The organism is Kitasatospora sp. NBC_00374, assembly GCF_041434935.1.
GTDB lineage: Bacteria > Actinomycetota > Actinomycetes > Streptomycetales > Streptomycetaceae > Kitasatospora.
The window spans coordinates 4,344,091-4,459,433 of the sequence record NZ_CP107964.1 but is presented as its reverse complement, the minus strand read 5'-3'; the positions used below and the strand labels follow the sequence as shown (position 1 = coordinate 4,459,433).

Sequence of the window (115,343 nt, the reverse complement as noted above, 5' to 3'; positions counted from 1 at the left end):
GCAGCCGGGTCGCCCTGGTGGTCGGCGACGTGATGGGCCACGGCCTGCACTCGGCCGCCGCGATGGGCCGCTTCCGTACCGCCATGCAGACCCTCGCCGCCCTCGACCTGCCGCCCGGCCAGCTGCTGCGCCACCTGGACAACCTGGCCCACAAACTGGGCGACGACCACCTGGCCACCTGCCTGTACGCGGTCTACGACCCGATCAACCGGACCTGCGAGCTGGCCAGTGCCGGCCATGTGCCACCCGTCCTGGTGCACCCGGACGGGCGCGGCGAGCTGCTGGAGATCCCGGAGGGCGCGCCGATCGGCGTCGGCGGGGTGCCGTTCGTGGCCAAGAAGATCACCGTCCGGGACGGCTCGATGCTGGTGCTCTGCACCGACGGGCTGGTCGAGGTCCGGGGCGGCGACATAGGGGAGGGGCTGGCCGCGCTCTGCGGCAACCTGATCGACCCGAAGAAGTCCCCCGAGGAGGCCTGCGACACCGTCCTGGAGCGGCTGCACACGGACGACCGCAAGGACGACGTCGCCCTGCTGGTCGCCCGGTTCGACGGCGTCCCGCCGACCGAGGTCGCCACCTGGCGGCTGACGGTCGACCAGACCGAGGTCCGCCGGGCCCGCCGGCTGGTCCGCGAACAGCTCGCCGTCTGGCAGTTGACCGCGCTCACCGACACCGTGGAGCTGCTGGTCAGCGAGCTGGTCACGAACGCCGTCCGGGTGGCCCGCGCCGACGTCCAACTGCAGCTGATCCGGGTGGACAAACTGCTGGTCGAGGTCAGCGACGACAACCACAACCTGCCCTCGCTGGAGCCCGCCGAGTCGATGGACGAGAACGGGCGCGGGCTCAACCTGGTGAGCAAGCTCGCCGAGCGCTGGGGCACCGCCCGCAAGGCGGTCGGCAAGGTGGTCTGGTTCGAGATGGCCCTGCCGCGCAGCTGAACCGCGGCCGGGCCCACCGGCCGCGGTACCGTCCGGGCCCTACCGGCCGAGCGCGCCCGCCGGGGTACGCCGGGCCGCCTCGGTGGCGACCGAGGCGGCGGCGCCCACCCCGGCCAGCACCCGCGGCCAGAAGTCCCCGAAGACCTCCAGCGCCGCGGCGATCAGAGCGGCCGTCAGCAGCGCCACCACATGCTCCAGCCCGGCCAGGTTGGGCAGCAGGACCGCCTCCACCACCATCACCATCGCCACGGTGCCGCCCGTCCACCAGGCCCGGGTGCGGAACGCGATGCAGACCGACAGCGCCACCACCGCGGCCGAGGGCCCGGTGTCGCGGACGTGCGCCACCCACTGCGGGAAGCCGAACAGGTGGTCCGGGCCGATCGCCACCCCGACCCGAGCGAACAGCGTCCCGGCCAGGGTGCAGACATAGGCGACCACCAGCGTCAGCCGGCGCCCCAGCACGATCTCGGCCAGCCCGAACACCACGAACACCTGCGCCAGCGCCCCCCAGACCGGCAGGTCCAGCGCCGGCACGTACAGCGAGAGCGGCGTGCGCAGCAGCGACACGTCCAGCGGCAGCGAGGCCTTGACCACGCCGATCCCGGAGACGAACTTCGCCCCGCCGGGCAGGTGCTGCACCACGCTGAAGAGCAGGATCAACAGGGTCGCCACGGTGGCCAGCGGAACCGAGAGGAACCGCCTGCGCCGCACATGTGCCCTGACCACCGCGAACAGGACTCCCCATTCGGCGACAGCGGCCCGCCCGACAATCGCCGGAAGCCCCTTTCGCACGCCCCCCGCGTGGGTAAATTCCCTCACAGCCGACCCGCTCCCCGTTCGCGTTCCAGAAAACCCCGACACTGAGGCTGCACCGCCCGAACCAAGTCTTGGTTCGAGCACTACATCTACGGTAAGCAGCGGCTAAACCGAAGGCATCACCACAAGTGGCGAACCGCTGTCATCCTCAGGTCGGACACGCTCCCCCATTCGCCCCCGACGGACCCCCCGATCGGCCCCGCCGTCTCCACCCTCGGGATTCCCTCCGCCCCCCGGCGGAGGGATCACCCGACCCCGTGCCGTTCCGCCGACTACGCCTTCGGAGCTGCGGCCGCGGCCGCCGCCCCGACATGCCGACGACGGAACAGCGCGGGGAGGCTCGGAACGGTGATGAAGCCCTCGGCCCGCGCACTCGCGATTCCGATACGCGGGATCTCACTGCTCTTCTCGAACAGCAGATAGCGGGGCTCCCAGATCGGGCGATACTTCGCATTGGCCCGATAGAGGGACTCGATCTGCCACCAGCGGGAGAAGAATCCCAGCACCGAACGCCACAACCGCAGAACCGGGCCGGCACCGAGCTTCGAGCCCCGCTCGAATACCGACCGGAACATCGCGAAGTTCAACGACACCCGGGCCAGCCCGACCTCCGCGGCCCGTTGCAGCAGCTCGATCACCATGAATTCCATCAGGCCGTTCTCGCTGTCCCGGTCGCGGCGCATCAGATCCAGGGAGAGACCGTCGCGCCCCCACGGCACGAAGCTCAGCAGCGCCCGCAGCTCACCGTCGCCGTCATGGCACTCCAGCATCACGCAGCGCCCGTCGTCCGGGTCGCCGAGGCGGCCCAGCGCCATCGAGAAGCCCCGCTCGGTGGCACCGTCGCGCCAGTGGTCGGCCCGCTCCACCAGCGAGGCCATCTCCGCCTCGGGAATGTCCTCGTGCCGCCGGATCCGGACGGTGTACCCGGCCCGCTTCACCCGGTTGTACGCCTGCCGGACCACCCGCATCGCGCGGCCGTCCAGCGAAAACTCGTCCAACTCGACGATCGCCTCGTCGCCCAGCTCCAGCGCGTCCAGCCCGTGCCGGGCGTAGATCACCCCGGCCTCCTCGGAGGCACCCATCACCGCCGGCACCCAGGCGTGCTCCCGGGCCTCCCCCAGCCAGGCCTCGATCGCCCCCGGCCAGGCCTCCGGGTCGCCGATCGGATCGCCCGAGGCCAGCGAGACCCCGCCCAGCACCCGGTAGGCGACCGCCGCCTTGCCGCTCGGCGAGAACACCACCGCCTTGTCCCGGCGCAGCGCGAAGTACCCCAGCGAGTCCCGCTCGCCCTGACGGTCCAACAGGCCCCGCAGCCGGGCCTCGTCCTCGGCGCTCAGCAGCTCCTGGCCGCGCGGGCTGCGGAACGCCACGTACAGCACCAGCAGGAAGAGCACCGCGCTCATCGCGTTGATGAAGGCGTTCACCCAGGTCGGCACGGAGATCACACCGGCCACGTGCTCGGACGGGGTGACGGTGACCATCCGGGCGATCGAGTAGACGAAACGGTCGCCGAAGTCGGCGCCCGGAATCGTGTTGGTGGCCGCCACCAGCACCGAACCGACGCCGCCGCCGAACAGCAGGCCGGCGAGGAAGGTCGCCACCGCCGTCTTCGGATTCGAGCGGTCGCCCTTGGAGGTGAATTCCCGCCGGCCGAGCAGCAGGGCCACCACGAACAGACCGGTGGTCACCGTGGAGAAGTAGTTCAGCGGGTGGTCGGCGAAGTGCCCGCCGGGGACCAGCATCAGCACCAGGTACGCCACGAAGAACAGCCCGGCCAGCGCGGTGTTGAAGATCCAGGCGGCCCGCTTGCGCCGCCGCATCGCCACCGCCAGGAACATCGAGAGCACCACCGTGCTCAGACCCGCCGTCACCAGATAGGGCGTGAAGTACTCGCCCTCGTTGTGGGTGCGCACCTGCTCGCGGAACGGCACCGCGAGCACCGCCACCAGGTTGAGCAGGGCCATCAGTCGCAGGTACCAGACCGTCGCCGCGGCGCCGCGGCCGCGCCACGGTGCCATCGGCCCGGGGTCGGCGATCTGTGCGGCAGAGCCGGCGGACGGGGCCGTCTTCACAGTGGACACAGCTCCAATTCCAAGCGATCGGACAGGGGCACGCATCCGCACGACACCCGCAGGGGGCTCAACCCGGGCCCGATTCGGCCGGGGCGCCCATCGGCCCGCGACAGGGGCCCATCGCTTACCATCGTGGCCCACCCCGGATGAGAATTACGTGAATCCGGTAGCGGATTCCGACCCCCGCCGATCGGCGGGGGTACCATCCGACCGCCTGCCGGGCCACCGGCCACGGCCTGCGCCTACGCTCGAATACCCTCGAAGCAGCCTGCGACGCAGCAGCCCACCGAGAAGAGGAGCGACCATGTCGACCATCCGCGTCCTGATCGTGGACGACGAGGTGCTGGTCCGCTCCGGTCTCGGCCTGATCGTCGGCTCGGCCCCGGACTTGGAGGTGGTCGGCAGCTGCTCGGGCGGCCAGGCCGAGGAGCAGGTCACCGCGCTCGCCCCGCAGGTCGTGCTGCTCGACATCCGGATGCCCGACCTGGACGGGATCACCGTGCTGCGCCGACTGCGCGCCCTGCCCGACCCGCCGGCCGTCGCCATGCTCACCACCTTCGACACCGACGAGTACATCGGCACCGCGCTGCGGACCGGGGCGGCCGGCTTCCTGCTCAAGGACACCGCCCCCGACCAGCTGGTGCACGCCGTCCGGGTGCTGGCCGCCGGCGGCAGCGTGCTCTCCCCCACCGTCACCCAGAGCGTGATCAACGGCTACGTGGAGGGCGGCGCCCCCGACACCGAGGCGGCCGGCCTCGCCCGTCAGCTCACCGGCCGCGAGCTCGACGTCCTCGCCCTGCTCGGCGAGGGCCTGTCCAACGCCGAGATCGCCGACCGGTTGTTCCTCGGCACCGGCACCGTCAAGGACCACATCAGCGCCATCCTCGGCAAGCTCGGCGCGGCCAACCGCGTCCAGGCCGCCGTGATCGCCCACCGGGCCGGGCTGGTCCGCGCGCCCGGGCAGCCCGGCTGATGGCCGCCGCAGGCAGATCCCTGCCCGCCTGGGCCACCGGCCGACGGGCCGCCCTGCTGGTACCGATGGTGCCGGCCGCCGTCGACGCGGTCCTGGTCGGCAAGGGCAGCACCTGGTGGGAGGTGGTGCTCTCGGCGATCGCCGTGCTCGCCCTGCTGCTGCGCCTGCGCTTCCCGGTGCTGACGCTGATGCTCACCCTCCCCGGCGCCTACTTCGAGTACATCTGGATCGCCCCGATGACGGCGCTCTACTCGGTCGCCGCACACCGCGCGAACGTGCGGGTCACCGCCTTCTGGGCCACCCTGTTCGCCCTGGTCGAGTACTTCCACTGGCCCATCGTCGACGAGATGTTCGAGCTGGGCCGGGACACCGCGCTGAACGCCATCGAGAGCGCCATGCTCGCCGCCGGGCCCGCCGCACTCGGGCTGCTCGCCCGCACCAGGCGTGAACTCGCCGAACGCATCGTCCAGTTGACCGAGGGCCAGCAGCGGGAGAGCCGGCTGCTGGCCGAGCGGGTGCTCGGCTCGGAGCGCGCCCGGCTGGCCCGTGAGATGCACGACGTGGTCTCGCACCAGGTCAGCCTGATCTCCATTCAGGCCGGTGCGCTCCAGGTCTCCACCGCCGACCCGGTCGCCAAGGAGACCGCCAGGACCATCCGTGAGCTGTCCGTGCGCACCCTGGAGGAACTGCGCCAGATGGTCGGCGTGCTCCGGGCCGCGAGCGCCCGGCGGGACGAGCCGCTCGCCCCGCAGCCCCGGCTGGCCGACCTGCCGCGCCTGATCGAGGGCAGCGGGCTGCCCGTCACCACCGCCCTCGCCCCGGGCCCCCGGGCCTGGCCGGAAGCCGTGGAGCGGGCCGCGTACCGCACGGTCCAGGAGGCGCTCACCAACATCCGCAAGCACGCCCCCGGTGCCGAGGTCAGCGTCAGCCTCGACTCCCACGGCGCCCGGCTGCTGGTCGAGGTGCACAACGGACCTCCCCCGCTCGGCCCCGGCAGCGCCCTGCCCGACCATCTGCCCGGTGGCGGCCACGGCCTGGTCGGCCTGCGCGAACGCGCCCAGCTGCTCGGCGGCACCCTGACCGCCGACCCCGCCCCGGACGGCGGCTTCACCGTCCGCGCCGAACTCCCCGCCGCCGAGTAGTTCCGTCCGGCCGTGGCCGGACGGAACACCGCCGGGAAGACCGTGACCGGGAAGACCGTGACCAAGAAACACCGTGGCCGGACAGACTGCCGCCGGACAAAACAAAGAGGCCGGTCGGAGTTAATCCGACCGGCCTCAGTGGTGCGCGAGGGGGGAGTTGAACCCCCACGCCCTTTCGGGCACTGGAACCTGAATCCAGCGCGTCTGCCTATTCCGCCACCCGCGCATGGGTGTTGCCGTAGATGCTACCCGATCTTCAGATCCGTTCCGGACCTCTCGGTCCTTCCCGGTCTTCCGGCCCGGCTCCCTTTCGGGGCGCCCCTTCCGACGTGGAAAACATTAGCACGGCCTGCGGGGTAGCCCGAAATCCCTTTCCGGCGGCCGCCCGGACGGGCGCCAACGAACGGGTGGTCGAAGGGTTGGCAGCCCCCGGAAGGGGTAGCCCTCGCTTGCCGGGACCACCGATGGAGGTGTGTGCCGGGGCTCACCCAGGGGCACCACATGCCGGGGGAACCGTACGGACGGGCCCGGCGTGGATACGATCAGTACGGAAAACCGCCATCGGCCCGATGCGGCACGCCTCCAACGGCGGCCCCCGGCCGAACCAACGCCCTGGAAGGGGGTGCCCCGTGGGAGTCCTGAAGAAGTTCGAGCAGCGGCTCGAGGGTCTCGTGAACGGCACCTTCGCCAAGGTGTTCAAGTCCGAGGTCCAGCCGGTGGAGATCGCCGGCGCGCTCCAGCGTGAGTGCGACAACAATGCGACCATCTGGAACCGCGACCGAACCGTCGTGCCCAACGACTTCATCGTCGAGCTCAGCCCGCACGACCACGAGCGGCTCAGCCCGTACGCCGGACAGCTCGGCAAGGAGCTGGCCGGCATGGTTCGCGAGTACGCCGAGGCCCAGCGCTACAGCTTCATGGGCCCGCTCCAGGTGAGCCTTGAGAAGGCCGACGACCTGGACACCGGCCTGTACCGGGTGCGCAGCCGCACCCTGGCCGCCGAGGAACCGCAGCAGCAGGCGGCCCCGCCGCAGAGCCCGCAGGGCTACGGCCGGCCGCCGACCCCGCCGGCCCCCGGCGCACCGTGGCAGCAGCCCGGCGCGGCCCCGTACGGCACGCCGGCCCCGTACGGCACGCCGGCCCCGTACGGCACGCCGGCCCCGCCGGCCGCTCCGCCCGCGATGCCTCCGGCACCGCCCGCGATGGGCGGCGGCAACGTGCGCCCGTTCCCCGGCGCGGGCCACAGCGGCGCCAACACCCGCCGCTGGATCGAGGTCAACGGCAACCGGCACCAGATCACCGGGAACGCCCTGGTACTGGGCCGCTCGACCGAGGCCGACGTGCGGATCGACGACCCCGGAGTGTCCCGCAAGCATGCCGAGATCCGGCCCGGGACACCCGCGATGGTGCTCGACCTCGGCTCGACCAACGGCATCGTGGTGGACGGACAGCACACCCAGCGCGCTACGCTCCGCGACGGCTCCCGAATCGTTCTGGGGTCCACCACCATCGTCTACCGACAGGTCGAAGGGTAGAGCGGGCCACCTATGTCAGATCTGACCCTGACGGTCATGCGGCTGGGCTTCCTTGCCGTGCTGTGGCTGTTCGTCATCGTCGCGGTGCAGGTCATCCGCAGCGATCTGTTCGGCACCAAGGTCAATCCGCGCTCCGCGCGGCGGGCCGCCGCCGCCCCGGCGGGTGCCCCGAACAGGCCGCAGCAGAGCCAGCAGACCGCCACCCAGGCGCAGCCGCGCCAGCGCCGCGGCGCCCCCACCCACCTGGTCGTGGTGCAGGGCTCACTGGCCGGCACCACCGTGGCCCTGCAGGGCCAGACCATCACCCTGGGCCGCGCGCACGACTCCACGATCGTGCTCGACGACGACTACGCGTCCTCCCGGCATGCCAGGATCTACCCCGATCAGACTGGGCAGTGGACGGTCGAGGATCTAGGCTCCACCAACGGCACCTATCTGGACCGGCAGCGGCTGACCACGCCGCAGCCGCTCCAGCCCGGGATGCCGATCCGTATCGGCCGGACCGTCATCGAGCTGCGGAAGTAGTCAGCGCATGAGGGACAGCACCCCGTCCACCCAGAGGAGGGTAGGGACCGCATGAGTCTCGTGCTGCGCTTCGCCGCCGGGTCCCACAAGGGCTTGATCCGCGAGGGGAACGAGGACTCCGGCTACGCCGGGCCCCGCCTCCTCGCCGTGGCCGACGGCATGGGCGGTGCGGCAGCCGGTGAGGTCGCCTCCTCCGAGGTCCTCGGCTCCATCGTCCGGCTGGACGAGGACGTGCCCGGTGCCGACCTGCTCACCCTGCTGAACGACGCGGTGCAGACCGCCAACGACCGGCTCCGGCAGATGGTCGAGGAGGACCCGCAGCTCGAGGGCATGGGCTGCACCCTCACCGCGATGCTGTGGACCGGCCAGCGGATGGGCCTGGTGCACATCGGCGACTCCCGCGCGTACCTGCTGCGGGACGGCTCGCTCAGCCAGATCACCCAGGACCACACCTGGGTGCAGCGGCTGGTGGACGAGGGCCGGATCACCCCGGAGGAGGCCGAGACCCACCCCCAGCGCTCGCTGCTGATGCGCGCGCTGGACGGCCGCGGCCAGGTCGAGCCCGATCTGTCGATCCGCGAGGTCCGGGCCGGCGACCGCTACCTGATCTGCTCCGACGGCCTGTCCGGGCCGGTCAGCCACCAGACCCTGGAGGAGACGCTCGGGAGCTTCTACGCCCCGCAGCAGACCGTCCAGGCCCTGATCGAGCTGGCCCTGCGCGGCGGCGGCCCCGACAACATCACCTGCATCGTCGCGGACGTCATCGACGTCGGCGCCACCGACACCCTGAGCGGCCAGCTGGCCGACTTCCCGGTGGTGGTCGGCGCGGTCGCCGAGGCGCAGCCGCACCAGTCCACCGACCCGAACCTGCTGAACACCCCGGCCGGTCGCGCCGCCGGCCTCGGCCGTCCGCAGCCGCCGCAGGGCGCCTTCGGCCCCGCCAGCGGCTACGACGGCCAGGCACCCGGCTTCGGCCCCGCCGAGGGGTACGACGACGGGAGCTACGGCGAGGCCGGCGAGGGCGGCTACGGGGAGCCGTACGGCGCGTACGAGGACGCCGAGGAGGACGGCTACGAGGGCGAGGGGCGTGGGCGCCGTCGTCGGCGGCGCCGCGGCCTCAAGATCTCGATCGCCGTGGCCACCACCCTCGGTCTGCTGGGCGCCGGCGCCTGGTTCGGCTACCGGTGGACCCAGGACCAGTACTACGTCGGCGCCGACGGGGAGTCCGTCGCGGTCTACCAGGGCATCAACCAGAACCTGGCCGGCCTGAACCTCTCCTCGGTGCACCAGAAGTACGGCGACATCGAGCTCAAGTTCCTGCCGACGTACCAGCGCACCCAGGTCTCCAAGACGATCCAGGCCAAGAGCCTGGGCGACGCCGAGGACCAGGTGAAGCGACTCGGAGAGCAGACCGCGGTCTGCAAGAAGGTCGCCGCCGGCGCCAAGCCGGCCGTCCCCCCGACCACCACCGACCCTGCCACCACCGACTCGACCACTCCGGGGGGTACCGCGCCCCTCACCGAGCAGGAGCAGCGCCTGGCCACCTCCTGCCCGACCCAGTAGTGACCCCGCAGGGGTCCATCAGCCGTCGGGGAGCGGCCGTCACGTGAGCACCTTTGACCTGAGCAGGAACAACAGCGGTACCGAACCGGGCCGACGGCGGGCCACCACCACCATCACCCCGCAGGGCACGCCCAACCGGCGCAACACCGAGCTGGTCATGCTGGCCTTCGCGGTGCTGGTGCCGATGGCCGCGTACGCCAACGTCGGCCTCGCGCTCGACAAGCGGCTGCCCGCCGGCATGCTCGAGTACGGCCTCGGCATGGGCGCCCTCGCGCTCGTCGCCCACCTGGTGATGCGCCGCTTCGCGCCGTACGCCGACCCCCTGCTGCTGCCGCTGGCGACGCTGCTGAACGGCCTCGGGCTGGTGATGATCTGGCGGCTGGACAAGGCCGGCAGCCTGCTGGCCGCCAACTTCCCGGCGGCGGCCAACCAGCTGATGTGGTCCGGCCTCGGCATCGCGCTGTTCATCGGGGTGATGCTGCTGCTCAAGGACCACCGGATCCTCCAGCGGTACACCTACATCTCGATGGTGGTGGCGCTGGTCCTGCTGGCCGCCCCGGCGTTCTTCCCGGCCCGGGACGGGGACTTCGGCGCCAAGATCTGGATCCACATCGGCAGCTTCTCGATCCAGCCCGGCGAGTTCGCCAAGATCATCCTGACGGTGTTCTTCGCCGGCTTCCTGATGGTCAAGCGGGACGCCCTGGCGCTGGCCAGCCGGCGTTTCATGGGCCTGTACCTGCCGCGCGGACGCGACCTCGGGCCGATCATCGTGGTCTGGCTGCTGTCGATCCTGATCCTCGTCTTCGAGACCGACCTCGGCTCCTCGTTCCTGTTCTTCGGCCTGTTCGTGGTGATGCTCTACGTCGCCACCGAGCGGACCAGCTGGATCGTCTTCGGTCTGGTGATGTCGGTCGGCGGCGCGACCGTGGTGGCCACCGCCGAGCCGCACGTCAGGACCCGCATCAACTCCTGGCTCGACCCGATGGCCGCCTTCCAGGAGCCGCCGCCCAAGGGCACCAGCGAGCAGATCGGCCAGACCCTGATGTCCTTCGGGACCGGCGGGGTCACCGGCACGGGCCTCGGCCAGGGCCGCTCCTGGCTGATCCAGTTCGCCGCCAAGAGCGACTTCATCCTCGGCTCGTTCGGCGAGGAGCTCGGACTGACCGGCATGATGGCGGTCTTCGTGCTGTACGGGCTGATCGTGCAGCGCGGTCTGCGCACCGCCGTCGCCGCTCGCGACCCGTTCGGCAAGCTGCTCGCGGTCGGTCTGTCCTCGGCGTTCGCCCTGCAGGTCTTCGTGGTGGCCGGCGGTGTCACCGGCCTGATCCCGCTGACCGGTATGACCATGCCGTTCCTGGCCCAGGGCGGATCCTCGGTGGTCGCCAACTGGGCGCTGATCGCCATCCTGCTGAAGATCAGCGACACCGCGCGCCGCCCCGCCGCCGAACCGGCCACCGAGCCGGCCCCCGGCCCGGAACCGACCCGGCCCTGAAAGCCGTGGTGATGCATGAGGTTGAATCTCACGAAGCTGTGCCACCATCGGCCGAGCCACGCCCACTGATCGCAGAAGTCCGGAGGGGACCCGTCCCGTGAACAAGCCGATCCGCCGGGTCTCGATCTTCTGCCTGGTGCTGATCCTGGCCCTGATGGTCCGGGTCAACTGGGTGCAGGGCGTCCAGGCCGAGGCCTGGGCGAGCAACGTGCACAACGACCGGAACAAGTACGACCGGTACGCCTACCCGCGCGGCAACATCATCGCCGGGGACAAGCCGGTCACCAACTCCGACTTCGTCAACGGCCTGCGCTACAAGTACAAGCGCAGCTGGATCGACGGCGCGATGTACGCCCCGGTCACCGGCTACTCCTCGCAGTCCTTCGGCACCAGCCAGCTGGAGCAGCTGGAGGACGGCGTCCTGGCGGGCACCGACTCCCGGCTGTTCTTCCGCAACACCCTCGACATGCTCACCGGTGAGCAGAAGAAGGGTGGCGACGTCGTCACCACGATCGACCCCAGGGCACAGAAGGCCGCCTTCGAGGGCCTGGGCAACCGCAAGGGCGCCGCGGTCGCGCTCGACCCGCGCACCGGCGCGATCCTGGCCCTGGTCTCCACCCCCTCGTACGACCCGAGCACCTTCTCGGGCGGCGGCAAGGAGGACTCCAAGGCCTGGACGGACCTCAACGCCGACCCGAACAAGCCGATGCTGAACCGGGCCCTGCGCGAGACCTATCCGCCCGGCTCCACCTTCAAGCTGGTCACCGCCGCGGCCGCGTTCGAGAACGGGCTGTACCAGAACGTCGACGACGCGACCCAGACCCCGAACCCGTTCATCCTGCCCGGTACCTCCACCCCGCTGAAGAACGCCAGCGACAAGGAGGACTGCGAGAACGCCACCGTCAAGCACGGCATGGACCTCTCCTGCAACACCGTCTTCGGCAAGATGGGCGCCGACCTCGGCAAGGACAAGCTGCGGGCGCAGGCGGAGAAGTTCGGCTTCAACAACGGCAAGCTCGACACCCCGATCCGCGCCGTCACCAGCGTCTTCCCCGCGAACTCCGCGCCCGACGGCACCGCGATGGACGCCATCGGCCAGCACGACACCAGGGCCACCCCGCTCCAGATGGCCATGGTCGCCGCCGCCATCTGCAACAACGGCAGCCTGATGCAGCCCTACCTGGTCGCCCAGGAGCGCTCCGCCAACCTCGACGTGATCTCCAACCACACCGAGCACCAGCTGAGCCAGGCGGTCAAGCCCGAGACCGCCCAGAAGCTCCAGCAGCTGATGGAGAGCGTGGTGCAGAACGGCACCGGCACCAAGGCGAAGATCAACGGCGCCACGGTGGGCGGCAAGACCGGCACCGCCCAGCATGGCCAGGACAACAGCGGCCTGCCGTTCGCCTGGTTCATGTCCTACGCCAAGGGCGCGGACGGCAAGCAGGTCGCGGTCGCCGTGGTCGTCGAGGACGGCTCCACCGAGCGCAACGAGATCAGCGGCGGCGCCATCGCCGCGCCCATCGCCAAGGCCGTGATGGAGGCCGCCCTCGGCAAGTAGGACCGCGGCCGGCCTGATCGGGTCGGCCCGACTCCGCCCGCTTTTACTCGGAGATTGTCACAATGGGACGGTCCCGGACGATACCGGTCTGGTCTCAGGTGGCGGGCTCCTCCGGCTCCCCGAGGTTGGCCCGGTAGCGTATCCGCAAGCAGCGGGTCTGCCCGCCGCACACCCACGGCCCAGGCCTGGGGGCCAGGACCGCGAAACCAGCGCGGACCTGGCAGCGTCCAACAGAGCGTGCGGGGACACCTACGTCACATCCTCACCAACCGGTGGGGGAGAGGGTCGGAACTATGGAAGAGCCTCGTCGCCTCGGCGGCAGGTACGAGCTCGGCGGCGTCCTCGGACGCGGCGGCATGGCCGAGGTCTACCTCGCCCATGACACCCGGCTCGGCCGTACGGTCGCCGTGAAGACCCTCCGTGCCGACATGGCCCGAGACCCGTCCTTCCAGGCCCGCTTCCGCCGCGAGGCACAGTCCGCGGCCTCGCTCAACCACCCCGCCATCGTCGCCGTGTACGACACCGGCGAGGACTACATCGACGGCATCTCCATCCCGTACATCGTGATGGAGTACGTCGAGGGGTCCACCCTGCGCGAACTGCTGCACTCCGGGCGCCGGCTGCTGCCCGAGCGCGCGCTCGAGATGACCATCGGCATCCTCCAGGCGCTGGAGTACTCGCACCGGGCCGGCATCGTCCACCGCGACATCAAGCCCGCCAACGTGATGCTCACCCGGCAGGGCAACGTCAAGGTCATGGACTTCGGCATCGCCCGGGCGATGGGCGACGCCGGCATGACGATGACGCAGACCTCCGCCGTCATCGGCACCGCCCAGTACCTCTCCCCCGAGCAGGCCAAGGGCGAGACCGTCGACGCCCGCTCCGACCTCTACTCGACCGGCTGCCTGCTGTACGAGCTGCTCACCGTGCGGCCGCCGTTCGTCGGCGACTCCCCGGTCGCGGTCGCGTACCAGCACGTCCGCGAGGAGGCCCAGCCGCCGTCCGCGTACGACCCCGAGGTCCGCCCCGAGATCGACGCCATCGTGCTCAAGGCGCTCGCCAAGGAGCGGGACTACCGCTACCAGAGCGCCGACGAGATGCGCGACGACATCGAGCGCTTCCTCGACGGCCTCCCGGTCGCCGCCGCCCAGCAGGCCGCCTACGGCATGGGCGCCCAGGGCTACGGCTACGACCAGAACGGCGGCCAGTACGACCCGTACGGCCAGACCAACCTGCTCCCGCAGCAGGGCGCGGCCGGCCCCACCACCATGCTTCCGCAGGTCGGCAACGCGCAGGGCGGCTACGGCTACCCGCCGCAGGAGGACAACTACGGCGGGACCGGCGCAGGCGGCTACGACGACGGCTACGGGGGCGGCGGTCGCCGTCGCGAGGAGCCGCCGAAGAAGAACAACACCTCCTGGATCATCCTGGCCGTCGCGGCGGTCCTGGTGCTGGTCGGTGCCTTCTTCGTGGTCCAGGCCATGGTCAAGACGGGCGACCACGCGGGTGGCAAGACGACCTCGCCGACCCTGGTCGGCAAGACCCTGGCCGAGGCCCAGAACGCGGCCAAGGCACAGAGCTCGACGCTGACCGTGCAGGCCGGGGACCCGATCGCCTGCCCGGACACCAAGATCCAGAAGGACCAGGTCTGCACCCAGGACCCGGCGGCCGGCACCCAGATCGACACCAGCACGGTGATCAAGGTCCAGCTCTCCTCCGGCCCGGCCGCGGTCGACCTGCCCGACGTCAGCGGCAAGCCCCTCGCCGAGGCCACCAGCACCCTGCAGAAAGCCGGCTTCGTCGTCGCCAACCCGGTCTACAAGACCGACGACAGCGTCCAGCAGGACAGCGTCATCTCGCAGAACCCGACCGCCGGCAAGGCCGCCGCCGGGGCCACCATCACCCTGACGGTCTCCCAGGGCCAGGGCAAGATCCCGGTGCCGAACGTGGTAGGCCAGCAGCAGGACGCGGCCACCAGCGCCCTCGAGGGACAGAACTTCACCGTCGAGATCAAGACCACGCCGGCCACCGACCCGACGAAGGTCGGCACGGTCGCCAGCCAGAACCCTCCGGCCAACTCCAAGGCCGCCAAGGGATCGAAGATCACGCTCACGGTGTTCAAGCAGGCCGACAAGGTCCAGATCCCGGACCTCAAGGGCAAGAACGTCAAGGACGCGACCGCGGCTCTCCGGAGCCTCGGGCTGCAGTGGACGTTCACGGGCGCCGGCGGCGACAACACCAACATCGTCATGAACACCAACCCCGGACCGAACAACCTGGTCGACGCCAACACCAGCATCCAGCTGTTCACCATGCCCGGTAAGCCGGGCGACGGACAGCCGGGCGGCAACTGACACCCGCGCCATCGAGGGGGCCGTGCGACCCGCACGGCCCCCTCCGGCGTTCCCGGCGACGCTCTACCGCACACCCCGGTCGATCTCCTGCAGCACCAGCTGACGCATGATGGCCATGCCCTGCGGCAGCACCAGCGGCTGGTAGTGGTGCACACACGGCCAGCCGGTGGCGGCGCCGCTGATCCTGCGCACCCGGAACAGCACCGCCAGCCGCGGATCGGTGAGCGTGTACCCGCTGTACGGCGGGGTCAGCAGACGCAGCAGGCCGGCATCCCGCGCGGTCTCGAAGAGCCGGCCGCGGCTCAGCTCGGACCACCCCGTCTCCAGGGCGAGCAGCTCGGCCAGCGCGTCGAAGCTCAGCGCGTCCTCGGGGATCACGCGGTGGCTGATCGGCTCCCCGTCCGGCGTCGAGCTGTCCGCGGCCGCCCCGGCCCCGCCGCGCTGCGGCGGCACCCCGAGGGCACGCCCCTGGACCCCGACCGCCTCGACCAGCCGCGCGATCCGTTCGTCCAGGCCCTCGATCGCCCGCCCGTTCGCCTCGACCGCCGCGGTCACCGTGCTCTCCGCCCGCCGGGCCGCCGCCCGCGCCTCCGCGGTGAACGCCTCCGCGGCGGCATGCGCGACCAGACGGAAGAACTGCATCGTCTCCGGCGACACGGACGGCATCGGGTCCTCGTCCACGGCGTAACGGCCGGTACGGCGGATGGCAGGGATCACCTCGTGCGTGATCCAGCGCTTGAACGCCCTCGCCTGCGGCTTGCGCGAGCGGAGCACCAGTGAGTACAGCCCCGGCTCGTTGATGACGGAAACCTGCTGGTCACCGCCAGGGGTCTTCATACTGTGAAGACCCTTTTCGTCGTCGTCGAGCGCGTCGAGTGCCCGCGTCGGGTTGACGATCTCAAGGACAGCGCAGACGTCCCGCGCGATCCACCACTGCGTGCCGTCGACCGTGACCACCCTCACCGCCTGGCCCTGGAAGTCGAACTGGGCAAGCGTTCCGTTCGTGTTCGTCATACCCGATACAACGACTCATCCGAACGACGGAGAACCGGTTACCTGACAGTAGGCCAGTCGGACTCGGGGGCGCGCGCAGCACTTCCCCGGCGCGCACGCCCCCGGGCCGGCCGGATCCGGCGAGGTCAGTCCGCGACCGAAAGGACGATCTTGCCCACGGTGCGGCCGGACTCCAGCAGCTCGTGCGCCTTCGCGGCCTCCGCCAGCGGCAGCACGGTGCTGACCTCCACCCGCAGCTTCCCGGCCGCCACCAGCTCGTTGACGGCCAGCAACGCCGCCCGGTCCGGCTCGACCAGCAGGAAGCCCGCCCAGACGCCGCGCTCGGCGGCCTGCGGCTTCACCTCGTTCACGGCCCAGCCTGCCAGCGAGACCAGCGTGCCGCCGTCCCGCACCAGCGGCAGCGACCGGGCGCTGTAGTCGTCGCCGACCGTGTCGAGCACCACGTCGACCTCGGAGACCGCCGAGGCGAAGTCCACGGCGGTGTAGTCGATCACCTCGTCCGCGCCCAGGCCCTTGACGAACCCGTGCTTGCCCGCGCTCGCCGTACCGATCACGTACCCGCCGAGCGCCTTGGCGAGTTGGACCGCCACATGCCCGACTCCGCCGGCCGCCGCGTGCACCAGGACCCGCTGGCCCGGCTGCAGCCCCGCCCGGTCGGTGAGCGCCTGCCAGGCGGTCAGCGCGACCAGCGGCAGGGCCGCGGCCTCGGCGTGCGAGAGAGCGGCCGGCTTCGGCACGAAACGGCGGGCGGGGGCGGTCACGTACTCGCCGTACCCGCCGAGCAGGTTCGGGTAGTCGAGCATCCCGTAGACCTCGTCCCCCGGCTCGAACAGCGTCACCCCGACGCCGACGGCCTCCACCACGCCCGAGACGTCGTGGCCGAGCACGAACGGCGGCTCGGCGCGCAGCAGACCGCCGAAGGCCCGGGTCTTGAAGTCGGTCGGGTTGATGCCCGCCGCGTGCACCCGGACCAGCACCTCGGTCGGCCCGGGTACCGGACGCTCCCGCTCCTCGGTCCGCAGCACCTCCGGGCCGCCCAGCGCGTCCTGGGTGACCACCGTCATCTTCGCCGCCATCGTTGCGCTCCCCGCGATCGTTCTTCGCTGTCGTTGCCATCCTGCGGCCCCGGTTCGGCCGGAACGAGTGGCCGGGCGGCCATCAAGTGAGAGGATCTGGCCATGCACCAGGTCGTCGTCCTCGCCCTCCCCGGCGTCATCCCCTTCGAGCTCGGCATCCCCGCCAAGGTCTTCGGCCTGGCCTACGACGCCGACGGGCGCCCGCTCTACCGGGTCATCACCTGCGGTCTGGACGGGCGCCCGGTGCCCTCCAGCGCGGACTTCGCGATCGCCGTCGAGCACGACGCGAGCGCTCTGGAGACCGCCGACACCGTGGTGATCGCCCCCAGCCACGACCCGGGCCTGCTGAACGGCGAACTGCCGCCCGGGCTCGCCGAGGCGCTGGCCCGGATCCGGGCCGGCACCCGGCTGGTGTCGATCTGCACCGGCTCGTTCGTGCTGGCCGCGGCCGGGCTGCTGGACGGCCGCCCGTCGACCACGCACTGGCACCACACCGCCCGGTACCGCCGGCTCTTCCCGGACACCCTGCTCGACCCCGACGTGCTGTTCACCGACGACGGCGACGTGCTGACCTCCGCGGGCGCCGCCGCCGGGCTGGACCTCTGCCTGCACCTGATCCGCCGCGACCACGGCAGCGAGATCGCCAACGGCGCCGCCCGCCGGTGTGTGGTGCCCGCCTGGCGCGAGGGCGGGCAGGCCCAGTTCGTCGAGCGCCCGGTGCCGCTGCCGACCGGCTCCGACACCGCCGCCGTCCGCGACTGGGCCCTGCGCGAGCTGCACCGACCGCTCCAGCTCGCCGAGCTGGCGACCCGCGCGGGCATGAGCGTACGGACGTTCAGCCGGCGCTTCCTGGCCGAGACCGGGCAGACCCCCGGCCAGTGGCTCACCGCCCAGCGCCTCGGTCTGGCCCGCGGCCTGCTGGAGGGCAGCGACCTGCCCGTCGACCAGGTCGCCGAACGCTCCGGCTTCGGCAGCGCGGCCTCACTGCGCCAGCACCTGGCCGCCTCGCTCGGCGTCTCCCCCGCCGCCTACCGGCGGACCTTCCGCGGCTCCACCCGGCCCCGGCACGGCTCGGCCGCCGTGCGCCGGGAGAACGCCGCGGCCTGACCCCGCCCCGCCCGCCTGCCGCCGTGCTCCCGCCCGGCTCCCGGCTGGCTCCCGCCCGGCTCCCGGCTGCCGTCCGGACCTAGTTCCCGGCCAGGGCGGCCGGCTGCCCCTGGGCCCTCGGCTGCTCCCCGGCCAGCTTGCCGAAGACGATCAGCCGGCCTCGGGCGCTGAACTCGGGGGTGCAGGTCGTCAACGTGATGTACCGGCCCGCCTGGGTGAACGGGGAGCCCTTCGGGACCGGCTGGATCACCGACACGTTGTTCGGCGGGGTCTCCGGGATCCCGCCGGCGACCTCGTAGGTGTAGAAGGTGGTCGAGGTCTCCACCACGATCTTGTCCCCGGGCTTCAGCTCGCCGATCTTGCGGAACGGCTGGCCGTGGGTGGTACGGTGCGCGGCGATCGCGAAGTTCCCGGCCTTGTCCGCCGGCATCGCGGTGCCGGTGTAGTGGCCGACCAGGCCCTTGTCGAGCACCTGCTGCTTGTTGGTGCCCTCGGCGATCGGGTATTTGAGGCCGAGCTTGGGGATGTAGACGATCGCGAAACCCTGGCCCGGCTCGAACTTGCCCGGCTCCTTCGGCACCTCCACGCCCGGCGCGGGCGACTGCTGCGGCTGGGCCCACTGCTGTTCGAGCTGGTTGCGGGTGCCGTCGGCGGCCGCGTCGGCCTGCACGTTGGTCCACCACAGCTGGTACGACACGAAGAGCAGCATCACCAGGCCGAGCGTGATGAACAGCTCGCCGACCATCCGGGCGGCGACCACCAGCTTGGACTCCTTGGGCCGCTGCCGCGGCCCCCGCCGCGGGCCGGACGCCCGGCGCCGCCCGGTGCCCGAGCGCAGCGCCGTCCGGCCCTCCGCCCGTCGTGCAGGGCGCCCGCCCGCGGCGTCCGGGTCCGCGGCCGCGTCGGCCGCCGGCACCACCCGCAGCTTCATGGTCTGCTCGCTCGCCGGCAGCCGGTCGAACGGCGAGGCCGCGCCGGGGCCGCCGGCCTGCTCGTACACACCCCAGTCCCCCGTGCCGGGCGCCTCGTCGCCGCCGTCGCCGGGCCGCTGGGTGTTGCCCTCCGGGCGTACCGCCGTCACCCGCTCAGCCTCGCCCGATCACCGGGGCGAGCCCGGCCGAACGGCCCACGGCTTCGGCGAACCCGCACTCCGCCAGCCAGTTCGCCAGCATCCGGTGGCCGCCCTCGGTCAGCACCGACTCCGGGTGGAACTGCACGCCCTCGACCAGCAGGTCGCGGTGGCGCAGGCCCATGATCACGCCGCTCTCGGTCTGCGCGGTGACCACCAGGGTGTCCGGCACCGTCGCCGGGTCGACCGCCAGCGAGTGGTACCGGGTGGCGGTCAGCGGCGAGGGCAGCCCCTCGAACACCCCGCCGTCCTCGTGGGTGACCGGTGAGGTCTTGCCGTGCAGCAACTCCGGTGCCCGGCCGACGACCGCGCCGTACGCCACCGCGATCGACTGCAGGCCCAGGCACACCCCGAAGACCGGCAGCCCGATCGACGCGCAGCGGTGCACCATCTCCACGCAGACCCCGGCCTCCTCCGGCGTCCCCGGGCCGGGGGACAGCAGCACCCCGTCGAAGCCCTGGTCACCGTCGCGGAGCACCGCGTGATCGACCGTCACCTCGTCGTTGCGGACCACCTCGCAGGTGGCACCGAGCTGGTAGAGGTACTGGACGAGGTTGAAGACGAAGCTGTCGTAGTTGTCGACCACGAGGATCCGGGGCGGGCGGCCGGAGGTCATCGCGCTACTCCTGATGCAGAGTCGGGCAGGCGGGGGAGACGGTCTGGCCCGGCGTCAGCCGGTACCGCCCTCGTCCACGGTGACGTTACCGAAGGGCAGCAGCGGCTCGGCCCACGGGAAGACGTACTGGAACAGGACATAGACGATCCCGAGGACGAGCAGCAGCGCGATGACCGCCCGGATCGGGGTGTTGCCCGGCAGATGCCGCCAGATCCAGCCGTACATGGTGCTCCTCGCGAGGTTCAGGTCGGGATCCAGAGTAGACCGCCGTCCGGGTCCGTACCGCGCATATCACCCTGGTGGACAACGGGCGGACTCCGTCCGGTTCCCGCCGGCGGCCCGTCCGCCCCCCGGTCCGCCGCCGGCCGGGCCGTCACGGGCCGGGCCTGCTACTGGCCCTCGGCCGAGCGCAGGTCGGCCGAGCCCGCGTAGCCGGGCAGGGTCAGCTCGGTGTTCTCCTGGACCTTCCAGCCCAGCCCGTACGCCACCACGTACTGCAGGTAGCGCTTGATCGCCGGATCGCTGTCCAGGGCCGAGCGCAGCGCTTCCGTCTTCCCGACCGCCCTGATCACGTACGGCGGGGAGTAGACCCGTCCCTGGAGCAGCAGGGTGTTTCCGACGCAGCGGACGGCACTGGTGGAGATCAGCCGCTGGTCCATCACCTGGATGCCCTCGGCGCCGCCCCGCCACAGGGCGTTGACCACCGCCTGGATGTCCTGCTGGTGGATGACCAGGTCGTTGACGTCCGGCTCCGGCACGTTCGGGATCCGCGCGGTCGCGTTCGGCGGCGCGTCGTTGAGGGTGACCGTCAACCCCGGGCCGCGCAGTGCCTCCAGCCCGGCGGCCTGCTGGAGGGCGTCCAACCGGTCGGTGTCGGCGGGGCTGCCCTGCTGCTGGGCCAGTGCGTCGGTACGGTCCTGGAGCTCGCCGACCTGGGCCTGGAGCTGCTGGTTCTGCGCGCTGCGCTCGCGTATCACGTCGCTGAGCTTGAGCAGCGAGTTGTCGGTGCGCAGATCGGTGCCCTGGGCGGTCTGCGCGCTGATGTAGAAGAGCAGTCCGGCGAGCGCGAAGACGGCGCAGGTCAGGGCACGTCCGACAATTCGGGTCCCGCCGGTGCGCGCAGGGCCGGACTCAGGGGGAATCGTGGAATTCGGCACCGTACCCTTATCTCCTTAACACCCGGCGAGCCACTACGCTAACGGACGCCGGTGGCATGTGCGGAGTGCTGCTCCCGGCACGACAGCGGGCGCGCCCCGAGGTACGTGCCGGCTGACGGCCCGCCGTACGGATCCGGTCCCCACAGCCGCCCGCTTTCCCGCTGCACCCCGCGCGGTCACAGCGCATCGACAGGAGAGTCCCTCGTGCCGAAGTCTCGAGTCCGCAAGAAGGACGACTACACGCCGCCGTCCGCCGCGACCGCGGTGAAGATCAGCTCCGGCCGGAGCTGGGTCGCCCCGCTCATGCTGGCGTTCTTTCTCATCGGCCTGGTCTGGATCGTCACCTACTACGTGACCAGCGGCAGCTGGCCGGTGGCAAGCTGGGGCAACTGGAACATTCTGGCCGGTTTCGGTTTCATCGCGGCGGGCTTCGGCGTCTCCACCCAGTGGAAGTAGGCCTCGGCCGCTCCCCCGTCCCACCCTGCACCGCCTCGGCGTGACCCCGGGGCGGTGTTTCGGCGTGCCACCACAGGTCTCGACCATATGTTTATCCACACAGTTATCCACACTGGGGAAAAGTCGATCGAACCTGTGGATAACTCAGGCCGGGGAATTGCGCCCCGACTCCTGCCCGGATGACCCAAAGACCAGTTGGACGCGCGTAGACATGCCATTCGGCACCCGGCGCGCACACCCACTGTGCACAACCGCGCGCCCACTGTGGACAACTACCCTCCGAGACGTGCCGTCCCCACCACGACCGTCCCCACCACCACGGCCAGGACGGCGGCCGCCGTCAGCCCCTGGACCAGCACGCGGTGTGCCCGCGGGGCGTACACCAGCCCAGCCGCCATCGCGGCCCCGGCCACCAGGCCGCCGATGTGCGCCCGCCAGTCGATCCAGCTGACCGAGAAGGTCACCACCAGGTTGAACACCAGCAGGGCCACGACCGGCCCGAGCGGCGCCCGGTTGAAGCGCACCAGCACCACCGTGGCCCCCAACAGACCGAAGATCGCGCCCGAGGCACCCACCGAGTAGAGCGCGCCGCCGGAGACCAGGAAGGCCAGCGCGTTCCCGGCCAGCCCGGACAGCAGATAGAGGCCCAGGAACCGCAGCCGCCCCAGCACCCGCTCCAGTGGCGGTCCGAGCACGATCAGGCTCACCAGGTTGGTCGCCACGTGCAGAAAGCCCGCGTGCACGAACATCGAGGTCAGCAGCCGGTACCACTCCGAGGGCCCGGCCGCGACACCGACCGACAGCCCCGGCACGGGGACGTAGCTGTAAAGCCCCAGCCGCATCTGCCAGGACGGCGCCAGATACTGGGTGACCAGGAACACCAGCAGGTTCAGCGCGGCCAGTGTGACCGTCACCGGCGCCCCGGCCACCATCGGGTGGGCAGCGAACCGCGTGGCCGCCGGACGGCTCTGCTGGACCCCGCCGCGGACGCACTCCGGGCACTGGAAGCCCACCGCGGCCCCGGTCATGCAGTCCGGGCAGACCGGTCGGCCACAGCGGGCGCAGGACACCCCGGTCTCCCGGTCGGGATGCCGGTAGCAGACCGGTGCACCACCCCCGATCCCGGGCCCGGGGCCGTTCGACGAGCCGGGAAGCATCCGGTACCTCCTCATGACGGATCCCGGCCGCCCACCCGCGAGCAGGGGGCGCCGGGACCGTCCAGGCTACGCCGTGCGGAGTCAGCCGCGGGTGATGACCACGGACTCGATCACCACGTCCTCCAGCGGGCGGTCGCCCGGCCGGGTCGGGGACTTCGAGATCTGCTCGACGACGGCCCGACCGGCCGGGTCGACGACCTCGCCGAAGATGGTGTGCTTGCGGGTCAGCCAGGCGGTCGGCGCGACCGTGATGAAGAACTGCGAGCCGTTGGTGCCCGGGCCCGAGTTGGCCATCGCGAGCAGGAACGGCTTGGTGAAGGCGAGGTCGGGGTGGAACTCGTCGGCGAACCGGTAGCCCGGGCCACCCGTGCCGGTGCCCAGCGGGTCACCGCCCTGGATCATGAAGTCGCCGATCACCCGGTGGAACACGGTGCCGTCGTACAGCGGCGCGTCGGACTTCTGGCCGGTCCGGGGGTCGACCCACTCGCGAGTTCCCTCAGCCAGCTCCACGAAGTTCGCCACCGTCTTCGGGGCGTGGTTCGGGAAGAGCTTGACCACGATGTCACCGCGGTTGGTCTTCAGGGTGGCGGTCAGGTCCTGGGTCACGGAAATGCCTTCTTCTCTCCGGTGTCACTAACGCGAAAATCATCCCACGCCCCCCGCAGACGGCTCAGCCCGGCGTGCCCGGGCCCAGAACGCCATGCATGATCTCCAAACAGGTGGAAAGGTGCATACAGGACGCCACCGAGGAGGAGAAGCTCGTGACCCGTTTGGACTCAGCGCGGGAGACTGCCGACCGGACGAAGGAAGCCCTCGCGCCCTACGCCGTCACCGCCAAGGACACCGCCCTGCACTACGCCGGCGAGGCCAAGCAGGTGCTCGGCCCCAAGGCGGCCGCCGCCGGCGACCGGGCCAGGACGGGCGCCGTCAGCGCCGCGCAGGCCGCCCGCACCCAGTACGCCAGGCACGTCGTACCGCAGCTGGAGCAGGCCTTCGCCGGCCTGCCCCCGCATGCCCAGCAGACCACCCTGAAGGCCGTCCACCGGGCCCAGGAGGCCGCACTGGCCGCCAGGCTCTCGGCGGCCCGGACCACCGAGCAGGCCAGGACCACGGTGGTCCCCAAGGTCACCGGCGCGGTCGACAGCGCCCGCGCCACCGTCGGCCCGTTCGCCCAGGAGGCGCAGCTCCGCGGCGCCGCCGCGCTGACCGCCCTGCACGGCAACGTGACGGCGGCCGAGATCAGCGAGCTGGCCGCCAAGAACATCAAGAGGCAGCACCGGCACGGCTGGGCCACCGGCCTGGCGGTCGCCGGCACCGTGGCGATCGGCAGCGGGGTGCTGGTCTGGCACTGGTACCGCAAGCAGAGCAACCCCGAATGGCTGGTCGAGCCCCCGGAGCCGTCGTCCCCGGCCACCGGCCCGACTGCCGGGGACGCCACGCTGGTGAACGGCTCCACCCCGATCGGATCCACCCGGCCCGCCTCCGGCCAGGAGAACACCGAGTCCCACCCCGACGAGGCGGACCACCGGCCCGGCGACGACCGCCCCAAGCCGCACGACCCGCGCAAGCCGCACTGACGGCACCGGCGACGGCACCGGCCTCGCCGACCCGCGGAAACGGCAAACGGCCGCTGACCTGGTACCAGGTCAGCGGCCGCCGCGGCTGTGGAGCTTAGGAGATTCGAACTCCTGACATCTGCCATGCAAAGACAGCGCTCTACCAACTGAGCTAAAGCCCCGCGTTCTGGGCACTAGCGTACCCGCTCCCGGAACAAATCTTGCGCGGGCCGTCGAGTCGGACCGGCAGGCATCCGGGAGAGCGCGGACCGGCCCCGGCCGATGGACCGGGGCCGACCCGTGGGAGGCCGGAAAACCGGCCCCGAAAGATCGTTCGCAGGCCTCAGCGGCCGGCCGGAACCGGGTCGGTGGCCTCGGTCCACAGGTCCTGCTCGGCGCGGTCGGCCTGAACCTGACGGTAGACAAAGAAGCCGCCGAGGGCGACCAGGGCGACCAGGAGGAGCTTCTTCACCGCGGGACCTCGTCCTTCTTGCTTGCAGTAGCGGATCGTCGGCCCGCCGTCCCGGCCGGGAGGCACCGCCCACGAACCCTTGGGTGTACGAGCACGAACCAGCGGCCGTGCTGGAGACCGCCTTGCGGCCGATGATACACACCGGTAACCCGTTCAAGAGGTGCCACTGCCCGGTCCAACCGACCGATCCGCACCCAGGATTGACGCCGCGCCTTCTGTCGTACGGCCTGTCCGGCCGCTCGGCGGCCGCACCACCGCCGTTCCGGCCACCAGATCCACCCTCGTCCTCGGCGGCGCGCCCTCGCCCCGCTACGGCCGCCTGCGCCCACGCCGGGCCGCCACCTCCTGCCGCAGGATCCGCAGGTCGTCGCGGACCGCCCGCAGGTCGTCCCCGTGACGGCACAGCCGCTGCCCGATCGCCGCGATCACCCGGTCCCCCGCGTCCAGCCTGCGTTCGATCGCGAGCAGCCGCAGCTCCACCCGGTCGAACGGCTCCGCGCCGTCGATCCTCCGCTGCCACTCCCGGACGGCCGGGTCGGCCGCGGCCCGCTCGTACTCGTCCCACCGCAGCCGGCTCTGCGGCCACGGCCGGGCCCGGAACACCGGCACCTGCGGCCCTTCGGCCGCGGACCGCCAGACACCCTCGGCGACGTCGAGGAGCTCACGCCGCACGGCCCGGGCGACCTCGCTGTCCCGCAGCAGCATCGCCACGTTCAGCACGGCCCGCCGGGGGAGGACGGCGAGCCCGGAACGGGGCTGTGGATAACTCCTGGAATAGAGGGACATCGTGTCCCTCTTAAAAGTCTCCAGGTCAGCGCCTCGGAGCACGCACGCTCCGTTGGCCTTTAGCTCCTCGCGGTGGCGGAGGTAGACCTTGCGGACCGCCTCCTCCCCGACCTCGAAGTAGTCCGCGGCCATCCGCAGGGTGACGTGAAGGCCGTCCGGGAGCAGGGTGAGCGCCTTGACCCTGTCGAGCGCCTCGGTGCGGCCGTCCAGCCGTTGGGCGAGCTCTCGGCGCAGCGTCGGGGATTCGAGCATGACGGAGTCCATGGACACGGGGATGCCCTCCATGGTCGGAGTGGATCGTGGACCGCCACATCACCCGGGGCGGGCAGGACCGGACATCCGCCGGCAGGAGCAGAGGTCGCGCCACGTCCACAGATCCACCGACCGGTTCTGTCGCCCGGCCATCCCCGACTTCACAGGAGTTTCGAGTCGTCCGTCCCCACACTGCCTCTGCGCACCCGGCCCAACGAGCCGGCCGGTGCGAGGTCACGCAGGAGACCTGTGACGACAGCCACACGGCGGGCTTCGGCGCAGGATGAACGGATCCCGGCCCGGGCAGGTATCCGGCCGCCGGCGACGCCGTCGGGCCGTGAACGTCGAAGGACCCCGGTCACTGGGTGACCGGGGTCCTTCTTGCAGGTGGGCCTAACAGGACTTGAACCTGTGGCCTCTTCCTTATCAGGGAAGCGCTCTAACCGTCTGAGCTATAGGCCCTTGCCGCACTGAAAGATTAGCGGACCGAGCGCCGATCTCCCAAATCCGTATCCGCGGCCACCTCGGGGCCGGACTCCGAGCGGTGCAGCTCAGGGTCCCGCAGGCCGGTCAGCCACTGCTCCCGGGTGGCCGGGAGGCCGCTGCGGCCGACCGTGGTGGTGCGGACGGCGAGGACCTGGTTGACCCCGATCCGGTTCTGCTCGAAGGCCACCGCGGAGGCCGCCATGTAGAGCCGCCAGACCCGGGCCCGCCCGCGGCCGACCAGTCGGACGGCCTCCGGCCAGTGGGCCTCCAGGTTGGCCACCCACTCGCGCAGGGTCAGGGCGTAGTGCTCGCGCAGCGCCTCGACGTCCCGGACCTCGAAGCCCGCGTCCTCCAGCAGGCCGACCGTGCTGCCCACCGGAGCCAGCTCGCCGTCCGGGAAGACATAGCGGTCGATGAAGGGGCTCGGCCGGTACGCCTCGCCGGGCAGGTCGGGCCGCCGGGCGATCTGGTGGTTGAGCAGGCGTCCGCCGGGCGTCAGCAGGTCGTACAGGCCCCGGGCGTAGGTCAGGTACTGGGCGGAGCCGACGTGCTCGGCCATGCCGACGCTGGAGACGGCGTCGAACGGCCCGTCGGGGATCTCCCGGTAGTCCTGCAGCCGGATCTCGATCCGGTCGCCCAGCCCGGCGTCCGCGACCCGCTGCCGGGCCAGTGCGACCTGCTCGGCCGAGATGGACACCCCGACGGCCGTGACGCCGTAGTGGCGGGCCGCGTGCAGCACCAGCGAGCCCCAGCCGCACCCGACGTCCAGCAGCCGCAGCCCGGGACGCAGGCCCAGCTTGCGGCAGATCAGGTCCAGCTTGGCCTCCTGGGCGTCCTCCAGGCTCTTCGCGTCGGGCGTCCAGTAGGCGCAGGAGTAGACGAGGGTGGAGCCGAGGACCAGCCGGTAGAAGTCGTTGCCCACGTCGTAGTGGTGGCTGATCGCCGCCCGGTCGCGTCTGCGGCTGTGCAGCCGGCCGCTGGGCCTGCCGGCCTCCTCGGGCGGCGGGGCGGGCTGGGGACCGACGGCGCCGATCCGCAGCAGGGTGGCGAGCAGTTCGCGGCCGTGCGCCCCAAGGACGTCGCCGAGGCCGAGGTCCAGCTGGCGCACCTCGGGCTGTTCGGCGAACGCGGCGACGGCCGACAGCACCTCGTAGAGGTCGGTGTCGGGGGCGAGTTCGAGGTCTCCGGAGACGTAGGCACGGGCCAGGCCGAGCTCACCGGGCTGCCAGAGCAGGCGCCGGGCCGCGCGGCGGTTGCGCAGCACCAGGGTGGGGGCGCCGGGCGGGCCCGCGATGCTGCCGTCCCAGGCGCGGATCCGCAGCGGGATCCGCAGCCCCAGCAGCCCCTCCACCGCACCGATCAGTTGTGTTGCGACCTCAGCCATGACGGGCCTCCGACCAGCCGTAACAGCTCCACCGCTTGCCTGCTCCACCGTGCCGCCGCACCGGCGCGACGCTGCGCCGGTGTGAATGGTTGCCCGGTCGACGCGGCCACTAACCCCGTGTCCGCCAACCCGGTCCACTTATCCACGGACCGCCCTGCCGGGGTCGCCCGGCACGCCAGCCGGGCGCGTGCCGTCACCCGAACGCCGGTACCGACGCGGACGGGCCCCGAAGGCGTCAACAGCCTTCGGGGCCCGTCCATTCCGAGCGGGTGACGAGGTGTCAATCCTCTTCCGCCAGGGTCAGCTCGACGCCGCCGGTGAAGCCGGCCGCGGTGTTGTAGATGAACGCGGAGAGGGTGGCCAGGGCCGTCATCAGCACCACGTCCACCACGGCGATCAGGAAGGTGAACATCATGACCCGGCCGAAGCCGATGTAGTCCATCAGGTTGAAGCTGCCGGCGCTGTCGTTGCCCGTGACGTCCTTGAGCGTGCTGCTCAGCGAGTCGAAGACGCCGAGGCCGTCGAGGGTCATCCAGAGCACGGCCGTCGCGACGATGAGGATGACGCCGACGGCCAGCGAGAGCAGGAAGCTGACCTTCATGACCGACCAGGGGTCGGCCTTGACGATCCGCAGCCGGGCCTTGCGGGTCCGGGCACCGCCCGCCGCCGCGGCGGGCGCGGAGGTGCCGGGACGGCGCGGGGCGGTGCCGGGCGGGACCCGGGTGCCGCGGGCGGGGGTCGGCTGGCCCTTGGCGTAGGTGGTCGGCGTGGAGAAGCCGTCCGTACCGCCGCCCTGGGCGGCGGCAGGCTGTCCGCCGTAGGTGGCACCGCTGCCCTGGCCTGGCGCACCGACCGGCGGCATCAGCGAGGTGGACGCCGCCGTCGGGTGCTCGGTCGGACGCGGCGGCACCCCGCCGTACGGCGCACCGCCCGGCAGGCCGCCCGTGGCACCTCCAGCACCCGTGGCTCCACTCACCCTGGTCCTCCTGCAGTTCCCGCCAGGTCGGCGGTCCGCCCTGGTCATCGCTTCCGGTCCGGTGGCCGGCCCTGTGGCCGACACCGGTCAGCGGTCCGGCGCCCGCCCCGGCAGGGGCGGACACCGGACCGCCGGCGCGAGGTCAGGCCTGGTCGGCCTCGCCACCCGCCGTCGTCCCGTCCTCGGTCACGGGCACCTCGGCCGTGGCCTCGGTTGCCTCGTCCTCCGAGGTCTCCTCGTCCTCCGCCTCCGCGTTGCGGGCCATGCCCACGACCGCGTCGCGCTTTCCGAGGTTGATCAGTTGGACGCCCATCGTGTCACGTCCGGTTTCACGAACCTCCGAAACCCTGGTCCGGATCACGCCGCCGGACAGCGTGATGGCCATGATCTCGTCGGTCTCCTCGACGACCAGGGCCCCGACCAGGGACCCCCGGCCCTCGACGATCTTCGCCGCCTTGATACCGAAACCGCCGCGTCCCTGGACACGGTACTCGTCAACCGAGGTCCGCTTGGCGTAGCCGCCGTCCGTGGCGGTGAACACGAAGGTGTTCGGGCGGATCGAGTTCATCGAGAGCAGTTCGTCGTCCTCGCGGAAGGACATGCCCTTCACACCCGAGGTGGCCCGGCTCATCGGCCGCAGCGAGTCGTCGGTGGCGGTGAACCGGATCGACTGCGCCTTCTTGGAGATCAGCAGCAGGTCGTCCTCGGCGGAGACCAGCTCGGCGCCGATCAGCTCGTCGTCCCGGCCGTCCTCGTCCTGCCGGAGGTTGATCGCGATCAGGCCGCCGGAGCGCGGCGAGTCGTAGTCCTTCAGGCGGGACTTCTTCACCAGGCCGTTTCGGGTCGCCAGCACGAGGTACGGCTTGTCCTCGTAGGTGCGCACCGCCATCACCTGGGCGATGTGCTCCTCGGGCTGGAAGGCCAGCAGGTTGGCGACGTGCTGGCCGCGGGCGTCCCGGCCGGCGTCGGGCAGTTCGTAGCCCTTGGCGCGGTAGACGCGGCCCTTGTTGGTGAGGAAGAGGATCCAGTTGTGCGTGGTGGTCACGAAGAAGTGGTCGACGATGTCGTCCTGCTTCAGCTGGGCCCCGCGCACCCCCTTGCCACCGCGCTTCTGCGAGCGGTAGAGGTCGGACCTGGTCCGCTTGACGTAGCCGCCACGGGTGATGGTGACGACGATGTTCTCCTCGGCGATCAGGTCCTCGATCGAGAGGTCGCCGTCGGAGGGGATCAGGGTGGAGCGCCGCTCGTCGCCGTACTTCTCGACGATCGCAGTGAGCTCCTCGGAGATGATCTCCCGCTGGCGGGAGGGCGAGGCGAGGATCGCGTTGTACTCGTTGATCTTCGCCTGCAGCTCGTCGTGCTCGCTCAGGATGCGCGCGCTCTCCAGCGCGGCCAGCCTGCGCAGCTGCATCTCCAGGATCGCGTTGGCCTGCAGCTCGTCGATCTGGAGCAGGTTCATCAGGCCGCTGCGGGCGGCGTCCGCGCTCTCCGAGGCCCGGATCAGCGCGATCACCGCGTCGATCTGGTCCAGCGCCTTGAGCAGCGCACGCAGGATGTGGGCGCGCTCCTCGGCCTTGCGCAGCCGGAAGGTGGTGCGCCGGACGATGACCTCGACCTGGTGGTTGACCCAGTGCCGGATGAAGGCGTCGAGCGAGAGCGTGCGCGGCACGCCGTCGACCAGGGCCAGCATGTTGGCGCCGAAGTTGGTCTGCAGGTCGGTGTGCTTGTAGAGGTTGTTCAGCACGACCTTGGCGACGGCGTCGCGCTTGAGCACGACCACCAGGCGCTGGCCGGTCCGGGACGAGGACTCGTCGCGGACGTCGGCGATGCCGGCGACCTTGCCGTCCTTGACCAGGTCGGCGATCTTCAGCGCCAGGTTGTCCGGGTTCACCTGGTACGGCAGCTCGGTGACCACCAGGCACTGGCGGCCCTGGATCTCCTCGACCTCGACCACCGCGCGCATCGCGATCGAGCCGCGGCCGGTCCGGTAGGCGTCCTCGATGCCGCGGCGGCCGACGATCAGCGCACCGGTCGGGAAGTCCGGGCCCTTGATTCGCTCGATCAGGGCTTCCAGCAGCTCCTCGTTGGTGGCCTCGGGGTTCTGCAGCGCCCAGAGCGCGCCGGAGGCCACCTCGCGGAGGTTGTGCGGGGGGATGTTGGTGGCCATGCCGACCGCGATGCCGGTGGCACCGTTGATCAGCAGGTTGGGGATGCGGGCCGGCAGGACGGTCGGCTCCTGCTGCCGGCCGTCGTAGTTGGCGGCGAAATCGACGGTCTCCTCGTCGATGTCCCGCATCATCTCCATGGCCAGCGGCATCATCTTGCACTCGGTGTACCGCATGGCCGCGGCCGGGTCGTTGCCCGGGGAACCGAAGTTGCCGTTGCCGTCGACCAGCGGCATCCGCATCGACCAGGTCTGGGCGAGGCGCACCAGGGTGTCGTAGATCGAGGTGTCGCCGTGCGGGTGGTAGTTGCCCATCACGTCGCCGACCACGCGGGCGCACTTGTAGTAGCCCTTCTCGGGCCGGTAGCCGCCGTCGTACATCGCGTAGAGCACCCGGCGGTGCACCGGCTTGAGGCCGTCGCGGACCTCGGGCAGCGCACGGCTGACGATCACGCTCATCGCGTAGTCGAGGTAGGAGCGCTGCATCTCGGTCTCGAGCTCGATCGGCTCGATCCGCATGGTGGCCTGGCTGGTGCTGTTCTCCGGCTGCTCGTCGCCGTCCGGACGGTTGTCGTCGACCACTGGTGGTCAGTTTCCTTTCACGCGGGGCCTGGTTACGTGGGGGACCGCTGGGGTCACACGTCCAGGAACCGGACGTCCTTGGCGTTGCGCTGGATGAAGGACCGGCGGGCCTCCACGTCCTCGCCCATCAGGACGGAGAACAGGTCGTCGGCGCGGGCCGCGTCCTCCAGGGTGACCTGGAGCAGCAGGCGGTGGGCGACGTCCATGGTGGTGACGCGCAGCTCCTCGGCGTTCATCTCGCCGAGACCCTTGAACCGCTGGATCGCGTCGTCCTTGGGCAGCCGGCGGCCGGCCTCGACACCGGCGGCGATCAGCGCGTCGCGCTCACGGTCCGAGTACGCGTACTCGAAGTCGTCCCGGCCCCACTTGATCTTGTACAGCGGCGGCATCGCCAGGTAGACGTAGCCGGACTCGACCAGCGGCCGCATGAAGCGGAACAGCAGGGTGAGCAGCAGGGTGCGGATGTGCTGTCCGTCGACGTCGGCGTCCGCCATCAGAACGATCTTGTGATAGCGGAGCTTGGACTCGTCGTAGTCCTCCTGGATGCCGCAGCCGAAGGCCGAGATCAGCGCCTGGACCTCGGTGTTCTGCAGCACCTTGTCGATCCGGGCCTTCTCGACGTTCAGGATCTTGCCGCGGATCGGGAGGATCGCCTGGGTGCGAGGGTCCCGGCCCTGCTTGGCCGAGCCGCCGGCGGAGTCACCCTCGACGATGAAGATCTCGCACTCGGCCGGGTCCTTGGACTGGCAGTCGCTCAGCTTGCCCGGCAGCGAGGCGCTCTCCAGCAGGCCCTTGCGCCGGGTCAGGTCGCGCGCCTTGCGGGCCGCGACCCGGGCGGTGGCCGCCTGGATCGACTTGCGGATGATGTCCGAGGCCTCGTTGGGGTGGCGGTCCAGCCAGTCGTTCAGCTGCTCGTGCACCACCTTCTGGACGAAGGTCTTCGCCTCGGTGTTGCCCAGCTTGTCCTTGGTCTGGCCCTCGAACTGCGGCTCGCCGAGCTTGACCGAGATGATCGCGGTCAGACCCTCGCGGATGTCCTCGCCGGAGAGGTTGTCGTCCTTCTCGCGGAGCAGCTTCTTGTCCCGCGCGTAGCGGTTGACCAGGCCGGTCAGCGCCGCGCGGAAGCCCTCCTCGTGGGTGCCGCCACCGTGGGTGTGGATGGTGTTGGCGAACGAGTAGACCCCCTCGGTGTACGAGGAGTTCCACTGCATCGCGATCTCGACCGAGAGCGACCTCTCCTTGTCCTCGGCCTCGAAGTCGATCACCGACGGGTGGATCGGGTCGCCCTTGCGCGAGTTGAGGTGCGCCACGAAGTCCGCGATACCGCCGTCGTACTTGTACGTGACGGCGAGCGGGCGGCCCTCCTCGTCGGCGTGCTCGGCGCGCTCGTCGGTCAGCGAGATGGTCAGGCCCTTGTTGAGGAACGCCATCTCCTGGAAGCGCCGGGAGAGCGTCTCGAACGAGTAGACCGTGGTCTCGAAGATGTCCGGGTCGGCCCAGAAGGTGACGCTGGTACCGGTACCGCCGGTGTCCTCGTGCCGCTCCAGCGCCGCCGTCGGGGCGCCGGCCTTGTAGTCCTGGGACCAGCGGTAGCCGTCCCGGTGGATCTCGATCGCCAGGCGCGTGGAGAGCGCGTTCACCACCGAGACGCCGACGCCGTGCAGGCCGCCGGAGACGGCGTAGCCGCCCTGGCCGAACTTGCCGCCGGCGTGCAGGACGGTCAGCACGACCTCGACGGCCGGACGGCCCTGACCGGGGACGATGTCCACCGGGATGCCACGGCCGTTGTCGACGACGCGCACCGCGCCGTCGGCGAGGATGGTCACGTCGATGGTGTCGGCGTACCCCGCCAGCGCCTCGTCGACGGAGTTGTCCACGACCTCGTACACCAGGTGGTGCAGGCCACGCTCACCGGTCGAGCCGATGTACATGCCGGGGCGCTTGCGGACGGCTTCGAGGCCCTCCAGCACCGTGATGTTGCTACCGGTGTAGGAAGCCTCGGCGGTCTGGTCGGTGGGGTCTGGGTTCTGGCTGGGGTTGCCGGAATCGGCCACGAAGCGCCCTCTCTGGCACAGCGCGGGTCGCATGCCACCCGGTGATCCGGACGGCCTGCGACCACGGCGTTTCGACTCGGTTGCTGCGAGCAACAGTGTTTGGCTCTCAGTCTACCGGTACGACTGACAGAGAGGGGCGTTTGGCAGCCCCTGAGGGCAGATGTGCCGCCCTGAATCCCCTCTGCACATGTCCCGATACTCGCCCAGGGGGCTCAGGGGCCTCACACGGGCCGCCAGCGATTCCGGACCGCGCGGCTCCGCTCCGGACGGTCACCCCCAGGTGTCGCCCGGTCCCTTGCTCCCCGGTGCGCGCAGCCTCCCGTACCCCCGGACCGGCGCGTCAGGCCCCAGGACCTTGATCACCTTCACCGTGCCGTGCCCCAGCTCGTGGTTGAGCCGGGCCACCAGCTGCCGGGCCAGCAGCCGCAGCTGGGTGGCCCACGCCGTGGAGTCGCACTGCACCGTCAGCACCGCCTCGGCCTCCGCGTAGTTCTTGGGCACGCAGTGCGCCGCGATGTCCGGGCCGACGATCTGCGGCCAGCGGCCCATCACCCCGCCGACCGCCGCCGGTGCCTCCCAGCCCCGCTCGGTGATCAAACGATTCAGCGCGGCACCCAGCGGCACCGGGTCCCGCCCGTCCGCCCGGGCACCGCTGCGCAGACCGTGCCGCTTCGCCTCGCGCTTCTCCCTGACCTGCTCGCCGCGCTTCCTGGCCTGCTCCTTCGCCGCCCGCAGCGCCACCCGCGCCAGGTCCACACCCGACGGCTCAGGCGTCTCGCTCATGCGCCCCGCCCCTCTCCCCAGGCTGTGGACTTCCCGTCCGGAGCCGGACGGTGGACCGTCCAGCGTACGAGGTTCCCGGGGCTCATGGGTCCAGACGGGACACCGTGCCGTCGGACACCGCGAACCGCGCGCCCGCCAGCGCCTTCGGCACGTCCTCCGGCACCGCCGCCGTCACCAGCACCTGCTCGCCGCCCGCCACCAGCTCCGCCAGCCGGTCCCGCCGTCGCGCGTCCAGCTCGGCGAACACGTCGTCCAGGATCAGCACCGGCTCACCACCGTCCGCCTTCAACAGCTCGTACGAGGCCAGCCGCAGCGCCAGCGCGAACGACCAGGACTCACCGTGGCTCGCGTACCCCTTCGCGGGCAGCGGACCGAGCCGCAGCGTCAGCTCGTCGCGGTGCGGGCCGACCAGGGTCAGTCCCCGGGCCACCTCCTGGCCGCGGGCGGCCAGCAGCGCCGCCAGGAGCTGCTCCTCGGCCTGCTCCCGGCTGGCGGGCAGCTCGCCCTCGAAGGAGCTGCGGTACTCCAGCAGGGTGTCGCCGCCCTCCGGTGCCAGCTGCCGGTACGCCTGCGCCACCAGGGGCTGCAGCGCGGCCACCAGCTGCAGCCGGAAGGCCGTCAACTCGGCTCCGGCCCGGGCCAGGTGGCCGTCCCAGACCTCCAGGGTGGACAGGTCCGCGCCCCGGCCGCCGCCGGCCCGGCGGGCCGTCGCCGCCGTCTTCAGCAGGGCGTTGCGCTGCTTGAGCACCCGCTCGTAGTCCTGCCGGACCCCGGCGAGCCGGGGAGCGCGGGCGGTCAGCAGCTCGTCCAGGAAGCGCCGCCGCTCGCCCGGGTCGCCCTTCACCAGGGCCAGGTCCTCGGGGGCGAACAGCACCGTCCGCAGCAGCCCGAGCACGTCCCGCGGGCGGACGTTGTCGGAGCGGTTGATCCGGGCCCGGTTGGCCTTGCCCGGGGTCAGCTCCAGCTCGACGAGGGTCTGCCGGGCGTCCCGCACGATCGAGCAGCGCACCACGGCCCGCTCGGCCCCCAGCCGGACCAGCGGGGCGTCGGTGGCGACCCGGTGGCTGCCCAGGGTGGCCACGTAGCCGATCGCCTCGACCAGGTTGGTCTTGCCCTGGCCGTTGGGCCCCACGAACGCCGTCACGCCCGGATCGAGCGGAACCTCGACCCGGGCGTACGAGCGGAAGTCGGCGAGCGACAGGTGCGCGACATGCATGGCTGGGACTGCGCTCGCCTTCTGCGGGACGTGCCGGTGACTACTTGGACTCGACCGCGTGGCCGCCGAACTGGTTGCGCAGGGCGGCGATCATCTTCATCTGCGGGGAGTCGTCCTGACGGGACGCGAAGCGGGCGAACAGCGAGGCCGTGATGGCCGGCAGCGGCACCGCGTGGTCGATGGCGGCCTCGACCGTCCAGCGGCCCTCGCCGGAGTCCGCGGCCCAGCCCTTGAGCTTGGCCAGGTGCTCGTCGTCGTCCAGCGCCCGGACGGCCAGGTCCAGCAGCCAGGAGCGGATGACCGTGCCCTCCTGCCAGCTGCGGAAGACCTCGCGCACGTCGGTGACCTCGGGGGCCGCCTCCAGCAGCTCCCAGCCCTCGGCGAAGGCCTGCATCATCGCGTACTCGATGCCGTTGTGGACCATCTTGGCGAAGTGGCCGGCGCCCACCTTGCCTGCGTGCACGGCGCCGAACTCGCCCTCGGGCTTGAGCGCGTCGAAGATCGGCTGGGCCTTCGCGACGTGCTCGGCCTCGCCGCCGTACATCAGCGCGTAACCGTTCTCCAGGCCCCAGACGCCGCCCGAGACACCGCAGTCGACGAAGCCGATGCCCTTGGCCGCCAGCTGCTCGGCGTGCTTGATGTCGTCCGTCCAGCGGGAGTTGCCGCCGTCGACCACCACGTCACCGGGGGCCAGCAGCTCGGCCAGCTGCTCGACGGTGTCCTGGGTCGGTCCGCCGGCCGGCACCATCACCCAGACCACCCGCGGGCCCTGGAGCTTGCTGACGAGCTCCTCCAGGCTGTCCACGTCGGCGAGTTCCGGGTTCCGGTCGTAGCCGATGACGGTGTGGCCGGCGCGGCGGATGCGCTCGCGCATGTTGCCGCCCATCTTGCCGAGACCGATGAGGCCGAGCTCCATGACAAGTCCTTCACTGTGGTGTCGTGCCTGATGACGGCGCCGTTGCCGCGTTGTGCCGAGCCTACGCCGCGAACGGTGCCAGGCCTCCCCCGGCACGGTCTGTCCGGGGGAGGCCTGGCGTGGTCCACAGCCTGTGGACGGAGCTGTGCGCTGCGGTCAGCCCGACAGACGCACCGGCATGATCAGGTACTGGTAGGCCTCGTCCGCCTCCGCGTCGACCGCGACCTTGCCGCTGAGCAGGGCCGGCTTGGTCGGCGTGGTGAAGCTGAGCTGGGCGTACGCGGAGTCGATGGCCTTCAGGCCCTCCTCCAGGTAGCCCGGGTTGAACGCGATCGAGATGTCGTCGCCCTCGAGGTCGGCGTCGATCCGCTCGGTGGCCTGGGCGTCGTCGCCCGAACCGGCCTCCAGGGTGAGCACGCCCTGCTCGAAGTTGAGCCGCACCGGGGTGTTGCGCTCGGCCACCAGGGAGACGCGCTTGAGGGCCTCCAGGAAGGGCTGGGTCTGGATCGCCGCGACCGCGCTGAACTCGGTCGGGAACAGGCTGCGGAACTTCGGGAACTCGCCCTCCAGCAGGCGGGTGGTGGTCCGGCGGCCGGCGCCCTCGAAACCGATCAGGCCCTCGCCGGCACCGCCCGAGGCGAGCGCGATCGAGACCGTGTCGCCGCTGCCCAGGGACTTGGCGATGTCCTGCAGGGTCTTGGCGGGCACCAGGGCGACGGCCGAGATGTCGGACTGCTCGGGCTTCCACAGCAGGTCGCGGACGGCGAAGCGGTACCGGTCGGTGGCGGCCAGGGTGATCCGGTCACCCTCGATCTCGACCCGGACACCGGTGAGGACCGGCAGGGTGTCGTCCCGGCCGGCGGCCACGGCGGCCTGGCTGACGGCGGCGGCGAAGACCTCGCCGGCGACCGTGCCGGTCGCGCTCGGCATCTGCGGCAGGGTCGGGTACTCGTCCACCGGCAGGGTCGGCAGCGTGAACCGGGAGCTGCCGCAGACCACGCTGACCCGCATGCCGTCGGTGGAGATCTCCACCGGACGGTTGGGCAGGTTGCGGGAGATGTCGTTGAGCAGGCGGCCGGAGACCAGCACGGTGCCCGCCTCCTCGACGTCCGCCTCGAGCTCGACCCGGGCCGAGACCTCGTAGTCGAACCCGGAGAGGGCCAGCGAGCCCTCCTGTGCCGTCAGCAGCAGGCCGGCCAGCACCGGCACCGGCGGCCGCGCCGGGAGGCTGCGAGCAGCCCAGGCCACCGCCTCCGCGAGGACATCACGCTCCACCCGGAACTTCACCGGTAACCGCCTCCTGGCTCCTGCTGTCGCTTACGCGCTTCGATCTTCGTCGTCCGGCTTCCGGCCCACCGGGGAGGACCCCGGCTTCCAGTCGCCGGAGAACAGTCTGACGTACTCCACCGACAGACGGAGCAGATGGGCGGAAGCAACCCGAACAAGTGTCGGGCCTCCGTTGTCCACAGATTTCGGCCAGCCCCACTGTTGATCAAGCTGATGGGTCTCTAAGGGTAGTAGTAGTAGTAGGGCCTGTGGAAACCGTGGATAACCCTGTTTTCGCAGGTCAGGGCCCGTTTTTTGTCCACAGCACCTGTGGAGGGCGGATGTGGACAACCAGGGTCTGCTGTGGACAGCGGAGCGTTACCCACAGGGCACGTTGAGTATCCACAGGTTATCCCCAGGTCCGTCCCCAGATCATGGACCGGTTATCCACGGGGCCCGGGCAACATCACGTGACGCCTTTCACACCTGGGCATGAACGTCCAGCCAATGTTGTCGAACTGTGGACGCAGCTGTGGAGAACCTGGGGATAACCGACCCATTCCTGGGGACAACCGGTGGATAACCCAAATGGCCCCCTGGCGACCCGTCAGTTGTCCACAGCCTGTGGACAACTGTTGTGCACAAGTCCACAGCCACCTGACCTGCGCGGAAGAGCGTAGCGCTGCGCCCCCTGTGGAGGAATTCTGGATAACTTCGGCTGTCTCCGGGGTGTGGACGGGGAAAACTCACCCGACCTGTGGACTACGCCGTTCGGCGGCGGCCGAGTTCGAATTGCTGGTCAGATGTTCGACCCGGCAGGGAAGTCGGCGCGAGGCCGATCGACGGATTCCTGCCCCGCCGCAGGGCCGGCCACACCTGGTGTGACGGCGCGTCATCCACCGGCGGGGGCCGCTGGTCGGGCCGTGCCGGAGCCCGCCAGGAGCCCGCCACGGAGCCTGCTGTGAAGCCTCGGGGGCCCGCCGACGAGCCCGTCCCCGGCGCTGGGGGCCTCGGGGGATCCTCCACCGGACAGGCCGAAGGGGAGCCGGGACGATTCCCGACTCCCCTTCAACAGCCGCTCCGGAGCGACCTGTTCAGCTCTTGATGCGGTTGGTCAGCTCGGTGACCTGGTTGTAGATGGACCGCCGCTCGGCCATCAGCGAGCGGATCTTGCGGTCGGCGTGCATGACCGTGGTGTGGTCCCGGCCGCCGAACTGCGCGCCGATCTTCGGCAGGGACAGGTCGGTGAGCTCACGGCAGAGGTACATCGCGATCTGCCGGGCCGTCACCAGCACCCGGCTGCGCGAGGAGCCGCAGAGGTCCTCCACACCGAGCCCGAAGTAGGCGGCGGTCTGCTGCATGATCACCTGCGCGGTGATCTCGGGACCGGCGTCCTCGTCCCCTCCCGGGATCAGGTCCTTCAGCACGATCCCGGCCAGTTCCAGGTCGACCGGCGCGCGGTTCAGGTTGGCGAAGGCGGTCACCCGGATCAGCGCGCCCTCCAGCTCCCGGATGTTCCGGGTGATCCGGGACGCGATGAACTCCAACACGTCCGCGGGAGCGTTCAGCTGTTCCTGGATCGCCTTCTTGCGCAGGATCGCGATCCGGGTCTCCAGCTCGGGCGGTGTGACGTCGGTGATCAGACCCCACTCGAAGCGGTTCCGCAGCCGGTCCTCCAGCGTGATCAGCTGCTTGGGCGGCCGGTCGGAGGAGAGCACGATCTGCTTGTTGGCGTTGTGCAGGGTGTTGAACGTGTGGAAGAACTCCTCCTGCGTCGACTCCTTGCTCGCCAGGAACTGCACGTCGTCGACGAGCAGGATGTCGATGTCCCGGTACCGCTTGCGGAACGCGTCCGCCTTGCCGTCGCGGATCGAGTTGATGAACTCGTTCGTGAACTCCTCCGAGCTCACGTACCGCACCCGGGTGCCCGGGAAGAGGCTGCGCGAGTAGTGGCCGATGGCGTGCAGCAGGTGGGTCTTGCCGAGGCCGGACTCGCCGTAGATGAAGAGCGGGTTGTAGGCCTTGGCCGGAGCCTCGGCCACCGCGACGGCGGCCGCGTGCGCGAACCGGTTGCTCGCCCCGATCACGAAGGTGTCGAAAAGGTACTTCGGGTTCAGCCGGGCGTTCGGCTCGTCCTTGCGCGAGCCGCCGGCCGGCGGAGCACCGGGCGGGGCCGGCACCCCGGGGGCGGGCTGGCGTTCGACGGCGCCGCCGGGGCCCGGCCGGGAGCCGGCACCGGCGGGCCGGCGGGCCGGGGCACCGGGGCGCTGGCGGCCGGGCGCGGGGGAGTGTTCCAGCACCCCGCCGAACAGATCGCCCTGGGACGGCGTGGCCGCGGGCAGGCTCTTGGGCCGCTCGGCGGCCGGCGGCGGTTGCGGGGCAGGCTCCCAGCCGTCCTCGGACCCGCCCTGGGAGTGCCAGGCCGCGGGCTCGTCGCCGTAACCGGCGGGGCGCTGCGGGTACCCGGAGGGCTGGTCGTAGCGGCCGGGCGGGTAGCCCTGGCCGTACTGCTGCTGGTAGCCGCCGCGGGAGTAGTCCTGGGCCGGCGGGTACTCCTGAGGGCCCGGGTAGTTCTCGGACCGGGGCCAGCTGCCGGGGGCGTCCTGGCGGCCGCCGAAGTCGGACTGCTGGTGGTGCGACTGCTGCTGCTGGTGCTGCTGCTGAAGGTGGTGCTGCGGGTGCTGGGGCGCCCAGTCCTCGGGCTCGGAGCCCTGCTGGTCCAGGTCGTGGCCGCCGTGCGGTTCCCCGTGGCTGCCCGGTTCCGCGCCCTGGCTGCCGGCCGGCGGGACGGCGTTGGCGTCGACCATCACGGCGATCCGCACCGGGCGGCCGAACTCGCGGGAGAGCGCATCGCTCAGCTGCGGCAGCAGCCGGCCCTCCAGCACCTGCTTGGCCCGCTCGTTGGGCGCGGCCAGCAGGGCGGTGTCGTGCATCATCCACATCGGCTGGGTCCGCCGGAGCCACATCTTGTCGCTGTCCCCGACACTTGCGTCGTTGACCAGCCGCTCGACGACCGACGCCCAGACCGGGACGAGATCGCTGTTGACATCAGCCACTGGTGCACGCTTTCTCGTTCCCCGTACGGGGGTGTCAAGGGACTTCGGGGGGTGGTGGTCCGCCCCGAAGAACAAACCAGACAAGTCCTGCAACGGTAGTCAGCGGACAGAGCTGATTCAAGTTGTTGTCCACAGGCTGTGGGTATCGTGGATTTCCGGCCGCGGTACAGGCCCGGGACCACCCGGTTTGACCCTCCACCCCTGGTCCGCGTACCGTAACCAGGTCGAGTTGTCGATGGCCGCTGCCGCATGTCCGCGGGTCCGCCCGCTTCCATGACGCGCGCAGCACGGGCGCCGTGGATTGCCTCAAACCCCAGCAGATCTGGGTTTTTGGGGCCGGATTTCCCATTGATGGGGGAGATCACGCGGACGCACGGTGACGGCCAAGCGAGACCCGGTCACCCTACGATTCACCTCAGGAGCCCCCGAGTGAGCAAGCGCACCTTCCAGCCGAACAACCGCCGTCGTGCCAAGACCCACGGCTTCCGGCTGCGCATGCGGACGCGTGCCGGCCGCGCCATCCTGGCCGCGCGCCGCGGCAAGGGCCGTTCCGCCCTGTCCGCCTGATTCGCGCCAAGGGTCTGCAGTGCTGCCCTCCGAGCATCGGCTGCGGCGGCGCCAGGACTTCTCGATCGCGGTGAAACGCGGTCGGCGTGCCGGTCGGCCCCTGCTGGTCGTCCATCTCAGTAGAGATGGCGTCCTGGCGGGGGCAGCCGGTGCGTTGAGTGACTCCAGCCCGCACGTCGCCGAGGGGCTCCCTCCGGCGCGTGCGGGTTTCGTCGTGAGCAAGGCCGTCGGCCCCGCTGTGGTGCGCAACCTGGTCAAGCGCCGGTTGCGGCATCTGGTGGGCGCGCGTCTGTCCCGGCTGCCCGCAGGTAGCCTGGTGGTGGTACGCGCGCTGCCGCCGGCGGCGGCGGCCTCGTACCTCGAACTTGAGCACGACCTGGACGCGGCGCTGAGGCGCCTGCTCAGGGCGGAGCCGAGCGGCGGCGCGCCGACGGGAGCAGGGCGATGAAGTACCTGCTGATGGGGCTCATCAGGCTCTATCAGTGGACGATCAGTCCACTGCTGGGCCCGGTCTGCCGTTACTACCCCTCGTGTTCGCACTACGGGTACGAGGCAGTGCGGCTGCACGGTGCGGTCAAAGGCAGTGGCCTGACCGCCTGGCGCATTCTGCGCTGCAATCCCTGGTCGCCCGGTGGGGTCGACCATGTACCGCCGCGCAAGCACCCGGTGTGGCACCGACGGCTGCGCGATCTGCTGAGCCCCACGAGCGGGACCGCCGGGCCGGAGCCGGTGGCGAAGCCCGATGCCCAAGGAGTCTGACCGGTGACTTTCGGTTTTCTGAGTCCCCTCTACACTGCGGTGTCCTGGATCATCGTCCAGTTCCACTCGCTGTACAGCCACGTCTTCGATCCCAACGGTGGTTGGGCGTGGGGCCTGTCGATCGTCTCCATGGTCATCGTCATCCGGATCTGCCTGATCCCGCTGTTCGTTAAGCAGATCAAGGCGACCCGGGCCATGCAGGCGATCCAGCCGAAGATGAAGGCCATCCAGGAGCGCTACAAGAACGACCGGCAGCGCCAGTCCGAAGAGATGATGAAGCTCTACAAGGAGGCGGGTACCAACCCCTTCTCGAGCTGCCTTCCGATCCTGGTGCAGGCCCCCTTCTTCACCGCGCTCTACGGTGTACTGGCCTCGGTGGCCAAGGACAAGCCGATCGGCGTCTTCAACGAGACCCTGCTCGACAGCGCCCAGCAGGCGCACATCTTCGGCGCGCCGCTGTCGGCGACCTTCCTCGGTTCCTCCGAGATCAGCGTCAAGATCGTCGTTGCGATCATGATCGTCCTGATGTCGCTGTCGCAGTTCATCACCCAGCGCCAGCTGATGACCAAGAACATGGACCTCACGGTCAAGACGCCGTTCATGCAGCAGCAGAAGATGCTGATGTACGTCTTCCCGATCATGTTCGCCGTGATGGGCATCAACTTCCCGGTCGGTGTGCTGGTCTACTGGCTGACCACCAACGTCTGGTCGATGGGCCAGCAGCTGATCGTCATCCACAACAACCCGACGCCGGGCAGCAAGGCCTTCGAGGAGCGTCAGGTGCGGCTGAAGAAGGCCGGCCGGCTCAACCCGGACGGCTCGGTCAAGAAGGTCGGGGTGCTCGCCCTGATCTCCGGCGGCGGTGGCAAGAGCGCGGCGCCGGCCAGTGCCGAGGCCGTGGTCGAGGACAGTGTGCAGGTGCGCCGGCAGCAGCCGCGCAAGCAGACCAAGGCCCAGCGCCAGGCCGGCGCTGCCCACACCACCACGAGCCTGACCAAGCCCGCGGAGCCCGAGGAGCCGGCCGACGAGGTGCCGGCCCCCGCGGGGGAGCGGAAGGCCCCGGCGGCGAGGACGGCGGCGGCCAAGCAGGGCCAGCGCCAGCAGCCGAAGCGCGGACAGAGCGGCCAGCGGCCGAAGAAGAAGTCCTGACCGGTCCCAGACCGTCGACACCGGCCCCAGATCCTCGTTCTCGGCCCCACCCGAGGGCCCATCCCTGAAGGAGTCCAGCAGTGACGGAAGGCACCATCTCCGCCGTCGACACCGAGGCCGAGGCCGGCCCGGGCACCGAGGGCACCGTTGCCCGCCTGGAGCAGGAGGGTGACATCGCGGCCGACTACCTGGAGGGGCTGCTCGACATCGCGGACCTCGACGGGGACATCGACATGGATGTGGAGGGCGACCGAGCCCTCGTCTCCATCGTCGGCGAAGGGTCCGACCGGTCGCTGCAGCGCCTGGTCGGCCACGACGGCGAGGTGCTGGAGGCGCTGCAGGAGCTGACCCGGCTGGCGGTCCACCGGGAGACCGGCGAGCGCAGCCGCCTGATGCTGGACATCGCCGGTTTCCGGGCCCGCAAGCGGTCCGAGCTGGCCACGCTCGGCGCCGAGGCGGCCGAGCGGGTGAAGAGCTCGGGCGAGCAGGAGAAGCTGCGTCCGATGACCCCGTTCGAGCGCAAGGTGGTCCACGACGCGGTGGCCGCGGCGGGTCTGCGCAGTGAGTCGGAGGGCGAGGAGCCCGAGCGTTGCGTGGTCGTGCTGCCGCGCTGACGCCGGTGGCGGTCTGACCATCGACCCCGTCCGCTTCGCGCGGGCGGGGTCGTCCCCGTTGCGGCCGGGCTTGGGCCGGTCGGGTGGGGGCTGGATGTTTCACGTGAAACAGTGCTTGTACGGGTGGGTGGATTTCGGTGAGCGGAGAGGTCGAGATGGACACGGACGGCGTGGCCGCGGAGGGCGATGCGACGGAGGGCGGTGCGGTGGCCGACCTGGCTCCGGCCCCCGCCGTGGCGGCGGAGATCTTCGGCGACCGGTACCCGGTCGCGGTGCGGTACACCGAGCTGCTGGCCACGGCCGGAGTTCAGCGTGGGCTGATCGGGCCGCGTGAGGTGCCGCGGCTGTGGGACCGGCACGTGCTGAACTGCGCGGTGCTGGCCGAGCTGCTGCCGGCCGGTGCGACGCTGTGCGACGTGGGCTCCGGCGCCGGTCTGCCGGGTATCCCGGTGGCGCTGGCCCGTCCGGACGTGTCGGTCACACTGCTGGAACCGCTGCTGCGGCGGACCACCTTCCTGGAGGAGGTGGTGCGGCTGCTGGAGCTGGACAACGTGACCGTGCTGCGCGGCCGGGCCGAGGAGATGGTCGGCAAGCTCGCGGTGGACGTGGTGACCGCGCGTGCGGTCGCTCCGCTGGACCGGCTGGCGGGCTGGGGAATGCCGCTGCTCCGCCCGTACGGCCAGATGCTGGCGCTGAAGGGGGACACGGCGGAGCAGGAGCTGGCCGACTCCCGGTCGGCGCTGACGAAGCTGGGTGCGGTGGGCTGGTCGGTGCTCGCGGTCGGCGAGGACACCCTGGAGACCTCGACCCGGGTGGTCCGGGTGGAGGCCGGGGAGAGCCCCGGCGGGGTGAGGGCCGCCACCCGGCGGGCGAAGGCGGCCCGGGCCGGACGTGCTGGAAAGCCGGCCGAGGGCGGTCGGAGCGGGGCGCGCCGACGGCGCTGAGTCCGGACGACGGGCCTGGTGGGCGGCCCGGGCGGCGGTGGGTGTCGCCCGGGTGCCGGAGTGTCGGTCCATCAGATTTCCGACATTTTGGGCATCGTGTTTCACGTGAAACGTCGCTCTCTGCTTTCCGGAATCCTCGGCCGCAGCCGGGCGGTGACTGTTGCCGCTCCGGTTTCACGTGAAACACTGACCCCCATGCAGGACTCGGAGACCATCGACCTGATCGATGACACCCCCATTGCGCGGGCTGCCCAGGCTGCCGTTCAGGCCGTCGGGCGTACCGGAGAAGGCCTGCCCAGGCCGGCCACCACCAGGGTGATGGTGGTGGCCAACCAGAAGGGCGGGGTCGGCAAGACCACCACCACCGTCAATCTGGCCGCCTCGCTCGCCCTGCACGGGCTGCGGGTGCTGGTGATCGACCTCGATCCCCAGGGCAACGCCTCCACCGCTCTCGGCATCGACCACCACGCCGAGGTGCCGTCGATCTACGACGTGCTGGTGGAGGGCAAGCCGCTGGCCGACGTGGTGCAGCCGGTGGTCGACGTGGAGGGGCTGTTCTGCTGCCCGGCCACCATCGACCTGGCGGGCGCCGAGATCGAGCTGGTCTCGCTGGTCGCCCGGGAGAGCCGCCTGCAGCGGGCGATCGCGGCGTACGAGCAGCCGCTGGACTACATCCTGATCGACTGCCCGCCCTCGCTCGGTCTGCTCACGGTCAACGCCATGGTCGCCGGCCAGGAGGTGCTGATCCCGATCCAGTGCGAGTACTACGCACTGGAGGGCCTGGGACAGCTGCTGCGCAACGTCGAGCTGGTCCGCGCGCACCTCAACCCGGTCCTGCACGTCTCCACCATCCTGCTGACCATGTACGACGCCCGGACCCGGCTCGCCGCGCAGGTGGCGGAGGAGGTCCGTACGCACTTCGAGCAGGAGGTGCTGCGGACGGCCATCCCGCGCTCGGTGCGGATCTCCGAGGCGCCGAGCTACGGGCAGACGGTGCTCACCTATGATCCGGGTTCGACCGGTGCGCTGTCGTACCTGGAGGCCGCCCGCGAGCTCGCGCTCCGCGGGGCGCCAGAGGCGCAGGCCGGGGATGGCGCGGTCGCCTACGGCGGACTGGGACAGCAGCGGAACGGCGCCGGCGAGCAGCCGGCTCCGGTGGCACAGCAGAGCACGATGGAGGACAACCGGTGAGCACGCGCAGGGGCCTCGGACGAGGGCTGGGAGCACTGATTCCGGCCGCCTCGCCGGCCGCGGGAGTGACCGCACCGGCTGCGGGCCAGGAGGCCGACGCGGCGGCCGCGGCCCGGACGGCTGGTGCGACCTCCCCGGCGGCGCCGCTGCTGCCGACCGGTCGGGGCACGGTGGCCGCGAAGGCGGCGGCCGAGAGCCTGCGGGAGCTGGCGGCGGAGACCCATCCGCGCAGTGTCCTGGAGGCGGCGCTCTCCCCGGTGGACGGCGCCCGTTTCGCCGAGCTGCCGCCGGCCGCGATCCGGCCGAATCCGCGCCAGCCCCGTGAGTACTTCGACGAGGACAAGCTGGCCGAGCTGGTCGCCTCGATCAAGGAGGTGGGCCTGCTCCAGCCGGTGGTGGTCCGCCAGGTCGGTGCGGACAGCTACGAGCTGATCATGGGTGAGCGTCGCTGGCGGGCCTCCCAGGAGGCCGGCCTGGAGCTGATCCCGGCGATCGTGCGGGCCACCGAGGACGACAAGCTCCTGCTGGACGCGCTGCTGGAGAACCTGCACCGGGCGGAGCTGAACCCGCTGGAGGAGGCCGCCGCCTACGACCAGCTACTGCGGGACTTCACCTGCACCCACGACGAGCTGGCGGACCGGATCGGCCGCTCCCGGTCGCACGTCTCCAACACGCTGCGGCTGCTGAAGCTGTCCCCTGCGGTCCAGAAGCGGGTGGCGATCGGCGTGCTGACCGCCGGCCACGCCCGCGCGCTGCTGGGGCTGCCGGACGCCGAGCAGCAGGACCGGCTGGCGACCCGGATCAACGTCGAGGGGCTCTCGGTGCGCACCACCGAGGAGATCGTCGCGATGATGAACCGTGACGAGAAGCCGGCCCGTCCGGCCGCGCCGAAGGCGGGGAAGCTGCTCTCGCCGGCGTTCAACGAACTGGCCGGGCGGCTCTCGGACCGCTTCGACACCCGGGTCAAGGTCGAGGTGTCGCAGCGGAACGGGAAGCTCGGCAAGGGCAAGGTGGTGCTGGAGTTCGCCTCGGTGGAGGACCTGAACCGGATCCTGGACGGGCTGGCACCGGGCGAGGACGGGCTGCGGCTGTCGCAGGGCTGAACCGGGCGGGCCGACCGACGATGGGTGCATGTTTCACGTGAAACGTGCACCCGTTTCGTTTGGGTAGGGGACTCGGTGGAGGGGCGGGCCGCCAGGTCGGCCCGGGCTGCGGAGGAGGTGTGGGGGAGTGGGACGCAGGATCGTTCCGCTGACGCTGGACAGTCTCCAGGACCTGCCGGTGGGCTGCCGCTCCTGTGTTTTCTGGGAGCTGGACCCGGTGACCGCGCGGGCGGCGGTGGAGTCCGGGAAGGCGGAGCTGGAGAAGGAGAGCTGGATCTCGGCCGTGCTGCTGGAGTGGGGCTCCTGCGGCCGGGTGGTCTATGTCGACGACCGGCCGGCCGGGTTCGTGCTGTACGCGCCGCCGGCCTACGTGCCGCGCTCGCAGTCCTTCCCGACCAGTCCGATCTCCCCGGACGCGGTGCAGCTGATGGTCAGCCGGGTGCTTCCCGGCTACCAGGGCCAGGGGCTCGGCCGGGTGCTGGTGCAGACGGTGGCCAAGGATCTGATCGGCCGGGGCTTCCGGGCGATCGAGGCGTTCGGCGCGGTCGGCCGGGAGACGCCGAGCTGTGTGCTGCCGGCCGAGCATCTGCTGGCGGTGGGGTTCAAGACGGTCCGTCCGCACCATCGCTATCCGCGGCTGCGTCTGGAGGCCCGCACCACGCTGTCCTGGAAGAGCGATGTGGAGGGCGCGCTGGAGCGACTGCTGGGCGGGGCCCGGAAGGAGCCGGCCCTGCGGCCGTTCTGAGCCGGCACGGGGACGGCGAACGGCGGCTGAAGGCAGAGAACGACGGACGGCGGAGACGGGCCCTGGGGGCCTGCCTCCGCCGTCCGTGCTCCGCTGCCGGGGAACGGCTCAGAGAGCGATGAAGTCCGCCAGCTCGCGCAGCAGCGCGGCCTTCGGGCGGGCGCCGGTGATGGTCTTCACCAGCTCGCCGTTCTGGTAGACGTTGAGGGTCGGGATGGAGATCACGTTGTAGCGGGCCGCGGTCTCCTGGTTGGCGTCGACGTCGAGCTTGGCGATGGTGATGGCCTCGCCGTGCTCGTCCGCGATCTCCTCCAGGATCGGGGCGACCTGACGGCACGGGCCGCACCAGGTGGCCCAGAAGTCGACCAGAACGGGCTTGTCGCTCTTGAGGACGTCGGCGTCGAAGGTCGCGTCGGTCACGGTGATGGTGGCGCCGGCCACGGGAACTCCTAAGGGTCACGTACGAGGTGGTGCCCCTCCGCGTGTGGGACGGTTGGGCACCTTCGAGAGGGACAACAACGGCGGGGGCCGTTCTGTTTCTCGACGGGGGCTGGTCCTGCGGCGCTGCCGGTTCACGGGTCCGCGTGCGGTTTCACGTGAAACGGAGGCGGGTCCGGGGCCGGCCGGACCGGGGTGGTCCGGCCGGCCCCGGCAGGTGTGTGTTCGGTCAGACCGCGACCGCGGCGGCCTGGGCCTCCAGGTCGGCGAGCGAGGCGAGGTAGCGCTCGGCGTCCAGGGCGGCGGCGCAGCCGGTCCCGGCCGCGGTGATGGCCTGGCGGTAGGTGTGGTCGACCACGTCGCCGGCGGCGAAGACGCCGGGGATGTTGGTCCGGGTGGAGGGGGCCTCCACGGTGAGGTAGCCCTCGGCGTCCAGGTCGAGCTGGCCGGTGAACAGCTCGGTGCGCGGGTCGTGGCCGATCGCGATGAACAGGCCGGTGACGGCCAGCTCGCGCTTGTCGCCGGTGGTGGTGTCGCGCAGGGTGACACCGGTCAGCTTGGGGTCGCCGTGGATCTCCTCGACCGCGCTGTCCCAGGCGAAGCTGATCTTCGGGTCGGCGAAGGCCCGCTCCTGCATCGCCTTGGAGGCGCGCAGGCTGTCACGGCGGTGGATGACGGTGACGCTGCGGGCGAAGCGCGAGAGGAAGGTGGCCTCCTCCAGGGCGGTGTCGCCGCCGCCGACCACGGCGATGTCCTGGTCGCGGAAGAAGAAGCCGTCACAGGTGGCGCACCAGGAGACGCCGCGTCCGGAGAGCGCGTCCTCCCGGGGCAGGCCGAGCTTGCGGTGCTGCGAGCCGGTGGCGACGATCACGGCGCGGGCGCGGTGCACGGTGCCCTCGGAGTCCGTGACGGTCTTGACGTCACCGGTGAGGTCGACCGAGACGATGTCGTCGGGGACCAGCTCGGCGCCGAACTTCTCGGCCTGTGCCCGCATGCCGTCCATCAGCTCGGGGCCCATGATGCCGTCCCGGAAGCCGGGGAAGTTCTCCACCTCGGTGGTGTTCATCAGGGCACCGCCGGCCGTCACAGCGCCTTCGAACACGAGGGGCTTGAGAGAGGCACGGGCGGTGTAGAGCGCAGCGGTGTATCCGGACGGGCCGGAACCGATGATGATCACATTACGGACGTCGCTCACTGCATCTCCTGGTTCGCATCGCGACCCGCGCATCTGCGGGGAGGGCGGTCCTGCTCCGCCGCCCGGGACAACGACTGACCAGTCTCCCGCATTCCCAGGCCCCGGCGCACCAGGCGCCCGGAGTCCGGGCACGTGGGTCGATGGGACCGATGGTTCACAAGGTACGGGGACGGATCTTCCTTGCCTGGTCAGGGAACCGGGACGGTGCGGTGCAGCAGGACCGTCGCGCCCGGACAGTCCGGGGTGACCAGGTAGACATCCATCAGGTCGGTGCGGCCGTCCAGGGGGTAGACCAGCGCGGTCACCGGGTCCGTGCCGTACCGGCCGGGGCCGGCTGCGAGGGGCGCCTGGCCGGGGTGGCCGGCGGCGAGCGACACGCAGGCGGGCGGCGGGGAGGCGGTGGTCGCGGGGGAGCGGGTGGCCTTCCCGGTCGGGACCGTCCCCTCCGCGCCGATCCCCGGTTGGACGTCGGTGTGGGTTCCGCTGCCGGGGACGGCCGGACCGGATGCCGCGCCGAGCAGCCGGCGGACCTGGTCGGCGAGCTGGTCGTCGCGGTACTCGGGGACCCCTTCGGCGGCGGCCTTGGGCGAGCGGCTGCCGGGGGCGAGGGCGGCCGCGTGGCCGCTGTCGGAGGCCGCGGTGGAGCTCGCCCCGTCGCCGGCCTGCCAGGGCTGGGTGACCAGGAGGGAGCCGAGGGACAGGACGGCGGCGAGGGCCGCGGTGCCGAGCAGGATGCGGCCGGTCCGGCGGCGACGCGGGCGGCCGGGGCCGGTGGCCGGTCCAGTCCCGCTGCCGGAGCCGGAGCCGGAGCCGGAGCCGGGCCGTGACGGGTCGGCCGGGCCACCCCGTCGGCCGGGCGGGGCGGTGCGGGCGGGGGCCGGGTGCCCGGGGACGGCCGGTGCGTCGGGCTCCGGCGCGGCGGTCTCGGCGGCCGCCGCCAGGGCGGCGTCGATCCGTGCGGCGATGTCCTCGGGCATGGGCGGGGCCGGGGCGTCGCCCAGCAGCCGGGTGACCTCGGCGAGTGCGGCGTAGGCGTCGGCGCAGTCCGGGCAGTCGGCGAGGTGCCGGCGGATCAGGGCGGCGTCGGCCGGGGCGAGCAGGTCCTCGGAGAGGTCCGCGAGGGTGTCCACGTCCGGGTGCGCGCCCGCGCCGTCCCGGTCGGACGGGGGCGGGGAAGGGGTGTGCGGCGTCATCGCGTGGTCACATCTCCTTCCAGGGCGGTGGCCGGACGTACCTGGCCCGGTGATGGGACGGGGCTGGGGCCCGGTGGGTTCCCCGGTGGTGTTTCACGTGAAACACCACCCGGTGGGCGGCCGGCCGCCGGCGGGTCGGCGTCCGGCGGGACGGTACCGGGGTGCAGGTGGCGGACCAGCGGGAGCAGCTTGGCCCGGCCGCGGGCGCAGCGGCTCTTGACCGTGCCCACCGGGATGTCGAGGAGCTCGGCGGCCTCGGCCACCGAGTAGCCCTCCATGTCGACCAGGACCAGGGCGGCCCGCTGCTCGGCCGGCAGGGTGGCGAGCGCGCCGGTCACCTCGCGGCGCAGTTCCGACCGGACGGCGGCCGAGTCGGCGCCTTCGGCGCTGCCCAGGGCGGTGTCCAGACGGGCCGGGTCGCCGTCCAGCGGGCCGGTGCGGCGGGTGGCGGTGCGGCGGGCGCGGTCGAGGCAGGCGTTGACCACGATGCGGTGCAGCCAGGTGGTGACGGCCGAGCGGCCCTGGAACGTGTGGGCGGCCCGGAAGGCGGACACCAGGGCGTCCTGAAGGGCGTCGGCGGCCTCCTCGCGGTCGCCCAGGGTGCGCAGGGCTACGGCCCAGAGGCGGTCCCGGTGGCGCTGCACGAGGACGCCGAAGGCGGCCGGGTCGCCGGCGGCGTGCCGGGCGAGCAGTTCGGCGTCGGTCGGCTCCGCTGCCATCCTCGCCCCCTCTCCGGTGTGGCTCAGCCGTTCACCTTGATTTCGGCGATCTTGCCGCGGAACGTGTCCCCATCGTTGGGGATGCCGGTCAGCCAGATCAAGAGGTAGCGGGTGGTGACCGGGTTCTCGGGCTTGAGCTGGACCTGGCTTCCGGACTTGGTGGCGATCGAGGGGCCGAGGCTGTTGAAGCCGTTCTTGTCCGCGGCGGGTGGGGAGGTGAGTCCCGTGGGGGCGGCCTTGAGCTCGACCTGGTGGTCGCCGATCAGGGTGACGTCCACCGAGCTGACCTGGTGGGGGCCGCCGAGGTCGACCAGGATGCCGTTGCCCGGCCGGTAGCCGCCGGGGCTGAACTGTTCCTGGTAGCCCTGGGTGGCCCAGGCCGTGGCGGGGTTGCCGTCGTGGGCGAGCGGCAGTTCGGAGGAGTGTCCGTCCTTGTCCTCGCCGAAGGCGTTGAAGTTGCGGAGCTCGGCGATGGCGACCGGCCCGCCGGTCGGGGCCGTGGAGGATCCCGCCGAGGACTGGACGGGGGCCGGCTGGTCGGTCGCCCGGTGCGTGCGGTGGTTGAGCTGTTCGACCAGCTGCCAGGAGCCGAGGCCGATCGCGGCCAGGACGACGGCGGAGGCGCTCCACCTGGCCAGCGCCCGCAGCCGGCGGCGGGGCCGGGGGGCCTGGTCGATCGGGCGGGTGAGCTCGGGGTGGGTGTTCTCCGCTCCGGGGCGCGGTCGGGCCGGGCCGCTGGGGGCGGGGGTGGGCCGGGCCGGGCGGTGGGCCGGGTAGCGGGGTGGGGTGAAGGCGGGCGGGGCCGGCGGCTCAGGCTGGCGGATCTTGGGCATCAGGGCGATCGCCCTGGCCAGCTGCTCGGGGCTGGTGATCGGCTCCTGGTGGTGCGGCAGGTGCTCGCCGAGTGCGCGGGCGGCCAGCTCGGAGAGCCCCTTGTGGATGCCGGCCTTCACCTGGTCGGGCGGGACGCAGCCGAGGCTCCTGGGCATGCCCTGGAGGTCGTAGCGGTCCTCGGGGTACGGCCAGCGGTGGGTCAGGGCCGCGTAGAGCAGCGCGCCGATCGCCTTGGTGTCGGTGAGCTCGGCGTCCTCGGCGGGCAGGCCGCGGATGGCGGCGTCCACGGCGATGCCGTTGATCCGGTACTGGCCGGTCTCGGTGCGCAGGACGCAGCTCGGGGTGAGCCGCAGGTGGGCCTGGCCCCGGCGGTGGGCGGCGGCGATGGCGTCGGTGACCTGACGGACCATCTGATAGGCGTCGTAGGGCTCCATCGGGCCGGCGGCGAACAGCCGGGCGAGGTCGGAGGCGTCCGGGAGCCACTCCCGGATCACGTAGACCAGGTCGCCCTCCTGGACGGCGTCCAGGACCTGGACGAAGCGGGGGTCACCGAGCAGGGCCGCCGACCTGGCCGCGGTGAGGACGGCCTTGGCACGGCGGTGCCGGGCGGCGAGCAGGTGGACGCCGACGGCGCGACGGAGCTTCTCGTCCACCGCCCGCCAGCTGCTGAAGACCTCGGAGTGGGTGATGCACTCCTCCAGCCGGTAGCGGCCGGCGATCTTGTCTCCGCTGCGCAGCAGGGGGGCGGCGAGTGTGGCGGGGAGGGTGGCGGTGTCGGCGTCCAGGGTCTCGGTGCTGGTGGCGGGGATGCCGCCGAGGCGGGGGGCCGGGGTGTCGGCCTTGGCCTTCGCCTTGGCCTTGCGGGCGGCTCCGTCGGCCAGCTCGGCGGCGATCTCCGCGGCCGACAGCGGGGCGGTGGTCTCCGTCGGCTCCTCGGGCTCCTCGGGCTCCGCTGTCTCCTCGGGCTCCGCCGCCTCTCCGGGTTCGGGCGCATCCTGGGGCTCGGCGGCCTCCTGGGCGGCTTTCGGCGTGTCCGGCTCGTCCGTCCCGTCCGGTGTGCCCGTCGGGGCAGCCTCGTCCGTCCCGTCCGTCCCGTCCGTCCCGTCCGTCCCGTCCGTCGCCTGCGGGCCGTGCTGGGCGTCCGGTGCCGTCCGCGGGGCCTGTGCGGCCCTGGCCGGACCGGTGGTCTTCGCGGTCTCCGCGGGCTTGCCGGACTTCGTGTTCCGCTTCGCCTTCCCACGGGTCTTCGCAGTCGTGCCGGCCGCGGTCGTGGCGGGCCCTGCGGCCTCGCGTGCCGGCCTGTCGGCCGGCTGTGCCGGGGTTTCCTCGGGGAGCTCCCCGAGTGCCATGGCGACTGCCGCCGCGTCCGTCACGGACGTGTCGACAACCGCCTTGGTGCCATCAGCCACCGTGGTCCTGCCTCCCCTTGTATCGCCCCGGTACCGAGAAGTCCGGCTCCGACCCGTCCCTGGCGGGGGCGAGCGGTGCCAGGACAATTGTGCCCACTCCCGACCCCCTGGTACGACCGCTGAGAAGGCCGAGTGGTTGCGTATTCGTGCATACCTGGGGGGATTCGGCCGGGACCGGGCCGGATTCGGTGAAGATCGCCGAATCCGGCCCGAAGTAGGCCACCTGAGGGAGCGGGAGATCCGGGTGGCCGGGTTGACGACAGGTCAACGGCCGAGCCGACTGCGGACCATCCCGACCATCGCGTTGAGCTCCTCGATCCGCATCCGCCGGGCGAGCACGAGGAACATACCGAGCTGCAGCGTAGCGGCGATCAGGAGGGTCAGCAGATCACCGAGCCACCCGTCGACCACCGAGCCCAGCAGCAGCTCGGCCGTCAGGCCGATGGCGGCGGCGGGCAGACAGGCGATGGCCAGCCGCACGTACGTCTTCGCGATCCGCGCGGTGTCGAGGCCACCGGTCCTGGCCTTCAGCTTGGGCACCGCGACCGCGACGCCGACGGCGTAGGAGATCCCGTATCCGAAGGCCATGCCGGTCACCGCCCAGCGGTCCGGCAGGACCAGGAAGAAGAACACCGCCGTACCCGCCTGGGTGAGCGCGACCCAGACCGTGTTGGAGAACGGCGTGCGGGTGTCCTCGTAGGCGTAGAAGCCCCGCAGCAGCACGTACTGCACCGAGTACGGGATCAGCCCGAGGGCGAAGGCGGAGAGCATGAAGCCGACGGCGGTGGAGCCGTGGGCGACCGCGCCGCCGTTGCCGAGGCCGTAGATGGTGCTGCCGATCACCGGGCCGAGCGAGAGGAACAGGAACGCGCCGGGCACGATCGCGACCGCGGAGGTGCGCAGCCCGTACGAGAGGTCGTCGCGGACGGCGCCCTGGTCCTGGTCGGCCGCCGACCGGGAGAGCCGGGGCAGGACGGCGCTCATCACCGAGACGGTGATGACGGCCATCGGGAGCTGCCAGATCAGCAGGGCGTTGGAGTACGCGGCGAGGCCGACACCGAGGTAGCCGTGGTTCTCCGCGTTGCTGCCGGCGGCGGTGGCGAGCTGGGTGACGACGAGGTAGCCGGCCTGGTTGGCGAGGACGAACAGGAACGTCCACTTGGCCAGGCGGGCGGCCTTGCCGAGGCCGTGGCCGCGCCAGTCGAAGCGGGGCTTGAACCGGAAGCCGGAGGACCGCAGGTACGGGATCATCGACAGCGCCTGGACGGCCAGGCCCAGCAGGGTGCCGATGCCCAGCAGCCGGATGCCCTCGGAGGAGATCCGGTCCGGCGTCACCTCGGTGTGCTCGAAGGTGCCGAAGACCTTGATGTACATCGCGAAGGTGAAGATCACCACGAGGTTGTTGAGGACCGGGGTCCACATCATCGCGCCGAACCGGCCCCGGGCGTTGAGGATCTGGCCCATCACGACGTGGACGCCCATGAAGAAGATGGTCGGCAGGCAGTACCTGGCCAGGGCCACCGTGGTGTCGGCGCTGCCCGGGTTGCGCATCAGCGAGTGCGAGATCAGCTGCACCAGGACCGGTGCCGCCAGCACCGACACGAAGACCACGCCGGCCAGGCCGGTGACCACCAGGGTCAGCAGGCGGTTGGCGTAGGCGGTGCCGCCGTCCTCGTCCTGCTTCATGCTGCGCACCAGCTGGGGCACGAACACGGCGTTCAGCGCGCCGCCGCCGATCAGGATGTACAGCAGGGTCGGGAGGGTGTTCGCCGCGTTGTACGAGTCGCCCATGGTGCCGACGCCGATCGCGGCGGCGATGACCATGGTGCGCAGGAAGCCGGTGGCACGGGAGACCAGGGTGCCCGCCGCCATCACCGCGCTGGAGCCGAGCAGACCGGCCACCCGGCCGGCCACCGGCCGTTCGGCGCCGGGTTCGGCGGGGCCGCTTCCGTCGGTGTCCGGGGCGGGCTGCGCGGTGGGCCGGGCCGTTGCGCTCTTGTCGAGGGCCGCGATCGTGGCCTCGCGCACCGCCGCGTCGGCCTGCAGGAGGGCCTCCTCCTCGGACAGCGGCGGGTCGAACTCGATCGGTGGGACGAACTGTTCCTTCGGCCGTTCCGGCTGTTTCGGCTGCTCCGGCTCGTCCGGCTCGGGGGACTCGGGGGACTCGGCGGGTTCGTCGGGCCGGTCGGGCCCACCGGGCCGGTTCCCGCCGACTTCGGCGGCGGGGGGTTGCTCACGCGGGGCGGCGCCGCCCAGCAGGTCGTCCACCCCGACGTACTCCGTGTCGGGGTCCCAGACGGGGCTCGGGCGCGGCGGTGCCGCCTCGGGCCGGGGCACCGCCGCGAGGCCGGCCCAGCGGGTGGCCGGGGCGGTCAGCTGCGGCTCCGGTGCGGCCTGCGGGACGCCGTCGTCCGGCTCCTCGGCCGGTCGGCCGGTCGACTGCGGGGGCAGGGACGCCGCGGCCTCGGCGGCCGACGCGCGGTACGGGTCGGTGTCGTCGGCGGCCGGGTCGAAGGCCTCGGCCGCGAACGGGTCACGGGAGAAGGTGTCGGCGACATACCAGTCGGCCGCGGATTCGGTGGATCCGGCACCGCGGCCCTGCGGCCCGCCGCTGCCGTGGCTCTGTGCTCGCTCCTCGCGCGGCCCGGTCATGCCACCTCAATTCGCTGCTGGGGGCGGGCGCCCGGTGCGGGGCACCCTCAGTGACCAACCTTCTCATCACCGGCTACCCGATCAGCGTCATCCAGGGCCGACGCCGGGTCCGCGTCGGGCGCCTCGCCGCCGCCGTGCTCGGCGGAACCGTCGGCGGCGTCCGCGTCGGCGCCGTCACCGCTCTCGCCGTCGTCACCGCTCTCGCCGTCGGCGTCCCCCGCTGCGGCGTGCTTCTTGCGCTGCAGGTAGAACCGGATCCCGGCCAGCACCATCAGCACCACACCGCCGCCGATGACGTACAGCACCCCGCTCGCCACCGAGGTGACCTCGACCATGAAGGTCACGGGCTCGCCGTAGCGCTGCGCGTTGGGCCCGGTGGTCCACAGCTGGGCGGTCATCTGGACCGAGCCGTTGACCTGCGCCTCGGCGGGGAAGCGGAACGTCCGGCTGGTCGTGCCGTCCAGTACCACCGGCTCCGCCGGGCCGACGTTGACCCGGTTCACCTGGGTGGAGACCAGGCGCAGCTCCAGGTTGCCGACCGCCTGGTTGAGGTCGTTCTTCACACTGATCAGCAGCGTCGCGTTGTCACCCGGCAGGGTGATCTCGCTCTTCTTCGGAACCCTGACCGCAGCGGTGAGGTTGTCCAGGTACTTCTGGACGCCCTGGCGGTAGGAGGTGCCGGGCTTGCTCTGCTCCCGCCACTCGGTCGACATCGAGCGGACCATGGCCGCGCTGAACGGGCCGCGGACCCGCTGGGGCTGGGTCAGGATCAGCATCAGCTTGTCCAGCCCGGCCTGCACCGACGTGGTCTTGCCGAGCTCGGCGGAGGACAGCTCGGAGGCGGCCAGCGCCTGCGGATAGCCGTCCGGGACGGTCGTGCCGGCCTCCGGGTCGGCCGGGGCGGCCGCCACCGTGTGCAGCGCCGCCGGGGCGATCCAGCCGCCCTGCTGGGCCTTCTGCACGGCCGTGGCGAGTGCCTCGGCGGTGTCCGCCGTGAGGTTGCGCGGCGGCAGCACCAGCAGACCGCGCTGCTGCTCCGGCATCTGCCGGGTGATCAGCAGGGTCTCCACCAGGAACCGCTGGACGGCCGCGGTCTTCGCCTCGGCCGTCTTCAGGTCCGACTGGAACAGCGCGGACACGGTCGGGTCGGCGACCACCGCGGTCTGCCCCTCGCCGATCGGGCGGGCCGCGCCGGGCGTGTAGGCCAGCGAGTCCGACTCCGGGATCGAGGCCCCGTCCACCAGCACCAGCCGGCCGCCCACCATCCGGGCGGTGGCGGCCGTCCGCTGGTCCAGCCAGCCCTGGTACGGCCAGGCCACGTCGGACTTCACGTCCACCGACAGTCGGCCCTCGGTGGTGAGCCGCCCGGCCGTGGCGGCCTTGCGCAGTGCCGTCTCCACCCCCGGCAGACCGGCGCCGTTGTGCGCGATCGAGGCCAGGTCGGGGTCGGCGTACGGCAGCGAGACCACCTCGTGCCCGGCGGTGGCGACCGCGGTGCGCAGCAGCGCCAGCCAGGCGGTGGCGGCGTCCTTGCCGACCCCCGGCACGGTGTTGTCGTCGCGGGCCGACTCGCCGGTGGTGTTGGGCTTCTGCACCCGGTAGGGCCTGGTCATCGCGTACACGGTGTCCAGCAGGTCCGGGTCGACCGCCCAGGTCAGGTTCGGGAGGGTGGCGCCGGTCGTGACCAGCTGGTGCAGCCGCCCGCCCGGGGCCAGCTCGGTGGCCAGGGATTCGTCGCGGAGCACCGGCGTCTGGTCGTTGTCGGGCATGGTCTGGGCGACCAGCTCCGGGGCGTGCGTGATCGGCCAGACCACCGAGACCTGGGTCTGCTTCGGGGTCGCCTCGACGCTGTAGGGCAGGAAGGTCCGGGCGATGCCCAGTACCCGCTCGTGGCCGCCGCCGGCGGTGCCCCAGACGTCCACCGCGAGCTCGTACACACCGGGCTTGGCGAGTTCCAGGTCCGCGGTGGTGACCGGGATGCTGAAGTCGTGCGACTGGCCGGGGCCGATGTCCCCGAGCTGGATCTGGAGGTTGGGCACGTCGGTGCCGTCCGTCCCGGTGGGGGTGGAGCGGTCGGCGACCGTGGCGACCTCGCTCCTGGTGCCCAGCGGTTTCTTGCCGGACAGCGGAGCGCGGACCCCGACGTGGGCGGACTTGAAGGGGTCACGGCCGGCGTTGACCACCTTGCCGGTGATCGTCACGGTGCCGTTCTCGCCGGCCGTCGCCGGGGTGACCGTGCCGATGGTCATGGTCGCCGGGTAGTCGGCGGCGGCCGGGGCCGCCGGCGCCGCGGCGGCGGGCAGGGCGGCGGTGCACAGCAGCACCGCACCGGCAGCCAGGAGACCGCCCAACCGCCGGGCCGTCCGGCGGGCGCGGGCCGTCCGCCGGACCCCGGCCGGGACAGACCCCACGCTTCGCTCGTCCACGCGTTTCGCCCTCGCCGTCCTCGATACAGAATTCAGTCACTCGACACCGGGCCGACCCGCCCGTCGGCCGCCGGCGGCGCCGCGGCGACACCTCGCGGTGTCGGGGCAGCCCCGACCGGTTCGCGACGGTCGGTGCCGCCTGTCCCCTCCCGCATGGTAACGACGCTTCCCGGGCCGCAGTGTTGCGGGCCGGACACTGAGCACGCGGGCCACCCCCGGCCGGGACCGGCGGACATATCGGCAGGCGCCCGGCAGGCACGGGCACGTACCCTTGTGAGCCGTGTCCACTGCCAGCGCGTCCAACGCCAATCATTCCAGCTCCGATGCCGTCGCCGCCCTGCCGGGGCTGAGCGAGGCGCAGACCCGCGGCCTGCAGGAGCTGCTGCGGGTCTCCCCGGTCGCCGACGAGATCGCCGGCCGCTTCCAGGCCGCCGGTTTCCGGCTCGCGCTGGTCGGGGGCTCGGTACGGGACGCCCTGCTCGGCCGCCTCGGCAACGACCTCGACTTCACCACCGACGCCCGCCCGCAGCAGGTCCTCAAGCTGGTCAAGGGCTGGGCCGACGCGGTCTGGGACGTCGGCATCGCCTTCGGCACCGTCGGCGCCCGCAAGGACACCCCGGACGGCAGCTTCCTGATCGAGATCACCACCTACCGCAGCGAGGCGTACGACCGCACCTCCCGCAAGCCGGAGGTGACCTACGGCGACACCATCGGGCAGGACCTGGTCCGCCGCGACTTCACCGTCAACGCGATGGCCGTCGACCTGCCCGGCCGCGGCTTCGTCGATCCGCACCACGGCCTCGACGACCTGGAGGCCCGGGTCCTGCGCACCCCCGCCACCCCCGAGGAGTCCTTCTCCGACGACCCGCTGCGGATGATGCGGGCCGCCCGGTTCGCCGCCCAGCTGGACTTCGAGCTCGCGCCCGAGGTGCTCACGGCGATGACCGCGATGGCCGAGCGGATCACCATCGTCTCCGCCGAGCGGGTCCAGGCCGAGCTCAACAAGCTGCTGCTCGCCGCGCACCCGGTCAAGGGGCTGCGCCTGCTGGTCGACACCGGCCTGGCCGACCACGTGCTGCCCGAGCTGCCCGCCCTGCGCCTGGAGCGCGACGAGCACCACCGGCACAAGGACGTCTACGAGCACTCCCTGACCGTCCTGGAGCAGGCCATCGCGCTGGAGAAGGACGGCCCGGACCTGGTGCTGCGGCTGGCCGCGCTGCTGCACGACATCGGCAAGCCGCGGACCCGGCGGTTCGAGTCCGACGGCCGGGTGTCCTTCCACCACCACGAGGTGGTCGGCGCCAAGATGACCCGCAAGCGGATGCGCGACCTCAAGTACTCGAAGGAGCTCGTGGAGGAGGTCTCCCGGCTGGTCGAGCTGCACCTGCGCTTCCACGGCTACGGCGGTGGCGAGTGGACCGACTCCGCGGTCCGCCGCTACGTCACCGACGCGGGTCCGCTGCTGGAGCGCCTGCACAAGCTGACCCGCTCCGACTGCACCACCCGCAACCGCAAGAAGGCGGCCGCGCTGGCTCGGACGTACGACTCGTTGGAGGAGCGGATCGCCCAGCTGCAGGAGCAGGAGGAGCTGGACTCCATCCGGCCCGCGCTGGACGGCAACCAGATCATGGAGCTGCTCGACCTGAGGCCGGGGCCGCAGGTCGGCAAGGCATACAAGCACCTGCTGGAGCTGCGGCTCGAGCACGGCCCGATGGACCACGAGACGGCTGTGGCCGCCCTCCGGGAGTGGTGGGCGGCCGAGCAGCAGTGACGCCGGGCGGGCGTCAGCCCTTGTGGCGCTTCATGCAGAACAGGTAGCGGGTGGACCCCTTCTCCTTGACGTACACGGACGTGGTGCCCGGGTAGACGTCGCAGCGGTCCGAGTCCGTGGTGCCGCTGATCTTGCCCAGCAGCTCGTAGTCGGCGTCCTTGCTCGAGCAGTCGACCACGCTGACGTCCGGCCTGGAGAAGGTGCCCGAGTTGTGCAGGCAGTCCCCGGCGTCGGCGAAGTCGGGGTCGGCCTGGGCCGCGAGGACGATCGCGCCGACGACCAGGGCCGGGATCAGGAAGCCGAGCACCGCGATCCGCTGGAACAGCGGCTTGCCGGGGTTCATCGGCTGGCCCGGGGCGCCCGGGACCGGCTCGGGCAGCTTGTTGATCTTCGCCCGGTTCGGGAGGTTGATCAGCATGGTGATCGGGTTGATCAGCATCGACCCGATGCCCCACCAGCCCTGCCACAGGCTCTTCGCGGTCATCTCGCGGTGGGCGGCGACGCCGCAGGTACGGCAGAACGGGCCTTCGAGCTTCAGGAACTTCATCATCACGAGGAAGCCCTGGTGGCCCCGGACCGTGGCCTCCACGGCCGGTACCGCGCCGCAGAAGCGGCAGACCGGGCCGTAGCCGAACGGCGCGGCCGGCTGGCCGAACGCCTGCTGGGGCGGGATCTGGCCGGCGGCCGGCTGGCCGAACGCCGGGGCGCCGGGAGCCGGAGGTCCGTAGGCCGGGGCGCCGGGAGCCGGAGGTCCGTAGGTCGGAGGTCCGTAGGTCGGTGGCGGCGGCGGTGGTGGTGTGGACAAGGTCGGTCCCCCGATGGTGTGGAACGAAGATTGCGAAGCCCCGGAGGTTACTGGTCGTACCGGGGTGAAGGACAGCTCAGAGGTCCATGGTCATCAAACCGTGATCACCAGACCGGTGGTGACGGAGGGCCGGCTCGTGCGGGTACGGGAATAGGACATCCGAGCGGCTCCGCTCGATCGTGTGTTCCTGGGCGGTAGGCCTGACGGGCGCCTGGGTGGAGGCGTTCGCTACTCCCGGGGGCGGAGGTGCCGCCTCCGGGAGAGTTGAGGTGCTGTCATGTCTGTCGACGCCGTCCTGCTGGAATCCCCGACCATGCGGTCGACCGTCGCCGGCCGGGTCGAGGTGCTGGACCGGGTGAAGGCGCTGCGGTTGCTGCCCGACAGCGTCCACGTCACCACGGAGGGGGTGGCGGCCTACTTCGGGGTTCCGGAGACCGTCATCAAGGCCGTGGTGTTCGACCACCGGGCCGAACTGGTGGCCAACGACTACCGGGTCGTGACGGGGCGGGAACTGGGTTGCTTCAAGGAACTCTGTGGGATCCAGTCCCGTGCCAGGTCCCTCGCGCTGTTCACCCGGCGGACCGTGCTGAACGTCGCGATGCTCCTGCGGGACAGCGAAACCGCACGTCAGGTGCGGTGCTACCTGCTCGACGCCGAGCAGGCCGGCCGTTCCCACGAGCCTGTGGACCGCCGCCCGGGGCCTGTGGAAAACCTTGCCCGGATGCCCGAGGGCGGCACGGACGCCGCCGTCGCCGGGGTGGCCGAGCAGGTCGTCCGTGCGGTGGTGGGAACGACCGTCGTCCCGTTGCTCAACGCCCTGGTGGCCGAGGTCGGCGGGAACAGCCGCCGGCTGGACGCGCTCGACGCCCGGGTCGACCGGCTGGAGCGGGCCGTGCTGGGCGACGAGGAGTGGGAGGCCGCCCGGCGGCGGCAGCGCCTGCTCGACGCCCTGGACGAGGGGGTGCCGGACAGTCTGGAGGGCTTCGAGTTCTGACCGCCCTCCACGACCGCCCGAAGCCCGGCCGGGGTCAGCTCTTCTTGGCCGGGCCCGTCGCGGTGTGCGGCCCGAGGCACAGGACGTACTTCTTCTTGTGCCAGCGCCGGCCGGAGGAGCCCCAGTACTGCGCCGTGGTGCCCGGGGTCTTGGCGCACCTGGTGGTGTCCGTGGTGTCGTTGTAGCGGCTCAGCACGGTGTAGTCGGCCTTCGGGTCGGTACAGGCGACCTTGTCGAGGTTGTTGCGACCGGTGGAGTGCACACAGTCGCCGACCGCGGCCTTCGCCGGGCTGCTGTCGCCGATGAACAGGCCGACCAGCAGGACGACCACGCCGAGGCACACACCCACCACGCGGAACCAGAAGCGCAACGGGCGCCGGGGCTTCGGCGCCGCGGGTGCGGGAGCCGGCTGCGGGAAGCCTTGCGGGCCGGGGTTCTGCGGGCCGAAGTTCTGCTGCGGGGCCTGCCCGTAGGGAGCCTGCGGCTGGGGCGGTTGCCCGAACGGGGGCTGCTGGCCGTAGCCGGGTTGCCCGTAGCCGGGCTGCGGGGCCGGCGGTGGCCAGCCGGGCCCGCCCTGCGCCGGCGGGCCGTATCCCGGCTGGGGCGGCGCGCCGTACGGCGGCGGTGCGGACGGCGGGTAGCCGTGCTGGGGCGCGCCGTACTGGGGTGGGCCGTACGGATGGGGCGGCGGTGTGCTCATCAGTTCTTCCCCCGAATCAACTGTGGTGGCGGCGCTGCGCGCTGACGTACCTTAGCGATTCCCGGAGGGGTCCGGCCGCCCGGTCGTGGCGGCCGGCGTGCGTCCGGCGGCCCTGGCGTACCATCCGGCGCCGAGCGCGTAGACCACGGCGACGCCCGTCACCACGGCGACCGAGCGGCCGTCCAGCGGCAGCACCAGGGCGGTCACGCCGGCCGCGGCCACGAAGGAGATGTTGAACAGGACGTCGTAGATGGCGAACACCCGGCCCCGGTACTCGTCCTCCACCGACTCCTGGACCAGGGTGTCCGCGCAGATCTTCGTGCCCTGGGTGACCACGCCGAGCAGCAGCGCCGCCACCATCGCCGGGACCTCGGAGAAGAACAGACCGAGCGCGGGGACGAAGACGGCGGCCGAGGCCAGGCAGACGGTCATCCAGCCGGACAGTCCGAGCCGCCGGGTGCACCAGGGGCTCACCACCGCCGCGAGGAAGAACCCGACGGCCGAGAACCCGACGGCCTGCCCGAGGGTGGCCAGTCCGGCCGCACTGTCCTGAGGGCTGTTGAACGTGTACCGGGAGAGCATCAGCACGACCACGATCAGCACCCCGTAGCAGAACCGGGCGATCGTGACGGCGACGAGCGCGTGCACCGCCGGCCGGCAGTCGTGCACCAGGTGCCGGACACCCGCGAGCAGCCCCTGCCCGGCCGTGGCGAGGGCCTGTCGCAGTGGCGGCCGGTCGGGGTGCTGCGTCGGGCCGAGCAGGTCCGGGGGGATCCGCAGCGCGGCCAGTGCCGCGGCCAGGTAGAGCACGGCGGCCAGGGTGACCAGGATGGCGTCGGCCTGGCGCCCGGGCGGGAGGAGCTGGTGGACCACGAAGCCGAGACCGCCGCCGGCCGCCGCGGCGACGGTGCCCAGGGTGGGGGAGACGGCGTTGGCCGTCACCAGCTCGCCCGACTCCACGACGCGCGGGAGGGCGGCGGAGAGGCCGGCCAGGATGAACCGGTTGAGCGCGGTCACCAGCAGCGCGGCAGCGAAGAAGAGCCACTCCGGTGCCCCGCCGAGCAGCAGGGCCGCGGTGGCCAGACCGAGTCCGAACCGGGCCAGGTTGCCGAGCTGGAGGACCCGGCGCCGCCGCCAGCGGTCCAGCATCACGCCGGCGAACGGGCCGACCACGGAGAAGGGCAGCAGCATCACGGCGAGGACGGCCGCGATGTCGGCGGGCGAGGACTGCCGCTCGGGCGAGAAGATCACATACGCGGCCAGCGACACCTGGAAGACGCCGTCGGAGAGCTGGGAGAGCATCCGCACGGTCAGCAGGCGCCGGAAGTCCCGGCCGCGCACCAGCCTGCCGAGAGGCGTCCGGTGCGAGGTCTGCGGATGGCCGTGCTCCGTGATCGACACCCGCCCAGGGTGCCATGCCGACGGCCCATGTTTCACGTGAAACATGGGCCGGAGATGCCCGAGGGGGCCCCGGTACCGGACCGGGACCCCCTCGGGTCACAGAGTGTCAGAACGGCTCAGCTGAGCGTTCGGCACGCAGGGGTCAGCGCTCGACCTCGCCCTTGATGAACTTCTCGACGTTCTCGCGGGCCTCGTCGTCGAAGTACTGGACCGGCGGGGACTTCATGAAGTACGAGGAGGCCGACAGGATCGGGCCGCCGATGCCGCGGTCCTTGGCGATCTTCGCGGCGCGGACGGCGTCGATGATGACACCGGCCGAGTTCGGGGAGTCCCAGACCTCGAGCTTGTACTCGAGGTTCAGCGGGACGTCGCCGAAGGCGCGACCCTCGAGGCGGACGTACGCCCACTTGCGGTCGTCGAGCCACGCGACGTAGTCCGACGGGCCGATGTGGACGTTCTTGGCGCCCATGTCACGGTCGCGGATCTGCGAGGTGACGGCCTGCGTCTTGGAGATCTTCTTGGACTCCAGGCGCTCGCGCTCGAGCATGTTCTTGAAGTCCATGTTGCCGCCGACGTTCAGCTGCATGGTGCGCTCGAGGACGACGCCGCGGTCCTCGAAGAGCTTCGCCATCACGCGGTGCGTGATGGTGGCGCCCACCTGGGACTTGATGTCGTCGCCGACGATCGGCACGCCGGCCTCGGTGAACTTGTCCGCCCACTCCTTGGTGCCGGCGATGAACACCGGGAGGGCGTTCACGAAGGCGACCTTGGCGTCGATGGCGCACTGGGCGTAGAACTTGGCGGCGTCCTCGGAGCCCACCGGCAGGTAGCAGACGAGGACGTCGACCTGGCGGTCCTTGAGGACCTGGACGACGTCGACCGGGGCCTCGTCGGACTCCTCGATGGTCTCGCGGTAGTACTTGCCCAGGCCGTCGAAGGTGTGGCCGCGCTGGACGGTGACGCCGCTCGGCGGCACGTCGCAGATCTTGATGGTGTTGTTCTCGCTGTTGCCGATGGCGTCGGCCAGGTCGAAGCCGACCTTCTTGGCGTCGACGTCGAACGCGGCGACGAACTCGACGTCACTGACGTGGTAGTCGCCGAACTGCACGTGCATCAGCCCGGGGACCTTGCCGGCCGGGTCGGCGTCCTTGTAGTACTCGACACCCTGCACCAGCGAGGCGGCGCAGTTGCCCACGCCGACGATGGCTACGCGAACCGAACCCATTCCGGTTGCTCCCTGAGATCTCATGAGACCCGCCGTGGTTCAGCGGTTCTCGTTCAGCATCTGTATGACTGTCGTACTTGTCTGACGGGCGCACGAGGCGCCCTCACCTACCGCGTGCGCCGGGCGTACGCGGTGCAGCGCTCCACTCAGGAACGCCCCGGGCGGTCGTGCGGTGGCCTCGGCGGGTCGAGAGACCCGGCCTCCTGGCCACGGCCGTCCGAAGTCTGTGGTGGGCCGGGCTGGGGGCCGCCGCGGACGTTGCGGTTGGCCCGCTCGGTCTCGATCAGCTCGTTCAGCCACCGGACCTCGCGCTCCACCGATTCGAGACCGTGCCGCTGGAGTTCCAGCGTGTAGTCGTCGAACCGCTCGCGGGTGCGGGCGATCGAGCTGCGCATCCGCTCCAGCCGCTCCTCCAGCCGGCTGCGGCGGCCTTCCAGCACGCGCATCCGTACGGCCTTGTCCGTCCGGCCGAAGAAGGCGAAGTGCACACCGAAGTGCTCGTCCTCCCAGGCGTCCGGGCCGGACTCGGCGAGCAACTCCTCGAAGCGCTCCTTGCCCTCGGGGGAGAGCCGGTAGACGATCTTCGACCGCTTGCCGTTGAGCGCGGTGGCGGGGACGTACTCGGTGTCCGGGTTGTCCTCGACCAGGAAGCCCTGGGCCACCAGGCTCTTCAGGCAGGGGTAGAGCGTGCCGTAGGAGAAGGCGCGGAACGATCCGAGCAGGACGTTGAGCCGCTTGCGCAGCTCGTAGCCGTGCATCGGGGCGTCGTGGAGCAGGCCGAGGACGGCGAATTCCAGCACTCCGGAGCGCCTGCTCACCCTGCCCGCCTCCTTCCCCCGCAGTCATGGCGGCCGACCGTCGAGCGGCTTATGCCGTCCCGATGTATCGGCTCGATATATCGAGAACAGTAAACCTGGGTCACGGAACGAGCAAGGGGGGCTCGCGTAACCGTGATCACAAGCCGTCCCGAGGGGGCTCGAACGCGCTTGTCACGTGTGCGCGGGTGGAGCTCCGCAACGGGCATGTAATGATCTGGCGGCTATTTGCGGCTATTGAGAGTTGATGCCCGATTAGTACGGTTTCAGAGGTGCGTACGCTGTCGCGTGTGCACGAGGACCGCCTCCAGGAATCACCTGTTCCCGGGGGCGGGGTGGCCTCGGGCGCCGAGAACCCTGCCTTCAGGTCCGCAGGGCCTGACCGAGGAGTTGCTGAACGATGAGCGAACACCGGCGGAGGTCGTCCAACCCGGGCGACGGGGAGCAGCCCCCTGGCGGGGACGGCCAGAGTCCGTACGCCTACGGCAGCCCGGTGGAGGGCGCGCCCCGCTACAACCCGGGCGGCGGCCCCGACCAGCTGCGCTCCGAGGGGATCCGTCGTGGTGTCCGGGAGACCGCTCAGCAGCCCCGGATGAGCCGGGCGGAGATGCGCAAGCAGGGCCAGAAGAAGGGCGGCCGCGGCGACCAGACCGGCCCCTCCGGCAATGCCGGGACCGCCGGGAAGTCCGGCAAGCCCGGGAAGAAGCGATTCATCGACTACCCGAGATTCGGCAAGTCCGGATTCCGTCGGTGGGTGCCGTCCTGGAAGCTGGTGCTCAGCCTCTTCCTGATCTTCTTCGGCAGCGGCGTGGCGGCGGTCGGGGCGGCGTACCAGATGACGCCGATCCCCAAGCTGAACGACCTGGTGCACGAGCAGAACAACATCTACTACTGGGCCGACGGCACGGAGATGACCCGCAAGGGCACCACCAACCGTCAGATCGTCGAGCTGGCGAACATAAGCCGGCCCGCCCAGGACGCGGTGATCGCGGCCGAGAACGAGTCCTTCCGCGAGGACAGTGGCGTGGACCCCAAGGGCATCGCCCGTGCCGTCTACAAGATGGCCACCGGTGGTGAGACCCAGGGCGGCTCGACGATCACTCAGCAGTACGTGAAGAACGCCTACCTGAGCCAGGACCAGACCCTCACCCGCAAGATGAAGGAATTCTTCATCACGCTGAAGATCAACGGTCAGCTGTCCAAGGACGACATCCTCACCGGTTACCTGAACACCGCCTGGTACGGACGCGGTGCGACCGGCATCCAGGCCGGGGCCCAGGCCTACTACGGCGTGGACGCCAAGGACGTGAACGTCTGTCAGGGCGCGATGCTGGCCGCACTGCTCAAGGGCGCGACGGTCTACGACCCGTCCCTGAGCGAGGGCAACCGCAAGAACATGCAGGAGCGCTGGACCTGGATCCTGGGCCGCATGGTGGCCACCAAGAAGCTCACCCAGGCCGACCGCGACGCCTGCGGCCCGGAGTTCCCCAAGCCGATCGAGCGCAAGGCCCCGGCGAACATGAACGGCGAGGTCTACTACCTCGTCGACACCGTCAACAAGTACCTGACCAACAAGGACCCGAACCCGATCTCCCAGCAGATGCTGGACAAGGGCGGCTACTCGATCTACACCACCTTCGAGAAGGACAAGGTGGAGCAGCTCAAGAAGGCCGTCGACGACGTGCAGGCCGAGTCGCTGAAGCCGGACAAGCGTGAGGCGGACAAGTTCGTCCAGGTCGGTGCCGCCTCGGTGCGGCCGGGCGACGGCGCGCTCGTGGCCCTCTACGGCGGCCCCGGGATCGAGGCCGGGCACTACTCCAACAACGCGGACAGCACCGGTATCCCGGTCGGCTCGACCTTCAAGCCGTTCGTGCTGGCCACCGCGATGCAGACCGGTGTGGTGACCCAGACCGACAACCAGGGCAAGCCCAAGCGGATCAACTCCGCGTCGAAGTACCTGGCCGACGACAACTCCGAGATCCACAAGTCGGACGGCTCGCCGGCCATCGGCGACGACGGCAAGCCCTATCACCAGCGCAACGACAGCCGGAACAGCCCGGGCTACGTCTCGCTGAAGACGGCGATGCAGTACTCGTACAACGTGCCGTTCGTCCAGCTCGGCCAGGACGTCAGCGGCAAGGCCGTCGAGGAGCTGGTGCTCAAGCTCGGCCTGCGCAAGGAGAGCCTGAACCCGTCCTCCACCCTCACCTACCCGCTGGGCACCTCGAGGCCGAGCTCGATCCGGATGGCCTCGGCCTACTCGGTGTTCGCCGCGCGCGGCCAGCAGACCGATCCGTACTCGGTGACCAAGGTGCTCAAGGACGGCAAGGAGCTGCCGGGCTTCACCAAGCCGCAGGCCAAGGCGGTGCTGGACCAGGCGGTCGCCGACAACATCACCGACGTGCTGGAGAACGTGGCGAAGGCCGGTACCGGTATCAAGACCAACGCGCTCGGGCGGCCGGTTGCGGGCAAGACCGGTACCACCGACGCCGGTACCTCGGCCTGGTGGGTGGGGTACACCCCGCAGCTGTCCACCGCGGTCGGCATGTGGCGCGAGGAGCCGGGCACGTCCAAGCTGCTCTCGCTGAACGGCACCGCCGGCCACGAGTCCGTGCACGGTGGTGACTTCCCGACCGACATCTTCACCCGGTACATGAAGGCGGCCCTCAACGGCCAGCCCAAGATGGACTTCCCGACCCCCGAGCCGATCGGTGAGGAGGTCGACTCCTCGGGCGCACCGGTCTCGCCGTCCCCGTCGGCCTCGGCCAGTGACAGCCCGACCGCCGCGGCGCCGACCGAGCCCCAGCCCGGTCCGACCGCGACGGCCTCGGCCACCGCCTCGCCGAGCCCCAGCGCGCCGGACCCCGGCCCGTCCTGCCTGCTCGGGCCGCTGTGCCCGTCGTCCAGCCCGACCAGGCCCTCCGGCAAGCCGTCCAACAGCAAGTCGCCCTCGCCCTCGGCGAGCAGTTCGGGGAGCCAGGTGCCCGTTCCCTGACCGGTCCGACCGATCCGGTGAGCCGCACTCGAACGCCGGCCGCCCCCACCCGGGGCGGCCGGCGTTCGGCCGTTCGGGCGAGGCGCGTTGGGAGGGGAGTCTCCTCGTGGTGCCGCCGGTGCGGCAGTATGTGCGCCATGACGTCGAGCACGCGTGACGAGGCCGCCGGGCCCGCCCCCGCCCCGGACCCGGTCGACGGTCCGCTGCCCAACACGGTGGTCGTCCCAGCGGACGAGGATCCGGTGGCGGCGGCCGGCAGTGAGATCCTCGGCGGCCCGCCCGGGCGCAGGGCCCTGCTCGGGACCTCCTGGTGGAGCCCGGCCAGGTTCCTGGCCCTGGTCGTGATCGTCGTCTATGTGCTCGGCATGGTGCAGAAGGCGCCGTGCTACGACGGCGGCTGGTTCCGCGGGGCGACCGCGCAGTACACCCATGCCTGCTACAGCGACATCCCGCACCTCTACTCGGGCCGCGGCTTCGACCAGGGTCTCCACCCCTACCTCGACAAGCTGCCGTCGCCGTCGCCGGACATGCAGTACCTGGAGTACCCGGTGCTCACCGGGCTGTTCATGCAGGTCGCCGCCTGGCTGACCACGCCGGACGGCACGCTGGAGCACCGCGAACAGTGGTTCTGGACCGTCAACGCGGTGATGCTGCTGATCTGTCTGGTGATCGCGGTGGTCGCGGTGTCCCGGACCCACCGGCGAAGGCCCTGGGACGCGCTGCTGTTCGCCCTGGCACCCTGCCTGGCGCTGAACGCCACCATCAACTGGGACCTGCTGGCGGTGGCGTTCACCGCGGTGGCGATGGCCTACTGGGCCAAGTCGCGCCCCGGCTGGTCCGGTGTGTTCATCGGCCTGGCGACCGCGGCCAAGCTCTACCCGCTGCTGCTGCTCGGCCCGCTGCTGGTGCTCTGCTGGCGGGCCGGCCGCTGGCGGGCCTTCGGCCAGGCCCTCGGCGGCGCGGTCGGCGCCTGGCTGGTGGTCAACCTGCCGATCATCATCGCCAACCGGGACGGCTGGGCGACCTTCTACACCTTCAGCCAGACCCGCAAGGAGGACTTCGGGTCGTTCTGGCTGATCCTCATGCAGGACCGCAACGCGCAGCTGCCCACCCTCAACACCTGGATCGGCGCGCTGCTGGTGGCTTGCTGCCTGGGTGTCGGCTGGCTGGCCCTGTCCGCCCCCCGCCGCCCGCGCTTCGCGCAGCTGGCGTTCCTGGTGGTCGCCGCGTTCGTGCTGACCAACAAGGTCTACTCGCCGCAGTACGTGCTCTGGCTGATCCCGCTGGCGGCACTGGCCCGGCCGCGCTGGCGGGACTTCCTGATCTGGCAGGCCTGCGAGGTGCTCTACTTCCTCGGCGTCTGGTCCTACCTCGCGTACATCGGTGACTCCAAGCAGCACGGCATCGGCCAGGACTGGTACCACGTGGCGATCGTGCTGCACCTGGTCGGCACGCTCTACCTGTGCTTCATGGTGGTTCGCGACATCCTCCACCCGGAGCGCGACCCGGTCCGCTGGGACGGCAGCGACGACCCGTCGGGCGGTGTCCTGGACTTCACGCCGGACCGCTTCGTCCTCGGCACCGCCCGCCGGCTGCGGGAGGAGGCGACCTACGCGCAGTACGCCCCCGTGGGCGAGCCGGACTGGCTGGTGCCCACCGACGCGGCCGGGCCTTCGGACATCGAGCCTGCGGACGCCGGGCCCGGGGTCGCGGTGCCCGCCGAGAAGCGGGTCGGACCGAACGAGGCCTAGCGGTCCGCCACCCGGTCGAAGTGGGTGGTGGTGTGGCGGACGTTCAGTGACAGCTCGTCGCCGATCGACGGGGGCTTGCTGTCGGAGGGCAGGAACAGGATCGACACCTGCATGTGCGGCGGCTCCGCGAACCACAGCTGGCGGCCGTCCCAGGCGTAGGGCGAGAGCGTCCGGTTCACCGTGGCCAGCCCTGCCCGGGCCAGTCCCTTGGCCCGGGGCACCACCCCGTGGACGTACTTGGGGGCCTCCAGGCCCACGCCGTGCGCGGTGCCGCCGGTGACCACCAGCAGGTTTCCGTCCGAGGGAGCCTTGTGCTGGCGGTAGCCGTACCGCTCGCCCTTGGCGATCGGTGTGACGTCCAGGACGGTGGCGCGGGCCTGCAGCGCGCCGATCTCGCCGAGCCACAGCCGGGTGCCGATCCGGGACCGGAAGGCCGTCGCGGGAAAGCGCCGACGCAGCCGGCCGAGGTCGGCGGAGGCCAGGTGGCTGAGGAAGACCGTTCCGACCGGCAGCCCGGCCGCGGCGATCGAGGTGACCCACTCGGCCACCTCGGCCACCGGGTCGGAGCCGTCCGGCCGGTCCAGCGGCAGGTGCAGGGCGAAGCCCTCCAGGACCAGGCCGTCCAGCGGGAGCCGCCCGAGGTCGCCGGGGGCGACGCCGTGCCGGCGCATGGTGGTCATGCACTCCACCACCACCCGGGAGCCGGTGGGTACCGACCGCAGCACCTCGGCGTGGGCGACCGTGCGGATCGTCCGCCCGGCCGGCCCGGCCTCGGGCTCCCCGGACCGGTACGGGGTGAGCACCAGGACGTCGCCGGGGAACGCCTCGCCGACCTCGGCGGCCTCCGTGCCGGTGCCGACGGCCAGCACACCCGCCCCCAACCGGGCGGCCTCCGCGGCGAGCCGGAGGTTGCCGAAGCCGTACCCGTTGCCCTTGGCGACCGGCACCAGCCCGGGGAACTCGGCCAGTACGGACTGCTGGTGGGCCCGCCAGCGAGCGGTTTCCACGGACAACGAGAGGGTCATTCGTGCTCTCCCCGGGGTGAGTCGAGTCGACGGGTGGGCCGACGGTGGGTCAGCGGCGCGACATGTAGAGGTCCAGCGCCTTGTGGAGCAGCTTGTTCAAGGGGAAGTCCCACTCGCCGAGGTACTCGGCGGCCTGGCCGCCGGTGCCCAACTTGAACTGGATCAGCCCGAACAGGTGGTCGTTCTCGTCGAGGGTGTCGCTGATGCCCCGGAGGTCGTAGACGCTGCCGCCCAGGGCGTAGGCGTCGCGGATCATCCGCCACTGGATCGCGTTGGACGGCTTGACCTCGCGCTTGTGGTTGGCGGAGGCGCCGTAGGAGTACCAGATGTGCTCGCCGACCGTCAGCATCGTGGTCGCGGCCAGCGGCTCGCCCTCGTGGTAGGCGACGTAGAGCCGCATCCGGTTCGGGTCCTCGGTGGTGAGCGCCTTCCACATCCGCTGGAAGTAGGCCAGTGGACGGGGGGTGAAGCCGTCGCGGTCGGCGGTGACGACGTACAGCTGGTGGAAGACGGCCAGGTCGTCGTAGCCGCCCTGGACCACCTCGACGCCGCTCTTCTCGGCCTTCTTGATGTTGCGCCGCCACAGCTGGTTGAAGCCCCGCTGGACGTCGTCCAGCGAACGGCTGGCCAGCGGCACCTGGAACACGTACCGCGGCTGTACGTCGCCGAAGCCGGCGCCACCGTCCTCGCCCTGCAGCCAGCCGGCCTTGCGCAGCCGGTCGGCGACCTCGAAGGCGCGCGGCTCGTACCAGTCGGGGTCGACGTCGCGCAGCCGCTTGGCCTCCTGGCCGGCGATCGCCTCCTTGATGGTCGGCGCGTCCCAGCGGCGGATCACCACCGGCGGGCCCATCTTCACCGAGAAGGCGCCCTGTGACTTGAGATGGGCCAGCATCGGGTCCAGCCACCGGCCCAGGTCCTGGTCGAACCAGTCGATCATCGGGCCCTCGGGCAGGTAGGCCAGGTACCGCTTGAGCTTGGGCAGTTGGCGGTAGAGCACCAGGCCGGCCCCGACGAGTTCGCCGCCCGGGTCGAACCAGCCCAGGCTCTCGGAGCGCCACTCCGCCTTCACCTCGGCCCAGGACGGCACCTGCATGTGACTGGCGGAGGGCCGGCTCGTGACGAAGGCCAGGTGCTCCTCGCGGGTGATGGTCCTCAGGCGCAGGCTCATTCTCGGGTGCTCCTCCTCGGTGGGCCGATCCAGGGTGACCCTATCGCCCGAATGGTCCGTTTCGGGTGGTGCGGGTCGGACATGACGCCGCCCTCCTCGCGGACCTCTGCACAGGTATCTACGCAAGGAGGGCGGTGAAGGTTACGGCGCAAGCAGGGGCTCACTCCGCGGATCGAAGCTCGCGGAGCGGCGCGCGCCTCACCACAGTCCGCCGTGGGCGATGCCCAGATAGAACCCGATGGCGGACATGCCGAGCGAGATGATCAGCACGAACCGTTCGGCCGTGGTCACCGACACGAACTGGCCCCACAGGGCGACGGCGATCCCGAACAGTCCGGTCCAGGACGTGAGCAGGTGCAGGCTGTAGAACCAGCAGCTGATGAAGGCCACCAGGCCGAGCACGGCGGCGATGCCGACCAGGGTGTTCTCCCGCGGATGCGGGCGGCCGTCGGTGTTGAGGGTGAACGCGGGCATTCGGCGGACAGTCTGTGCCATGAGGACCCACCTCCGTCGGAGGAGGCATGCCCGCTGGAGGGGGCATGCCGTTCTGTCCAGATTGCTGCCGTATGGCGCGGATCACAACCCCTGGGTGCGGTGTCCGGGGAGTTTGGTTGGGCCGTCCGTGGCCAGGTAGGCTGTGCGGTCTGCACTGGTGTAGTTGTGCCCCTCTTATGTCCGCTCGCGGGCGGGGCCCGATTGTCGGACCCCCGCACTACGGTGGGGAGGGTCGGGCACTGCTCCGGTGCCGACGCTGCACAACCCTCCTGCCACGGAGAGACCGTGGCCGTTGAGTCCAAAGGAGGTGGGTTCCACATGCGTCACTACGAGCTGATGGTCATCCTCGACCCGTCGGTCGAGGAGCGCGCTGTCTCCCCCCTGATCGAGAACTTCCTCAACGTCGTCCGCACCGCGGGTGGCAAGGTTGAGAAGGTCGACACCTGGGGCCGGCGCCGTCTGGCTTACGAGATCAACAAGCAGTCCGAGGGCATCTACTCGGTCATCGACCTGAAGGCCACGCCTGAGGTCGTCAAGGAGCTCGACCGTCAGCTGAGCCTGAGCGAGTCGGTTCTGCGGACCAAGGTCCTGCGCCCGGACACCCACTGAGCCACCTCTGACGCCCTCGGGCGCCAGATGGTTCACGTCCGGTGTTTCACGTGAAACACCGGGCGAGCACCGCAGAACTCCGTTCCGAGAGGTCATCACCACCATGGCAGGCGAGACCGTCATCACCCTCGTCGGCAATCTCGTCGACGACCCCGAGCTGCGCTTCACCCCGTCGGGTGCGGCGGTCGCGAAGTTCCGTATCGCGTCCACCCCGCGCACCTTCGACCGTCAGACGAACGAGTGGAAGGACGGCGAGAGCCTCTTCCTCACGTGCAACGTCTGGCGTCAGCCGGCGGAGAACGTGGCCGAGTCGCTGCAGCGCGGCATGCGTGTGATCGTGCAGGGCCGACTGCGCCAGCGGTCTTACGAGACCAAGGAAGGCGAGAAGCGGACGGTCTTCGAGGTCGAGGTCGACGAGGTCGGCCCGAGCCTGCGCTCGGCGACCGCCAAGGTCACCCGCGCCAACCGCTCCGGCGGTCCTGGTGGCGGCCAGGGCGGCTCCGGTGGCGGCTTCGGCGGCCAGCAGGGCGGCGGCGGGTACGGCGGCGGCAACCAGGGTGGCGGTGGCTGGGGTGGAAACTCCGGCGGCGGCCAGTCCGGTCCGTCCGACGACCCGTGGGCGTCCAGCGCCCCCTCTGGTGGAAACCAGGGCGGCGGCGGTGGCTGGGGAGCCCCGTCCGGTGGCGGCTTCTCGGAAGAGCCCCCGTTCTAAGCGGTACTGAAGCGGTGCGCGCCGGGCCTCTCGTGGGCCCAGGCATGCTGAGAGATTTCGTGCGGTCCGCCGGTGTTTTTGCAGGCACCCGGACCGTCAACCCAAATGGAGCACATGATGGCGAAGCCGCCTGCTCGCAAGCCGAAGAAGAAGGTTTGCGTCTTCTGCAAGGACAAGGTCACGTACGTCGACTACAAGGACACCAACCTGCTTCGGAAGTTCATTTCCGACCGCGGGAAGATCCGTGCCCGTCGAGTGACCGGCAACTGCACCCAGCACCAGCGTGACGTCGCCACGGCCGTGAAGAACAGCCGCGAGATGGCACTGCTGCCCTACACCTCCACCACGCGCTAAGAGAGGGTGACCGAAGAATGAAGATCATCCTCACTCACGAGGTCCCTGGCCTCGGCAGCGCCGGCGAGGTCGTTGAGGTCAAGGACGGCTACGCCCGTAACTTCCTGGTCCCGCGTGGCTTCGCCATCCGCTGGACCAAGGGCGGCCAGAAGGACGTCGACGCGATCCGTCGCGCTCGCAAGATCCACTCGATCCAGACCCTTGAGGCCGCCAACGAGGTCAAGGCCAAGCTCGAGGGCCTGCAGATCAAGCTGGCCGTCCGCTCGGGCGACGCCGGCCGTCTGTTCGGTTCGGTGACCCAGGCCGACGTCGTCGACGCCATCAAGGCCGCCGACGGCCCGGCCGTGGACAAGCGCGCCGTCGCGATCGGCTCGCCGATCAAGACCGTGGGCACCCACAAGGTCTCGGTCAAGCTGCACGCCGACGTCCAGGCCAACCTCGACGTCAACGTCGTGGCTGCCTGATCGCGTAGTCCGCAGTAGCCCGAGGGCCGGGCTCCTCCTCGGAGGAGCCCGGCCCTCGGCGTCTTCCGACAGGCGGCCTCAGGCCCGGACCGCCCCGGTCACCAGCCAGCCGCCGCCGCGCACCCGCAGCACCAGGAAGGCCGCGCGCAGCAGCATGAACAGGTTCATCGCCCACCACAGCGCGACCAGCCCGCCGCCGAGGGCCGGCACCGCCAGCGCCACCGGGGTGAAGACCGCCAGGGTGGCCAGCATCGCCCCGGCCAGGTAGCCGCCGTCGCCCGCGCCCATCAGCACCCCGTCCAGCACGAACACCACCCCGCCCACCGGCTGGGTCAGCGCCGCCAGCAGCAGCACGGCGGTGAGCGGGCCCCGGACCGCCGGATCGGCGCTGAACAGCGGTACGTACAGCGGCGCCGTCAGCACCATCAGCAGCCCCAGCAGCACTCCCGAGCCGATGCCCCACTCGACCATCCGCCGGGTGGCCGCCCTGGTGCCGGGGATGTCGCCGGCCCCGAGGTAGCGGCCGATGATGGCCTGGCCCGCGATGGCGATCGCGTCCAGCGCGAAGGCGACGAAGGTCCACACCGTCATGGCGATCTGGTGCGCGGCCACCTCGGCGTCCCCCAGGGTGGCGGCGACCGCGGTGGCGATCAGCAGCACGCCGCGCAGGCTCACCGTCCGGACCACGAGCGGGCCTCCGGCGCGGGCGCAGGCCCGGATGCCGACCGGGTCGGGACGCAGACCCGCGCCCTCGCGCCGGGCTCCGCGCACCACCACGAGGAGGTAGGCGGCCGCCATCGCGTTCTGCGCCAGTACCGTCCCCCAGGCGGAACCGGCCACGCCCAGGCCGGCGCCGTACACCAGGCCCAGGTTGAGGAGGATGTTGGCGGTGAAGCCGCCGACCGCGACCAGGAGCGGGGTCCGGGTGTCCTGCAGGCCGCGCAGCACCCCGGTGGCCGCCAGCACCATCAGCATGGCGGGGATGCCCAGCGCGCTGATCCGCAGGTAGGTGACCGCGTACGGGGCCGCGGTCGGCGAGGCGCCCAGGAGGGAGGCCGCCTGCGGGGCCAGCGCCAGGGTGAGGGCCACCATGCCGAGCGAGAGCAGCAGGGCGAGCCAGATGCCGTCGACGCCCTGCTGGACGGCGGCCCGGCGGTCGCCCGCGCCGATCCGGCGGGCGACCGCCGCGGTGGTGGCGTAGGCGAGGAAGACGAACACCCCGGTCGCGGTGGTCAGGGCGGCGGAGGCCACGCCCAGGCCGGCCAGCTGGGCGGTGCCGAGGTGGCCGACGATCGCCGAGTCGGCGAGCAGGAAGAGCGGCTCGGCGACCAGCGCGCCGAAGGCCGGCACCGCGAGGCCGAGGATCTCGCGGTCGTGCCGTCGGCGGTGAGGGGCGAGGGTGGTCATGGCGGTTAGCCTACTCATCCACAGGTAAGAGATGAAACTGCTATTGGACACTTACGCACAGTCGTGGTCGAGGGGCTGTGGACGACGGTGAAGCACAGCTTGACGAGCTGTGTGAAGAATTTCTCATGCACAGCCCTCAAAAGGGGTCACCGCAGGTCAGCGGGTTGACACCGGGGCGATCGTGTGGTTATCCACAGAGGTGTCCACAGGGTTGTTCACAGGTTTGGGTCGGTTCTCCACAGGCGGGGCCTCGTTATCCACACAGCCTGTGGATAACCATGTTGGCCGATCGGCCCCCGGCCCCGTAGCGTGGACGCCGCCCCGACTCCACCCGCCCCGGCGCCACCGCCCGGCCCGGCGCGGAATTGTCGGCCCGCTGGCGTAAGAAGGAGAGGACGCGCCATCGGCACGGCCGCACCAACTGGCTCCACACTCGCTGATCGGGGAAGACGCGTGACCGGCCCCCAGTACGACGACCACGACGTACCTCCCCCGCCGGAGGACGACTGGCAGCCGTCCGACGACGCCTTCCCCAGCAGCCCGTTCCCGGACGGGCCGGGCGACCGCCTGCCCGTCTCCCGTCGCCGTGACGGCGGTGGCAGCGGGGGGCCCGGCGGCGGCTCCGGCAACGGTTCCAAGGGCGGCTTCCAGGGCGGCAAGGGCGGCGGCAAGGGCGACCGCCGCGGCCGCGACGACGGCGATCGCGCGGAGGAGCGCTCCTCCGGCGGCGGCGAGGGCTTCGAGCGGGTCCCCCCACAGGACCTCGCGGCCGAGCAGTCCGTCCTCGGCGGCATGCTGCTCTCCAAGGACGCCATCGCCGACGTGGTGGAGGTGCTCAAGCCCGCCGACTACTACCGCCCCGCCCACGAGCTCATCCACGGCGCGATCCTCGACCTCTACGCCCGCGGCGAGCCGGCCGACCCGATCACCGTCGCCGGCGAGCTCACCAAGCGCGGCGAACTGGCCCGCGTCGGCGGCCCCGGCTACCTGCACACGCTGGTCAACTCCGTCCCCACCGCGGCCAACGCCGAGTACTACGCCGAGATCGTCCACGAGCGCGCCGTCCTGCGACGCCTGGTCGAGGCCGGCACCCGGATCGCGGGCATGGGGTACGCGGCCGAGGGAGACGTCGACGAGATCGTGAACGCGGCCCAGGCCGAGATCTACGCCGTCACCGAGCAGCGCACCAGCGAGGACTACGCCCCGCTCGCCGACATCATGGAGGGCGCGCTCGACGAGATCGAGGCGATCGGTTCCCGCGCCGGCCAGATGTCCGGCGTCCCGACCGGCTTCGCCGACCTCGACTCGCTGACCAACGGGCTGCACCCGGGGCAGATGATCGTGATCGCCGCTCGACCCGCGATGGGAAAGTCCACCCTGGCGCTGGACTTCGCCCGGGCCTGCTCGATCCACAACAACCTGCCGAGCGTGATCTTCTCGCTCGAAATGGGGCGCAACGAGATCGCGATGCGCCTGCTCTCGGCGGAGGCCCGGGTCGCCCTGCACCACATGCGGTCCGGCAACATGACGGACGAGGACTGGACGCGGGTCGCACGGCGGATGCCGGACGTCACCAACGCCCCGCTGTACATCGACGATTCGCCGAACCTCTCGATGATGGAGATCCGGGCCAAGTGCCGTCGGCTGAAGCAGCGCCAGGACCTCAAGCTGGTGGTCATCGACTACCTCCAGCTGATGCAGGCGGGCGGCTCGCGGCGGGCCGAGAGCCGCCAGCAGGAGGTCTCCGACATGTCGCGAAACCTGAAGCTGCTGGCCAAGGAGTTGGAGCTCCCGGTCATCGCGCTGTCCCAGCTGAACCGTGGCCCGGAGCAGCGGACGGACAAGAAGCCGATGGTCTCCGACCTGCGTGAGTCGGGCTCGATCGAGCAGGACGCCGACATGGTGATCCTGCTGCACCGCGAGGACGCGTACGAGAAGGAGTCACCCCGGGCCGGTGAGGCGGACCTGATCGTGGCCAAGCACCGTAACGGTCCGACAGCGACCATCACGGTGGCCTTCCAGGGTCACTACTCGCGCTTCGTCGACATGACGCGGGACGTGACCTGACCTGACCTGACCTGACCTGCGTAGGGTCTCGCATTTCGGGGCGAAATCTCCGGCCCTGGGGGTGGGGGCACGGTGGATCGGCGCCTCGGGGTTGGGCGCATGAACGGCGAGCGGGGGCCAGGTCCACCCGGTGACGCTTGAAGGGGCTCCGGGCGAAGTGGGCCGACCCTGGCCCGGCCCTGCTGACCTGTCGGCCCTGCGGAGCTTCCTGGCATCATCCCGGCGTGATCCCAGCTCTTCCCCGCCGCGTCCGAGCCGTCGACACCGACCGGCTCCTTGAGCCGGAACAGGAAGCCGCCACATGTGGCTTCAGCCAGCGGCTCCCGGTCGACTGGCTGCAAGAGCACCTCGCCGCAGAGGCGACGCACTACCTGTTCCCCACACTCGTGCACCGGCTCGGTCACCGTCCCGAAGTGGCGCCGCAGTGGAGGTGCCGGCTGCTGCTGACCGTCAGGACCGGCGAACAGGTCCCGGGTCTGCTCGACGTCCTTCCCGACACCTTGGACAAGGTCCCGGAGACCTTGGACGCGATGTCCGAGAAGGACATCGTCAGCCGCATGGAGCACGCCGTGACCCAGCGGGAGTGGGCCGAGCGGATGGTGGCAGAAGGCGTCCACAAAGAAGTGCCACGGAACTGAGACACGGGCGCGCCGACCCGGGGGTGCGTCAGCACCCTTTCCCGGCAGCGCCGTCGGCGACCGGTCGGCGCCGGGCGCTCCCGGTGCCCGGCGCCGCCGGGGTGGGGGTTCAGACCGTCAGGACGACTGCCCCGCGGACGCCGGCCCGGTCGAGGTGGGCGTGCGCGTCGGCGACCCGGTCGAGGGGGTAGGCGGCGGCGATCCGGGTGGCGAGGCGGCCGTCCTCGGCGAGCTTGGTGACTTCGCCGAGCTGGCGGCCGTCCGGGCGGACGTTGACCACCACGATCCGGATGCCGCGCTCGCTCTCGGGGGCGGCCGGGGGGCGGACGGCGAGGAAGGTGCCCTCGGCGCGGACGGCGGGCAGCAGGGCCGCGCCGGTCAGGGCGGTGTCGAGGACGGCGTCGACGCCTGCGGGGACGAGGGCGCGGACCGCGGCGACGGCGTCCTCCCCGGCTTCGACGAACTCCGCGCCGAGGGCGGTGAGCGGGTCGCGGTCGGTGGCCCGGGCGACGGCGATGACCCGCAGGCCGCGGTAGCGGGCGAGCTGGGCGGCGAAGTGGCCGAGGTTGCCGGCGGCGCCGGTGACCAGCAGGGTCTGGCCCTCCCGCAGATCGGCGGCGTCCAGGGCCTGCAGGGCGGTGAGGCCGTTCAGCGGGAGGGTCGCGGCCTCGGCGGCGGTCAGCCCGGCGGGGGCGGGGGCGACGGCGTCGGCGGGCAGGACCGCGTAGTCGCCGTGGGTGCCGTTGCGGGTGGCGAACCAGTGGGTGAGGCCGATCACCGGGTCGCCGGTCCGCAGGTCCTCGACGCCTTCGCCGACGGCGTCGACGATGCCGGCGGTGTCCCAGCCGAGGCGGAACGAGGGCTGCTCGGGGAGGAGGGCCGCGAGGAAGCCGGCCCGGACCGCGACATCGGCCGGGTGGACGGCGAGGGCCTGGTTGCGGATCCGGACCTGGCCGGGGCCGGGCGCGGGCAGGTCGATCTCCGCGATCTCTGCGGTCTCCGGTCCGCCGAACGTCTTGACGAGGACTGCGCGCATGGCGGCGCTCCTTCTCCCTGGGTGGTTCCTGGTGACGTTCTCGAGGCTGTCACCGGTGTGCGGGGTTGAGGAGAGGAGCGTTCTGCCTGGGATCGGCGGTCCTGGGCTGGGCCGGCCGGCAGGTGCCAGGGCCGGCCGCGTTCGGTCGAGGGCGGCGGGCCCGGCGGGCGGTCAGAGGGTGACGGTGGCGCGGAAGACCTCGGCGCCCGGTCCGTCCAGGATGGTGCCGGTGCCGGTGGCGGGCAGGAAGGCGGACTGCCCGCGGGTGAGGGTGAGGGTGGCGCCGTCGGCCCGGCCGAGGCGGGCGGTGCCCTCGGTGCACAGCAGGATCTGCGGGGCGCGCCCGTCGAGCCGCCGGGTCTCGGGCCCGAGGGTGAACCGGGAGAGCCGGAACTCGTCGATCGGCACCGGGTAGTGGCGTTCGCCGTCCGCTCCGGGGGCGGGCCGCAGGATCTGCGGCTGCTCCGCGCGGAAGTCGACCACGCGCAGCAGTTGCGGGACGTCCACGTGCTTGGGGGTGAGTCCGCAGCGCAGCACGTTGTCGGAGTTGGCCATCAGCTCGATGCCGGTGCCGCGCAGGTACGCGTGCGGGACGCCGGCGCCCAGATAGAGGGCCTCGCCGGGCGCGAGCACGATGTGGTTGAGCATCAGGGCGGTGATCAGGCCGGTGTCGCCGGGGTGGCTGTGCCCGGCGAACGCGTAGCCGGCGAGCATGCCGGTGGGGTCGCCCGGGGCGGCGGCCTCGATGGCGGCGGCGACCTCGGCGACGAGCGGCCGGGCGGTCGGGCCGGGCATCGACAGGATGGTGGCCAGGACGCTGCTGAGGGCCTCGGGTTCGGGCTTGGTCCGCAGCAGCTGGATCAGCGGGTCGAGGTCCGGGACGCCGAGGGAGGCCATCAGGTCGGCGGTGTCGGCGGGCCGGCGGAAGCCGCAGAGCCCTTCGAACTCGCTGAGGGCGCAGATGAGTTCGGGCTTGTGGTTGGCGTCCTTGTAGTTGCGTTCGGCCGCGTCGAGGGGGATGCGGCGCCGTTCCTCGTCGGCGTAGCCGGCGCGGGCCTGTGCGAGGGTGGGGTGGGCCTGGATGGAGAGCGGGGTACCGGCGGCCAGGACCTTGAGCAGGAACGGCAGGGTCGCGCCGAACTTCGCGGTGGTGGCGGCGCCGAGTTCGCGGTCCGGGTCGGCGGAGATCAGTTCGGCCAGTGTCCGGGGGCCGTCGCCGCGGTCGACCAGTGAGGGCGAGCCGGGGTGGGCGCCCATCCAGAGCTCGGCCTGCGGCTCGCCGGTGGGCTCCTGCCCGAGCAGCTCGGGGATGGCGGTGGCAGAGCCCCAGGCATAGGGGCGGACGGTGTTGCGGAGCCTGTCCATGGCGCTGTCCTTGATCCGTTCCCTACCTGGTCGGCCGGTGAGGCTCAGACTCTAGCCGAGTGACGTGAGCGGGCCGCGGGCGAGCGGTGCGGGGCCACCCGCCCGGGCGCGCCTACCCGGCATTCCCGGGCGCTTCCTTCCAAGCTGGTAGCGCACGGGGCCGGTGGGCCCGCCGCGCGGACCAGGGAGCTGAAGTGACGCCGTCGCCGCCCGACGAGACCGCCGGACCGGACCGGGCGGAGCAGGGCCGGCCGCCGGTCAGGCCGCTGGAGGTCGAGGTCTTCACCGGTCCGGAGACGGCCTTCTTCGCCACCTCCAGCCTGATCATGGGGGAGCGCACGGCGATCCTGGTGGACGCCCAGCTGACCCGCAGCGCGGGCCGGGAGCTGGCGGAGTGGGTGGCGGGCAAGGACCGCCAGCTGCTGGCGATCGTGGTCACGCACCAGCACCCGGACCACTACTTCGGTGCGGAGGAGGTGCTGCGGCTCTTCCCGGCGGCGCAGCTGCTGGCCGCCCCGTCGGTGGTGGCGGGGATCGCGCACACGGCGGCGGCCAAGGTGGCGCAGTGGAAGCCGGTCTACGGGGCGGACATCCCGGACCAGCCCCTGATGCCGGCCCCGCTGCTGCCGCAGCCGCTGATGATCGACCGCCAGCTGATCCGGGTACTGCAGCTGGGGCAGGGCGACAGCGCCGACTCGACGGTCGTGCACATCCCGAGCATCGCGACCGTGCTGGCCGGCGACTTCGTCTACAACGGCACCCATGTGTGGACCGCGGACACCGACCTGGGGCAGCGGATGGAGTGGGCGAACAACCTGGGCCGGATCGCGGAGCTCGGGGCCCGCCGGGTGGTCGCCGGGCACCGCGCGCCGGGGGAGGACGACGACGCACGGCGGGTGCTGGAGTTCACCGGGGAGTACCTGCGGCACTTCGACCGGGCTCTGGCCGCGCATCCGCACGACCCGGAGGCGCTGGCCGCCGCGGTCAACGAGCGGTACGGCGCGCTGACGCTGCCCGCGATCCTGGAGCTGGGCGCGGCCGCGGCGACCGCGCCGCGCACCGCGGAACTGCGCCGGGTGGAGCCGCACGAGCGTGAGGACGGGCAGGGCGACATCATCGACGCGGAGATCGTCGAGGATCCGTGACCGGCTCCGCCGGGTCTGTCGGGGCGGCGGCGCCCGTCCGATACTGGGGGGATGACGGCGTACGACGCGGTGGTGCTGGCGGGGGGTGCGGCGGCCCGGCTCGGTGGGGCGGACAAGCCGGGGCTGGTGGTCGGCGGGCGGACGCTGCTGGAGCGGGTGCTGGCGGCCTGCGCCGGCGCCGGTACGACGGTGGTGGTCGGGCCGGCCAGGCCGACCGGGCGCGGGGACGTGTGCTGGGCGCGGGAGGATCCGCCGGGCGGCGGGCCGGTCGCGGCCCTCGCCGCGGGGCTGGCGGCGGTCACCGCGGAGCGCACCGTGCTGCTCGCCGCCGATCTGCCGTTCCTGGACGGCCGCACCCTGGACCGGCTGCTCGCCGCGCTCGACGACCCGGGCCGGGACGCCGCGGTGCTCGTGGACGCGGACGGCCGGGACCAGCCGCTCACCGGTGCGTACCGGACGGCGGCGCTGCGCGCGGCCCTCGCGCGGCTGGGCGACCCGGCGGGCCGGCCGCTGCGCCGTCTGCTGGCGCCGCTGCGCATCGTCCGGCTGGCGGATCCCGGTGGGGCGGCCCTGGACTGCGACACCTGGGAGGAGCTGGCGCTGGCCCGGCGGCGGGCCGCCCTCACGGCGGACGGAGCGGGCGGGTGAGCGGATCGACCCGTGATGCTCACCGCCCGCGGCTCCGCGGTGGTGGCGGGATCGGGCAGCATGGGGCTATGGAGCGCACGCTGGATGACTGGATGGCCCTGGTCGGCACCGAGCTGGGCATCGACCTGGCGGTCGACGTGCCGGAGCTGCTGGACCTGGCCCGGGTGGTCGCGCACGGGGTGGCCCGCCCGGCGGCCCCGCTGACGGCCTTCCTGGTGGGCTACGCGGCGGCGCAGCAGGGCGGTGGTCCGCAGGCGGTGGCGGCGGCGGGTGCCCGGGTGGCCGCGCTGGCCGAGCGCTGGGCGGCGGAGGAGCAGCCGTGACGGCGGTACGGGAGTCGGGGCAGCCGGGCCGGGGCGCGCCGGCGGCCGGCGGGGAGGCCGGGGCGCCGCCGCTGCGGGACTGCCCGTGGCCGAGGGCCCGCCGGGCGGCCCGGTCGGCGGGCGGGCGGCCGTCGCCGGTGCGGACGGTCGAGCTGGCGGCGGCGCTCGGACACACGCTGGCGGGGCCGCTGGCCGCGCTGACCGATCTGCCGGCCTTCGACACCTCGGCGATGGACGGGTGGGCGGTGGCCGGGCCGGGTCCGTGGCGGGAGGCGGGCCGGGTGCTCGCCGGGCAGAGTGCGGCGCCGTTGGCGGACGGGACGGCGGTGGAGATCGCGACCGGTGCGCTGTTGCCGCCGGGGGCGACCGGGGTGCTGCGGCGCGAGCACGGCCGGGTGGAGCGGGGTCTGCTGCGCGGTGCGGCGCTCGTGCCGGGCCAGGACGTACGGCCGCGGGGTCAGGAGTGCCGCCGCGGTGAGGAGCTGCTGCCGGCCGGGACGGTGGTCACGCCGGCGGTGCTGGGGCTGGCCGCGGCGGCGGGTCACGACCGGCTCGCCGTGCACCACCGGCCGACCGTCGAGCTGCTGGTGCTGGGTGACGAGCTGCTGGATTCGGGGCTGCCCGGTCCGGGTCTGGTGCGGGACGCGCTCGGGCCGTTGCTGCCGCCGTGGCTGGCGGCGGCGGGGGCGGAGCTGATCGCGAGGCGCCATGTGCGGGACGACTTCGGGCTGCTGCGGGACGCGGTGCGGCGGTCGCCCGCGGATCTGGTGGTGACCACGGGCGGTACGGCGGCCGGGCCGGTGGATTTCCTGCACGCGGCGCTGGCCGACGCGGGTGCGCGGTTGCTGGTGGACGGGGTTGCGGTGCGGCCCGGGCATCCGATGCTGCTCGCGGAGCTGCCGGGCGGCCGGCACCTGGTGGGTCTGCCGGGCAATCCGCTGGCCGCGGTGGCGGGTGCGCTGACGCTGGCGCTGCCGTTGCTGGACGCGTTGAGCGGCCGGCCGGTGCCGGGTCACCGGATCGAGCGGGCCGCGGTCGCGCTGCCGGGGCACCCGGTGGACACCCGGCTGCTGCCGGTGGTCGGGACCGAGGGCGGTGTGGTGCCGCTGGCCTTCGACGGTCCGGCGATGCTGCGCGGTCTGGCGCTGGCCGAGGCGCTGGCGGTGGTGGTGCCGGGTGGGGTGCCGGAGGGTGGCCGGGTGGAGCTGCTCGACGTGCCGTGAGCGGGGTTCAGGGCCGGGCGGATTTGATCACGATGACCCGGTCGGTCAGGTGCAGGGTGGCGGCCTCGGGGTCGGTGTAGTTGAGCACCCGGCGGCCGCGGACCACGGCGACGACCAGGTCGGCGCAGTCCCGGGGGCTGCGGCCGGCCTCGGCCCTGGTGACCGGGCGCTCCATGACGTCGAGGCCGTTGCCGTAGGTCAGCAGGTCCTCCATGACGGAGCCGGCGTGCGGGCTGAGGGTCGACATGCCGAGCAGCCGGCCGGCCGAGCTGGAGCTGGTGACCACCACGTCGGCGCCGCTCTGGCGCAGCAGCGGGGCGTTCTCGTCCTCGCGGACGGCGGCGACCACGGTGGCCGCCTTGTTGAGCTGCCGGGCGGTCAGCGTGATCAGGGCCGCGGTGTCGTCCCGTTCGGGGGCGACGACCACCCGGGAGGCCCGGGGCAGTTCGGCGCGCAGCAGGGTGTCGGTGCGGGTGGCGTCGCCGACCACGCCGGTGAGGCCGTCCAGGGTGGCCTGTTCGACGACCTTGCGCTGGGGGTCGACGACGACGATCGACTCCTTCGGGACGCCCTGGACGAGCAGGGTGTCGACGGCGCTGCGGCCCTTGGTGCCGTAGCCGATGACGACGGTGTGCTCGCGCACGGTCTTCCTCCAGCGTTCGATCCGCCACTGGTGGCGGGTCCGTTCGGTGAGCACTTCGAGGGTGGTGCCGACCAGGATGATCAGGAAGACCACGCGCAGGGGCGTGATCACCAGGATGTTGATGAGCCGGGCGCTGTCGCTGACCGGGGTGATGTCGCCGTAGCCGGTGGTGGACAGGGTGACGGTGGCGTAGTAGGCGGCGTCGAGCAGGTCGACCGAGCCGTCCGAGTTGTCGCTGTACCCGGCCCGGTCGAGCCAGACCACCAGGGTGGTGAGGGCGAGCACCCCCAGCGCCATCAGCAGGCGGCGGGCGACCTGGAGCAGGGGCGGGGTGGGCGTCCTGGTGGGGAGGACGACGCGCTGCGCGAGGTCGGGGTCCGTGCTGGTGCGGTGCCGGGACTGGCGGAGTCGCGCCGTCCGGCCGCTCGGTTCGGTGGTGGGGTCGGTGTTCGGCACAGGGACAAGCATGCGGTGCCGGTCGGCGCGGGCCGGCGCCGGACGGCGGAGTGTCGTGGCCGACGGCGGGTCAGCGACCAGCGGGCCGACCGGACGTGAGGCGGCGTCCGCGCGTAGCGTTTGCGCCATGCGAGCCATCACGATTCCCCAGTCCGGCGGCCCCGAGGTGCTGACCTGGGCGGAGGTGCCGGATCCGGTGCCCGCCGCCGGAGAGGTGCTGGTCGAGGTCGCGGCGACCGCCGTCAACCGCGCCGACCTGCTGCAGCGGCAGGGTTTCTACGATCCGCCGCCCGGTAGTTCGCCGTATCCCGGGCTGGAGTGCTCGGGCCGGATCGTCGCGCTCGGCGCGGGTGTGGCGGGGTGGGCCGTCGGTGACGAGGTGTGCGCCCTGCTGTCCGGCGGCGGGTACGCGGAGCGGGTCGCGGTGCCGGTGGGGCAGCTGCTGCCGGTTCCGAAGGGGATCGGCCTGGTGGAGGCCGCGGCGCTGCCCGAGGTGACCGCGACGGTGTGGTCGAACGTCTTCATGGTGGCGCATCTGCGGCCGGCCGAGACGGTGCTGATCCACGGTGGGGCGAGTGGCATCGGCACGATGGCGATCCAGCTGGCCAAGGCGGTCGGGGCGCGGGTGCTGGTCACCGCGGGCGGCCCGGAGAAGTTGGCGCGCTGCGCCGAGCTGGGGGCGGACGTCGGGATCGACTACCGGGAGCAGGACTTCGTCGAGGAGGTCCGGGCGGCGACCGGGGGTGCGGGGGTGGATGTCGTCCTCGACATCATGGGGGCGAGGTATCTGCAGCGGAACGTGGACGCGTTGGCGGTCAGCGGCCGGTTGGTGATCATCGGGTTGCAGGGTGGGGTGAAGGGCGAGCTGGACCTCGGCAGCCTGCTGCGCAAGCGGGCCGCGGTGGCGGCGACCAACCTGCGGGGCCGGCCGTTGGGGGAGAAGGCGGCGATCGTGGCCGCGGTGCGGGAGCACGTCTGGCCGCTGGTCGAGGCGAAGGTGGTGCGGCCGGTGGTCCACCAGGTGCTGCCGATCGAGCAGGCCGGGGCCGGGCACCGGGTGCTGGAGGACGGCGGGCAGGTCGGCAAGGTGGTGCTGCAGGTCCGCTGAGTGGGGTGGGGCGGCCTGATCCTGTGCCGAAATGCCCCAATTGTCGGATTGTGTGAGGCTGGTTCGGAGCTGTCCGCCGCCGATCGCGCCGAGCGCGGTCGGCCGTCGGAAGGACCTGCTTCCCGTGGCCGCACTTCCGTATGCGCTCTCAGCGTTCCGTACCGCTCTCCCCGCCGCCGTGCGGCGCGGTGCCGTGCTGGCCGGGACCGGGCTGGCCCTGCCGCTGCTGCTGGCGGGCCCGGCCGTGGCGGCGCCCGCGGTGGGTGTGACCGCGGTGGGTGCGCCCACCACCGCACCGTCCGCGCGGACCGCCGGGGAGGCCGCGGCCCCGGACGCCGAGCAGCCGATGCAGCAGCTGCGGGAGGTGGTGGTGCGGGTGGCGGTGGCGATGTCCCCGGTGCCGCTCGTCCCGTCCTCCGGGCCGGCCGCGGATCAGGCCGCGGACCTGCCTTCGGAGCCGGCCGCCGATCTGGCCCCGGACCAGTCCTCGGACCTGGCCTCGGATTGCACGGGGGAACCCTGCCCGCCGCCGGGGGCCCCGGTGCGGTCCACACCGCTGCCGTCGGCCGGCCCGCAGGCCTCCGAGTCCGCACCGGCCCCGGCCCCGGCGCCGAGCCCCGCGCCGTCGGCCCCCTCCGATCCGGCCGCCTCCGGGACGCCCGTGCCCGCCGAGCCTCCGGCCGGCCCGTCCGTCCCCGCCGGCACTCCCGCCGCCTCCTCCTTCCCGACCGCGCTCCCGGCCGGCCCGCCGGAGCGTCCGGTCGCCTCCTCCGCCGTCCCGGCCGTGATCGTCGGCCCGCCGGTGGAGGACCTGCCGGGACGGCACCACCACCACGCCCCGGCACTGGAGACCACCCCGCCGGGCGGGCCCACCGCCGCCCCCGGCCCCTGGGGTGCGCAGGCGCCGGCCACCCCGGTGCCGACCCCGGCCCCGACCCCGACGCCGGCCCCGGCAGCGACGCCGGACCGGGGCGCGGACGGTCAGGGGCCGGCCACCCGGGAGCCGTCGGTCGAGGAGGCCACGCCCGCCTCCGGCCGGCCGAGCGTGCAGGCGGCCGGCCCGGTCGCGGCCCCGGCGGAGCAGTACCAGGCGCGGCCGGCGCTCCCGTCGCGGCTGACCGACCCGGCCGGTCTGCAGTTTCCGCTCGGGACCGGGCTGGCCCTGATCGGCTGCGGGCTGGCGCTGATCGGCCTGCGGATGCGCCGGAGCTGACCGCCCCCGTCCGAGCGGCCTGGCATCTCGTCAACAGCGCCGCCGGAGCGCGGGATTGGCGGTGCAGCGGGCCCCGCAGGGCCTCTGGTGTGGGACGATCGGCCATGCCGTCGGTGGGTGCCCGAAGCAGTGCTCGGGCGGGTGCCGGCGGAGTCCGGCGGCGGGCGGTCGCAGGTGTGCGGCGGCCCCGGCTCGTTGACCAGCTCGATGGACGAAGCATATGAAGGAGCTATGACCAATCCGATGAACGAACGGCCGCAGGAGCCCTACCAGGCGTCGGAGCCGTACCAGGCGTCGGGCGGGCAGGCGCAGGACGGCCCCAAGGTGCTGATCGTCGGGCCGGACGGAATGCCGATCGGGGCTGTTCCCGGGTCCGGCTTCGGCCGCGGCTCCGGGAACGAGGCGGGTGAGCCGCGGGAACTGCCGGTGACCGAGATGGTCGAGCAGCCGGCCAAGGTGATGCGGATCGGCAGCATGATCAAGCAGCTGCTGGAGGAGGTCCGGGTCGCGCCGCTGGACGAGGCCAGCCGGGTCCGGCTCAAGGAGATCCACGCCAGCTCGATCAAGGAGCTGGAACTCGGCCTGGCACCCGAGCTGGTCGAGGAGCTGGAGCGGCTGTCGCTCCCGTTCACCGACGACGCTATTCCCACCGAGGCCGAGCTCAGGATCGCCCAGGCCCAGCTGGTCGGCTGGCTGGAGGGGCTGTTCCACGGGATCCAGACGGCGCTGTTCGCCCAGCAGATGGCGGCCCGGGCCCAGCTGGAGCAGATGCGCCGGGCGCTGCCGCCCGGTCTGCAGGGCGGGGAGCCCGAGCCGGAGGAGCCCGGTCCGGGCCGGGGCATCCGGTCGGGCCCGTACCTGTAGCGCGGCCGGGGCCTTCGCGACAGGCCTGTCCCGGGTCTGTCGCAGGTCGGACACGTTCGCGCCCCTGCACCCGATCACGTCGGCGCGAGCCGATACCCTGGCCCCTGCCGTCGGACTCGACCGGCGGCGGGGGTCGGTCGGCCACGGGCCTGCCGCCCAGTGCATCCGGACCACACCATAAGGCTGCGGCGCCGCCGCGCCGAGGGGGAAGCAGGGACCATGAGCGAGGACGCCAACCCGGTCGAGGGTCACTCCCTGGGCAACGGCCGCTATGTGATCCAGCGCCTGCTCGGACAGGGCGGCATGGCCTCCGTCCACCTGGCCCACGACACGGTGCTGGACCGGCTGGTCGCGGTGAAGACCCTGAACATCGAGCTCGGCGGCCAGGCCGCGTTCAAGGAGCGGTTCCGCCGCGAGGCGCAGGCCGTGGCGCGGCTGCAGCACACCAACATCGTGTCGGTCTTCGACAGCGGCGAGGACGTCTCCCCGGAGGGCGTCGCCACCCCCTACATCGTGATGGAGTACGTGGAGGGCCTCGCCCTGCGCGACGTGCTCAACGACTCGATCGCCCAGCACGGTGCGATGCCCACCGAGCAGGCGCTGAAGATCACCGCCGCGGTGCTGTCCGCGCTGGAGGCCTCGCACGACCAGGGCCTGGTGCACCGCGACATCAAGCCCGGCAACGTCATGGTGAGCACCAAGGGCACCGTCAAGGTGATGGACTTCGGCATCGCCCGGGCCCTGCAGTCGGGGGTCACCTCGATGACCCAGACCGGCATGGTGGTCGGCACCCCGCAGTACCTCTCGCCGGAGCAGGCGCTCGGCAAGAGCGTGGACGCCCGCGCCGACCTCTACTCGGTGGGCTGCATGCTCTTCGAGCTGCTCACCGGCCAGCTGCCGTTCGACGGCGACACGGCGTTCACCATCGCGTACAAGCACGTGCAGGAGCCGCCGCCGGCGCCCTCCAGCGTCAACAGCTCGGTGCCGCCGGCCGTCGACGCGCTGGTGGCCCGGGCGCTGCGCAAGGACCCGGCGCACCGGTTCCCGACCGCCGAGGCCATGCGCGAGGAGGTCGAGCGGGTCTCCGGCGGGGACAGGGGCGGCATGCCGCTGCAGGCCAGCACCCCGCTGGTGATCAGCGAGGGGCCGCGCTCGGTGCACGCGGCGCCGTCGATGACCAACTTCCCGCAGGTCGGCGGGGACATCCGGACGCCGACGCCGCAGGTCCAGCCGCACTACCAGCCCGCCCCGCAGACGCCGTCGCCGTACCAGGCCCCGCAGACCCCGCAGCCGTTCCAGCAGCAGCAGGCGCCGCACACGCCCGCGCCGTTCCCGCAGCCGCAGCAGGCCCACACGCCGCCGCCGTTCCCGCAGCCGGTGTACCAGCAGCAGCCGCAGTACCAGACCCCGCACCCCTTCCCCCAGCAGGGCCACCCGACCGGCCCGATGCCCGGTCCGTACGGCCCGCAGCCGCCCAAGCCGAACAACGGGTGCTCGACCGCGCTGATCGTGGTCGGTGTGATCGTCGGTGTGATCGTGCTGGCGGTGGTCATCGTGGCCATCGCGGCCGCGCAGGCCGAGAAGGACAAGGCGAACAACTACGGTGCGCCGCGGCCCGCGCTCACGCTCGACCTCGGGGCAACCGGCGGCGACCGAATCTGACCGGGGGCTGCGGCCGCCGTACCCCGGCCGCCCGCTCGAAGCGGTAGCGTGCACAGGGACGGAACCGACAGGGCGATTGCGCACCGAGCGACGGCCCGGGGCGAGGAGCGATGGCACAGACAGAGCAGCCGGGCGAGGGTGAGCCGGAGCGGGACGCCAGTGCGGACGCGGGTACCCCCGAGACCTTCCGGAGCCCGGAGTCGACCGCCGAGACCGCCGTGTTCTCGGCGAACGGCGGGACGCCCGCGCGCGGTACCGCCGCCCCGCTCGGCACCGTCGGGGACGGCCGGTACCGCCTGACCGGGAAGCTGGGCCGCGGCGGCATGGCCGAGGTCTTCGCGGCCCAGGACGTCAGGCTCGGCCGCACGGTCGCGGTCAAGCTGCTGCGCGGCGAGCTGGCCCAGGACGAGGTGGCCCGGCTGCGGTTCACTCGTGAGGCTCACTCCGTCGCGGCGCTCAACCACCACTCGATCGTCGCGGTCTACGACACCGGCGAGGAGCACCACGGCGAGGACTCCACCCCGTACATCGTGATGGAGCTGGTGGAGGGCCGGACCGTCCGCGAGCTGCTGGTGGACGAGGAGGCCCCGCCGGTCGACCAGGCGCTGATCATCATCGCCGGGGTGCTGGAGGCCCTCGCCTACAGCCACCGGCACGGAATCGTGCACCGGGACATCAAGCCCGCCAACGTGATCATCACGACCGGCGGCGCCGTCAAGGTGATGGACTTCGGCATCGCCCGGGCGCTCACCGGCGCGGCCAGCACCATGACCCAGACCGGCATGGTGATGGGCACCCCGCAGTACCTCTCGCCGGAGCAGGCGCTCGGCAAGGCGGTCGACCACCGCTCGGACCTGTACGCCGCCGGCTGCATGCTGTACGAACTGCTCGCGCTGCGACCGCCGTTCGTCGGCGAGACGCCGCTCGCGGTGGTCTACCAGCACGTCCAGGACATGCCGGTGCCGCCGTCGCGGGTCAACCGGAGGGTGCCGCCGGAGCTGGACGAGCTGGTGCTGCGCTCGCTGGCGAAGAACCCGGACGACCGCTTCCAGAGCGCGGACGAGTTCCGCGCCCATGTGCAGCACGCGCTGCGGCAGATGCACGGCTCCGCCGGCTCCGGCTACGCCGGTGGTGCGGCCGCGGCCGCCGCGGCCGCCGGGCTCGCCGCCGCGGCCTCCGGCAACAGCGGCGGCCACCCGGGCTTCGACGGCGCCCCGAGCGGCGGCACCTCGATGACCGAGCCGATGGGCAGGATCGGTCCCGGTGACGGCACCGGCCAGACCGAGGCGCTGCCCTACCAGGTGACCTCGCCGTACCAGACGCCCTCGCAGCCCTACCAGGGTGCGGGCGGCCCCGGTAACGGCGGCGGGACGGGCTACGACGGTGACGGGGGCGACGGGCCGCAGCGGCGGCGCAACCCCTGGGGCTGGGCGCTCGCCGCGGTCGCGGTCCTGCTCGCCGCGGGCATCGGCACCGCGCTGGCGCTGAGCGGCGGCCAGCAGAACGAGAACCCGCCGGTGGTGACGCCGCCGGTGACGGTCAGCAGCGCACCGGTGACGCCGGAGCCGAGCAGCGGGCCGGTGTCGCCGTCCGCGACCCGGACCCAGAACAACACCAACACCGGTACCAACACCCGTCCGACCGAGCCCTCGACCGGTACCCCGTCCAGCTCGCCGAGCGCGAGCCGCTCCACCTCGCCGTCGCCCTCGGCGAGCGCCTCCAGGTCGGCGAGCGCCTCGCCGTCCGGGACACCGTCACCCTCGGCCTCGGCGAGCAAGTCGGCGCAGGTGTCCCCGCCCGCGTCGCCGAGCACGGCCACGCAGTAGCCCCGGCCGGCCCCCGGTGCCCTGGGCACCGGGGGCCGACGGCGTCCCGGGTCAGTTGGTGAAGGCGTCCAGGACCTGTTCGTACTCCTCGCACCACCAGGCGAGTTGACCGGCCGAGGCGGGGAAGAGCGGGTCGGCTCGGTGGTCGCCGCGCTGGTAGTGCCACTGGAGCATCCACAGGTCGTTGAGCCGCTCCCACCAGACCCGGTGGACGGCGGCGGCCATCTGACGGGCCCCGGCGGCGCCGGAGTCCCGGTAGCCGCGGGCGTAGTGCCTGACCCGGCAGAGGTCGAGGACCCCGGTGGCGGGGTCGTTGAAGATCAGGGTGGCCGAGCGGACGGCCTCCTCGGCCGTCGGATGCAGGCCGAGCTTGTCCCAGTCGAGCACCGCGACCACCCGGCCGCTGCGGTGCAGCAGGTTGAGGCCGTGGAAGTCGCCGTGCGTCCAGCCGGTGGGCGGGGCGGCGGTGGGGGCCGGCCGCAGGTGGTGGTGGGCGGCGATCAACTCGGCCCGTTCCGTGAGCCGTTGCTCGGCCAGGGTGTCGAAGGCGGTGTGCGGTTCGTGCCGGCGGGCCCGGCGGAGCAGTTCGGCGATCAGCAGGCCGGTCTCGGCCGGGTCCGCCGTCAGCCTTCCGGGTGGTTGCCGGACAGGGGCGCAGACCTGCGCAAGTGCGCCGTGCAGCCGGCCGAGCAGCGCGCCCAGATCGGTGCACTGCTGCTGGTCGAGGTCGGTGCCGTGCCGGTGCGTCCCCGACACCCAGGGGAACAGTGCGAACAGCCGGCCGCCGTGCGCGACCGCCGTCCGGCCGTCCTGGGCGGCCAGCGGCGGCGCCACCGGCAGGCCGAGGCGGTGCAGGGCGAGGGTGGCGCGGTGCTGGGCGGTGACGGCCGGACGGCCCGCGGTGGCCTGGTCCACATAGCACTTGAGGAAGTACGTGCCCGCCTCGGTGGTCACCCGGTAGCCGCGGTTGAGCAGCCCTTCGGCCACCGGCTTCACCCGCAGTGCCGGCGCCGTGCGGTACTCCCGCAGCACCCCGGCCACCGCGGTGTGCGCGACCGGGGGGCTGAGGGTGCCGACGGGCGGGGCGGCCGGATCGGGCCGGGCCGGCGCACCCGCTATCGGCCGACCGGGTGACTGGGTGTCGCCCGGGAGCGACGGGTGGGGCAGGAACACCGGTGCGAACAGGGCCGATGCCGGGTCGGACGGGGCCGAGGGGTGCGATTGTGCGGTCACGGGGCGAGCGTAATGCCTGGCGCAATAGGTACTTGACACGCCGTCAGGAGTATGATTAGGCGCTGTTCAGTGCTGCTGGTCGGACTGGTGGCGGGCCACGTAGGCCGCCGCCTGGGTGCGGCGCTCCATTCCCATCTTGGCCAGCAGGCTGGAGACGTAGTTCTTCACCGTCTTCTCCGCCAGGTGAAGTTCATTGCCGATCTGCCGGTTGGTCATCCCCTCGCCGATCAGGTCGAGGATCCGGCGCTCCTGCTTGGTCAGCTGGGCCAGCCGCTCGTCCTCCTTGGCGCCGCCCTCGCGCAGCCGCTCCAGCACCCGGCCGGTGGCGACCGGGTCGAGCAGCGACTTCCCGGCCGCCACGTCCCGGACGGCGGCCAGCAGGTCGGTGCCGCGGATCGCCTTCAGGACATAACCCGAGGCCCCGGCCATGATCGCATCGAACAACGCCTCGTCGTCGGAGAACGAGGTGAGCATCAGGCACTTGATCGCCGGATCGAGCGAACGCACCTCCCGGCACACCTCGACCCCGTTCCCGTCGGGGAGCCGGACGTCCAGCACCGCGACGTCCGGCCGGACGGCCGGGATCCGGGCGAGCGCCTCGGTGGCGGTGCCGGCCTCGCCGACCACCTCGATGTCGCCCTCCATGGAGAGCAGGTCGTGGACGCCCCGGCGGACCACCTCGTGGTCGTCGAGGAGGAAAACTCTGATTTGTCCGGAATTGGTCACCCACAAATCCTCCCATACCGACCCGATCGCGTCTCACGGTTCGAGACGGGGCCCCCGGAGGTCGGGCCGGGACGGACACAGAATCGATTCCCGTTACCCCCTTACGCCGAGCGCTTCGCCCGGATAGCGTGCGCTGGTGTCCTGACGGCACCGCCGGGAGAGCCACGCCACATCCGTGGCTCTCGGGGTGAAGAACTAGGACGTCCTAGCGCAAGCGCGCCAAGGGGCGCCGCTGGGTAACGTTCTCGCAGAGGGACGCCGTCGGAAGAGGATCACCACCTGCCGAGCACCCGGCGCGCACACCCAAGCGCGCCGCGCGAGGCGGTGACCGGACCGGCACCGGCGACCCCGGGCGGCCGGACAGACCGAGGAGTGAACGTGACCGTCAAAAGCACGGCGAGGGCGCGCAAGAAGGCTGCCCCCGGCGTCCCTGACAACCTCCGCACGGGTACCGACGCCCCGCCGGAGCTCGTCCAGCTGCTCACGCCGGAAGGCGAGCGGGTCGAGCACCCCGAGTTCCCGCTGGAGACCACCCCGGAGGAGCTGCGCTCCCTCTACCGCGATCTGGTACTGGTCCGGCGCTTCGACGCCGAGGCCACCTCGCTGCAGCGGCAGGGCGAGCTGGGCCTGTGGGCCTCGCTGCTCGGCCAGGAGGCCGCCCAGGTCGGCTCCGGCCGCGCGATGCGGCCGGGCGACTACGCCTTCCCGACCTACCGGGAGCACGGCGTGGCCTGGTGCCGGGACGTGGACCCGCTGAACCTGCTCGGCATGTTCCGCGGCGTGAACCACGGCGGCTGGGACCCGAACGAGAAGAACTTCCACCTTTACACCATCGTGATCGGCTCGCAGACCCTGCACGCCACCGGTTACGCGATGGGCATCACCAAGGACGGCGCGGACGACGCGGTGATCGCGTACTTCGGTGACGGCGCCTCCAGCCAGGGCGACGTCAACGAGGCGTTCACCTTCGCCTCGGTCTACAACGCGCCGGTGGTGTTCTTCTGCCAGAACAACCAGTGGGCGATCTCCGAGCCGACCACCACCCAGACCAAGATCCCGCTCTACCGCCGCGCCTCCGGCTTCGGCTTCCCCGGCGTGCGGGTCGACGGCAACGACGTGCTGGCCTGCCTCGCGGTCACCCGCTGGGCGCTGGACCGCGCCCGGACCGGCGCCGGTCCGGTGCTGATCGAGGCGTTCACCTACCGGATGGGCGCGCACACCACCTCCGACGACCCGACCCGCTACCGGCTCACCGAGGAGACCGAGGCCTGGAAGGCCAAGGACCCGATCCTGCGGCTGAAGGCCTACCTCGACAAGGAGGGCCTCGCCGACGAGGCGTTCTTCGCCGACGTCGAGGCCCAGAGCGAGAAGCTGGGCCTGCGGGTGCGCGAGGGCGTGCGCAGCATGCCGGACCCGGACCCGACCCTGATCTTCGACCACGTGTACGCCGAGCCGCACACACTGGTAGCCGAGGAACGGGCCGAGTACGAGGCGTACGCGGCCTCCTTCGAGGGTGGGGAGAACCTCTGATGGCAGGTCAGCTCAGCATCGCCAAGGCGCTCAACGAGGCGCTGCGCAAGTCGCTCGAGAACGACCCGAAGACCCTGCTCATGGGCGAGGACATCGGCAAGCTCGGCGGTGTCTTCCGGATCACCGACGGTCTGCAGAAGGACTTCGGCGAGGACCGGGTGATCGACACCCCGCTCGCCGAGTCCGGCATCGTCGGTACCGCGATCGGTCTCGCGCTGCGCGGCTACCGCCCGGTGGTGGAGATCCAGTTCGACGGCTTCGTCTACCCGGCCTTCGACCAGATCGTCACCCAGCTGGCCAAGATGCACGCCCGCGCGCTCGGCCACGTGAAGATGCCGGTCACCATCCGGATCCCGTACGGCGGCGGCATCGGCGCGGTCGAGCACCACAGCGAGTCGCACGAGGCGTACTTCGCGCACACCGCCGGCCTGCGGGTGGTCAGCCCGTCCAACGCCGACGACGCGCACTGGATGCTCCGGCAGGCCATCGAGTCGGACGACCCGGTGATCTTCCTGGAGCCCAAGCGCCGCTACTGGGACAAGGGCGAGGTGCAGGACGCGCCCACCACGGACCTGTACTCGGCGCGGATCGCCCGGCCGGGCACCGACGCGACGCTGATCGCGTACGGGCCGATGGTCAAGGTCTGCCACGAGGCCGCCGCGGCGGCCGCCGAGGACGGCCGCAGCCTGGAGGTCGTGGACCTGCGCTCGCTGTCGCCGATCGACTTCGCCACCGTCGAGGCGTCGGTGCGGCGCACCGGGCGTGGCATCGTGGTGCACGAGGCCCCGGTCTTCCTGGGCCTCGGCGCCGAGCTGGCCGCCCGGCTCACCGAGACCTGCTTCTACCACCTGGAGGCGCCGATCCTGCGGGTCGGCGGCTACCACGCCCCGTACCCGCCGTCGCGGGTCGAGGAGCAGTACCTGCCGGACCTGGACCGGGTGCTGGACGCCGTCGACCGCGCCCTGGCGTACTGAGAGAGGAGCGAGAGCCGTGACCACCGAAGTTCGCTCGCTCCGCGAGTTCAAGATGCCCGACGTCGGCGAAGGCCTGACCGAGGCCGAGATCCTCACCTGGTTCGTCAAGCCCGGTGACACCGTGACGGACGGCCAGGTCGTCTGTGAGGTCGAGACCGCGAAGGCCGCGGTCGAGCTGCCGATCCCGTTCACGGGCACGGTCGAGCAGCTGTTCTTCCCCGAGGGGACGACGGTCGACGTCGGCACCTCGATCATCTCGGTGGCGGTCGCCGGCGCGGCCCCGGCCGAGCCCGCCGCCCCGGCCGCTGCCGCACCCGTCGCCGCCCCCGCCGCCGGCGGGGCCGAGGCGGCCGTGCCGGAGCGCCGCGAGGTGCTCGTCGGGTACGGGCCGCGGACGGGCGGCACACAGCGCCGGGCGCGTCGTGCGCCGGCTGCGCCGGCCCGGCCCGTGGCGGCGCCGGCTCCCGTCGTCCCCGTCCCGGTGCCGGTCGCGGTGCCGGTGCAGGCCGCCGCTCCCGTCGTCGAGGGCGACCGTCCGCTGGCCAAGCCGCCGGTCCGCAAGCTCGCCAAGGACCTCGGCATCGACCTGCGCACGATCGTGGCGACCGGCCCCGGCGGGGTGATCACCCGTGAGGACGTGCACTCCGCCGTCGCGCCGGTGGCCGTCCCGGCCGAGGCTCCGGTGTTCGCGGCCGAGCCGCAGCCGGTCGCCGCGGCGGTCACCACCGGCGCCGGCGATGTGCGGATCCCGGTCAAGGGCGTCCGCAAGGCCACGGCCGCGGCGATGGTCTCCTCGGCCTTCACCGCCCCGCACGTGACCGAGTTCGTCCAGGTCGACGTGACCCGGACGATGAAGCTGGTACGCAAGCTCAAGGAGACCGGCGAGCTGGGCCAGGGCGTGCGGGTCAGCCCGCTGCTGCTGGTCGCCAAGGCGCTGCTGACGGCCGTCCGCCGCTACCCGGAGGTCAACGCCAGCTGGGACGAGGCGGCCCAGGAGATCGTCCTCAAGGGCCAGGTCAACCTCGGCATCGCGGCCGCCACCCCGCGCGGGCTGATCGTCCCGAACATCAAGGACGCCGGCTCCCAGACCCTGCCCCAGCTGGCGGTCTCGCTCGGCGACCTGATCGACACCGCCCGCCAGGGCAAGACCTCCCCGGCGGACATGCAGGGCGGCTCGATCACCATCACCAACGTCGGCGTCTTCGGCGTCGACACCGGCACCCCGATCCTCAACCCCGGCGAGGCCGCCATTCTGGCCTTCGGCGCGGTCCGGGAGCTGCCGTGGGTGCACAAGGGCAAGGTGGTGCCCCGCCAGGTCACCACGTTGGCCCTGTCCTTCGACCACCGCCTGGTCGACGGCGAGCTCGGTTCCAAGGTCCTCGCGGACACCGCGGCGATCCTGGAGCGGCCGAAGCGCCTCATCACCTGGGGCTGACGGCACGGACGAACGGACGGGCCCCGCACCTCTCCCGGAGGTGCGGGGCCCGTCCGCGTGCGGGCGGCGGCTCAGCGCCGGCCGATCCGGCGGACGCCGTACAGCACGCCGAGGCCGAACAGCGGGCAGACGGCGGCCGAGCCGAACAGGAAGCCGGTGGGTGCGGAAGGACCGGTCTCGGCCAGCTCCGCGACGGGCTCGGCGCCGTCCACGGCCGCGGTGACCGCGGGCCGGGCGGGGCGCTGGGGGGCGGTCTGGTGCGCCGCGGCCTGCGCGGCCGCGGGCTTCGGGGCGGCGGCCCGTGCGGCGGCGGCCTGCTCGGCGGCCTCGGACGGGGCCGGAGCCGGCGTGGCGGGGCCTGGTTCCGCTCACTCGCACTCTTGGACGTGCGTCCCCGCCGGGGGTTGCAGGTGGGTCCGAGGTTATTTCCGGGAGTCCCGAACGGCCTGACGGGATACTGCTCGGGTGGCCGACCCCTCGATAGTCCAGCGCTCCACCGTCCAGTCCCCCGACCCTGCCGAGCCGCCCGGCCCGGGACCCTCGCTGCGCCGGGACGTCTCCCTCCCGGCCCTGCTCGCCGGGCTGGTGTGCATCGCGGTGTCCTTCTCCGGCCCGCTCGTCGTGGTGCTCGCCGCCGCGGCCGCGGGCCGCCTGGACCCGGCGCACACCGCGTCCTGGATCTGGGCGGTGTCCATCGGCAGCGGGTTGACCTGCCTGCTGCTCTCCTGGTGGACCAGGACGCCGGTGATCACCGCATGGTCCACCCCGGGGGCGGCGCTGCTGGTGGCGAGCCTCGGCCAGTACCCGTACCGGGACGCGGTCGGTGCCTTCGTCCTGAGCAGTGTCGCGGTCGCGCTGTTCGGGCTGACCGGGCTGTTCGGCCGGCTGGTCCGGGCGATCCCGACCGGGATCGTCAACGCGATGCTGGCGGGCATCCTGTTCACCTTCGGCGCGGGCATCTTCACCGAACTGCGCGGCGCCCCGGTCCTGGTCCTGGGCTGCTTCACGGCGTTCCTGCTGGCCAAGCGGCTGGTGCCGCGGTACGCGGTGCCGGTGGCCCTGCTCGCCGGGGCGGTGCTGGCGGCGGCGACCGTCGGTCTGCCGCTCAACCTCGGCTCGGGCGGGCCGACCGTGCCGGTGCTCACCGTGCCGGCTCTGTCCTGGGCGGCGACGGTGGGCCTGGCGCTTCCGCTCACCATCGTCGCGCTCGCCTCGCAGAACGCGCCCGGCCTCGGCATCATGCGGGCCTCCGGCTACCGGCCCGACGACCGGTTGCTGATCGGCGCGACCGGCGCGGTCTCCGTCCTGCTGGCGCCGTTCGGCTCCCCGGGCATCAATCTGGCCGCCATCACCGCGGCGATCTGCACCAGCCCGGAGAGCCACCCGGACCCGCGCCGCCGCTACGTCGCCGGTATGTCCGCGGGCGTCCTCTACCTGCTGGTGGGCAGCTTCGGCGGGGTGCTGGTCAGCCTGTTCACCGGACTGCCGCACGCCTTGATCGCGGTGATCGCCGGGGTCGCCCTGCTGGCCTCCTTCCAGGGCAGCCTGACCGTCGCCCTGACCGAGCCACACGGCCGGGACGCCGCCGTGGTGACCTTCCTGGCCACCGCCTCGGGGATGAGCCTGTTCGGCATCGGAGCGGCCTTCTGGGGTCTGCTGCTGGGTCTTGCGACCCACCTGGTGCTCGGCGGGCGGCGGAGCGGCTGACCCGCCGTCCGAGTCGTCCGGCCGGCGGCGGGGCGCCACCCAGGGCGGCGGCCCGCAGGCCCCGGTGACGCGCGCGCCCCTGCGCCCTGCGGGCCGGCTTCGCCAGCCGGGCTGCGCCGGACCGGTGAGGGCCTGGGCCGGCGGGGCGAACCTCGGCCCGGCGGCGACCGGGCGCGGTGTGCGACGGGTACGTCTTTCCGACCCCCCACCCGCGCGCCCCGCCGGGTGACCGGAGCCCCGAGGACGACCCGTATGCCGTCTGGCACTCATGGCCGTTTCGTCCGGAGTACCGCAGCGCTGGTGCTGATCTCGGCCGCCGCCCTGCCCGCCGTACTGGAGCTCGTCGCGCCCTCCCCGGCCACGGTGATAGGACCGCCGGCCGGCCCGCTGATCGACCACGCGGCGCCACCGCGCAGCCCCCAGCAGGCGGACCTCAGGGCCCCTGCGGCGCCCACCGTCGACATACGGCGGTCGGGGGACCCGGCCAACCGGATCACGCTGGTCCTGCTGGGCGACGGCTACACCGCCGAGCAGCAGGGGATGTTCCGGGAGCAGGCCGACCGGGCCTGGCGCGCCCTGATGGAGATCGAGCCGTTCCGCAGCTACCAGGACTTCTTCAACATAAGGCGGGTGGACGTGGTCTCCCCGGCGGCAGGCATCGCCGAGGGCGAGACCGACGGCCGGGCGGTCGGCACCCCGCTCGGCATGCACTTCTGGTGCGAGGGCACCGCCCGGCTGCTGTGCGCCGACGAGTCCGCCACCGCCCGCTTCGCCGGTGAGAGCAACGGCCCGCAGTACCTGATCGCGCTGGCCAACTCCAGCGAGTACGGCGGCGCCGGCGGCACCGGGGTGACCACGCTGGCCGGCGGCAGCCCGGACGCGGGCCGGATCATCCAGCACGAGATCGGGCACACCGTCGGAGAGCTGGGCGACGAGTACGACAGTGCCCCGGACGACGCCGACTACCCGAACCTGTCCACCCTCAACGCCGACCAGATGCGCCAGAACAAGGTGAAGTGGTGGCGCTGGCTGGACGCGCAGTCCCCCGACGGCGGCGGCCAGATCGGGGCGTACCGCAGTGCCAACGGGCTCTACCGGCCGACCGAGGACTCGGTCATGCGCACCCTCGGCGGCGCCTACAACCTTCCCTCCCGCGAGGCCATCATCGAGCAGATCTACCGCCGGGTCCGGCCGATGGACCCGCCCACCCCGGCACCCGGCGCGGTGGCCGGGCGGACCCGCCTGACCGTCCACCCGCTGCAGCTGACCGGGCCCCGCCAGCTGCGGGTGGAGTGGACGGTGGACGGGATCCCGGTGGAGCCCCAGGCGACGGACCGGACCTGGTTGGACACCGGCCTGCTGCCGCTGGCCCCGGGCCACCGGGTGACCGTGCGCGCCACCGTCACGGACACCACCGACTGGGTGCGGGACGAGGCGTTCCGCGACGAGTTCATGACCCGGACGGTGACCTGGACGGTCGGCGGCTGACGGGGGCGGCCGGGCCGGGGCTCCGACGGGCCCTGCCGGATTGATCCATTGATGGGATGACTAGCCTGGGCCACTATGACCGTGGACCCCGTGGGCACCGCTCGCTCCGTACCCGTACCCGTGCCCGGTCCTCGGCCGCCGGGTGTGCCGATCCCGGCGGGGCCGCCGGGCGGCCGGGGTGCCTGGCTGGCCTGGTCGGTCGGCTGCACCGTCTACGTGCTCGCGGTGGTGCACCGGACCAGCCTCGGCGTCGCCGGACTGGACGCCACCGAGCGGTTCGGCATCGGCGCCTCCGCCCTGTCCACCTTCTCGATCGTGCAGGTACTGGTCTACGCGGCCATGCAGATACCCGTCGGACTGCTGGTCGACCGCTTCGGGCCGCGGCGGGTGCTGCTGCTCGGCGTGCTGCTGATGAGTGTCGGCCAGCTCGCCTTCGCGCTGAGCGCCTCGTTCGGCCCGGCGCTCGGTTCGCGCGCGGTGCTCGGCTGCGGTGACGCGATGACCTTCATCAGCGTGCTGAGGGTGGCCGCCCGGTGGTTCCCGGCCGCGCAGAACCCGCTGGTCGCCCAGCTGACCGGACTCGCCGGAATGGGCGGCAACCTGGTCACCACCGTGGTGCTGGCCGAGGCCCTGCACCGGGAGGGCTGGACCTTCTCCTTCGGCGTCATCGCCCTGGCCGGGATCGCGGTCTTCGCCCTGGTCGCCCTGGTGCTCCGGGAGGCGCCGGCCGGGTCGGGCCGCCCCGGACCGGCCGGCCCCCCGACGGACGGGCGGCCGTCGGTACGACGGCAGATCCGCGAGGCCTGGCAGGAGCCCGGCACCCGGCTCGGCATGTGGGTGCACTTCACCACCGCCTTCCCCGCCGCCGCCTTCGGCCTGCTCTGGGGGCTGCCCTACCTGGTCGAGGGCCAGGGCATGACCAGGGGCGAGGCGGGCGGGCTGCTCACCCTGCTGGTGTTCAGCAACATGGCCTTCGGGGTGCTCTTCGGCCGGCTGGTCTCGCGCTCGACCGCCGCCCGGATGCCGATCGCCCTGACGGTCGTCGCCGCCACCGGGCTGTGCTGGGCGGTCGTCCTCGCCTGGCCCGGCGGACACCCGCCGCTCTGGCTGCTGGTGGTGCTGCTGCTGGTGATGGGCAGCAACGGCCCCGGCTCGCTGGTCGGGCTGGACTACGCCCGGGCGTACAACCCCGGGGAGCGGCTCGGCACCGCCTCGGGCATCGCCAACATGGGCGGCTTCATCGGGGCGATGCTCACCCTGCTGGGTATCGGGGTGCTGCTCGACGCGCTCTCGGGAGGGGGCGGATACACCGCGCAGACGTACCGGTGGGCGTTCTGCTGGCAGTTCCTGCTGCTGGCGGTCGGCACGACGATGATCCTGCGCCTGCGGCGGGCGGTGCGGCGGGCACCGCAGGGCTGACCGACCGGCCGGCCCTGCGGCGCCGCGCCGGTCAGAGCTCCCCGGCCTCCCGCAGCAGGTCCGCGATGTCGGGCGCCTCGCCGTAGATCCGCGCCCGGCCGAACTCGCAGACCAGCGGCCCGGCGTACGGGCCCGGCTGCGGCTTGGGGGCGTTCGCCAGATGGCGCACCATGTCCACCACCTTGAGCCGGGCGCAGCGGCGGATCGCCCGGCCGCCCCGGATGCCGACCCGCTCGACGCTGGTGCACTCGTAGGACGGGCCGAACGGCGGTCCGCTGTCCTGCCCCGGATCCGGCGTGTGGAGCTCCATCCGACCGTGCCGGCAGTGCACCTCCCCGTCGGAGCGGATGTGGATGCCGGCGCCGTCGAGGTGGTCGATCTCCGCGAGGATCTGCACCCGCTGCCCGACCGCCTCGGACAGGCTCTCGGCCATCCGCCGTTGCTGCTCCGGCAGATCGGTGTCGCCGCGCCGGATCGAGGGCAGGAGCTCGCCGGTGACCCACTCCTGGAAGGGTTTGGCGGAGGGCTTCGTCGACCTCATGATCAAGGTGTAGAGGCCGGACTCGCTCACCACCCCGACCGCCGGGTTGCCGCGTGTGTAGGGTTTCTCACCTGCGGAAACGTCATTACCCTCAGAATTTCTGAGGGTTACCGCGCGGAGGTCCACCGTGCGGGCGTCGACCTCGCGCACGATCCTCAGCGCTTCGCTGGGATTACTCCTCCCCAGCACCCTGCACACGTCCGCCGTGACGAACCACGGCGCACTGTCGATCATCACGACCCGGATCGGCTGTCCGGTGACCGGAAAGCTCGTCCTCACCAACACCATGTCGGCCTCGTCGTTCACTGCCGCCCCTCCTTCACGCTCGGTGATGGGCTGCCCGGAACAACGAGGCCGAACGAGTGGCGTACCGGCACCACGGGGACGTACGGGAGTGCGGGGTGCACCGCCCGGCGTGCGATCGTCCGCGCACACCTGATCGGGTGTCATGCGGGATCGTCCCGAGGATCAGGGTGTCAGTGCGAACTGGGCGAGCACCCGCGCCGCCAACTCCGTGTCACCGGCGACCCGGACGGCGCCCGCGACGGCCTCCGGCCGGACCCGCCCGCAGGCGAGCCGGACGTAGGTCTCCCAGTCGAGGGTGAGCCGGACGTCCGGCGCCAGGGTGACCGAGGCGTCGACGCTGCCGCGGCCGGTCTCGTCGACGCGGACGGTGCGCCGGAACTCCAGCGGTCCGGTCACGTCGACGGCGACCACCGTGCCGGCCGGGGCGCCGGCCAGCTTGGCGACCACCCGGGGCAGGCCCTCGACCAGGTAGTCGCGGGTGACCGCGGCGGCGGGCGAGTCGAGGTTGCCGGGGGCGCGCAGCGCACGCCGCAGGTCCTGCTCGTGCACCCAGACGTCGAAGGCCCGGGTGCGCAGCAGCTGGGTGTAGGGGACGTCGCGGGAGAGCGGGCCGGCCGGCCAGCGGACCAGGTCCTCGGGGCCCTGCTTGGCGTTGCGCAGGGCGCGCGAGCGCCGGATGACGGTGTACTCCAGCTCGCCGGTGAGCTCGACCGGGGTGTGGCAGCGGCGCTTGTCCACCGGCAGCTCCATGTACCGGGCGAACTCGCCGGTGACGTGCCGCAGGTCGCGCGGGAGCGAGTGGATCGGCCGGGGGTCGCCGAGCAGTTCGGACTCCACGCCGATGATGTGCGAGACCACGTCCCGTACCGACCAGCCGGGGCACTCGGTCGCCCGGTTCCACGCGTCGGTGGGCAGCGGGGCGAGCAGTTCGGTTATCGACTCGATGGAGTGGAGCCACGCGTCGGTGTACGCCTGCACGGTCTGGTTCTCCGTCACGGGAATCTCCGGTCCTCCGTCAGCTTCCGTCCCACGCGGCCCGGGGAGATGGGGAGACTCCTGAGCTTCCGGGCGCACGCGCTACCCGCACGTTACGCTGCCGGGTGACAGCAGGGCAGCGCTTTCGGGTGATGATCGTAGGACTCTTGTCGTGGACGGTGGTACTGTGCGCGCTTCTTTGATCCAACTCGCGGTCTCCGACTCCGAGCCGCCCGCCGAGCGGAGGGCCAGGGCCGCCGCGCTGGTGCGCGCCCAGCAGGGGGCCGACCTGGTGGTCCTGCCGGAGCTGTGGCCGCTCGGGGGCTTCGCGTACGAGGCCTGGGGGCCGGGGGCCGAGACGCTGGACGGTCCGACCGCGGAGGCGATGTCGGCGGCGGCCGCGGCGGCCGGGGCGTGGCTGCACGCGGGGTCGATCGTCGAGCGGGATCCCGACGGCCCGATCTACAACACCTCGCTGCTCTTCGCGCCCGACGGCGAGCTGGCGCACACCTACCGGAAGATCCACCGGTTCGGCTTCGACAGTGGCGAGGCGGTGGTGATGGGTGCCGGGCAGGAGATCGTCACGGCCGCCACCGACCTCGGCCGGATCGGCCTGGCCACCTGCTACGACCTGCGCTTCCCCGAGCTGTTCCGGGCCCTGCTGGACGCCGGTGCCGAACTGCTGGTGGTCCCGGCCGCCTGGCCGGCCCGCCGGCGGGAGCACTGGACGCTGCTCGCCCGGGCCCGGGCGGTGGAGGAGCAGGCGTACGTACTGGCCTGCAACACCGCGGGCACCCACGGCGGAGTGGAGCAGGGCGGGCACAGCCTGGTGGTCGATCCGTGGGGCCGGGTACTGGCCGAGGCGGGGCCCGACGAGGAGATCCTGACGGTGGAGTTCGACCCGGCCGAGGTGGCCAAGGCCCGGGCGGAGTTCCCCGTGCACCGGGACCGCCTGCTGGGGATTCCCGCCCCCGTCCAGCGCTGACCGGGCCCGCCCGTCCGGGCGGCCGACCGGGCCCTGTGATTAGGTCCGCTTTTGCGGATGCTTGACATGCTTGGCACCCGTGTGCGCAACTTTTGAGAAGGTGAGCCTGCGTCGCGTTCAGGCCTGTGGAGGAGGGGAGGTCCGGGTGCCCGAGTCCCGCATGCCCGGTGCCGGCCCCGGCCTGTCCGGCTTCGGGCTGCCGCAGGCCGCCGCGGCGGCGGGCCCGGACGGGCGCTCCCCGATCAAACGCAACAGCCTGCGGGAGCAGATCGCCGACGCGCTGCGCGAGGAGATGATGGCCGGCCGCCTCCCGGCCGGCCGCAACTTCACCGTCAAGGAGATCGCCGAGCTGTACGGGGTCTCGGCGACCCCGGCCCGTGAGGCGCTGGTCGACCTGGCGGCGCAGGGGCTGCTCCGGGCCGAGCACCACCGCGGCTTCACGGTGCCGGAGTTCGGCTGGACCGACTTCGTGGAGATCTTCGAGGCCCGCACCCTGCTCACCGACAGTGCGATCCGCCAGCTGCTGGTCCGGCCGACGGGCTACGACTGGCGCCGGCTCCCCTCGCTGCGCCGCCGGGCCACCGCGGCGACCCAGGCCTCCCGGGCCGGGCAGCTGGACGTGCTGGTCGGCTGCGACCTGAGGTTCTGGCAGGAGGCCTCGGCCCTGCTGGGCAACGCCCGGATCGCCGACTACCTCGGCTGGCTGCGGGTGCAGTCCTGGATGTTCGCGGCCCCGTACCTGCGGGCGGCCGACGACCTCGGCGGCGTCTGCTGGGACCGGCACGGCGAACTGGTGGACCGGATCGAGGCCCAGGACATCCCCGGCGCCCAGCGCGTGGTCAACGACTACAACCTGTTCACGGTGGAGCTGCTGGCCCGGCTCACCGGGCAGCCGGTGGAGTCGGTCTCGGTGCTGGCGCTGCTGCGGGGGCCGCGGCCGCCCGAGCCGGTTCAGGCCGAGCCCGTCGAGCCGGCCGGGGCCGAGGGCGGGGCCGCCGGACAGCCGGCCGCGGGGCCGGGGCTCGGGCTGGGCCGGGTGCCGCTGCCCCGGTTCGTCCCGCCCGGGAGGTTCGGCCGCCCGCTGAGGCTGCCGCAGCCGGAGAGCGGGGAGCCCGCGCCGGGCCGGTAGGGTGGGCCGTCATTGCCCGCCCGCCGTCGTGCCCCGCGCACCCGGCGCCCGCCCACCGGAAGGGTGAGCCGGCCCATGGCCTGCGACCTCTGGCTCGTCCCGCTCGTGGACGTCCTGACCCACAGCCCCGAGAATCCGTTCCGGGACGACCTGGTCCGCTACAACTCGGTGCTCGCCGCCAACGGCCTGCCCGAGGTGCCGGTCTACCAGTACCTGCCCGGGATCAGCGGAGAGGTCGAGCCGATAGCCGCCTTCGACTACGACTCGCTGCACTTCCTGCGCCGGGCCTACATGCTCGGCCTCACCGGCTTCGAGATCACTCCGGTGGACGCCCTCGGCGGTGACTACGAGCAGCTCCTGGAGATGTTCGAGTCGACCGCCGAACAGTCCCACCTGGTCTGGCACTTCGACCACGCGGGCGCCTACGTGCCGGTGGACTTCCAGCTGCCGCTGGTGGACGACGCACTGCTCGCGGCCGGCGGCCCGCTCGGCTCCTCGTACGGTCTGCTGCGTGAACTCCAGGCGGTGGCACCCGTGCTGGGCATCGACCCGCTCAACCCGCCGGCGCCCACCCGGCCGCTCGGTCCGACCGAACTGCAGCAGCCGTTCGGCCCGCCGCTGGACGACCTGCACCCGTACGCGCGGGAACGGCACGCCTGGGCCGGGCTCTACGCGGCGGCCACCCGGAGCGTCACCCAGGGCTCGATGGTGGTCTTCGCCTGACCCGAGCCGCCCCTGCCCGTCCTGGCCCGCCCTGACCCGTCCCGGGTCGCGCTCGGCCGCGCCGGGCCCGCCCCGAGCGGCCCCGGGACCGTCCGGCCGGACGCAGGGCCGGCCGCGGGGCTCGGGCGCCGGTCAGCGCAGCGGGCCCTCCGGCGGACGCTGGCGCGGCATGGTCGGCCGGGTGCCCGGCGGCGGCAGCACCCGTACCTGGGCGCCCATCCCGCTCTCGCTGCGGCCGCCCCACAGACCGGGGGACTGGGTGGGCAGCTGGGTCATCGAGGCCCGGAACTCCAGCATCCACTCCGAGGTCTCGCTGCGGACCATGTCGGAGACGTCCTCGCAGAACCGCCGCAGCACGCCGAGGCAGCGCTCGGCGGCCTCGCCCGCGGTGCCCTCGGTGGGGCCGAGCACCTCGCGCACGCACTCCGAGGCCCAGTCGAACTGGAAGGCCTCCAAACGCCGTTGCAGCGCCTGGGCGGTGGAGACGTCGCGCATCCAGCCCGAGGTGAGGCCGAAGGCCCGGTCGGCCAGCAGACAGGCCGCCGACAGCGCCAGCCCGACGTAGCCCCACTCGGCCGCCCGCTCCAGCGCCCCGGTCAGCGCCACCAGCGGGACGCTCACCCCGCCGACCGCGAACACCCCCGCTCCGAACCGCAGCAGCCGGGCCCAGCGGCGCTTCCAGACCCGGTCCCGGCGGTACCAGTCGATCGCCTCGACCGCGCGCTCCTCGGACCAGCGGTAGAGCTCCTCCAGCCGCTCGGCCGGCTCGCCCCAGTCGCCCAGCGGGAACTGGCGCGCGCTCAGGTCGGCGCGGCGGCGGGTGGGGGTGCGCCCGGCGGCGACGGGCAGGACGGGCTGGTCCTCCTCGCCGACGTCCTTGCCCCAGGCACTCTCCTCGGGCTGCATTTCCGGCTGGCTCACCTGTGGCGCTCCCTGTGGCGGGGTGACTGCGGAGGCCCGGCGGGTACCGGGACTGACCGTATGTGGAACGGATGCTGCTTCGGGCTGGGGGTCGTGCTGGCCGATGCGGGGTCCGGCCGGCCGGACCCGCGCGCGGGGGTGGGCCGCCCATGGTGTCGCGTCCCGGCCGGTGTCCGGTCATTGGTCCAACAGCACTTCTTACCGCCAAATGGCTGACCGTGGGGGCGCTTCGGCGGTGATCGTTATCGGAATTCACCTCCGGAAGGCGAGGTGAGAGGGTTGCGGCGGGTGGCGAGATTTCACCCTTCCGAGCGAGGCGTGAGTGACGCCGGTCACTGACTCGGGGGCGCGCCGGGGCGAAAGTCTGGAGGTTCCTCCAGCCCGCAAGTGCCCCCAGCCGGGGCGATTCGGAGGTTCCGACGGAGCCGCGGGCGGCCGTGAACAGGCCACCGACTACCCTTCCAGACGTGAAGGTCCTCGTCATCGGCGGCGGCGCCCGCGAACACGCCCTGTGCCGCTCCCTGTCCCAAGATCCCGCCGTCAGCGAACTGCACTGCGCCCCGGGCAACGCCGGGATCGCGCAGGCGGCGACGGTCCACCCGGTCGACCAGCTGGACGGAGCGGCCGTCGCCGCGCTCGCCCAGCGGCTGGCCGCCGACCTGGTCGTGGTCGGCCCGGAGGCCCCGCTGGTCGCGGGCGTCGCCGACGCCGTGCGCGCGGCCGGCATCCCGGTCTTCGGCCCGTCCGGCCGGGCCGCCCAGCTGGAGGGCTCCAAGGCCTTCGCCAAGGACGTGATGGCCGGGGCCGGTGTGCCCACCGCGCGCGCCTACGTCTGCACCACCCCGGCCCAGGCCGCCGAGGCACTGGATGCCTTCGGCGCCCCGTACGTGGTCAAGGACGACGGCCTGGCGGCCGGCAAGGGCGTGGTGGTCACCTCCGACCGGGACGCCGCGCTGGCCCACGCCGCGGCCTGCGACCAGGTGGTCATCGAGGAGTACCTGGACGGCCCCGAGGTCTCGCTGTTCGCGGTCACCGACGGCGAGACGGTGCTGCCGCTGGTGCCCGCGCAGGACTTCAAGCGGGCGCTGGACGGCGACGAGGGCCCCAACACCGGCGGCATGGGCGCGTACTCCCCGCTGCCCTGGGCCCCCGAGGGCCTGGTGCAGGAGGTGCTGGACACCGTCCTGCAGCCGACCGTGGACGAGCTGCGCCGCCGGGGCACCCCGTTCTCCGGCCTGCTCTACGCGGGCCTCGCGCTGACCTCGCGCGGCACCCGGGTGATCGAGTTCAACGCGCGCTTCGGCGACCCGGAGACCCAGGTCGTGCTGGCCCGGCTGGAGACCCCGCTGGCGGGCGTCCTGCTGGCCGCCGCCAAGGGCACCCTCGACACCCTGGAACCGCTGCGCTGGCACGACGGCGCGGCCGTCACCGTGGTGCTGGCCTCCGAGGGCTACCCGGCGGACCCGCGCACCGGTGACGTGATCGAGGGCCTGGCCGAGGCGGACGCCGCCGACGGCACGGTCTTCGTGCTGCACGCCGGTACCCGGGCGGACGAGGACGGCCGGGTGCTCACGGCCGGCGGCCGGGTGCTGTCCGTCACCGCGGTCGGTACCGACCTGGCCGAGGCCAGGACCCGCGCCTACGCGGGCGTGTCCCGGATCGCCTTCAAGGGCGCGCAGCACCGCACCGACATCGCGCTCAAGGCCGCGGGGGAGTAGGCCCGCGACCTCCGTCGGCCCCACCGACCCCGCGCCGGGCAGGGCGCCGCCGCCGGACCACCCGTCCGGCAGCGGCGCCCGTCCGCTTTCCGGTGGGGCCGTGCCGGGCGCGGCCGGCCGAGGATTTCCAGCCCATCGGGTGACTCCTTGGGTATCCGGCTGACGTAGTGCGACGGACGGCCGTAGGGTGCGCTGGATCGCCGCGGCCTGCTGGGTGCCGTTGCGGCCCGCCGCCGTCGGTGGGGCCGTTCCGGGGGGATGCTGGGGCCGGTGGTGTGTGCGAGCCGTCACCAGGACGGGTGGAAACCCAGGTGATTCGGAACACCCAGCTGCACGCGGGCGTCAAAACTGTCAGAAGTGCCACGCAGGATGCACAACCGGGGGTCGGCTCCGCCGTTTCCCGTTCGGATATTGATCGTTTCCGAGAGGTCTCGGATGTCCTGATCGCTGGTCCCAGCGGATCACCGGTCGTAGCGGCAACCGAGTGCCGCGAAGGGGGTGTCGCGCCGTATGGCCGCTGCCTACGCTGCCCGTGCACGTGCCCAGGCCGTGCTGAGGGTCCGCGGGCTGGCCCTGGCCGCCGCCGTGCTGCCCGCCGCCGTCGGTGTCGTGCTGCTCGCCGGGCGGTTCACCGGCCGGATCGGCGCACCCGGCTCCCCGGACGGGCCCGGCTGGGACGCCGTCCGCTGGGCGGTCTGCGGCGTCGCCGCCGTCACCCTGCTGCTGGCCGGCCTGGTGGCCCGCTCCCACGCCAGGGCGGAGCCGCCGGTCACCCCGGCCGTCCCGGTTCCGGAGCCGTCGGCGCCCGAGCTGCACCGACTGATCGGCGAGCTGGCCGACCGCCTGGAGGTGCCCGCCCCGGCCGGCATCGCCCTGACCCCGGACTGCGACAGCTGGCTGGAGGACGGCCGGCCGCTGCGGCGCGGCCGCCGGGCCGCCCCACCCGCGCCGGTGCTGGTGATCGGCTCGCCGTTCCTGTGGTGGATGCGGGCCGCCGAACTGCGCGCGCTGCTCGCCCCCGTGGTGGCCGGCGCGGCCGCCTCGGCGGACCCGGACATCGCCGCCGCCCGCCGGTTCGTCCGCGGCCTGGACGCGGCCCTGGGCACCCGCCACCGTGGCCCGGCCGCACTGATCGACCGGATCAACCGCGCCCTGCTCGCCGCCTGCCGCGAGCACTCCGCCGAGCTGGAGCGGGCGGTCGCCGCCTGGGCCTCGGAGCAGGCCAGGGCCGTCGACTACGGCCTGCGGATCGCCGCCCAGGAGCAGGTCGGCCTCGCCTACGCGGGCTGGGACAGGCTGCTCACCCGGGTCGCGCTGCCCGCCTGGCGGCTCGGCCGGCACCCCGACCACCTGAACGCCGGGGTGGTCTCCGCGCTGACCGATCTGTCCCGCCGGGACCGGCTGGCCGACAGCTACGAGACCCGGCTCGGCGACCGGCCCGCCTGCGACCTGCTGGAGGAGCCCGGCCGGGTCGACGAGGCCGTCTCGCTGCTCGCCGCCGGCCTGCTGCACGAGCCGCCGGAGGGCGGCTGGCAGCCGCTGGACTGGGCCGACTACCCGGCCGAGGTGGTCGACCACGGCTGGCGGGTCCAGGCCGTCGCCCTCCAGGCGGCGCTGGACGGGGCCGGGCCGATCGGCCCTTCCGCCGCCCCGACGCTCACCCGGCTGCTCGCCCGGCTGGCCGGCGGCGAGAGCGAGGCGCTCGCCGCCGCGCTCGCCGGCCAGGCGGCGTGCGCGGCCCGGGTCGCGCCCCCGCTGCCGGCGGTCCGCAGCGGGCGGGAACTGCTGGTCGAGCACGTGACGGCGATGGTCTGCTGCGCCGCCGTCGACACCGGCGTCGCCACTCCCGGTCTGGACTGGCTGGACGGTCCGGTGCTGCTCATGGCGGGTGGCCGCCGGGGCGAGCCGGGCCCGGCCGTGGCCCGGGCGGTCGAGCAGGGCGAGGACAAGCCGCTGCGGGCCTGGCTGGAGTCGGCCGGGATCCGGCTGGAGCGGCCGGTCCGGCTCCCGGGCTGAGTGGCCCGCGGCCGCCGGCCGGGTGGCCGAATCGGAGTTTCCACACCACTAGTTGCTACCGTTGGGTGACGCAGCGCCAGCATTGTGTGGTGTGCTGGACCGCACGCACATCCGTCTGGCAAGTGCCACCGGGGAGATCGTGCGACGTGCTGGTGGGGAGGGCGCGTGGGGAGAGAACTCAACCGCCGTTGGGAGTCCGCCACGCTGGCGCACAGCGTGTCCGACCCGTTCGGCCAGGGCCCGCTGCCCTGGCTGCGGAGTCCCGACGAGTACCTGGCGGGGGTCGAGGCCACCGTCCCCTGGTACGTCAGCGTGGACGCGCCGGGTCAGGAGCCGCTGACCGGGCCGCGGCCCAAGCCGCCGGTCGGCACCCCGAAGACCTCGGACGACGTCGACCAGCAGATCAAGGGCTTCGCCTCGGCCGGGGTGATCCGCCCCGGCGGCGCGGTGGACTTCCGGGTGACGGTGAACCCGCCGCGCGAGTTCACCGTGGACGTCTACCGAATCGGCCACTACGGCGGCGACGGCGCGCACCTGGTCACCTCCAGCCCGCTGATCGCGGGCCTCGCACAGGCCGCGCCGCTGGTGGTCGGCCGCACCGTCTCGTGCCACCACTGGTGGCAGTCCTGGCGGTTGCACATCCCGTCGCACTGGCGGCCCGGCGCGTACGTCGCGGTGCTGACCACCGCCGACAACCTGCACCGCAACCACATCCCGTTCACCGTGCGGGACGCGGCGGACCAGGCCGGCCCGGCTCGGCCTGCCGAGGCGCCGGCACAACGGCCCGTCCCGGCACCGGAGTTGCTGCTGGTGCTGCCGGACGTGACCTGGCAGGCGTACAACCTGTTCCCCGAGGACGGGCGCACCGGGGCCAGCCTCTACCACGCCTGGGACGGCGAGGGCCGGCTCGCCGGCGAGTCGGGGGCGGCCGTCACGGTCTCCTTCGACCGCCCGCACGCGGGGGCGGGGCTGCCGCTGCACGTCGGCCACGCCTACGACTTCATCCGCTGGGCCGAGCGCTACGGCTACGACCTCTCCTACGCCACCGCCTCCGACCTGCACGCCGGGCTGGTCGATCCGACCCGGCACCGGGCCCTGATCTTCCCCGGGCACGACGAGTACTGGTCCGAACCGATGCGGCGGGCCGTGGAGCGGGCCAGGGACGCCGGGACGTCCCTGGTGTTCCTGTCCGCCAACACCATGTACTGGCGGGTCGACCTCACGGCCGGGCCCTCCGGCGAGCCGAACCGGCTGCTCAACTGCCGCAAGCGCCAGCGCGTTCCGGCCGGGATGCCGGCCACCGGGGCGGCGGGCGCGGGCAGCGCGCTGTGGCGGGACGCGGGCGAGCCCGAGCAGCACCTGCTGGGCATCCAGTACGCGGGCAGCGTGCCCGAGCCGGTGCCGCTGGTGGCCCGCAACACCACCCACTGGCTCTGGGCGGGCACCGGGCTCGCCGAGGGCGGCGAGGTGCCCGGGCTGGTCGCCGGGGAGGCGGACCGCTACTTCCCCAGGGTCGCGCTGCCCGAGCACACCGAGCGGATCCTGCTGGCCCACTCGCCCTACCGGGACTCCGAGGGCCGGCCCGCGCACCAGGAGACCTCGCTCTACCGGGCGCCCAGCGGTGCGTACGTCTTCTCGGCCGGGACGTTCGCGTGGTCGCCCGCGCTGGACCGGCCGGGCCACACCGACGAGCGGATCCAGCGGGCCACCGCCAACCTGCTCGACCACCTCTGCAAGGAGGGATGAGCGCCGGGCCGGTGGGGAGGCAGGCGGGGCCGGGTGGCGGGTCATGACAGACTCGGGGGCAGTGACCTCCCCCTTCGCGGCCCGCAGAAACGCGAACCACCCCTGAGGACTGAGACGACCTTGAGCGGATTTGTCACCAAGCCCGAGCCGGTCCAGGTGCCCGGCCTGGTCCACCTGCACACCGGCAAGGTGCGCGACCTGTACCGCGCCGAGAACGGCGACCTGGTGATGGTGGCCAGCGACCGCACCTCGGCCTTCGACTGGGTGCTGCCCAACGAGATCCCGGACAAGGGCCG

97 protein-coding genes, 3 tRNA genes and 1 pseudogene (2 of these 101 only partly in view) are annotated in these 115,343 nt (G+C 72.3%); 52 read left to right on the top strand and 49 right to left on the bottom strand.

Annotation, left to right across the window (positions count from 1 at the left end; genetic code table 11):
• Positions 1-938, top strand: the end of a protein-coding gene (locus OG871_RS20075) for a SpoIIE family protein phosphatase (protein ID WP_371498336.1). 1,876 nt of this gene lie to the left of the window's left edge; only the last 938 of its 2,814 coding nucleotides appear in the window; its start codon lies beyond the left edge, outside the window; the stop codon is at positions 936-938.
• Between the two features lie 39 nt (positions 939-977).
• Here the strand turns inward: OG871_RS20075 and OG871_RS20070 are convergent, their stop codons facing one another.
• Together OG871_RS20070 and OG871_RS20065 are read right to left on the bottom strand one after the other, a co-directional pair.
• Positions 978-1,610 (bottom strand): hypothetical protein, encoded by a 633-nt coding sequence (locus OG871_RS20070; protein ID WP_371498335.1) that lies wholly within the window; start codon positions 1,608-1,610, stop codon positions 978-980.
• A gap of 416 nt (positions 1,611-2,026) precedes the next feature.
• Positions 2,027-3,772, bottom strand: a complete 1,746-nt coding sequence (locus tag OG871_RS20065; RefSeq protein WP_371503363.1) for a phosphatidylglycerol lysyltransferase domain-containing protein — start codon at positions 3,770-3,772, stop codon at positions 2,027-2,029.
• A gap of 358 nt (positions 3,773-4,130) precedes the next feature.
• Here OG871_RS20065 and OG871_RS20060 point away from each other — a divergent pair, with 358 nt between their 5' ends.
• Together OG871_RS20060 and OG871_RS20055 are read left to right on the top strand one after the other, a co-directional pair.
• Positions 4,131-4,799, top strand: coding sequence for a response regulator (locus OG871_RS20060; RefSeq protein ID WP_371498334.1), 669 nt, complete (start codon positions 4,131-4,133; stop codon positions 4,797-4,799).
• The gene (locus tag OG871_RS20055; RefSeq protein ID WP_371498333.1) at positions 4,799-5,941 is read left to right on the top strand and encodes a histidine kinase; all 1,143 of its coding nucleotides are present in this window, start codon (positions 4,799-4,801) and stop codon (positions 5,939-5,941) included. The genes OG871_RS20060 and OG871_RS20055 overlap by 1 nt, the downstream gene beginning before the upstream one ends.
• Before the next feature lie 139 nt (positions 5,942-6,080).
• Here the strand turns inward: OG871_RS20055 and OG871_RS20050 are convergent.
• Positions 6,081-6,167: transfer RNA gene (locus OG871_RS20050), tRNA-Leu, on the bottom strand.
• 403 nt (positions 6,168-6,570) lie between these two features.
• On the opposite strand from OG871_RS20050, the gene OG871_RS20045 reads away from it, so the two are divergent.
• From OG871_RS20045 to pknB, 6 genes are all read left to right on the top strand, one after another.
• Positions 6,571-7,476 carry an FhaA domain-containing protein gene (locus OG871_RS20045; protein WP_371498332.1) on the top strand — a complete coding sequence of 302 codons (906 nt, stop codon included), beginning with the start codon at positions 6,571-6,573 and terminating at the stop codon, positions 7,474-7,476.
• A gap of 12 nt (positions 7,477-7,488) precedes the next feature.
• Complete coding sequence (locus OG871_RS20040; protein WP_371498331.1) at positions 7,489-8,001, top strand: FHA domain-containing protein; 513 nt, start codon at positions 7,489-7,491, stop codon at positions 7,999-8,001.
• A 51-nt stretch (positions 8,002-8,052) separates the two neighbouring features.
• Complete coding sequence (locus OG871_RS20035) at positions 8,053-9,564, top strand: PP2C family serine/threonine-protein phosphatase (RefSeq protein ID WP_371498330.1); 1,512 nt, start codon at positions 8,053-8,055, stop codon at positions 9,562-9,564.
• 43 nt (positions 9,565-9,607) lie between these two features.
• Complete coding sequence (locus OG871_RS20030) at positions 9,608-11,056, top strand: FtsW/RodA/SpoVE family cell cycle protein (RefSeq protein WP_371498329.1); 1,449 nt, start codon at positions 9,608-9,610, stop codon at positions 11,054-11,056.
• 97 nt (positions 11,057-11,153) lie between these two features.
• Positions 11,154-12,614 carry a peptidoglycan D,D-transpeptidase FtsI family protein gene (locus OG871_RS20025; RefSeq protein ID WP_371498328.1) on the top strand — a complete coding sequence of 487 codons (1,461 nt, stop codon included), beginning with the start codon at positions 11,154-11,156 and terminating at the stop codon, positions 12,612-12,614.
• Between the two features lie 293 nt (positions 12,615-12,907).
• Complete coding sequence (pknB, locus tag OG871_RS20020) at positions 12,908-14,968, top strand: Stk1 family PASTA domain-containing Ser/Thr kinase (protein ID WP_371498327.1); 2,061 nt, start codon at positions 12,908-12,910, stop codon at positions 14,966-14,968.
• A gap of 63 nt (positions 14,969-15,031) precedes the next feature.
• Here pknB and OG871_RS20015 read toward each other — a convergent pair whose 3' ends face one another.
• Both OG871_RS20015 and OG871_RS20010 read right to left on the bottom strand, forming a co-directional pair.
• The gene (locus OG871_RS20015) at positions 15,032-15,982 is read right to left on the bottom strand and encodes a Bro-N domain-containing protein (RefSeq protein WP_371498326.1); all 951 of its coding nucleotides are present in this window, start codon (positions 15,980-15,982) and stop codon (positions 15,032-15,034) included.
• A gap of 125 nt (positions 15,983-16,107) precedes the next feature.
• Entirely contained in the window at positions 16,108-17,058 is a 951-nt protein-coding gene (locus OG871_RS20010) for an NADP-dependent oxidoreductase (RefSeq protein ID WP_371498325.1), read from the bottom strand.
• A gap of 102 nt (positions 17,059-17,160) precedes the next feature.
• Between OG871_RS20010 and OG871_RS20005 the strand changes: the two genes are divergently transcribed.
• The gene (locus OG871_RS20005) at positions 17,161-18,165 is read left to right on the top strand and encodes a GlxA family transcriptional regulator (protein ID WP_371498324.1); all 1,005 of its coding nucleotides are present in this window, start codon (positions 17,161-17,163) and stop codon (positions 18,163-18,165) included.
• 79 nt (positions 18,166-18,244) lie between these two features.
• Here the strand turns inward: OG871_RS20005 and OG871_RS20000 are convergent, their stop codons facing one another.
• The 4 genes from OG871_RS20000 to OG871_RS19985 form a co-directional block, all read right to left on the bottom strand.
• A complete protein-coding gene (locus OG871_RS20000; RefSeq protein ID WP_371498323.1) occupies positions 18,245-19,246 on the bottom strand; it encodes a class E sortase in 1,002 nt (333 codons plus the stop codon).
• A gap of 4 nt (positions 19,247-19,250) precedes the next feature.
• A complete protein-coding gene (locus OG871_RS19995; RefSeq protein ID WP_371498322.1) occupies positions 19,251-19,910 on the bottom strand; it encodes an aminodeoxychorismate/anthranilate synthase component II in 660 nt (219 codons plus the stop codon).
• Positions 19,911-19,964: 54 nt separating this feature from the next.
• On the bottom strand, positions 19,965-20,135 hold the full coding sequence (locus OG871_RS19990; protein ID WP_371498321.1) for a hypothetical protein: 171 nt from the start codon (positions 20,133-20,135) through the stop codon (positions 19,965-19,967).
• A gap of 164 nt (positions 20,136-20,299) precedes the next feature.
• Positions 20,300-21,067, bottom strand: coding sequence for a DUF881 domain-containing protein (locus OG871_RS19985; RefSeq protein ID WP_371498320.1), 768 nt, complete (start codon positions 21,065-21,067; stop codon positions 20,300-20,302).
• 204 nt (positions 21,068-21,271) lie between these two features.
• On the opposite strand from OG871_RS19985, the gene crgA reads away from it, so the two are divergent.
• The gene (gene crgA, locus OG871_RS19980) at positions 21,272-21,523 is read left to right on the top strand and encodes a cell division protein CrgA (RefSeq protein WP_371498319.1); all 252 of its coding nucleotides are present in this window, start codon (positions 21,272-21,274) and stop codon (positions 21,521-21,523) included.
• A gap of 272 nt (positions 21,524-21,795) precedes the next feature.
• Here the strand turns inward: crgA and OG871_RS19975 are convergent, their stop codons facing one another.
• A complete protein-coding gene (locus OG871_RS19975; RefSeq protein ID WP_371498318.1) occupies positions 21,796-22,551 on the bottom strand; it encodes a rhomboid family intramembrane serine protease in 756 nt (251 codons plus the stop codon).
• Positions 22,552-22,761: 210 nt separating this feature from the next.
• Positions 22,762-23,286 carry a peptidylprolyl isomerase gene (locus OG871_RS19970; protein WP_371498317.1) on the bottom strand — a complete coding sequence of 175 codons (525 nt, stop codon included), beginning with the start codon at positions 23,284-23,286 and terminating at the stop codon, positions 22,762-22,764.
• A gap of 155 nt (positions 23,287-23,441) precedes the next feature.
• Here OG871_RS19970 and OG871_RS19965 point away from each other — a divergent pair, with 155 nt between their 5' ends.
• A complete protein-coding gene (locus OG871_RS19965) occupies positions 23,442-24,257 on the top strand; it encodes a DUF5324 family protein (RefSeq protein ID WP_371498316.1) in 816 nt (271 codons plus the stop codon).
• An 88-nt stretch (positions 24,258-24,345) separates the two neighbouring features.
• On the opposite strand, the gene OG871_RS19960 is transcribed toward OG871_RS19965, so the two are convergent.
• From OG871_RS19960 to dnaA, 13 genes are all read right to left on the bottom strand, one after another.
• A tRNA-Ala gene (locus tag OG871_RS19960) sits at positions 24,346-24,418 on the bottom strand.
• 161 nt (positions 24,419-24,579) lie between these two features.
• Complete coding sequence (locus tag OG871_RS19955) at positions 24,580-24,708, bottom strand: DLW-39 family protein (RefSeq protein WP_014137031.1); 129 nt, start codon at positions 24,706-24,708, stop codon at positions 24,580-24,582.
• A 309-nt stretch (positions 24,709-25,017) separates the two neighbouring features.
• The gene (locus tag OG871_RS19950; protein ID WP_371498315.1) at positions 25,018-25,779 is read right to left on the bottom strand and encodes a hypothetical protein; all 762 of its coding nucleotides are present in this window, start codon (positions 25,777-25,779) and stop codon (positions 25,018-25,020) included.
• Positions 25,780-26,134: 355 nt separating this feature from the next.
• A tRNA-Ile gene (locus tag OG871_RS19945) sits at positions 26,135-26,208 on the bottom strand.
• Between the two features lie 16 nt (positions 26,209-26,224).
• Positions 26,225-27,616 carry a class I SAM-dependent methyltransferase gene (locus OG871_RS19940; protein WP_371498314.1) on the bottom strand — a complete coding sequence of 464 codons (1,392 nt, stop codon included), beginning with the start codon at positions 27,614-27,616 and terminating at the stop codon, positions 26,225-26,227.
• Positions 27,617-27,896: 280 nt separating this feature from the next.
• Positions 27,897-28,592: a DUF3566 domain-containing protein gene (locus OG871_RS19935; RefSeq protein WP_371498313.1), complete on the bottom strand. Its 696-nt coding sequence runs from the start codon at positions 28,590-28,592 to the stop codon at positions 27,897-27,899.
• A gap of 142 nt (positions 28,593-28,734) precedes the next feature.
• Complete coding sequence (gene gyrA / locus OG871_RS19930; protein WP_371503362.1) at positions 28,735-31,275, bottom strand: DNA gyrase subunit A; 2,541 nt, start codon at positions 31,273-31,275, stop codon at positions 28,735-28,737.
• Between the two features lie 116 nt (positions 31,276-31,391).
• Positions 31,392-33,425, bottom strand: coding sequence for a DNA topoisomerase (ATP-hydrolyzing) subunit B (gene gyrB / locus OG871_RS19925; RefSeq protein WP_371498312.1), 2,034 nt, complete (start codon positions 33,423-33,425; stop codon positions 31,392-31,394).
• Between the two features lie 237 nt (positions 33,426-33,662).
• Positions 33,663-34,175: a DUF721 domain-containing protein gene (locus OG871_RS19920; RefSeq protein ID WP_371498311.1), complete on the bottom strand. Its 513-nt coding sequence runs from the start codon at positions 34,173-34,175 to the stop codon at positions 33,663-33,665.
• 82 nt (positions 34,176-34,257) lie between these two features.
• Positions 34,258-35,391, bottom strand: coding sequence for a DNA replication/repair protein RecF (gene recF, locus OG871_RS19915; protein WP_371498310.1), 1,134 nt, complete (start codon positions 35,389-35,391; stop codon positions 34,258-34,260).
• 40 nt (positions 35,392-35,431) lie between these two features.
• Positions 35,432-36,307 (bottom strand): phosphogluconate dehydrogenase (NAD(+)-dependent, decarboxylating), encoded by an 876-nt coding sequence (gnd, locus tag OG871_RS19910; RefSeq protein WP_371498309.1) that lies wholly within the window; start codon positions 36,305-36,307, stop codon positions 35,432-35,434.
• A 156-nt stretch (positions 36,308-36,463) separates the two neighbouring features.
• Positions 36,464-37,594 carry a DNA polymerase III subunit beta gene (dnaN, locus tag OG871_RS19905; protein WP_371498308.1) on the bottom strand — a complete coding sequence of 377 codons (1,131 nt, stop codon included), beginning with the start codon at positions 37,592-37,594 and terminating at the stop codon, positions 36,464-36,466.
• Between the two features lie 1,073 nt (positions 37,595-38,667).
• Entirely contained in the window at positions 38,668-40,629 is a 1,962-nt protein-coding gene (dnaA, locus tag OG871_RS19900; RefSeq protein WP_371498307.1) for a chromosomal replication initiator protein DnaA, read from the bottom strand.
• Between the two features lie 429 nt (positions 40,630-41,058).
• Here dnaA and rpmH point away from each other — a divergent pair, with 429 nt between their 5' ends.
• From rpmH to OG871_RS19855, 9 genes are all read left to right on the top strand, one after another.
• Complete coding sequence (gene rpmH / locus OG871_RS19895; protein WP_033823201.1) at positions 41,059-41,196, top strand: 50S ribosomal protein L34; 138 nt, start codon at positions 41,059-41,061, stop codon at positions 41,194-41,196.
• 19 nt (positions 41,197-41,215) lie between these two features.
• Entirely contained in the window at positions 41,216-41,644 is a 429-nt protein-coding gene (gene rnpA / locus OG871_RS19890; RefSeq protein ID WP_371498306.1) for a ribonuclease P protein component, read from the top strand.
• Complete coding sequence (yidD, locus tag OG871_RS19885; protein ID WP_371498305.1) at positions 41,641-41,955, top strand: membrane protein insertion efficiency factor YidD; 315 nt, start codon at positions 41,641-41,643, stop codon at positions 41,953-41,955. The genes rnpA and yidD overlap by 4 nt, the downstream gene beginning before the upstream one ends.
• A gap of 3 nt (positions 41,956-41,958) precedes the next feature.
• Positions 41,959-43,104: a membrane protein insertase YidC gene (gene yidC, locus OG871_RS19880; RefSeq protein WP_371498304.1), complete on the top strand. Its 1,146-nt coding sequence runs from the start codon at positions 41,959-41,961 to the stop codon at positions 43,102-43,104.
• Positions 43,105-43,184: 80 nt separating this feature from the next.
• Complete coding sequence (locus tag OG871_RS19875; protein ID WP_371498303.1) at positions 43,185-43,718, top strand: protein jag; 534 nt, start codon at positions 43,185-43,187, stop codon at positions 43,716-43,718.
• 155 nt (positions 43,719-43,873) lie between these two features.
• Complete coding sequence (gene rsmG / locus OG871_RS19870; RefSeq protein WP_371498302.1) at positions 43,874-44,662, top strand: 16S rRNA (guanine(527)-N(7))-methyltransferase RsmG; 789 nt, start codon at positions 43,874-43,876, stop codon at positions 44,660-44,662.
• 222 nt (positions 44,663-44,884) lie between these two features.
• The gene (locus tag OG871_RS19865; RefSeq protein WP_371503361.1) at positions 44,885-45,853 is read left to right on the top strand and encodes a ParA family protein; all 969 of its coding nucleotides are present in this window, start codon (positions 44,885-44,887) and stop codon (positions 45,851-45,853) included.
• Positions 45,850-46,956, top strand: a complete 1,107-nt coding sequence (locus OG871_RS19860; protein WP_371498301.1) for a ParB/RepB/Spo0J family partition protein — start codon at positions 45,850-45,852, stop codon at positions 46,954-46,956. The genes OG871_RS19865 and OG871_RS19860 overlap by 4 nt, the downstream gene beginning before the upstream one ends.
• 127 nt (positions 46,957-47,083) lie before the next feature.
• Complete coding sequence (locus OG871_RS19855) at positions 47,084-47,701, top strand: GNAT family N-acetyltransferase (RefSeq protein ID WP_371498300.1); 618 nt, start codon at positions 47,084-47,086, stop codon at positions 47,699-47,701.
• Between the two features lie 108 nt (positions 47,702-47,809).
• Here OG871_RS19855 and trxA read toward each other — a convergent pair whose 3' ends face one another.
• From trxA to OG871_RS19820, 7 genes are all read right to left on the bottom strand, one after another.
• A complete protein-coding gene (gene trxA / locus OG871_RS19850) occupies positions 47,810-48,142 on the bottom strand; it encodes a thioredoxin (protein ID WP_371498299.1) in 333 nt (110 codons plus the stop codon).
• Between the two features lie 226 nt (positions 48,143-48,368).
• Entirely contained in the window at positions 48,369-49,334 is a 966-nt protein-coding gene (gene trxB, locus OG871_RS19845; protein ID WP_371498298.1) for a thioredoxin-disulfide reductase, read from the bottom strand.
• Between the two features lie 188 nt (positions 49,335-49,522).
• Positions 49,523-50,527 carry a hypothetical protein gene (locus OG871_RS19840; protein WP_371498297.1) on the bottom strand — a complete coding sequence of 335 codons (1,005 nt, stop codon included), beginning with the start codon at positions 50,525-50,527 and terminating at the stop codon, positions 49,523-49,525.
• On the bottom strand, positions 50,524-51,246 hold the full coding sequence (sigM, locus tag OG871_RS19835) for an RNA polymerase sigma factor SigM (protein WP_371498296.1): 723 nt from the start codon (positions 51,244-51,246) through the stop codon (positions 50,524-50,526). Before sigM ends, OG871_RS19840 begins: the two co-directional genes overlap by 4 nt.
• A gap of 23 nt (positions 51,247-51,269) precedes the next feature.
• Positions 51,270-53,489, bottom strand: coding sequence for a protein kinase family protein (locus tag OG871_RS19830; RefSeq protein ID WP_371498295.1), 2,220 nt, complete (start codon positions 53,487-53,489; stop codon positions 51,270-51,272).
• 264 nt (positions 53,490-53,753) lie between these two features.
• Positions 53,754-56,141 (bottom strand): murein biosynthesis integral membrane protein MurJ, encoded by a 2,388-nt coding sequence (gene murJ / locus OG871_RS19825; protein ID WP_371498294.1) that lies wholly within the window; start codon positions 56,139-56,141, stop codon positions 53,754-53,756.
• A 47-nt stretch (positions 56,142-56,188) separates the two neighbouring features.
• Entirely contained in the window at positions 56,189-58,567 is a 2,379-nt protein-coding gene (locus OG871_RS19820) for a DUF6049 family protein (protein ID WP_371498293.1), read from the bottom strand.
• Between the two features lie 337 nt (positions 58,568-58,904).
• Here OG871_RS19820 and OG871_RS19815 point away from each other — a divergent pair, with 337 nt between their 5' ends.
• A complete protein-coding gene (locus tag OG871_RS19815; protein ID WP_371503360.1) occupies positions 58,905-60,338 on the top strand; it encodes a CCA tRNA nucleotidyltransferase in 1,434 nt (477 codons plus the stop codon).
• Between the two features lie 13 nt (positions 60,339-60,351).
• Here OG871_RS19815 and OG871_RS19810 read toward each other — a convergent pair whose 3' ends face one another.
• Positions 60,352-61,143 carry a hypothetical protein gene (locus OG871_RS19810; RefSeq protein ID WP_371498292.1) on the bottom strand — a complete coding sequence of 264 codons (792 nt, stop codon included), beginning with the start codon at positions 61,141-61,143 and terminating at the stop codon, positions 60,352-60,354.
• 277 nt (positions 61,144-61,420) lie between these two features.
• On the opposite strand from OG871_RS19810, the gene OG871_RS19805 reads away from it, so the two are divergent.
• Positions 61,421-62,137 carry a restriction endonuclease gene (locus OG871_RS19805; protein ID WP_371498291.1) on the top strand — a complete coding sequence of 239 codons (717 nt, stop codon included), beginning with the start codon at positions 61,421-61,423 and terminating at the stop codon, positions 62,135-62,137.
• A 34-nt stretch (positions 62,138-62,171) separates the two neighbouring features.
• Here OG871_RS19805 and OG871_RS19800 read toward each other — a convergent pair whose 3' ends face one another.
• The 4 genes from OG871_RS19800 to OG871_RS19785 form a co-directional block, all read right to left on the bottom strand.
• Positions 62,172-62,837, bottom strand: coding sequence for a hypothetical protein (locus OG871_RS19800; RefSeq protein WP_371498290.1), 666 nt, complete (start codon positions 62,835-62,837; stop codon positions 62,172-62,174).
• Positions 62,838-62,888: 51 nt separating this feature from the next.
• A complete protein-coding gene (locus tag OG871_RS19795; RefSeq protein ID WP_371498289.1) occupies positions 62,889-64,238 on the bottom strand; it encodes an MFS transporter in 1,350 nt (449 codons plus the stop codon).
• Between the two features lie 142 nt (positions 64,239-64,380).
• Complete coding sequence (locus tag OG871_RS19790) at positions 64,381-65,463, bottom strand: inositol-3-phosphate synthase (RefSeq protein ID WP_371498288.1); 1,083 nt, start codon at positions 65,461-65,463, stop codon at positions 64,381-64,383.
• 146 nt (positions 65,464-65,609) lie between these two features.
• Positions 65,610-66,281, bottom strand: a complete 672-nt coding sequence (locus tag OG871_RS19785) for a PadR family transcriptional regulator (protein ID WP_371498287.1) — start codon at positions 66,279-66,281, stop codon at positions 65,610-65,612.
• Between the two features lie 397 nt (positions 66,282-66,678).
• Between OG871_RS19785 and OG871_RS19780 the strand changes: the two genes are divergently transcribed.
• Complete coding sequence (locus OG871_RS19780) at positions 66,679-69,273, top strand: transglycosylase domain-containing protein (protein ID WP_371498286.1); 2,595 nt, start codon at positions 66,679-66,681, stop codon at positions 69,271-69,273.
• A 128-nt stretch (positions 69,274-69,401) separates the two neighbouring features.
• On the top strand, positions 69,402-71,024 hold the full coding sequence (locus tag OG871_RS19775) for a glycosyltransferase family 87 protein (RefSeq protein ID WP_371498285.1): 1,623 nt from the start codon (positions 69,402-69,404) through the stop codon (positions 71,022-71,024).
• On the opposite strand, the gene OG871_RS19770 is transcribed toward OG871_RS19775, so the two are convergent.
• The 3 genes from OG871_RS19770 to OG871_RS19760 all read right to left on the bottom strand — a co-directional run bounded on the left by OG871_RS19770 (position 71,021) and on the right by OG871_RS19760 (position 73,712).
• Positions 71,021-72,049: an alanine racemase gene (locus OG871_RS19770; protein ID WP_371498284.1), complete on the bottom strand. Its 1,029-nt coding sequence runs from the start codon at positions 72,047-72,049 to the stop codon at positions 71,021-71,023. The genes OG871_RS19775 and OG871_RS19770 overlap by 4 nt on opposite strands.
• Positions 72,050-72,098: 49 nt before the next feature.
• Positions 72,099-73,217 carry a lipid II:glycine glycyltransferase FemX gene (locus tag OG871_RS19765; protein WP_371498283.1) on the bottom strand — a complete coding sequence of 373 codons (1,119 nt, stop codon included), beginning with the start codon at positions 73,215-73,217 and terminating at the stop codon, positions 72,099-72,101.
• A gap of 198 nt (positions 73,218-73,415) precedes the next feature.
• Complete coding sequence (locus OG871_RS19760) at positions 73,416-73,712, bottom strand: hypothetical protein (protein ID WP_371498282.1); 297 nt, start codon at positions 73,710-73,712, stop codon at positions 73,416-73,418.
• 318 nt (positions 73,713-74,030) lie between these two features.
• Here OG871_RS19760 and rpsF point away from each other — a divergent pair, with 318 nt between their 5' ends.
• The 4 genes from rpsF to rplI all read left to right on the top strand — a co-directional run bounded on the left by rpsF (position 74,031) and on the right by rplI (position 75,851).
• Positions 74,031-74,321 carry a 30S ribosomal protein S6 gene (gene rpsF, locus OG871_RS19755; RefSeq protein WP_371498281.1) on the top strand — a complete coding sequence of 97 codons (291 nt, stop codon included), beginning with the start codon at positions 74,031-74,033 and terminating at the stop codon, positions 74,319-74,321.
• 103 nt (positions 74,322-74,424) lie between these two features.
• Positions 74,425-75,033, top strand: a complete 609-nt coding sequence (locus tag OG871_RS19750; RefSeq protein WP_371498280.1) for a single-stranded DNA-binding protein — start codon at positions 74,425-74,427, stop codon at positions 75,031-75,033.
• Between the two features lie 117 nt (positions 75,034-75,150).
• A complete protein-coding gene (gene rpsR / locus OG871_RS19745; protein WP_033821237.1) occupies positions 75,151-75,387 on the top strand; it encodes a 30S ribosomal protein S18 in 237 nt (78 codons plus the stop codon).
• A 17-nt stretch (positions 75,388-75,404) separates the two neighbouring features.
• Positions 75,405-75,851: a 50S ribosomal protein L9 gene (gene rplI, locus OG871_RS19740; RefSeq protein ID WP_371498279.1), complete on the top strand. Its 447-nt coding sequence runs from the start codon at positions 75,405-75,407 to the stop codon at positions 75,849-75,851.
• A gap of 78 nt (positions 75,852-75,929) precedes the next feature.
• Here rplI and OG871_RS19735 read toward each other — a convergent pair whose 3' ends face one another.
• The gene (locus OG871_RS19735; protein ID WP_371498278.1) at positions 75,930-77,258 is read right to left on the bottom strand and encodes an MATE family efflux transporter; all 1,329 of its coding nucleotides are present in this window, start codon (positions 77,256-77,258) and stop codon (positions 75,930-75,932) included.
• Positions 77,259-77,711: 453 nt separating this feature from the next.
• On the opposite strand from OG871_RS19735, the gene dnaB reads away from it, so the two are divergent.
• Positions 77,712-79,325: a replicative DNA helicase gene (gene dnaB, locus OG871_RS19730; RefSeq protein ID WP_371498277.1), complete on the top strand. Its 1,614-nt coding sequence runs from the start codon at positions 77,712-77,714 to the stop codon at positions 79,323-79,325.
• Between the two features lie 224 nt (positions 79,326-79,549).
• Positions 79,550-79,963 (top strand): hypothetical protein, encoded by a 414-nt coding sequence (locus OG871_RS19725; protein ID WP_371498276.1) that lies wholly within the window; start codon positions 79,550-79,552, stop codon positions 79,961-79,963.
• Positions 79,964-80,072: 109 nt separating this feature from the next.
• On the opposite strand, the gene OG871_RS19720 is transcribed toward OG871_RS19725, so the two are convergent.
• Positions 80,073-80,999, bottom strand: a complete 927-nt coding sequence (locus OG871_RS19720; RefSeq protein ID WP_371498275.1) for an NADP-dependent oxidoreductase — start codon at positions 80,997-80,999, stop codon at positions 80,073-80,075.
• Between the two features lie 171 nt (positions 81,000-81,170).
• Positions 81,171-82,364 carry a mannose-6-phosphate isomerase, class I gene (gene manA / locus OG871_RS19715; RefSeq protein ID WP_371498274.1) on the bottom strand — a complete coding sequence of 398 codons (1,194 nt, stop codon included), beginning with the start codon at positions 82,362-82,364 and terminating at the stop codon, positions 81,171-81,173.
• A gap of 194 nt (positions 82,365-82,558) precedes the next feature.
• Between manA and OG871_RS19710 the strand changes: the two genes are divergently transcribed.
• The 3 genes and pseudogenes from OG871_RS19710 to OG871_RS19700 all read left to right on the top strand — a co-directional run bounded on the left by OG871_RS19710 (position 82,559) and on the right by OG871_RS19700 (position 85,703).
• The gene (locus OG871_RS19710) at positions 82,559-83,509 is read left to right on the top strand and encodes an MBL fold metallo-hydrolase (RefSeq protein ID WP_371498273.1); all 951 of its coding nucleotides are present in this window, start codon (positions 82,559-82,561) and stop codon (positions 83,507-83,509) included.
• Positions 83,510-83,560: 51 nt separating this feature from the next.
• Positions 83,561-84,480 (top strand): annotated as a pseudogene (locus OG871_RS19705) (NTP transferase domain-containing protein).
• Complete coding sequence (locus tag OG871_RS19700; protein ID WP_371498272.1) at positions 84,477-85,703, top strand: molybdopterin molybdotransferase MoeA; 1,227 nt, start codon at positions 84,477-84,479, stop codon at positions 85,701-85,703. Before OG871_RS19705 ends, OG871_RS19700 begins: the two are co-directional and overlap by 4 nt.
• A gap of 7 nt (positions 85,704-85,710) precedes the next feature.
• Here OG871_RS19700 and OG871_RS19695 read toward each other — a convergent pair whose 3' ends face one another.
• Positions 85,711-86,802, bottom strand: a complete 1,092-nt coding sequence (locus tag OG871_RS19695; protein ID WP_371498271.1) for a TrkA family potassium uptake protein — start codon at positions 86,800-86,802, stop codon at positions 85,711-85,713.
• A 127-nt stretch (positions 86,803-86,929) separates the two neighbouring features.
• Here OG871_RS19695 and OG871_RS19690 point away from each other — a divergent pair, with 127 nt between their 5' ends.
• The 5 genes from OG871_RS19690 to OG871_RS19670 all read left to right on the top strand — a co-directional run bounded on the left by OG871_RS19690 (position 86,930) and on the right by OG871_RS19670 (position 93,475).
• Complete coding sequence (locus OG871_RS19690; RefSeq protein WP_371498270.1) at positions 86,930-87,910, top strand: NAD(P)H-quinone oxidoreductase; 981 nt, start codon at positions 86,930-86,932, stop codon at positions 87,908-87,910.
• Between the two features lie 124 nt (positions 87,911-88,034).
• The gene (locus OG871_RS19685; protein ID WP_371498269.1) at positions 88,035-89,123 is read left to right on the top strand and encodes a hypothetical protein; all 1,089 of its coding nucleotides are present in this window, start codon (positions 88,035-88,037) and stop codon (positions 89,121-89,123) included.
• Positions 89,124-89,354: 231 nt separating this feature from the next.
• Positions 89,355-89,987: a bacterial proteasome activator family protein gene (locus OG871_RS19680; RefSeq protein WP_371498268.1), complete on the top strand. Its 633-nt coding sequence runs from the start codon at positions 89,355-89,357 to the stop codon at positions 89,985-89,987.
• Between the two features lie 219 nt (positions 89,988-90,206).
• Positions 90,207-91,649, top strand: a complete 1,443-nt coding sequence (locus OG871_RS19675; protein WP_371498267.1) for a protein kinase — start codon at positions 90,207-90,209, stop codon at positions 91,647-91,649.
• A gap of 110 nt (positions 91,650-91,759) precedes the next feature.
• Positions 91,760-93,475, top strand: a complete 1,716-nt coding sequence (locus tag OG871_RS19670) for a protein kinase (protein WP_371498266.1) — start codon at positions 91,760-91,762, stop codon at positions 93,473-93,475.
• Positions 93,476-93,526: 51 nt separating this feature from the next.
• Here the strand turns inward: OG871_RS19670 and OG871_RS19665 are convergent, their stop codons facing one another.
• Both OG871_RS19665 and OG871_RS19660 read right to left on the bottom strand, forming a co-directional pair.
• Positions 93,527-94,708, bottom strand: coding sequence for a phosphotransferase enzyme family protein (locus OG871_RS19665; protein ID WP_371498265.1), 1,182 nt, complete (start codon positions 94,706-94,708; stop codon positions 93,527-93,529).
• A 66-nt stretch (positions 94,709-94,774) separates the two neighbouring features.
• Positions 94,775-95,434, bottom strand: coding sequence for a response regulator (locus OG871_RS19660; RefSeq protein ID WP_371498264.1), 660 nt, complete (start codon positions 95,432-95,434; stop codon positions 94,775-94,777).
• A 378-nt stretch (positions 95,435-95,812) separates the two neighbouring features.
• Here OG871_RS19660 and pdhA point away from each other — a divergent pair, with 378 nt between their 5' ends.
• Genes pdhA through OG871_RS19645 form a run of 3 tightly spaced genes read left to right on the top strand, consistent with a single transcriptional unit; the run spans position 95,813 to position 99,373 of the window.
• The gene (gene pdhA / locus OG871_RS19655) at positions 95,813-96,964 is read left to right on the top strand and encodes a pyruvate dehydrogenase (acetyl-transferring) E1 component subunit alpha (RefSeq protein ID WP_371498263.1); all 1,152 of its coding nucleotides are present in this window, start codon (positions 95,813-95,815) and stop codon (positions 96,962-96,964) included.
• Positions 96,964-97,938: an alpha-ketoacid dehydrogenase subunit beta gene (locus tag OG871_RS19650; RefSeq protein ID WP_371498262.1), complete on the top strand. Its 975-nt coding sequence runs from the start codon at positions 96,964-96,966 to the stop codon at positions 97,936-97,938. Before pdhA ends, OG871_RS19650 begins: the two co-directional genes overlap by 1 nt.
• Before the next feature lie 16 nt (positions 97,939-97,954).
• The gene (locus tag OG871_RS19645) at positions 97,955-99,373 is read left to right on the top strand and encodes a dihydrolipoamide acetyltransferase family protein (protein ID WP_371498261.1); all 1,419 of its coding nucleotides are present in this window, start codon (positions 97,955-97,957) and stop codon (positions 99,371-99,373) included.
• A 71-nt stretch (positions 99,374-99,444) separates the two neighbouring features.
• Here the strand turns inward: OG871_RS19645 and OG871_RS19640 are convergent, their stop codons facing one another.
• Complete coding sequence (locus tag OG871_RS19640; RefSeq protein WP_371498260.1) at positions 99,445-99,585, bottom strand: hypothetical protein; 141 nt, start codon at positions 99,583-99,585, stop codon at positions 99,445-99,447.
• A 253-nt stretch (positions 99,586-99,838) separates the two neighbouring features.
• Here OG871_RS19640 and OG871_RS19635 point away from each other — a divergent pair, with 253 nt between their 5' ends.
• The 3 genes from OG871_RS19635 to OG871_RS19625 all read left to right on the top strand — a co-directional run bounded on the left by OG871_RS19635 (position 99,839) and on the right by OG871_RS19625 (position 103,987).
• Positions 99,839-101,080 carry a benzoate/H(+) symporter BenE family transporter gene (locus OG871_RS19635; protein WP_371498259.1) on the top strand — a complete coding sequence of 414 codons (1,242 nt, stop codon included), beginning with the start codon at positions 99,839-99,841 and terminating at the stop codon, positions 101,078-101,080.
• Positions 101,081-101,380: 300 nt separating this feature from the next.
• Positions 101,381-102,568 (top strand): M64 family metallopeptidase, encoded by a 1,188-nt coding sequence (locus OG871_RS19630; protein ID WP_371498258.1) that lies wholly within the window; start codon positions 101,381-101,383, stop codon positions 102,566-102,568.
• A gap of 75 nt (positions 102,569-102,643) precedes the next feature.
• Positions 102,644-103,987, top strand: coding sequence for a nitrate/nitrite transporter (locus OG871_RS19625; RefSeq protein ID WP_371498257.1), 1,344 nt, complete (start codon positions 102,644-102,646; stop codon positions 103,985-103,987).
• A gap of 31 nt (positions 103,988-104,018) precedes the next feature.
• Here the strand turns inward: OG871_RS19625 and OG871_RS19620 are convergent, their stop codons facing one another.
• Both OG871_RS19620 and OG871_RS19615 read right to left on the bottom strand, forming a co-directional pair.
• Positions 104,019-104,834, bottom strand: a complete 816-nt coding sequence (locus OG871_RS19620) for a Bro-N domain-containing protein (RefSeq protein ID WP_371498256.1) — start codon at positions 104,832-104,834, stop codon at positions 104,019-104,021.
• Between the two features lie 162 nt (positions 104,835-104,996).
• The gene (locus tag OG871_RS19615) at positions 104,997-105,830 is read right to left on the bottom strand and encodes a maleylpyruvate isomerase family mycothiol-dependent enzyme (protein WP_371498255.1); all 834 of its coding nucleotides are present in this window, start codon (positions 105,828-105,830) and stop codon (positions 104,997-104,999) included.
• 166 nt (positions 105,831-105,996) lie between these two features.
• On the opposite strand from OG871_RS19615, the gene OG871_RS19610 reads away from it, so the two are divergent.
• From OG871_RS19610 to OG871_RS19600, 3 genes are all read left to right on the top strand, one after another.
• On the top strand, positions 105,997-106,794 hold the full coding sequence (locus tag OG871_RS19610) for a carbon-nitrogen family hydrolase (protein ID WP_371498254.1): 798 nt from the start codon (positions 105,997-105,999) through the stop codon (positions 106,792-106,794).
• 145 nt (positions 106,795-106,939) lie between these two features.
• A complete protein-coding gene (locus OG871_RS19605) occupies positions 106,940-107,923 on the top strand; it encodes a GntR family transcriptional regulator (RefSeq protein WP_371498253.1) in 984 nt (327 codons plus the stop codon).
• Between the two features lie 75 nt (positions 107,924-107,998).
• Complete coding sequence (locus OG871_RS19600; RefSeq protein ID WP_371498252.1) at positions 107,999-108,646, top strand: hypothetical protein; 648 nt, start codon at positions 107,999-108,001, stop codon at positions 108,644-108,646.
• Between the two features lie 132 nt (positions 108,647-108,778).
• Here OG871_RS19600 and OG871_RS19595 read toward each other — a convergent pair whose 3' ends face one another.
• Positions 108,779-109,567: an SLATT domain-containing protein gene (locus OG871_RS19595; RefSeq protein ID WP_371498251.1), complete on the bottom strand. Its 789-nt coding sequence runs from the start codon at positions 109,565-109,567 to the stop codon at positions 108,779-108,781.
• Between the two features lie 467 nt (positions 109,568-110,034).
• Here OG871_RS19595 and purD point away from each other — a divergent pair, with 467 nt between their 5' ends.
• The 4 genes from purD to OG871_RS19575 all read left to right on the top strand — a co-directional run.
• Positions 110,035-111,285 carry a phosphoribosylamine--glycine ligase gene (purD, locus tag OG871_RS19590; RefSeq protein ID WP_371498250.1) on the top strand — a complete coding sequence of 417 codons (1,251 nt, stop codon included), beginning with the start codon at positions 110,035-110,037 and terminating at the stop codon, positions 111,283-111,285.
• Between the two features lie 510 nt (positions 111,286-111,795).
• Complete coding sequence (locus tag OG871_RS19585; RefSeq protein ID WP_371498249.1) at positions 111,796-113,301, top strand: hypothetical protein; 1,506 nt, start codon at positions 111,796-111,798, stop codon at positions 113,299-113,301.
• Positions 113,302-113,466: 165 nt separating this feature from the next.
• Positions 113,467-115,047 carry a N,N-dimethylformamidase beta subunit family domain-containing protein gene (locus tag OG871_RS19580; RefSeq protein ID WP_371498248.1) on the top strand — a complete coding sequence of 527 codons (1,581 nt, stop codon included), beginning with the start codon at positions 113,467-113,469 and terminating at the stop codon, positions 115,045-115,047.
• Between the two features lie 120 nt (positions 115,048-115,167).
• Positions 115,168-115,343: the 5' end (the start) of a phosphoribosylaminoimidazolesuccinocarboxamide synthase gene (locus OG871_RS19575; protein ID WP_371498247.1), read on the top strand. 724 nt of this gene lie beyond the right edge of the window; the window shows 176 of its 900 coding nt (coding positions 1-176); its start codon is at positions 115,168-115,170; the stop codon falls past the right edge of the window.

Excerpts from the sequence above, each read along its gene's own strand:
- OG871_RS20065 (WP_371503363.1), bottom strand. The coding sequence starts at position 3,772 with ATGGCACCGTGGCGCGGCCGCGGCGCCGCGGCGACGGTCTGGTACCTG.
- OG871_RS20060 (WP_371498334.1), top strand. The coding sequence starts at position 4,131 with ATGTCGACCATCCGCGTCCTGATCGTGGACGACGAGGTGCTGGTCCGC.
- OG871_RS20055 (WP_371498333.1), top strand. The coding sequence starts at position 4,799 with ATGGCCGCCGCAGGCAGATCCCTGCCCGCCTGGGCCACCGGCCGACGG.
- OG871_RS20040 (WP_371498331.1), top strand. The coding sequence starts at position 7,489 with ATGTCAGATCTGACCCTGACGGTCATGCGGCTGGGCTTCCTTGCCGTG.
- OG871_RS20035 (WP_371498330.1), top strand. The coding sequence starts at position 8,053 with ATGAGTCTCGTGCTGCGCTTCGCCGCCGGGTCCCACAAGGGCTTGATC.
- pknB (WP_371498327.1), top strand. The coding sequence starts at position 12,908 with ATGGAAGAGCCTCGTCGCCTCGGCGGCAGGTACGAGCTCGGCGGCGTC.
- OG871_RS20015 (WP_371498326.1), bottom strand. The coding sequence starts at position 15,982 with ATGACGAACACGAACGGAACGCTTGCCCAGTTCGACTTCCAGGGCCAG.
- OG871_RS20010 (WP_371498325.1), bottom strand. The coding sequence starts at position 17,058 with ATGGCGGCGAAGATGACGGTGGTCACCCAGGACGCGCTGGGCGGCCCG.
- OG871_RS20005 (WP_371498324.1), top strand. The coding sequence starts at position 17,161 with ATGCACCAGGTCGTCGTCCTCGCCCTCCCCGGCGTCATCCCCTTCGAG.
- OG871_RS19995 (WP_371498322.1), bottom strand. The coding sequence starts at position 19,910 with ATGACCTCCGGCCGCCCGCCCCGGATCCTCGTGGTCGACAACTACGAC.
- OG871_RS19990 (WP_371498321.1), bottom strand. The coding sequence starts at position 20,135 with ATGTACGGCTGGATCTGGCGGCATCTGCCGGGCAACACCCCGATCCGG.
- OG871_RS19975 (WP_371498318.1), bottom strand. The coding sequence starts at position 22,551 with ATGACCGGGGCCGCGGTGGGCTTCCAGTGCCCGGAGTGCGTCCGCGGC.
- OG871_RS19950 (WP_371498315.1), bottom strand. The coding sequence starts at position 25,779 with ATGGAGGGCATCCCCGTGTCCATGGACTCCGTCATGCTCGAATCCCCG.
- OG871_RS19940 (WP_371498314.1), bottom strand. The coding sequence starts at position 27,616 with ATGGCTGAGGTCGCAACACAACTGATCGGTGCGGTGGAGGGGCTGCTG.
- gyrA (WP_371503362.1), bottom strand. The coding sequence starts at position 31,275 with ATGCGGATCGAGCCGATCGAGCTCGAGACCGAGATGCAGCGCTCCTAC.
- gyrB (WP_371498312.1), bottom strand. The coding sequence starts at position 33,425 with ATGCGACCCGCGCTGTGCCAGAGAGGGCGCTTCGTGGCCGATTCCGGC.
- OG871_RS19920 (WP_371498311.1), bottom strand. The coding sequence starts at position 34,175 with ATGAGCGAGACGCCTGAGCCGTCGGGTGTGGACCTGGCGCGGGTGGCG.
- recF (WP_371498310.1), bottom strand. The coding sequence starts at position 35,391 with ATGCATGTCGCGCACCTGTCGCTCGCCGACTTCCGCTCGTACGCCCGG.
- gnd (WP_371498309.1), bottom strand. The coding sequence starts at position 36,307 with ATGGAGCTCGGCCTCATCGGTCTCGGCAAGATGGGCGGCAACATGCGC.
- yidD (WP_371498305.1), top strand. The coding sequence starts at position 41,641 with ATGAAGTACCTGCTGATGGGGCTCATCAGGCTCTATCAGTGGACGATC.
- rsmG (WP_371498302.1), top strand. The coding sequence starts at position 43,874 with ATGGACACGGACGGCGTGGCCGCGGAGGGCGATGCGACGGAGGGCGGT.
- OG871_RS19840 (WP_371498297.1), bottom strand. The coding sequence starts at position 50,527 with ATGACGCCGCACACCCCTTCCCCGCCCCCGTCCGACCGGGACGGCGCG.
- sigM (WP_371498296.1), bottom strand. The coding sequence starts at position 51,246 with ATGGCAGCGGAGCCGACCGACGCCGAACTGCTCGCCCGGCACGCCGCC.
- murJ (WP_371498294.1), bottom strand. The coding sequence starts at position 56,141 with ATGACCGGGCCGCGCGAGGAGCGAGCACAGAGCCACGGCAGCGGCGGG.
- OG871_RS19805 (WP_371498291.1), top strand. The coding sequence starts at position 61,421 with ATGTCTGTCGACGCCGTCCTGCTGGAATCCCCGACCATGCGGTCGACC.
- OG871_RS19800 (WP_371498290.1), bottom strand. The coding sequence starts at position 62,837 with ATGAGCACACCGCCGCCCCATCCGTACGGCCCACCCCAGTACGGCGCG.
- OG871_RS19790 (WP_371498288.1), bottom strand. The coding sequence starts at position 65,463 with ATGGGTTCGGTTCGCGTAGCCATCGTCGGCGTGGGCAACTGCGCCGCC.
- OG871_RS19780 (WP_371498286.1), top strand. The coding sequence starts at position 66,679 with ATGAGCGAACACCGGCGGAGGTCGTCCAACCCGGGCGACGGGGAGCAG.
- OG871_RS19775 (WP_371498285.1), top strand. The coding sequence starts at position 69,402 with ATGTGCGCCATGACGTCGAGCACGCGTGACGAGGCCGCCGGGCCCGCC.
- OG871_RS19770 (WP_371498284.1), bottom strand. The coding sequence starts at position 72,049 with ATGACCCTCTCGTTGTCCGTGGAAACCGCTCGCTGGCGGGCCCACCAG.
- OG871_RS19765 (WP_371498283.1), bottom strand. The coding sequence starts at position 73,217 with ATGAGCCTGCGCCTGAGGACCATCACCCGCGAGGAGCACCTGGCCTTC.
- OG871_RS19760 (WP_371498282.1), bottom strand. The coding sequence starts at position 73,712 with ATGGCACAGACTGTCCGCCGAATGCCCGCGTTCACCCTCAACACCGAC.
- rpsF (WP_371498281.1), top strand. The coding sequence starts at position 74,031 with ATGCGTCACTACGAGCTGATGGTCATCCTCGACCCGTCGGTCGAGGAG.
- OG871_RS19750 (WP_371498280.1), top strand. The coding sequence starts at position 74,425 with ATGGCAGGCGAGACCGTCATCACCCTCGTCGGCAATCTCGTCGACGAC.
- rpsR (WP_033821237.1), top strand. The coding sequence starts at position 75,151 with ATGGCGAAGCCGCCTGCTCGCAAGCCGAAGAAGAAGGTTTGCGTCTTC.
- rplI (WP_371498279.1), top strand. The coding sequence starts at position 75,405 with ATGAAGATCATCCTCACTCACGAGGTCCCTGGCCTCGGCAGCGCCGGC.
- OG871_RS19735 (WP_371498278.1), bottom strand. The coding sequence starts at position 77,258 with ATGACCACCCTCGCCCCTCACCGCCGACGGCACGACCGCGAGATCCTC.
- OG871_RS19720 (WP_371498275.1), bottom strand. The coding sequence starts at position 80,999 with ATGCGCGCAGTCCTCGTCAAGACGTTCGGCGGACCGGAGACCGCAGAG.
- manA (WP_371498274.1), bottom strand. The coding sequence starts at position 82,364 with ATGGACAGGCTCCGCAACACCGTCCGCCCCTATGCCTGGGGCTCTGCC.
- OG871_RS19690 (WP_371498270.1), top strand. The coding sequence starts at position 86,930 with ATGCGAGCCATCACGATTCCCCAGTCCGGCGGCCCCGAGGTGCTGACC.
- OG871_RS19680 (WP_371498268.1), top strand. The coding sequence starts at position 89,355 with ATGACCAATCCGATGAACGAACGGCCGCAGGAGCCCTACCAGGCGTCG.
- OG871_RS19675 (WP_371498267.1), top strand. The coding sequence starts at position 90,207 with ATGAGCGAGGACGCCAACCCGGTCGAGGGTCACTCCCTGGGCAACGGC.
- OG871_RS19670 (WP_371498266.1), top strand. The coding sequence starts at position 91,760 with ATGGCACAGACAGAGCAGCCGGGCGAGGGTGAGCCGGAGCGGGACGCC.
- OG871_RS19650 (WP_371498262.1), top strand. The coding sequence starts at position 96,964 with ATGGCAGGTCAGCTCAGCATCGCCAAGGCGCTCAACGAGGCGCTGCGC.
- OG871_RS19625 (WP_371498257.1), top strand. The coding sequence starts at position 102,644 with ATGACCGTGGACCCCGTGGGCACCGCTCGCTCCGTACCCGTACCCGTG.
- OG871_RS19600 (WP_371498252.1), top strand. The coding sequence starts at position 107,999 with ATGGCCTGCGACCTCTGGCTCGTCCCGCTCGTGGACGTCCTGACCCAC.
- OG871_RS19585 (WP_371498249.1), top strand. The coding sequence starts at position 111,796 with ATGGCCGCTGCCTACGCTGCCCGTGCACGTGCCCAGGCCGTGCTGAGG.